General features: G+C 66.8%; 98 protein-coding genes and 1 tRNA gene (1 of these 99 only partly in view). 63 read left to right on the forward strand and 36 right to left on the reverse strand.

Features of this window, described 5'->3' with window-relative positions:
- The first annotated feature begins 201 nt into the window (after positions 1-201).
- The gene (locus tag AC1RQK_RS18235) at positions 202-870 is read left to right on the forward strand and encodes a DUF484 family protein (RefSeq protein ID WP_492376793.1); all 669 of its coding nucleotides are present in this window, start codon (positions 202-204) and stop codon (positions 868-870) included.
- A complete protein-coding gene (locus AC1RQK_RS18240; RefSeq protein ID WP_492810350.1) occupies positions 870-2,027 on the forward strand; it encodes a tyrosine recombinase XerC in 1,158 nt (385 codons plus the stop codon). The genes AC1RQK_RS18235 and AC1RQK_RS18240 overlap by 1 nt, the downstream gene beginning before the upstream one ends.
- On the opposite strand, the gene AC1RQK_RS18245 is transcribed toward AC1RQK_RS18240, so the two are convergent.
- On the reverse strand, positions 2,024-2,983 hold the full coding sequence (locus tag AC1RQK_RS18245; RefSeq protein ID WP_492376794.1) for a transcriptional regulator GcvA: 960 nt from the start codon (positions 2,981-2,983) through the stop codon (positions 2,024-2,026). The genes AC1RQK_RS18240 and AC1RQK_RS18245 overlap by 4 nt on opposite strands.
- Before the next feature lie 230 nt (positions 2,984-3,213).
- Here AC1RQK_RS18245 and AC1RQK_RS18250 point away from each other — a divergent pair, with 230 nt between their 5' ends.
- The 9 genes from AC1RQK_RS18250 (at position 3,214) to pcp (ending at position 11,264) form a co-directional block, all read left to right on the forward strand.
- Positions 3,214-3,573 carry a DUF2917 domain-containing protein gene (locus AC1RQK_RS18250; protein ID WP_492376791.1) on the forward strand — a complete coding sequence of 120 codons (360 nt, stop codon included), beginning with the start codon at positions 3,214-3,216 and terminating at the stop codon, positions 3,571-3,573.
- A 167-nt stretch (positions 3,574-3,740) separates the two neighbouring features.
- Positions 3,741-4,472, forward strand: a complete 732-nt coding sequence (lipB, locus tag AC1RQK_RS18255) for a lipoyl(octanoyl) transferase LipB (RefSeq protein WP_492810353.1) — start codon at positions 3,741-3,743, stop codon at positions 4,470-4,472.
- Positions 4,473-4,515: 43 nt separating this feature from the next.
- The gene (gene lipA / locus AC1RQK_RS18260) at positions 4,516-5,511 is read left to right on the forward strand and encodes a lipoyl synthase (protein WP_492376790.1); all 996 of its coding nucleotides are present in this window, start codon (positions 4,516-4,518) and stop codon (positions 5,509-5,511) included.
- 676 nt (positions 5,512-6,187) lie between these two features.
- Positions 6,188-6,838 carry a 5-oxoprolinase subunit PxpB gene (gene pxpB, locus AC1RQK_RS18265; protein ID WP_492376545.1) on the forward strand — a complete coding sequence of 217 codons (651 nt, stop codon included), beginning with the start codon at positions 6,188-6,190 and terminating at the stop codon, positions 6,836-6,838.
- Entirely contained in the window at positions 6,835-7,857 is a 1,023-nt protein-coding gene (locus tag AC1RQK_RS18270) for a 5-oxoprolinase subunit C family protein (RefSeq protein ID WP_492810356.1), read from the forward strand. Before pxpB ends, AC1RQK_RS18270 begins: the two co-directional genes overlap by 4 nt.
- A gap of 104 nt (positions 7,858-7,961) precedes the next feature.
- Complete coding sequence (gene pxpA, locus AC1RQK_RS18275; protein ID WP_492810358.1) at positions 7,962-8,702, forward strand: 5-oxoprolinase subunit PxpA; 741 nt, start codon at positions 7,962-7,964, stop codon at positions 8,700-8,702.
- A 125-nt stretch (positions 8,703-8,827) separates the two neighbouring features.
- Positions 8,828-9,565 (forward strand): DUF969 domain-containing protein, encoded by a 738-nt coding sequence (locus AC1RQK_RS18280; RefSeq protein WP_150992661.1) that lies wholly within the window; start codon positions 8,828-8,830, stop codon positions 9,563-9,565.
- Positions 9,566-9,568: 3 nt separating this feature from the next.
- On the forward strand, positions 9,569-10,519 hold the full coding sequence (locus AC1RQK_RS18285) for a DUF979 domain-containing protein (protein ID WP_492376542.1): 951 nt from the start codon (positions 9,569-9,571) through the stop codon (positions 10,517-10,519).
- A 70-nt stretch (positions 10,520-10,589) separates the two neighbouring features.
- Positions 10,590-11,264 (forward strand): pyroglutamyl-peptidase I, encoded by a 675-nt coding sequence (gene pcp, locus AC1RQK_RS18290; protein ID WP_492810361.1) that lies wholly within the window; start codon positions 10,590-10,592, stop codon positions 11,262-11,264.
- Positions 11,265-11,272: 8 nt separating this feature from the next.
- On the opposite strand, the gene AC1RQK_RS18295 is transcribed toward pcp, so the two are convergent.
- The 5 genes from AC1RQK_RS18295 to AC1RQK_RS18315 form a co-directional block, all read right to left on the reverse strand.
- The gene (locus AC1RQK_RS18295) at positions 11,273-12,547 is read right to left on the reverse strand and encodes a VanZ family protein (RefSeq protein WP_492810363.1); all 1,275 of its coding nucleotides are present in this window, start codon (positions 12,545-12,547) and stop codon (positions 11,273-11,275) included.
- A gap of 11 nt (positions 12,548-12,558) precedes the next feature.
- Positions 12,559-13,197 (reverse strand): ABC-type transport auxiliary lipoprotein family protein, encoded by a 639-nt coding sequence (locus tag AC1RQK_RS18300; protein ID WP_492376548.1) that lies wholly within the window; start codon positions 13,195-13,197, stop codon positions 12,559-12,561.
- 111 nt (positions 13,198-13,308) lie between these two features.
- Positions 13,309-14,250 carry an MlaD family protein gene (locus tag AC1RQK_RS18305; RefSeq protein WP_492376539.1) on the reverse strand — a complete coding sequence of 314 codons (942 nt, stop codon included), beginning with the start codon at positions 14,248-14,250 and terminating at the stop codon, positions 13,309-13,311.
- Complete coding sequence (locus tag AC1RQK_RS18310; RefSeq protein ID WP_492810365.1) at positions 14,247-15,140, reverse strand: ABC transporter ATP-binding protein; 894 nt, start codon at positions 15,138-15,140, stop codon at positions 14,247-14,249. The genes AC1RQK_RS18305 and AC1RQK_RS18310 overlap by 4 nt, the downstream gene beginning before the upstream one ends.
- A complete protein-coding gene (locus AC1RQK_RS18315; RefSeq protein ID WP_492376547.1) occupies positions 15,137-16,258 on the reverse strand; it encodes an MlaE family ABC transporter permease in 1,122 nt (373 codons plus the stop codon). The genes AC1RQK_RS18310 and AC1RQK_RS18315 overlap by 4 nt, the downstream gene beginning before the upstream one ends.
- A gap of 141 nt (positions 16,259-16,399) precedes the next feature.
- Here AC1RQK_RS18315 and AC1RQK_RS18320 point away from each other — a divergent pair, with 141 nt between their 5' ends.
- The 3 genes from AC1RQK_RS18320 (at position 16,400) to AC1RQK_RS18330 (ending at position 18,919) form a co-directional block, all read left to right on the forward strand.
- Positions 16,400-17,290 carry a biotin--[acetyl-CoA-carboxylase] ligase gene (locus tag AC1RQK_RS18320; RefSeq protein ID WP_492810367.1) on the forward strand — a complete coding sequence of 297 codons (891 nt, stop codon included), beginning with the start codon at positions 16,400-16,402 and terminating at the stop codon, positions 17,288-17,290.
- On the forward strand, positions 17,287-18,129 hold the full coding sequence (locus tag AC1RQK_RS18325) for a type III pantothenate kinase (RefSeq protein WP_492810369.1): 843 nt from the start codon (positions 17,287-17,289) through the stop codon (positions 18,127-18,129). Before AC1RQK_RS18320 ends, AC1RQK_RS18325 begins: the two co-directional genes overlap by 4 nt.
- A 67-nt stretch (positions 18,130-18,196) precedes the next feature.
- Positions 18,197-18,919: an SPOR domain-containing protein gene (locus AC1RQK_RS18330; protein ID WP_492810371.1), complete on the forward strand. Its 723-nt coding sequence runs from the start codon at positions 18,197-18,199 to the stop codon at positions 18,917-18,919.
- Positions 18,920-18,946: 27 nt separating this feature from the next.
- Here AC1RQK_RS18330 and rfaE2 read toward each other — a convergent pair whose 3' ends face one another.
- From rfaE2 to AC1RQK_RS18345, 3 genes are all read right to left on the reverse strand, one after another.
- Positions 18,947-19,441 carry a D-glycero-beta-D-manno-heptose 1-phosphate adenylyltransferase gene (rfaE2, locus tag AC1RQK_RS18335; protein WP_150992681.1) on the reverse strand — a complete coding sequence of 165 codons (495 nt, stop codon included), beginning with the start codon at positions 19,439-19,441 and terminating at the stop codon, positions 18,947-18,949.
- A 794-nt stretch (positions 19,442-20,235) separates the two neighbouring features.
- Complete coding sequence (locus AC1RQK_RS18340; RefSeq protein WP_150992005.1) at positions 20,236-20,430, reverse strand: DUF2905 domain-containing protein; 195 nt, start codon at positions 20,428-20,430, stop codon at positions 20,236-20,238.
- A 36-nt stretch (positions 20,431-20,466) separates the two neighbouring features.
- Positions 20,467-21,675: a class I SAM-dependent methyltransferase gene (locus AC1RQK_RS18345; protein WP_492810374.1), complete on the reverse strand. Its 1,209-nt coding sequence runs from the start codon at positions 21,673-21,675 to the stop codon at positions 20,467-20,469.
- A gap of 15 nt (positions 21,676-21,690) precedes the next feature.
- Here AC1RQK_RS18345 and AC1RQK_RS18350 point away from each other — a divergent pair, with 15 nt between their 5' ends.
- The 3 genes from AC1RQK_RS18350 (at position 21,691) to ttcA (ending at position 24,109) form a co-directional block, all read left to right on the forward strand.
- Complete coding sequence (locus AC1RQK_RS18350) at positions 21,691-22,521, forward strand: SDR family oxidoreductase (RefSeq protein WP_492810376.1); 831 nt, start codon at positions 21,691-21,693, stop codon at positions 22,519-22,521.
- Between the two features lie 69 nt (positions 22,522-22,590).
- Positions 22,591-23,004, forward strand: coding sequence for a dihydroneopterin aldolase (locus AC1RQK_RS18355; protein WP_459372687.1), 414 nt, complete (start codon positions 22,591-22,593; stop codon positions 23,002-23,004).
- A gap of 163 nt (positions 23,005-23,167) precedes the next feature.
- Complete coding sequence (ttcA, locus tag AC1RQK_RS18360) at positions 23,168-24,109, forward strand: tRNA 2-thiocytidine(32) synthetase TtcA (protein WP_150992013.1); 942 nt, start codon at positions 23,168-23,170, stop codon at positions 24,107-24,109.
- Between the two features lie 34 nt (positions 24,110-24,143).
- On the opposite strand, the gene AC1RQK_RS18365 is transcribed toward ttcA, so the two are convergent.
- Complete coding sequence (locus AC1RQK_RS18365; protein ID WP_492810379.1) at positions 24,144-25,088, reverse strand: DUF6279 family lipoprotein; 945 nt, start codon at positions 25,086-25,088, stop codon at positions 24,144-24,146.
- 179 nt (positions 25,089-25,267) lie between these two features.
- Here AC1RQK_RS18365 and glmU point away from each other — a divergent pair, with 179 nt between their 5' ends.
- The 5 genes from glmU to AC1RQK_RS18390 all read left to right on the forward strand — a co-directional run bounded on the left by glmU (position 25,268) and on the right by AC1RQK_RS18390 (position 32,514).
- Positions 25,268-26,629 (forward strand): bifunctional UDP-N-acetylglucosamine diphosphorylase/glucosamine-1-phosphate N-acetyltransferase GlmU, encoded by a 1,362-nt coding sequence (gene glmU / locus AC1RQK_RS18370; protein ID WP_253932589.1) that lies wholly within the window; start codon positions 25,268-25,270, stop codon positions 26,627-26,629.
- Between the two features lie 120 nt (positions 26,630-26,749).
- The gene (gene glmS / locus AC1RQK_RS18375) at positions 26,750-28,588 is read left to right on the forward strand and encodes a glutamine--fructose-6-phosphate transaminase (isomerizing) (RefSeq protein ID WP_492374753.1); all 1,839 of its coding nucleotides are present in this window, start codon (positions 26,750-26,752) and stop codon (positions 28,586-28,588) included.
- Between the two features lie 646 nt (positions 28,589-29,234).
- The gene (locus AC1RQK_RS18380) at positions 29,235-31,202 is read left to right on the forward strand and encodes a sensor histidine kinase (RefSeq protein WP_492374754.1); all 1,968 of its coding nucleotides are present in this window, start codon (positions 29,235-29,237) and stop codon (positions 31,200-31,202) included.
- Positions 31,199-31,969 (forward strand): response regulator transcription factor, encoded by a 771-nt coding sequence (locus tag AC1RQK_RS18385; protein ID WP_492810382.1) that lies wholly within the window; start codon positions 31,199-31,201, stop codon positions 31,967-31,969. Before AC1RQK_RS18380 ends, AC1RQK_RS18385 begins: the two co-directional genes overlap by 4 nt.
- Before the next feature lie 224 nt (positions 31,970-32,193).
- Positions 32,194-32,514 carry a hypothetical protein gene (locus AC1RQK_RS18390; RefSeq protein WP_492810384.1) on the forward strand — a complete coding sequence of 107 codons (321 nt, stop codon included), beginning with the start codon at positions 32,194-32,196 and terminating at the stop codon, positions 32,512-32,514.
- Position 32,515: 1 nt separating this feature from the next.
- Here AC1RQK_RS18390 and AC1RQK_RS18395 read toward each other — a convergent pair whose 3' ends face one another.
- Genes AC1RQK_RS18395 through AC1RQK_RS18410 form a run of 4 tightly spaced genes read right to left on the reverse strand, consistent with a single transcriptional unit; the run spans position 32,516 to position 37,465 of the window.
- The gene (locus AC1RQK_RS18395) at positions 32,516-33,817 is read right to left on the reverse strand and encodes a sensor domain-containing diguanylate cyclase (RefSeq protein WP_492810386.1); all 1,302 of its coding nucleotides are present in this window, start codon (positions 33,815-33,817) and stop codon (positions 32,516-32,518) included.
- Positions 33,818-33,824: 7 nt separating this feature from the next.
- On the reverse strand, positions 33,825-34,184 hold the full coding sequence (locus AC1RQK_RS18400; RefSeq protein WP_492374758.1) for a phosphonate transporter: 360 nt from the start codon (positions 34,182-34,184) through the stop codon (positions 33,825-33,827).
- A 48-nt stretch (positions 34,185-34,232) separates the two neighbouring features.
- Positions 34,233-35,675 carry an HDOD domain-containing protein gene (locus tag AC1RQK_RS18405; RefSeq protein ID WP_492374759.1) on the reverse strand — a complete coding sequence of 481 codons (1,443 nt, stop codon included), beginning with the start codon at positions 35,673-35,675 and terminating at the stop codon, positions 34,233-34,235.
- An 8-nt stretch (positions 35,676-35,683) separates the two neighbouring features.
- The gene (locus tag AC1RQK_RS18410; protein ID WP_492374760.1) at positions 35,684-37,465 is read right to left on the reverse strand and encodes a putative bifunctional diguanylate cyclase/phosphodiesterase; all 1,782 of its coding nucleotides are present in this window, start codon (positions 37,463-37,465) and stop codon (positions 35,684-35,686) included.
- Between the two features lie 321 nt (positions 37,466-37,786).
- Between AC1RQK_RS18410 and AC1RQK_RS18415 the strand changes: the two genes are divergently transcribed.
- From AC1RQK_RS18415 to AC1RQK_RS18430, 4 genes are all read left to right on the forward strand, one after another.
- Positions 37,787-38,206 (forward strand): hotdog fold thioesterase, encoded by a 420-nt coding sequence (locus AC1RQK_RS18415; RefSeq protein ID WP_492374761.1) that lies wholly within the window; start codon positions 37,787-37,789, stop codon positions 38,204-38,206.
- A 119-nt stretch (positions 38,207-38,325) separates the two neighbouring features.
- Positions 38,326-38,400 (forward strand) — tRNA-Cys (locus AC1RQK_RS18420).
- A 257-nt stretch (positions 38,401-38,657) separates the two neighbouring features.
- Complete coding sequence (locus AC1RQK_RS18425; protein ID WP_492374762.1) at positions 38,658-39,101, forward strand: GNAT family N-acetyltransferase; 444 nt, start codon at positions 38,658-38,660, stop codon at positions 39,099-39,101.
- Positions 39,098-40,207 (forward strand): bifunctional nicotinamide-nucleotide adenylyltransferase/Nudix hydroxylase, encoded by a 1,110-nt coding sequence (locus tag AC1RQK_RS18430; RefSeq protein WP_492810390.1) that lies wholly within the window; start codon positions 39,098-39,100, stop codon positions 40,205-40,207. The genes AC1RQK_RS18425 and AC1RQK_RS18430 overlap by 4 nt, the downstream gene beginning before the upstream one ends.
- 17 nt (positions 40,208-40,224) lie before the next feature.
- Here the strand turns inward: AC1RQK_RS18430 and AC1RQK_RS18435 are convergent, their stop codons facing one another.
- Genes AC1RQK_RS18435 through AC1RQK_RS18445 form a run of 3 tightly spaced genes read right to left on the reverse strand, consistent with a single transcriptional unit; the run spans position 40,225 to position 44,953 of the window.
- On the reverse strand, positions 40,225-42,855 hold the full coding sequence (locus tag AC1RQK_RS18435) for a branched-chain amino acid ABC transporter ATP-binding protein/permease (RefSeq protein ID WP_492810392.1): 2,631 nt from the start codon (positions 42,853-42,855) through the stop codon (positions 40,225-40,227).
- The gene (locus AC1RQK_RS18440; protein WP_492374765.1) at positions 42,852-43,730 is read right to left on the reverse strand and encodes a branched-chain amino acid ABC transporter permease; all 879 of its coding nucleotides are present in this window, start codon (positions 43,728-43,730) and stop codon (positions 42,852-42,854) included. Before AC1RQK_RS18440 ends, AC1RQK_RS18435 begins: the two co-directional genes overlap by 4 nt.
- A gap of 44 nt (positions 43,731-43,774) precedes the next feature.
- Entirely contained in the window at positions 43,775-44,953 is a 1,179-nt protein-coding gene (locus tag AC1RQK_RS18445; protein ID WP_492374766.1) for an ABC transporter substrate-binding protein, read from the reverse strand.
- A 323-nt stretch (positions 44,954-45,276) separates the two neighbouring features.
- Between AC1RQK_RS18445 and AC1RQK_RS18450 the strand changes: the two genes are divergently transcribed.
- The 4 genes from AC1RQK_RS18450 to AC1RQK_RS18465 are packed head-to-tail and all read left to right on the forward strand — an operon-like array spanning position 45,277 to position 47,962.
- Positions 45,277-46,263 (forward strand): polysaccharide deacetylase family protein, encoded by a 987-nt coding sequence (locus tag AC1RQK_RS18450; RefSeq protein WP_492374767.1) that lies wholly within the window; start codon positions 45,277-45,279, stop codon positions 46,261-46,263.
- Positions 46,264-46,276: 13 nt separating this feature from the next.
- The gene (locus AC1RQK_RS18455) at positions 46,277-47,089 is read left to right on the forward strand and encodes a GntR family transcriptional regulator (protein WP_492374768.1); all 813 of its coding nucleotides are present in this window, start codon (positions 46,277-46,279) and stop codon (positions 47,087-47,089) included.
- Positions 47,090-47,111: 22 nt separating this feature from the next.
- On the forward strand, positions 47,112-47,747 hold the full coding sequence (locus AC1RQK_RS18460; protein ID WP_492374769.1) for a flavin reductase family protein: 636 nt from the start codon (positions 47,112-47,114) through the stop codon (positions 47,745-47,747).
- A 41-nt stretch (positions 47,748-47,788) separates the two neighbouring features.
- Positions 47,789-47,962, forward strand: coding sequence for a hypothetical protein (locus AC1RQK_RS18465; RefSeq protein ID WP_492810395.1), 174 nt, complete (start codon positions 47,789-47,791; stop codon positions 47,960-47,962).
- Between the two features lie 43 nt (positions 47,963-48,005).
- Here the strand turns inward: AC1RQK_RS18465 and AC1RQK_RS18470 are convergent, their stop codons facing one another.
- The 7 genes from AC1RQK_RS18470 to urtA all read right to left on the reverse strand — a co-directional run bounded on the left by AC1RQK_RS18470 (position 48,006) and on the right by urtA (position 54,741).
- Complete coding sequence (locus tag AC1RQK_RS18470) at positions 48,006-48,419, reverse strand: zinc ribbon domain-containing protein (protein ID WP_492810397.1); 414 nt, start codon at positions 48,417-48,419, stop codon at positions 48,006-48,008.
- Positions 48,419-49,648 carry a formamidase gene (fmdA, locus tag AC1RQK_RS18475; protein ID WP_492374772.1) on the reverse strand — a complete coding sequence of 410 codons (1,230 nt, stop codon included), beginning with the start codon at positions 49,646-49,648 and terminating at the stop codon, positions 48,419-48,421. Before fmdA ends, AC1RQK_RS18470 begins: the two co-directional genes overlap by 1 nt.
- Positions 49,649-49,730: 82 nt before the next feature.
- Complete coding sequence (urtE, locus tag AC1RQK_RS18480; RefSeq protein WP_492810400.1) at positions 49,731-50,420, reverse strand: urea ABC transporter ATP-binding subunit UrtE; 690 nt, start codon at positions 50,418-50,420, stop codon at positions 49,731-49,733.
- Between the two features lie 27 nt (positions 50,421-50,447).
- On the reverse strand, positions 50,448-51,191 hold the full coding sequence (gene urtD / locus AC1RQK_RS18485) for an urea ABC transporter ATP-binding protein UrtD (RefSeq protein ID WP_492374774.1): 744 nt from the start codon (positions 51,189-51,191) through the stop codon (positions 50,448-50,450).
- A gap of 29 nt (positions 51,192-51,220) precedes the next feature.
- Positions 51,221-52,411, reverse strand: coding sequence for an urea ABC transporter permease subunit UrtC (gene urtC / locus AC1RQK_RS18490; RefSeq protein ID WP_492810402.1), 1,191 nt, complete (start codon positions 52,409-52,411; stop codon positions 51,221-51,223).
- 44 nt (positions 52,412-52,455) lie between these two features.
- The gene (urtB, locus tag AC1RQK_RS18495; protein ID WP_492374776.1) at positions 52,456-53,370 is read right to left on the reverse strand and encodes an urea ABC transporter permease subunit UrtB; all 915 of its coding nucleotides are present in this window, start codon (positions 53,368-53,370) and stop codon (positions 52,456-52,458) included.
- A gap of 147 nt (positions 53,371-53,517) precedes the next feature.
- Positions 53,518-54,741: an urea ABC transporter substrate-binding protein gene (gene urtA, locus AC1RQK_RS18500; protein ID WP_492810538.1), complete on the reverse strand. Its 1,224-nt coding sequence runs from the start codon at positions 54,739-54,741 to the stop codon at positions 53,518-53,520.
- Positions 54,742-55,080: 339 nt separating this feature from the next.
- On the opposite strand from urtA, the gene AC1RQK_RS18505 reads away from it, so the two are divergent.
- The 3 genes from AC1RQK_RS18505 (at position 55,081) to chrA (ending at position 60,839) form a co-directional block, all read left to right on the forward strand.
- Positions 55,081-58,425, forward strand: coding sequence for a hybrid sensor histidine kinase/response regulator (locus AC1RQK_RS18505; RefSeq protein ID WP_492374777.1), 3,345 nt, complete (start codon positions 55,081-55,083; stop codon positions 58,423-58,425).
- Positions 58,409-59,293 (forward strand): response regulator, encoded by an 885-nt coding sequence (locus AC1RQK_RS18510; protein WP_492374778.1) that lies wholly within the window; start codon positions 58,409-58,411, stop codon positions 59,291-59,293. Before AC1RQK_RS18505 ends, AC1RQK_RS18510 begins: the two co-directional genes overlap by 17 nt.
- A 184-nt stretch (positions 59,294-59,477) precedes the next feature.
- Positions 59,478-60,839 (forward strand): chromate efflux transporter, encoded by a 1,362-nt coding sequence (gene chrA / locus AC1RQK_RS18515; protein ID WP_492374779.1) that lies wholly within the window; start codon positions 59,478-59,480, stop codon positions 60,837-60,839.
- A 5-nt stretch (positions 60,840-60,844) separates the two neighbouring features.
- On the opposite strand, the gene AC1RQK_RS18520 is transcribed toward chrA, so the two are convergent.
- Positions 60,845-61,765, reverse strand: a complete 921-nt coding sequence (locus AC1RQK_RS18520) for a LysR family transcriptional regulator (protein WP_492374780.1) — start codon at positions 61,763-61,765, stop codon at positions 60,845-60,847.
- A 164-nt stretch (positions 61,766-61,929) separates the two neighbouring features.
- Between AC1RQK_RS18520 and AC1RQK_RS18525 the strand changes: the two genes are divergently transcribed.
- From AC1RQK_RS18525 to AC1RQK_RS18565, 9 genes are all read left to right on the forward strand, one after another.
- Positions 61,930-62,949, forward strand: coding sequence for a tripartite tricarboxylate transporter substrate binding protein (locus AC1RQK_RS18525; RefSeq protein ID WP_492810406.1), 1,020 nt, complete (start codon positions 61,930-61,932; stop codon positions 62,947-62,949).
- Positions 62,950-63,002: 53 nt separating this feature from the next.
- Positions 63,003-64,421, forward strand: coding sequence for a 3-isopropylmalate dehydratase large subunit (gene leuC, locus AC1RQK_RS18530; protein WP_492374782.1), 1,419 nt, complete (start codon positions 63,003-63,005; stop codon positions 64,419-64,421).
- Positions 64,414-65,073 carry a 3-isopropylmalate dehydratase small subunit gene (gene leuD / locus AC1RQK_RS18535; protein WP_492810408.1) on the forward strand — a complete coding sequence of 220 codons (660 nt, stop codon included), beginning with the start codon at positions 64,414-64,416 and terminating at the stop codon, positions 65,071-65,073. Before leuC ends, leuD begins: the two co-directional genes overlap by 8 nt.
- A 13-nt stretch (positions 65,074-65,086) precedes the next feature.
- Positions 65,087-65,971, forward strand: coding sequence for an alpha/beta fold hydrolase (locus tag AC1RQK_RS18540; protein ID WP_492374784.1), 885 nt, complete (start codon positions 65,087-65,089; stop codon positions 65,969-65,971).
- Positions 65,972-66,059: 88 nt separating this feature from the next.
- Complete coding sequence (locus AC1RQK_RS18545; protein WP_492374785.1) at positions 66,060-66,722, forward strand: TetR family transcriptional regulator; 663 nt, start codon at positions 66,060-66,062, stop codon at positions 66,720-66,722.
- Positions 66,723-66,853: 131 nt separating this feature from the next.
- The gene (locus tag AC1RQK_RS18550; RefSeq protein ID WP_492374786.1) at positions 66,854-67,822 is read left to right on the forward strand and encodes a Bug family tripartite tricarboxylate transporter substrate binding protein; all 969 of its coding nucleotides are present in this window, start codon (positions 66,854-66,856) and stop codon (positions 67,820-67,822) included.
- Between the two features lie 69 nt (positions 67,823-67,891).
- Entirely contained in the window at positions 67,892-69,082 is a 1,191-nt protein-coding gene (locus AC1RQK_RS18555) for a M24 family metallopeptidase (RefSeq protein WP_492810411.1), read from the forward strand.
- 255 nt (positions 69,083-69,337) lie between these two features.
- Positions 69,338-71,107 (forward strand): putative bifunctional diguanylate cyclase/phosphodiesterase, encoded by a 1,770-nt coding sequence (locus AC1RQK_RS18560; RefSeq protein ID WP_492810413.1) that lies wholly within the window; start codon positions 69,338-69,340, stop codon positions 71,105-71,107.
- A 355-nt stretch (positions 71,108-71,462) separates the two neighbouring features.
- Positions 71,463-72,041 (forward strand): acyloxyacyl hydrolase, encoded by a 579-nt coding sequence (locus AC1RQK_RS18565; protein ID WP_492375591.1) that lies wholly within the window; start codon positions 71,463-71,465, stop codon positions 72,039-72,041.
- Between the two features lie 39 nt (positions 72,042-72,080).
- On the opposite strand, the gene AC1RQK_RS18570 is transcribed toward AC1RQK_RS18565, so the two are convergent.
- Positions 72,081-73,586 (reverse strand): aminotransferase-like domain-containing protein, encoded by a 1,506-nt coding sequence (locus AC1RQK_RS18570; protein WP_492810540.1) that lies wholly within the window; start codon positions 73,584-73,586, stop codon positions 72,081-72,083.
- 355 nt (positions 73,587-73,941) lie between these two features.
- Here AC1RQK_RS18570 and aptA point away from each other — a divergent pair, with 355 nt between their 5' ends.
- The 3 genes from aptA to bcaP all read left to right on the forward strand — a co-directional run bounded on the left by aptA (position 73,942) and on the right by bcaP (position 79,069).
- Positions 73,942-75,273 carry an omega-aminotransferase AptA gene (aptA, locus tag AC1RQK_RS18575; protein WP_492375592.1) on the forward strand — a complete coding sequence of 444 codons (1,332 nt, stop codon included), beginning with the start codon at positions 73,942-73,944 and terminating at the stop codon, positions 75,271-75,273.
- Between the two features lie 55 nt (positions 75,274-75,328).
- Positions 75,329-76,846, forward strand: coding sequence for a CoA-acylating methylmalonate-semialdehyde dehydrogenase (locus AC1RQK_RS18580; RefSeq protein ID WP_492375593.1), 1,518 nt, complete (start codon positions 75,329-75,331; stop codon positions 76,844-76,846).
- A gap of 828 nt (positions 76,847-77,674) precedes the next feature.
- Positions 77,675-79,069: a branched-chain amino acid transporter BcaP gene (gene bcaP, locus AC1RQK_RS18585; protein ID WP_492810416.1), complete on the forward strand. Its 1,395-nt coding sequence runs from the start codon at positions 77,675-77,677 to the stop codon at positions 79,067-79,069.
- Between the two features lie 12 nt (positions 79,070-79,081).
- Here the strand turns inward: bcaP and AC1RQK_RS18590 are convergent, their stop codons facing one another.
- On the reverse strand, positions 79,082-80,488 hold the full coding sequence (locus tag AC1RQK_RS18590) for an aminotransferase-like domain-containing protein (RefSeq protein ID WP_309405371.1): 1,407 nt from the start codon (positions 80,486-80,488) through the stop codon (positions 79,082-79,084).
- A 191-nt stretch (positions 80,489-80,679) separates the two neighbouring features.
- On the opposite strand from AC1RQK_RS18590, the gene AC1RQK_RS18595 reads away from it, so the two are divergent.
- The 5 genes from AC1RQK_RS18595 to AC1RQK_RS18615 all read left to right on the forward strand — a co-directional run bounded on the left by AC1RQK_RS18595 (position 80,680) and on the right by AC1RQK_RS18615 (position 88,180).
- Complete coding sequence (locus AC1RQK_RS18595; RefSeq protein WP_492810418.1) at positions 80,680-81,018, forward strand: DUF2917 domain-containing protein; 339 nt, start codon at positions 80,680-80,682, stop codon at positions 81,016-81,018.
- Positions 81,019-81,385: 367 nt separating this feature from the next.
- Positions 81,386-84,706: a fused isobutyryl-CoA mutase/GTPase IcmF gene (gene icmF / locus AC1RQK_RS18600; protein ID WP_492810420.1), complete on the forward strand. Its 3,321-nt coding sequence runs from the start codon at positions 81,386-81,388 to the stop codon at positions 84,704-84,706.
- Positions 84,707-84,817: 111 nt separating this feature from the next.
- On the forward strand, positions 84,818-85,252 hold the full coding sequence (locus AC1RQK_RS18605; RefSeq protein ID WP_416050427.1) for an HIT family protein: 435 nt from the start codon (positions 84,818-84,820) through the stop codon (positions 85,250-85,252).
- A gap of 72 nt (positions 85,253-85,324) precedes the next feature.
- Positions 85,325-86,179 carry a 3-hydroxybutyryl-CoA dehydrogenase gene (locus tag AC1RQK_RS18610; RefSeq protein ID WP_492810422.1) on the forward strand — a complete coding sequence of 285 codons (855 nt, stop codon included), beginning with the start codon at positions 85,325-85,327 and terminating at the stop codon, positions 86,177-86,179.
- Positions 86,180-86,635: 456 nt separating this feature from the next.
- A complete protein-coding gene (locus AC1RQK_RS18615; RefSeq protein WP_492810424.1) occupies positions 86,636-88,180 on the forward strand; it encodes a methyl-accepting chemotaxis protein in 1,545 nt (514 codons plus the stop codon).
- A 58-nt stretch (positions 88,181-88,238) separates the two neighbouring features.
- Here AC1RQK_RS18615 and AC1RQK_RS18620 read toward each other — a convergent pair whose 3' ends face one another.
- Positions 88,239-88,907, reverse strand: a complete 669-nt coding sequence (locus tag AC1RQK_RS18620) for a Crp/Fnr family transcriptional regulator (RefSeq protein ID WP_492375597.1) — start codon at positions 88,905-88,907, stop codon at positions 88,239-88,241.
- Positions 88,908-89,143: 236 nt separating this feature from the next.
- Here AC1RQK_RS18620 and AC1RQK_RS18625 point away from each other — a divergent pair, with 236 nt between their 5' ends.
- From AC1RQK_RS18625 to AC1RQK_RS18655, 7 genes are all read left to right on the forward strand, one after another.
- Positions 89,144-91,114 carry an AMP-dependent synthetase/ligase gene (locus AC1RQK_RS18625; protein ID WP_492810426.1) on the forward strand — a complete coding sequence of 657 codons (1,971 nt, stop codon included), beginning with the start codon at positions 89,144-89,146 and terminating at the stop codon, positions 91,112-91,114.
- A gap of 14 nt (positions 91,115-91,128) precedes the next feature.
- The gene (locus tag AC1RQK_RS18630) at positions 91,129-92,040 is read left to right on the forward strand and encodes an ABC transporter ATP-binding protein (protein WP_150989595.1); all 912 of its coding nucleotides are present in this window, start codon (positions 91,129-91,131) and stop codon (positions 92,038-92,040) included.
- 24 nt (positions 92,041-92,064) lie between these two features.
- Positions 92,065-92,979 carry a branched-chain amino acid ABC transporter permease gene (locus tag AC1RQK_RS18635; protein WP_492810428.1) on the forward strand — a complete coding sequence of 305 codons (915 nt, stop codon included), beginning with the start codon at positions 92,065-92,067 and terminating at the stop codon, positions 92,977-92,979.
- Between the two features lie 26 nt (positions 92,980-93,005).
- Positions 93,006-94,082, forward strand: a complete 1,077-nt coding sequence (locus tag AC1RQK_RS18640; RefSeq protein WP_492810430.1) for a branched-chain amino acid ABC transporter permease — start codon at positions 93,006-93,008, stop codon at positions 94,080-94,082.
- An 87-nt stretch (positions 94,083-94,169) separates the two neighbouring features.
- Entirely contained in the window at positions 94,170-95,504 is a 1,335-nt protein-coding gene (locus tag AC1RQK_RS18645) for an ABC transporter substrate-binding protein (RefSeq protein WP_492810432.1), read from the forward strand.
- 102 nt (positions 95,505-95,606) lie between these two features.
- On the forward strand, positions 95,607-96,422 hold the full coding sequence (locus AC1RQK_RS18650; protein WP_035875783.1) for an ABC transporter ATP-binding protein: 816 nt from the start codon (positions 95,607-95,609) through the stop codon (positions 96,420-96,422).
- A gap of 153 nt (positions 96,423-96,575) precedes the next feature.
- Complete coding sequence (locus tag AC1RQK_RS18655; RefSeq protein WP_492810435.1) at positions 96,576-97,826, forward strand: phenylacetate--CoA ligase family protein; 1,251 nt, start codon at positions 96,576-96,578, stop codon at positions 97,824-97,826.
- Here the strand turns inward: AC1RQK_RS18655 and AC1RQK_RS18660 are convergent.
- Both AC1RQK_RS18660 and AC1RQK_RS18665 read right to left on the reverse strand, forming a co-directional pair.
- On the reverse strand, positions 97,817-98,269 hold the full coding sequence (locus tag AC1RQK_RS18660; RefSeq protein ID WP_492375601.1) for a YbaN family protein: 453 nt from the start codon (positions 98,267-98,269) through the stop codon (positions 97,817-97,819). The genes AC1RQK_RS18655 and AC1RQK_RS18660 overlap by 10 nt on opposite strands.
- Before the next feature lie 5 nt (positions 98,270-98,274).
- Complete coding sequence (locus AC1RQK_RS18665) at positions 98,275-99,252, reverse strand: NAD(P)H-dependent flavin oxidoreductase (RefSeq protein WP_183032018.1); 978 nt, start codon at positions 99,250-99,252, stop codon at positions 98,275-98,277.
- A 290-nt stretch (positions 99,253-99,542) separates the two neighbouring features.
- On the opposite strand from AC1RQK_RS18665, the gene AC1RQK_RS18670 reads away from it, so the two are divergent.
- Positions 99,543-100,430 carry an RNA polymerase sigma-70 factor gene (locus AC1RQK_RS18670; RefSeq protein WP_492375602.1) on the forward strand — a complete coding sequence of 296 codons (888 nt, stop codon included), beginning with the start codon at positions 99,543-99,545 and terminating at the stop codon, positions 100,428-100,430.
- Positions 100,431-100,570: 140 nt separating this feature from the next.
- Positions 100,571-101,023 carry a carboxymuconolactone decarboxylase family protein gene (locus AC1RQK_RS18675; RefSeq protein WP_416050346.1) on the forward strand — a complete coding sequence of 151 codons (453 nt, stop codon included), beginning with the start codon at positions 100,571-100,573 and terminating at the stop codon, positions 101,021-101,023.
- Positions 101,024-101,348: 325 nt separating this feature from the next.
- Here the strand turns inward: AC1RQK_RS18675 and AC1RQK_RS18680 are convergent, their stop codons facing one another.
- From AC1RQK_RS18680 to AC1RQK_RS18700, 5 genes are all read right to left on the reverse strand, one after another.
- Positions 101,349-102,542: a class I SAM-dependent rRNA methyltransferase gene (locus AC1RQK_RS18680; RefSeq protein WP_492375603.1), complete on the reverse strand. Its 1,194-nt coding sequence runs from the start codon at positions 102,540-102,542 to the stop codon at positions 101,349-101,351.
- Between the two features lie 272 nt (positions 102,543-102,814).
- Positions 102,815-103,120 (reverse strand): YbeD family protein, encoded by a 306-nt coding sequence (locus AC1RQK_RS18685; RefSeq protein ID WP_183032022.1) that lies wholly within the window; start codon positions 103,118-103,120, stop codon positions 102,815-102,817.
- 13 nt (positions 103,121-103,133) lie between these two features.
- Positions 103,134-104,342 carry a D-alanyl-D-alanine carboxypeptidase family protein gene (locus AC1RQK_RS18690; protein ID WP_492374386.1) on the reverse strand — a complete coding sequence of 403 codons (1,209 nt, stop codon included), beginning with the start codon at positions 104,340-104,342 and terminating at the stop codon, positions 103,134-103,136.
- Positions 104,343-104,414: 72 nt separating this feature from the next.
- Entirely contained in the window at positions 104,415-105,059 is a 645-nt protein-coding gene (locus tag AC1RQK_RS18695) for an alpha/beta hydrolase (protein ID WP_441632226.1), read from the reverse strand.
- A 98-nt stretch (positions 105,060-105,157) separates the two neighbouring features.
- Complete coding sequence (locus AC1RQK_RS18700; RefSeq protein WP_267605322.1) at positions 105,158-105,478, reverse strand: (2Fe-2S) ferredoxin domain-containing protein; 321 nt, start codon at positions 105,476-105,478, stop codon at positions 105,158-105,160.
- Between the two features lie 420 nt (positions 105,479-105,898).
- Between AC1RQK_RS18700 and AC1RQK_RS18705 the strand changes: the two genes are divergently transcribed.
- From AC1RQK_RS18705 to cmdF, 4 genes are all read left to right on the forward strand, one after another.
- On the forward strand, positions 105,899-107,200 hold the full coding sequence (locus AC1RQK_RS18705; RefSeq protein ID WP_492810542.1) for a dicarboxylate/amino acid:cation symporter: 1,302 nt from the start codon (positions 105,899-105,901) through the stop codon (positions 107,198-107,200).
- An 82-nt stretch (positions 107,201-107,282) separates the two neighbouring features.
- Positions 107,283-109,268: a sensor histidine kinase gene (locus AC1RQK_RS18710; protein WP_492810441.1), complete on the forward strand. Its 1,986-nt coding sequence runs from the start codon at positions 107,283-107,285 to the stop codon at positions 109,266-109,268.
- 8 nt (positions 109,269-109,276) lie between these two features.
- On the forward strand, positions 109,277-110,593 hold the full coding sequence (locus AC1RQK_RS18715) for a sigma-54-dependent transcriptional regulator (RefSeq protein WP_043343292.1): 1,317 nt from the start codon (positions 109,277-109,279) through the stop codon (positions 110,591-110,593).
- Positions 110,594-110,698: 105 nt separating this feature from the next.
- Positions 110,699-112,333 carry a tyrosine 2,3-aminomutase gene (gene cmdF, locus AC1RQK_RS18720; RefSeq protein ID WP_492810443.1) on the forward strand — a complete coding sequence of 545 codons (1,635 nt, stop codon included), beginning with the start codon at positions 110,699-110,701 and terminating at the stop codon, positions 112,331-112,333.
- Between the two features lie 22 nt (positions 112,334-112,355).
- Here the strand turns inward: cmdF and AC1RQK_RS18725 are convergent, their stop codons facing one another.
- Positions 112,356-113,949 carry the 3' portion of an ATP-dependent helicase gene (locus AC1RQK_RS18725; RefSeq protein ID WP_492810544.1) on the reverse strand. The gene runs 476 nt beyond the window's last position, so the window shows 1,594 of its 2,070 coding nt (coding positions 477-2,070); the start codon falls outside the window, past its right edge; its stop codon occupies positions 112,356-112,358.

Consider the following 113,949-nt stretch of genomic DNA (forward strand, 5'->3'; position numbering starts at 1 on the left):
GCCGACGCAAAGAAGAGTGACCGGCAGCCCCCGCAGGGGGATGTCGTATGGCTGTTGGGTGCAAAGGCCAACGCCGATAGAGACGAACCAACGAGCCCACACATCCGAGCCCTTGCGCCCAAAAACCAACGCCGACCACTCCCCCAAAATTTCCCCCTAACCATTTGCTACACTGCCCCCCAAACAATCCGGTTGAAGCCAATGAACGCCCAAGAAGTTGCCTCCTACCTGCAGACCAATCCCCAGTTCTTCGAAGACAACGCCGAACTGCTGGCCGCGGTGCAACTCACCAGCCCGCACAGCCACCGCGCGGTGTCGCTGCAGGAGCGCCAGATGGAAATCCTGCGCGAGAAAAACAAAGGCCTGGAGCTGAAGCTGGCGGACCTGGTTCGCCACGGCCATGACAACGACCGCACCCAGCAGCGCATGCACGCCTGGCAGTTGCGCTTGCTGGCCGAGGCGGACTCGCACGCGCTGCCGTATGCGGTGCAGGACGGCCTGCAGCAAGTGTTCGACGTGCCCGGCGTGGCCCTCAAGCTGTGGAATGTGGCGCAGAGCTACGCGCACATGGAAGTGGCGCAGGGCGCGAGCGAAGACGTCCGCCTGTTTGCCGAGGGCCTGCGCGCGCCGTATTGCGGCGCCAACAGTGGCTTCGAGGCCGCGGCCTGGCTGGAGCGCGACGATATCGCCTCGCTGGCCATGGTGACGCTGCGCGTGCCCACGCGCGACGCCGGGACGCTCGGCGCGGCCTTTGGCTTGCTGGTGCTGGGCTCGCCCGAGCCGCGGCGCTTCCACGAGGGCATGGGCACGGCCTATCTGGCGCAGATCGGCGAAGTGGCCGGTGCCGCGCTGAACCGCCTGCGCGACTGATGGAGCCGAGCCGCGCGCGCAAGGCCACTTCGCCCGCGGCGAAGAAGCCGGCCGCGCGCAAGGAGGCCGCCGAGGCGCCGCTCGACAAGCCGCCGCCCGATCCGGTCGTGCTGCGCTATCTGGAGTGGCTCGCCAGCAGCCGCAAGCTGGCTGTCCACACACTGACCAACTACGCCCGCGACCTGTCTGTGCTGCAAGCGCACGCCGCACGCCATGCGCCGGGCATTGCGCTGTTGTCGCTGCAGACCCACCATATCCGCGCCTTTGCCGCGCGCATGCACGGCGGCGGCCTGGCCGGCACCAGCATTGCCCGCACGCTGTCGGCGTGGCGTGGCTTTTTTTTGTGGGCCGCGCGCCATGGCCTGGGCGTGCAGGCCAACCCGGTGGACGGCGTGCGCGCGCCAAAATCCGGGCACCGGCTGCCCAAGGCCTTGTCGGTGGAGCACGCGGTGGCGCTGGTCTCGCACAACGCGGGCGACGGCGCCGAGGGTCGGCGCGACCAAGCTGTCTACGAGTTGTTCTATTCCAGCGGCCTGCGCGTGTCGGAGCTGGTGCAGCTGGACGCGCGCTATGCCGAGGATGGGGAATACCGCTCCGCCGGCTGGATCGACATGGACGGCGCTGAGGTCACGGTGATCGGCAAGGGCTCGCGACGGCGTACCGTGCCTGTCGGCAGCAAGGCCATGGAAGCGCTGCGCGCGTGGCTGGCGGTGCGCCCGGAGCTGCTGCGCCCCGGCGCGCTGCCCGATGATGCGCATGCGCTGTTCCTGAGCGTGCGCGGGCGGCGCTTGCCCGCACGTACGGTGCAGTTGCGCATCAAGCAGCAGGCGATCCGGGCCGGCGTGCCGACCGACGTGCATCCGCACATGCTGCGGCACTCCTTCGCCACCCACGTATTGCAATCCTCTGGCGACCTGCGCGCGGTGCAGGAAATGCTCGGGCACGCCAGCGTGGCCACCACCCAGATCTATACCGCGCTGGATTTCCAGCACCTGGCCAAGGTCTACGACAAGGCGCACCCGCGCGCGGGCAGGGCGCACTCAGGGCCGGCGCCAGTGGTTGCTCCGGTAGTTGCCCCGGTGGCCGCGCCGAAGGCCGCGGATGAGGGCAAGGACGCCGAAGTCGCAAAAGATGCAGAAGCCGGCAAGGGCGACTAGCCCTCCCACTGCGCCAGGATGCCCCGGAAGGCTTCCATCTCCGGCAGCAGCCAGGCGCGGAAGGCCTTTACCTTGGGCGCTTCCAGCATGCCTGCCGAGCAGACGAAGTAGAGCAGCCACGGGCAGGTAATGCTCACATCGAAGAGCCGCACCACGCGCCCCGACAGCAGGTCGTTATAGGCCAGCGACGAGCGGATCAGCGCAATGCCCTGGCCCGCGGCGGCTGCCTGCAGCAGCAGCGAGGAGTCCTCCAGCAGCAGGCCCTTGCGCGGCTCCGGCCAGTCCAGGCCGGCGGCTTCGAACCACGGCTTCCACGGATCGCCCTCGCCGCGCAGCAGCGACATGCCTTCCATGTCCTGCGGCCGTGCCGGCAGCTTGCCGCCGTTGAAGGCCGGGCTGCAGACCGGGAAGAACACGTCGTCCAGCAGCTTCTCCACATACAGGCCGGGATAGTCGCCGCTGCCCATGCGCAACGCGATGTCGACTTCCTCGCGCCCGAAATCTACCAGCGTGTTGGACGACAGCAGCTCCACGTCCAGCTCGGGGTGCTGCTCGATAAAGCTGCCGATGCGCGGCGTGAGCCAGCGCGCGGCAAACGACGGCATGGTGCTGATGGTGAGGCGCTTGTCGCGGTTCCCGGCCTGCAGCGCACGGGTGGCATCGGCGATCTCCAGCAGGGCTTCGCGCACGCGCCCGGCGTAGGCCCGGCCGCCGGGTGTCAGGGTCACACGCTTGCCGTTGCGCTCGAACAGGGCCTGCCCCAGCTCTTCCTCCAGCGCGCGGATCTGGTGGCTGACCGCGCCGTGGGTGACGAACAGTTCGGTGGCCGCGCGCGAAAAGCTCTCGTGGCGGGCGGCTGCCTCGAACGCGCGCAGCGCGGTCAGCCCCGGCAGGCGCGGCAGCTCGCGATGCCAGCCACGTGGCAAATCTCTCTCCCATGCTCCCTTCAGCGCCATCATCCACCTCGTCTTATGTGAGTGTACCTAACAAGAACAAGGAAAATATATCGTTTTGGAAGAGGACCGGCAATCACTAGAATGCAATGCATCGGGGCGCTACCCGCACCGGTGCCGATCCAGTACCAGGCAAGACCAAGCATAAGCCTGCCAGGGCTGAGCTGATCGGCGGCCGCCCATTCCGGGCAAGCGGGCGAGGCAGCCGACGATGTCAGCGAAGGATGCCCAACATGAAAACATTGCTCACAACGACCCTGTTCACCCTGAGCCCGGGCGAAGTTACCTCCCTTTCCATCCACGCCGGCCAGCGCCTGCGTGTGGAAGAGGCCACGGGGACCGACGTCTGGGTCACCCGCGAAGGCGATTCGGAAGACTACTGGCTGCGTTGCGGCGGTAGCCTGCTGCTTAACAGCGGCGACGAAATCACGCTGAGCGTGGACCCGCGCGCGGCAGAGCCGGTACGGCTGGCCCTGATCGCTGAAGCCCGCCGGCCGGCAACCAATGTGTCGCACCTGGTGGCGCGCATGGCGCGGCGTTTGGTTCGAGGCACCGAGTGGACGCCTAACCAGGACCAGGTCACGGCCTCCTGAGCCAGCGGATACCGATGCAGATGGCCGCGTGCGTGGCCATCTGCGGCTGATCCATTCCAGGCCGGCAAGCAAGGACGCAGCGCCAACGTCATAAAGACACACCGAAAGACACACCAGAAAAGGGGCGGCCTCCTGTGAGATCCGCCCCTTTTCGCTAAACTGCCGGGATGCAATCGATACAAGTCATCGAGCAGGGCCGGCAAGAGTACGAACCCTGTTTCGACACGATGCGCGCCTTTACCGCCGCACGCACCCCCGACACTCCCGACCAGATCTGGCTGGTCGAGCATCCCCCGGTCTATACCCTCGGCCAGGCGGGAGATCCTGCGCATGTTCTGGCCCCTGACGATGCGATCCCCATCGTGCGGATCGATCGTGGCGGTCAGGTCACTTATCACGGTCCTGGCCAGATCGTGGCCTATCTGTTGCTCGACCTGCGCCGCCGCCACCTGATGGTGCGCGAACTCGTCCATGCGATCGAGCAGGCCGTGCTGGATACGCTCGCGGCGTATAATCTCGCAGCCGAACGCAAGCCCGGCGCGCCTGGTATCTACCTTTCCGAAGGCCAGCACCAGGGCGCCAAGATCGCCGCGCTCGGACTCAAGATCCGCAATGGCTGCAGCTATCACGGCGTCAGCCTCAACGTGCAGATGGACCTCGCGCCCTTCCTGCGCATCAACCCCTGCGGCTATGCCGGCCTGGAAACGGTCGACATGGCAACGGCGGGCGCCACCTTCGCGGTGGCCGATGCGGCGGGTGCGTCCCGCTTGCCCGTGACCGCGGCACAACAAGCCGATATCGCGCGGCGCCTTGCGGCGGCGCTGTGTGAAGTGCTGGCAGAGGCGCAAGAGCGCGCCCTGGCGGCCCAACGGAATACCGCCGCGGCCCTGGCCACTTAGTCATCCAGCCGAATATGCACGCACCGCGCGTGCGGAGAACTCTATGAGCGACGCCCTGATCGCCACTTCCAGCGAAGCCCCGCAACCCCAGGCGGAGCAGTACGACCCGACCCGCAAGCAGAAGTCGGCGGACAAGACCGCGCGCATCCCCATCAAGATCGTGCCGGCCGAGAAGCTCAAGAAGCCCGAGTGGATCCGCGTCAAGGCGGCCACGGGCAGCTCGCGCTTCTATGAGATCAAGGACATCCTGCGCGCCAACAACCTGGTGACGGTATGTGAGGAAGCCAGCTGCCCGAACATCGGCGAGTGCTTCGGCAAGGGCACCGCCACGTTCATGATCATGGGCGACAAGTGCACCCGCCGCTGCCCGTTCTGCGACGTGGGCCACGGCCGTCCCGATCCGCTGGATGCCAACGAGCCGGGCAACCTGGCCCGCACCATCGCCCAGCTCAAGCTGAACTATGTGGTGATCACCAGCGTTGACCGCGACGACCTGCGCGACGGCGGTGCCCAGCACTTCGTCGATTGCATCACGCTGACCCGCGAGCTGTCGCCGGCCACCCGCATCGAAGTGCTGGTGCCGGACTTCCGCGGCCGCCTGGACAAGGCGCTGGACATCCTGCAAGCCGGCCCGCCGGACGTGATGAACCACAACATGGAAACCGTGCCCCGTCTGTACAAGCAGGCCCGCCCGGGCGCCGACTACGCGCACTCGCTCAAGCTGCTGCAAGAGTTCAAGCGCCGCAATCCGGCCGTGGCCACCAAGTCCGGCTTGATGGTGGGCCTGGGCGAGACCGACGAGGAAATCCTCGAAGTCATGCGCGACATGCGCGCCCACGACATCGACATGCTGACCATCGGCCAGTACCTGGCGCCGTCGGGCCACCACCTGCCGGTGATGCGCTACGTGCATCCGGACACCTTCAAGATGTTCGAGGCCGAGGCCTACAAGATGGGCTTCACCCATGCCGCCGTGGGCGCCATGGTGCGCAGCTCCTACCACGCGGACGAGCAGGCGCATAAGGCCGGGTTCGCCTGAGGTCGAACGGGCCAAAACCCCGCGCCATGACGACGGCTGTCGCTCCCTCTCCCCTCAGGGGGAGAGGGCTGGGGAGAGGGGTGGCTTAGCTAGGAGCCACTTGAAGCGGAGCCCTCGGTTTTGTCCAGCACGACGGCATAACGAGCGCCCGCCCTCTCCCCCGCCCCCTCTCGCGCAAGCGGGAGAGGGGAGACCACCCAGCGCAGGGTCAACGTTGTGAGCAGTTCGATCGGCCGGTATCCACCCGGCCGTTTTTTCGCCCGCGGCACCCCGTTGCGGGCCCTCCTGGCGTTGCATTCGCGCCACGGCCAGCCAAGTTTTCCTGAAATCTCTCCTCTCCGGCAAGTCTGGCCCGGTGTGTCCGCGCGCACCCATATCGAGCAGGGCCGATACGACGCAAGCGCCGCACCGGGCGCTCCTGCACCGGATCCAATCGCCGCGTCCGGCACCCGCACCGAGGCGGTGCGCCAACGCTATCCCGCATGAAGACGTAGCACCTCGTGCCTAGGGTCAACACCTAGCCACAGCATCTTCTTGTTTGGTTATTATGAATTTATCGATAAATCATCGATGAAATAGCGATCTCACCCTCGGACCCGTCGCAGCCGGCACCGCGCCTGACTAGTACAGCGCGCCCGCCTACACTGCAAGACAGGTCCCCCCGCTGGTGCCGCCCATGACCCGATGTTCCGTTCACCGCCTGGCCGAGCAAGCACTGCTGTGCAGCGTGTCCCCGCCGGCCTCGCTCGATGTACAGCGACGTATCTGGGCCATGGCCCAGCGCGCGGCCGAGTGGCGCGGCGTGGTCGATGCGGTGCCGGGCATGAACAATCTCACCGTGGTGTTCGATCGCGAAGCCGATCCCGAAGCGCTGGAACGCAACCTGAAGCTCGCCTGGGCTTCCGGTGAAGCGCGTGCCGCCACCGGCAAGCTGGTCGAGATCCCGGTGCGCTACGGCGGCGAGCATGGCCCCGACCTGGCTGAAGTCGCGGCGCATACGGGCCTTACGGTGCAGGAAGTGGTACGCCGCCACAGCGCGGGCGAGTACGTCGTCTACTTCCTCGGCTTCCAGCCCGGCTTTGCCTATATGGGCGGCCTGGACCCGGCGCTGGCCACGCCGCGCCGGCGCGAGCCGCGTTTGTCCGTGCCCGCGGGCACGGTCGGCATCGGCGGCGAGCAGACCGGCATCTACCCGGCAGCTGCCCCCGGCGGCTGGCAATTGATCGGGCAAACCACCAGCCAACTCTTCCTGGCAGACCGCGATCCGCCTTCCCTGTTCGCGCCCGGGGATACCGTGCGCTTTGTCGTCGAGGCGCTGCTGCCATGATCGAAATCACCCGACCCGGCGCGCTGGCCTCGGTCCAGGACCTTGGCCGTCCCGGCTTTCGCCGCTTTGGCGTGGGCACCGCGGGCGCGCTCGATGCCGTCGCGCTCACCATCGGCAACCGCCTGCTGGGCAATCCGGCGGGCGACGCCGCCATCGAATTCACGCTGGGCCGCGCCGCCGTGCGTTTCCATGCCGACATGCGCGTGGCGCTGACCGGCGCCGAATGCCGGGCCAACCTGGACGGCGTGCCGGTCTGGTCGTGGCATGCCTTCGACGTGCGCCGCGGCGAAACGCTGACGCTGTCGGCGGCGCAGGGCGGCACCCGTACCTATCTGTGCGTGGCGGGCGGCATCGCTGTCGCGCCGGTGATGGGCTCGCGCAGCACCGACCTCAAGGCCGGCTTTGGCGGCCTGGGTGGCCGCGCCCTGCATGAAGGCGACCGCCTGGATGCGGGCCGGCCCGGCGTAGCCGAGGACAGCGACTGGCTGGGCGTGCAGGCGCCATCCTGGGCGCTGCCGGTGAAGAAGCTCGGCGACGCGATGCCGATCCGCATGTTGACCGGCATCGAGTACGAGGATTTCGACGCCGCCGCGCGCGAAGCGCTGTGGCAGTCCGACTGGATCGTCACCCCCAACAGCAACCGCATGGGCCTGCGCCTGCAAGGCCCGGCCCTGGCGCGCCAGCCCGAGCGCGCGGCCGACCTGCTCTCGCATGGCGTGCTGCCGGGCGTGGTCCAGGTGCCGCCGGCCGGCCAGCCTATCGTGCTGATGGCCGACGCGCAGACCACCGGCGGTTATCCCAAGATCGGCGTGGTGATCGGCGCCGACCTGTGGCGGCTGGCGCAGGTGCCGCTGGGTGCGCCGGTGCGCTTCGTGCGCGTCACGCTGGATGAGGCCGCCGCGGCGCAGGCCGAGCTGGACCGGTACCTGCAGCAACTGGACCAGGCGCTGCAGTGGCAGGGCGACGGCATGGCGATCGCCTCGCGGCGGCGCACGCGTACCCGCGCTGCCGTGGCCTGAGCCGCCAAACGCGCAACGACGGAACCTCAGAACGACCGAACGACAGAAACGACAGCAACCCCAAAACCTCAACACAAGCCGCAAGACCGGTGAGGAGCAACGCAATGCATATCGACCTGAACGCCGACCTCGGCGAAGGCTGCGGCAACGACCGCGAATTGCTGGGGCTGATCAGCTCGGCCAACGTGGCCTGCGGCTGGCACGCCGGTGACGCCACCACCATGCTGCAGACCGTGAAGTGGGCCCTGGAGCAGGGCGTCGCCATCGGCGCGCATCCGAGCTATCCCGACCGCGAGAACTTTGGCCGCACCGAGATGCAGCTCGATCCCGAGGTGGTGTACGCGAACACGCTCTACCAGATCGGCGCCCTGGCCGCGCTGGTGCGCGCCCAAGGCGGCCAACTGGCCCACGTGAAGGCGCACGGCGCGCTCTACAACCAGGCAGCCAAGGATCCCAAGCTGGCCGACGCCATCGTGCGCGCGGTGCGCGACTTCGACTCCGACCTGGTCTTCTTCGGCCTGGCCGGCAGCGTCATGGTGAAGGTGGCGCGCGAAGCCGGCCTGAAGGTCAAGGAAGAAGTTTTCGCCGACCGCGGCTACAACCCCGACGGCTCGCTGGTCAAGCGCGGCACGCCCGGCGCGCTGCATGAGGACGAGAACGTGGCACTGGGCCAGACGCTGGACATGGTGCGCGAGCAGCGCGTGCGCGCCATCGACGGCACCTATGTATCGATTCGCGCCGAAACCGTGTGTCTGCACGGCGACGGCGCACACGCGCTTGCCTTTGCGCGCCGCATCCGCGAGCGGCTCGGCGCCGAAGGCATCGCAATCCGCGCCGGAGTCTGAGGGGCACGCCACACCTAACGGACGCGCCCCCAGGCTTCCGGTTTTCACTGTGCCCCGCGCGGGTGTCGAGCAGCATGACGCGACGCGAGGGCACTCGCCTCCATCACACTCTATTGGTGTCTCTCATGGAACAGGCAGTCAACCTCTGGCCCCTAGTCGGGGTCGGTATCATCATCCTTGGCTTCGTGCTGCGCTTCAACCCCATGATGGTGGTGGCGCTTGCCGCCATCGCCACCGGGCTGGCGGCAACCATGCCGGTCATGCAGATCTTCACGGCGATCGGCACCGCCTTCGTCAAGACGCGCAACCTGCCGCTCATCATCCTGCTGCCGCTGGCGGTGATCGGCCTGCTCGAGCGCCACGGGCTGCGCGAGCACGCGCAGGCGTGGATCTCGCGCATCGCGTCGGCCACCGTGGGACGCCTGCTGATCGTCTACCTCGGCGTGCGCGAGCTTACCGCCGCGGTGGGCCTGACCAGCCTCGGCGGCCATCCGCAGATGGTGCGCCCGCTGCTGGCCCCGATGGCCGAAGGCGCGGCCGAGACCCGCTTCGGCAAGCTGCCCGAGCCGATCCGCCAGCGCGTGCTGGCCTTCTGCGCGGCCACCGATAACGTCGGCCTGTTCTTTGGCGAAGACATCTTCGTGGCCTTCGGCGCCATCGCGCTGATGCACACCTTCTTGCTGTCGTCCAACATCGACGTGGAACCGCTGCATATCGCCGTGTGGGGCATCCCCACCGCGATCTGCGCCTTCCTGATCCACGCCGTGCGCCTCAAGCGCCTGGACATGTGGCTGGAGCGCGAAGTGGGCGGCAAGTCCGCTGCAACGGCTGGCGCTGCCTCGGCGGCCAAGAGCGGGGAGTAAGCCATGATCATTTCCATCGACTATCTCTACTGGCTCGCCGGCCTGGTGCTGGCCATCACGGCGTTGATGACTTTCGCCGACCGCGACCATCCGCGCCGGCTCAGCACGGGTTTGTTCTGGGCGCTGTATGCGCTGGTCTTCCTGATCGGCGACAAGCTGCCGCCGGCCATCGTCGGCATCGGCGCCGTGGTGATGGCGCTGATCGCGGGCTTTGGTGGCGTGGGCCACGGCAAGCACGGCACGCTGCCGGAGGCCGAGCGCCGCGCCTCGGCCAAGCGCCTGGGCAACAAGCTGTTCATCCCGGCACTGCTGATTCCCCTGGTGACCGTGATCGGCACGCTGCTGTTCAAGGACGTGAAGGTCGCCGGCCTGGCGCTGCTCGATCCCAAGAACGTCACCTTCGTCTCGCTTGGCATTGGTTGCCTGGTGGCGCTGGGCGTGGCGTGCTGGCTCACCCGCGACACGGTGGTGCAGGGCGTGCGCGAATCGCGCCGGCTGACCGAGTCGCTAGGCTGGGCGCTGGTGCTGCCGCAGATGCTGGCCATGCTGGGCCTGGTGTTCGCCGATGCCGGCGTGGGCAAGGCGGTGGCGCACCTGACCACGGCCTATATCAACATGGACTACAAGCTCGTGGCCGTGGTGGTGTATTGCGTGGGCATGGCGCTCTTTACCGTGATCATGGGCAATGGCTTTGCCGCCTTCCCGGTGATGACCGGCGGCATCGGCGTGCCCATCCTGGTGAACATGTTCCACGGCAACCCGGCGGTGATGGCGGCCATCGGCATGTTCTCCGGCTACTGCGGCACGCTGATGACGCCGATGGCGGCCAACTTCAACATCGTGCCGGCCGCGCTGCTGGAGCTTGATGACAAGAACGCCGTGATCCGGGCGCAGGTGCCAACCGCGCTGATGGTCCTGGTGGCCAATATCGTGCTGCTGTATTTCCTGATGTAAGAACGCGGCCCCGCCGCGAATGATTGGCCAGGGGCCCGGGCAACCGGGCTTCTTGCCGGGAGTCCCTGCCATGCGTACCGTGCTGCTGACCGGCTTCGAGCCGTTCGAGAGCGAGCCCATCAATCCTTCCTGGGAAGCGGTGCGCGCGCTTGACGGCGTGCGCATCGGCAACGAGCCCGATGACCTGGACGCCGCGATCATCGTCGCGCGCCAGTTGCCCTGCGTGTTCGGCGCCGCCAACGATGCGCTGGCCGACCTGCTCGACGCGATCAATCCCGTGCTGGTGATCGCGGTGGGGCAGGCGGGCGGGCGCCCTGAGATGTCGGTGGAGCGCGTGGCGATCAATGTCGACGATGCGCGCATCGCCGACAACGCGGGCGCGCAACCCGTCGACACGCGTATCGCCGAAGAAGGCCCGGCGGCGTATTTCTCCAGCCTGCCGATCAAGGCCATCGTGCGCGACATGCGCGCCGCAGGCGTGCCCGCATCGGTGTCGCAGACCGCGGGCACCTTCGTCTGCAACCACGTGTTCTACGGCTTGATGCACCTGCTTGCCACGCAAGGCGTGCCTGCCGGGATCCGTGGCGGCTTCATCCATATTCCCTATTTGCCTGAGCAGGCGGCGCGCCATCCGGGGCAGCCCAGCCTGTCGCTGGCGTTGATGATCGAAGGCATCCGCTGCGCGGTGGCCACGGCGCTTGCCACCACCAGCGATATCCGCGAGCAGGGCGGCCAGACGCACTGAGGCGCCGCTCAGGCGCCCGGCGGCGTGGCATCCTCCCGATTGTTGCCATCGCCGCTGCCATCACTTGCGCGCGCCGCCAGCCGCTTCGCCTTGCGGCGCGCACGCCGCAGGCTGCGGCGATCCAGCTGGAATTGCTCGAAGCGCCAGATCAGGTAGCACAGCGCCACGAACGGCCACATCCATCCCAGCCATTGCGACAGGCTGTTGAAGTGGATGAAACGGCCTAGCCGCCAGCCCTGCTCCGAGATCCAGGAGTATGGATTGGCGGGCAGCAGGTTGGACAGCATCACCAGCAGCATCAGCGTGGCGAGCGCCAGCGCGCCGCGCAGCCAGCGCGGCAGCCGCAGCAGCAAAACCAGCACCAGCGAGCCCGTCAACAGGGCAAAGCGGCCGCCTTCGGACAGCCAGTTGAAGGCGTTGTCGTCCGGGAACTGCATCTCGGCCACCACCGCCTTGAGCAGCAGCGCGCTGGCCAGCAAGGCCGCCAGGATGCGCAGCATCGGCGCCTGCCTGCGCATGGCGATCGAGGCAAACAGCCCGGTGCCCACCCAGCTGCATCCGGTAACGAGTGACTCCAGCAATTGCTGCCCTTGCACGTCGTCCGGCCGCAGCAGGCTGATGTTCTCGATCAGGTCGGGTAGCCCCGGGAATACGCCTTGCAGCCACTGCACGGGCCAGGAATCGGGGTCGGTCAGCCACTCGCGCACGATCGCGCCCATGCCGAACAGGTGATCCTGCGGGAAGATCTGCGCGAACGGCCACAGCAGGATCAGGATGATGGCAAAGCTGGCGTGCGGCTCGAACCACGCCATGCGCAGCTGGCGCAGCGAGCCGCGATCGATCAGCGCGGCCGAGAAGGGCGCCACCGCGGCACCGCCCAGCAGTGCGCCCAGCGCGTTGGTCATCAGGTCGATATTGGACGAGACGCGGTTGGGCAGCCAGGTCTGCAGCGCTTCCATGGTGCCCGACAGCAGCGTGCCCGCCACCAGCGCCAGCAGCACGGCGCGCACGCCGGAGATGCGCGGGTGCAGGGATAGCACCACCAGCGCGCCAAGCGGGCAGTAGCCCAGCACGTTGGTGATGAGATCGAACCCGGTCAGGTAGCGGGGCTTGGGCGCGGTGATGAAGGCCAGCGCAGAGATGCCGTTGTCGGTCCAGCCCGTGAACGGGTACAGGCTGCCATAGACCACCAGCAGGGCGAAGCACAACAGCCCCACCCGCGCCAGCGGCGAGTGGCGCGGCGGCGGTGGCGGGGGAACGAGCGGCGCGGGAGCCGATGCCATGCGCGGCCCGCTTACTGCAGCGGCAGCGTTGCCACCCAGTCCAGGATCGCCGCAATGGCGGCATCGCTGCCGGTGGCCAGCGCCTTGACGCCGCCGGCGCCATCGGCCGTGGCGGCGGGCTGCGCCACCACGAAGGTCTTCTGCCCGATCAGCCCGCTGCGAAATACCGTGGCGCGCACGCGGATCACGCCGCGGCTGGCGCTGGCGCTGTCGAACACCTGCTCGAACTCCAGCATGTCGATCTTGAGCGCCGGCGCGGTCGTGTCGCCGAACCACGTCAGTGCGCCGCGCGAGGCCACGGCTTCGCGCAGGCGGTCGTCAAACAGGCGCACCGGCGACATCACCCAGCGCTGCGTGGCATAGGGCTGCAGGCGCTCCGCCTGGGCGTAGTGCAGCCGGTAGTACAGCGAGTTGCCGTCCAGCCAGGTAGGGCCATCGGTCTGCGCCACGCGCATCTTGGGCAGGTGCGCGGCGTCAGGTGCGGCTCCTGCCGGCGGGCCCAGATCGTAGGTGATGGTGGGCGCGGAAGGCGTCAGGGCACAACCGCCCAGCAGCAGGCAGGCCAGCGCGACGCCGGCGGCCAGCCGGCGCGGCAGGGCGAAGGTGCCGGGTGTGTCGCGTCCGTCCGGCCGGGTTTGGGCATTGCGCATCATGATGTGCCTTGGTTTGCTCGAAGGATTCGCAGCGCCAGCCTGGCGGGCCAGGCGTGGTGTGCGTGCGGCGAGTGCGTAGGTGCGCGGCATGAGAGCATGCGGTCCGCGTCAGGGGGCCTGGAAGCCGGGCTCGCCCGGGCCCGGCACGGTGGGAGGGCCGCCAAACAGCACGCTGCGCGGGCTGTCGTTGAACTGGCTGGCGGCGCGGTCGATGCTGCGCATGGTCTGGCGCGCATCGCGCGCGAGCCCGTTGATCTGCGGCAGCGTGTCTTGCGAGACGCCGCCAGCGGCCGACTGCACGGAATCGGCGGCGCCCTGCAGGTCGCGCCCGACGCGGTCGACGGTGCGCATCACGGTACCGTCGGGGCTGGCCAGTTCCTGGGTGAGCCGCCGCGTGGAGGCCAGCGTGGCGTTGAGGTTTTCGGTCACCTGCGGCAACTGGCGCACGGCTGGCGCGATCGAACTGGCCAGTTGCGAGTAGTCGTCGGCGGTCTTGTGCACCGAGCGGATCGCCTCCATCAGGTCGCGCCGGTTGTCGGCCTGGAACATGTCGTTGAGCGAACCCATGATCGTTTCCAGTTGCGTGAGCAAGCTGTCGCCGCGCTTTTCCAGCTCCTCGAAGAAGCCGGCCCGCATGATGATGCGCGCCACCGACTTGGAGGAGGTGGCCAGGTGCGGCGACGGCGTGCCGCCTTCCTGCGCGGTGGTGTCGTCGAGCTGCACGTAGCCGATCCCGGTCACGCCCTGGAAGCCGAGCGTGGCATAGGTGGTGTGGGTGATCGGGGTGTCCTGGTTGACGCTGATGCGCACGATGATCTGGCCCGGCACGGTCGGATCGAAGCGGATCGACACCACCTTGCCCACGTCCAGCCCGCGGTACTTGACGTCGGCCTGCGGCCCCAGCCCGTTGACGGTGGAGCGGGTGATCAGGTCATACGGCACGCGCACCGCGTGGTCGCTGCTGAACCAGAAGATCGCGAACAGCACCAGGATGGCGAGTCCAATCGTGAACACGCCGGCCAGGAAGGCGTGTGACTTGTTTTCCATCATGCTTCTCCAGATTGCGGGCCTGCGGGTGTTGCCGCATGCGTTGCCGCGCGTGCCGCGTCCGGCAAGGCCGGGAGCGCCTGCATGGCGCGCTGCCCGCGCTCGCCCAGGAAATACTTGTGGATGAACGGGTGGTCAATATGCACCAGTTCCCGGATCGGCAGCGCGGCGAGTACCTTGTGGTCCGCCAGCACCGCGACGCGGTCAGACAGCGCCACCAGGGTGTCGAGGTCGTGCGTCACCATCACCACGGTCAGGCCCAGCTCGCGGCGCAGTTCGCGGATCAGTGCCACGTAGTCGTCCGAGGCCATCGGGTCCAGCCCGGCGGTGGGCTCGTCCAGGAACACCAGCTCCGGCTCCAGGGCCAGGGCACGTGCGAGCGCCACGCGCTTGATCATGCCGCCGGACAGGTCGGACGGCATCTTGTCCGCATCCCGGGCCGACAGCCCCACCAGTTGCAGCTTGAGCAGCGACGCCGCGCAGATGAGATCGTCGGGCAGGGTGCGAAGTTCACGCAGCGGCAGCGCGATGTTGTCGATCACCGACAGCGCGGAGAACAGCGCGCCGCGCTGGAACTGCAGGCCCCAGCGGTTGCGCAGGGCTTGCAGCCGGGCCGCGTCGAGCTTGGTCAGGTCCTCGCCGAACACACGGATGGTGCCGGAGGTGGGCCGCTCCAGCCCCACGATCTGGCGCAGCAGCACGGTCTTGCCGCTGCCCGAGCCGCCGACGATGGACAGCACTTCGCCCCGGTGCACATCGAGGTTGAGGTGGTCGTGCACAACCGCCTCGCCAAAGCGCTTGACCAGGTCGCGTACCTCGATCACGGTGGTGCGCGGGGCGTGCTGCACGGTGCCCGAAGGCGGCGTTGCGGTGGCGGTCGTGGCGGTAGTCATAAGCCGATGTCCTTGAACAGGATGGCGAAGATGGCATCGGCCACGATCACAACGGTGATCGAGGTCACTACCGAGGCGGTGGTGCCTTCGCCCAGGCTGCGCGTGTTGGGTTCGATGCGCAAGCCGAAATGGCAGGCGGTGAGCGCGATCAGGATGCCGAACACCACGCCTTTGCCCAGGCCCATCCACAGGTTGGCCACCGGCACCGCATCGGGCAGCGCGCGCAGGAAGAAGGCCGCGCTGATATCCAGCTGGAAGTGCGCGGCCAGCATGCCGCCGGTAAGCGCCAGCACGTCGGTCCACGCCACCAGCAGCGGCATGGCGATGGCCAGCGCGATCACGCGCGGCATGATCAGCCGGAAGCCGTGCGAGATACCCATCACGCGCATCGCATCGAGCTCCTCGGTGACCCGCATCACGCCGATCTGCGCGGTGATGGCCGAGCCCGAGCGCCCGGCAATCAGGATGGCCGCCAGCACCGGGCCCAGCTCGCGGATCACCGCCATGCCGAGGATGTTGACGATAAAGATGCTCGCGCCAAAGGTGCGCAGCTGGTTAGCCGACAGGTACGACAACACGATGCCGATCAAAAAACCGACCAGTGCCGTGATGCCGAGCGCCTTGTAGCCGACGTTGTAGATATTGGCCGAGATCTCGCGCCAGGGGCCGCGCTGCGGCGCGCGCGCCAGGCGCAGCAGGTCGAAGGCCAACTGGCCCAGCATGGTCACGCCATTGCCGAGCTGCGAGAACATCGACAGGATCGAGGCACCGAACAGGGTCACCGGATTGAACCGGTCCACCATATGTTTCTTCCAGTTCTCGCGGCGCAGCCCGGCGATGCGGGTAAAGACGCGGCGCTGGGCCTCGTTGGCTTCCAGCTTCTCGGGCAGCTTGCCGCCCCAGGCCTGCCACATCAGCTGTGCGCCGATGTGATCGAGCCGGGCGAGGCTTGCCAGCGACCAGTGCGCGTCCGCGGCGATCGAGTGCAGCTCATTGCGCAGCGCGCGGGCGCGGTGGCAATCGGAGAGCGCGAGCGCTGTCCAGTCGCCGCGCAGTTGCACGGTTTGCGCTCCGTCCGCGCGCGTCACTTCTATGGCTGGCGTGGTAGGGCTTTCCAAAGCAGGGGGAGAAGTGATGGGCAAGTCCCGATTCTATGCCACCCGCAGCGTCAGCGGGCGTGCGCAGCGCCTCGGCCGTGGATTCGCACGGCTACAATGCGTAGCTGCTTGTGCCCATTGTGCTGTCCATCGCCGAAACGCATGTCCGCTGACAAATCCTTGCCCACGCCAGACCCGACCCCTGCGGCCGCCGCTCCCGCGCAAGCCTGGCGCATCGACCCCGACCGCCTGCGCGCCGCGCTCACCGGCCCCGCGCGCGGCTGGACCCTCGGCGTGGTCGACGAGACCGGCTCCACCAACGCCGACCTGACGCTGGCCTGCCGCAGCGCGCCGTGGACCGAGTCCGCCACGCTGCGCCTGGCCTATCGGCAGACCGCCGGGCGGGGCCGCCAGGGGCGTCCCTGGCAAGGCCAGGCGGGGCTGACGTTTTCGGTGGCGCTGCCCTTGCCGCTGGCGCCCTCGCAGTTGAGCGGGCTGAGCCTGGCGGTAGGGCTGGCGCTGGCCGAGGCGCTGGGCGACTGCGACGCGCGCCTCGGCGGCGCCGTTGGCCTGAAATGGCCTAACGACCTGCAGATCGACGGCCGCAAGCTGGCCGGCATCCTGATCGAGTCGGTGCCGGCGGGGCCACAGCGGGTCTGGGCCGTGATCGGCATTGGCCTGAACCTGGTGCGCGATGCGCAGATGGAAGCCGCGCTCGGGCGCAGCCTGGCTGGTGTGACCGAATTCCTGCCGGGCTGCGATCCCACCGTGCTGCTGGCTGCGGTGCTGAACCGGCTCGCGGTGATGCGCGAGGATTTCCTGGCGCAGGGCTTTGCGCCGATGGCGCCCCGCTGGTCCGCGCGCGACGCCTATCGCGACCAGCCGGTGCGCCTGCTGCACGACGGCCGCGTGCAGGCCGAAGGCCTGGCGCGCGGCGTTGACGGCGACGGCCACTTGCTGCTGGAAACGCCCTCGGGCCTGGAGCGCATTGCCAGCGGCGAAGTGTCGCTGCGTTTGGCGGACAAAGCGGCGGACAGAGGGGCAGGCGCATGAGCGGCACCAGCGCCGGTATGCCGCGAGTTCCGCAACTGCTGATCGATATCGGCAACACCCGCCTGAAATGGGCCTGGTGCGACGAGGCCTGGTCCGGCGCCGTGCTGCACGAGACGCCATTGCCCACGCCCTGGCCGCACGGCGGCGCGGTGGCCCACGGCGAACTGGCCACGCTGGTGGCGCAATGGGCGTCGCTGCGCGCGCCCGGCGCGCAGCCGCTGGTGTGGGCCAGCAACGTGGCCGGCCCGGCCATCGCGGCCAGCCTGCAAGCCACGCTCGACACCGTGTTCGGCCCCGGCATCGGTGTGAACTGGGTACGCTCGGGCCCGCGCTTCGGCGGCCTCGTCAACGGCTACCGCGAGCCCACGCAGCTCGGCGTCGACCGCTGGATCGGCAGCATCGGCGCGCGCTGCTACCGCCCCGAGGGCGCTTTGCTGATCGTCACCGCCGGCACCGCCACCACGCTCGACGTGGTGAGCGCGCAGGACCGTTTCGAAGGCGGCCTGATCCTGCCTGGCCTGGACCTGATGCTGGGCGCGCTGGCGCGCAACACAGCGCAATTGCCGTCCCTGGACGTGAGCGATGCCGGGCTGGCTACGCCCTGGGCCGACAACACCCGCGACGCTATCGCCGCCGGCTGCCTGGCGGCCCAGGCCGGTGCCGTGGAGCGCACCTGGCGCGCGCTGTGCGAGCGCGGGCCGGTGCGCTGCTTGCTCTCCGGCGGCGCTCGCCATGTGCTGGCAAACGCGCTCTCCATGCCGTTCGAGATGCACGATAATCTCGTGTTGCTCGGCCTGCATGTGATGGCCTCGCAAAGCCCGGTCGGCACAGCGGGCTGAACCGCATCACACAGCATCACACCGCATCGCCTCTTCACCCCGTCGCGCCACCCCTGCATCGCCCCCAATGCTCCAACGAAGCCTTTTCATCCTGCTGGTCCTGGTCAATGCGCTGCTGCTGGCTGCCGTGCTGGGCGCGTTCGGCCCACAGCCGCTGGCCGGCTGGCTGGAAAGCGCGCGAGAGCCCGAACGCGCTGCCCAGCAGGCGCGCGCCGAACGCTTCCGACAGATGCCACAGGCAAGCGGCAAGCGGGCGGCATCCGAGCCCGCCACTGTGGCAGCCGCAACCACAACCACAACCGCAGCCACTCCCCAAGCCGCCGCGCCAGCCATGGCTTGCGTCGAGATCGGTGGTTTCAACGGGGAGCTGGTGCGCAAGGTGGCCGATGAGCTGGCCGGCGCGCCGCCCGGCGCCTGGCGCGTGGAACAGTTCGAGCGGCAGGAGCAGGCGCGCTGGTGGGTCCACCTGCCGCCGCAGGCCTCGCGCGAGAACCTGCAGCGCAAGCTCGGCGAGTTGCGCCGGCGCAATATCACCGATGTATCGGTGGTCAGCGCCGGCTCGCCGGAAACCTATACGGTGTCACTGGGCTTGTTCCAGGAGCGCGAGCATGCCGAGCATTTCCTCGACAACCTGCGCGAGCACGGCGTGCGCACCGCGGTGCTGACCGATACGCCGCATCCGCTGACGCGCCAGTGGCTGCGCGTGCGCAACGCCGACGCGGCACTGCGCACGCGGCTCGACGAGATGCGCCAGCGCTATGGCGCGCAGGACTTGCTGACCTGCACCTGAGCCGTGCGTCAGCGCTTGCTGCTTCGCTCAGCTGCCCTGGCGTACCTTGGACAGCAGCTTGGTGGTGGAGCGGTCGTGCAGGAACGCGATGGCATGCGCCTGGCCGCCCCAGCTGCGCACCAGGCGGGTTTCTTCCAGCGTATCGATGTCGTAGTCGCCGCCCTTGACATAGATGTCCGGGCGCACCAGCCGGATCAGCTCGACCGGCGTTTTCTCGCGGAACATCACGACCAGATCTACCGAGGCCAGCGCCGCGATCAGCGCCATGCGATCCGATTCGTGGTTCAGGGGACGGTCGTCACCCTTGCCGAGCATGCGCACTGACGCGTCGCTGTTGACGCCGACTACCAGGCTGGCGCCCAGGGCCTTGGCTTGCGCCAGGTAGGTGGCGTGGCCGCGGTGGAGGATGTCGAAGACGCCGTTAGTGAAGACTAGCGGGCGGGGGAGGGTGGCTAGTTTTTCTGCTAGCGCGGTTGGGTTGTCGGGTGGGACTAGTTTGGATTCGAAGGTTGGGGGGGGCATGATGGAGGTGTTGGGGTAGCCGGTGGGTTCTGCGATTGTCTTCGGGTGAGGGCGCAACTTCAATGTCAACTGCTTAACTGCAACGGCTTAACGTCAAAGACAACGGCTGAAAGTCAAAGGCAGTTTCACCTCCCCTGCGGGGAGGCGACCTACTTTCTTGTCTCGCCAAGAAAGTAGGCAAAGAAGCGACCCGGATGGGGCGAAAGACTCCTCGTCGACAGGCAAAAAGAGCGGCCGGGGGCCAAACTCACATCGCCTTAGGGCGATGCTCAGACATGGCCCCCTCTTTTCCGCTCTTTTTGCCTGCCGACGAGGCGCCCCATAACGGGAGATGAAAACCCAGACGGCTCGCTGCGCATCGCGGGCGGGTGATTGCCGCCTGGGGGCGGCAATCACGGCTACACCGAATGGTGTTTGATCCCAACGGCCACTGGTTCGGCCGTGTTTCCCGCCTGGGGGCGGGAAACACCCATGGCGATGCGAAGCGAGCCGTGAAGGTGTACCAAGGCCGTATGGGGCGCCTCGGGATTTCACGAAAAGAGCGGAAAAGAGGGACCCATGTCTGAGTATCGCCTTAAGGCGATGCGAGTTTGGGTCCCGGCCGCTCTTTTCATGAAATCCCGAGGGGGTGTCGCCCCATCCGGCGCGCCTTTTTTGCCTACTTTTTTGGCAAGACAAAAAAGTAGGTCGCCGCCCCGCAGGGGTGGTGAAACTGCAGTTGAAGTTGACGTTAAGCCGTTGCAGTTGTAGCTGCAGTTGCAGGCCAGCAGTGTCCGCAGTATCCGCCCCACACCCTAAAACAACTTCCCAATCACCAACGCCACCATCGACAACAAAACCGTCGAAGCAAACGGCAACACAAACTCCCGCCCAAACAACCGAAACCGCAAATCCCCCGGCAGCCGCCCCAACCCCAGCTTCTGCAGCCAGGGCAGTGCCGCGGACAGCACGATGACGGCCAGGAAGATGGTGAGGGTCCAGCGCAGCATGTGGGCGTGCCTAAAGGATGAGGTGAGATGCGCGGACTATAGCGCGTGGCTGCGATCGCCGCGTGCGAAGCCTGCCAGCGGCAGCGCCGCATCAAAGTCGCGGGTCAGCGCGATCACCTTGAACAGTTCGCCCATCTCGGCCTCGGACAGCAGCTTTTGCACCGCGTTGGCGGCGGGCAGGAAGTTGCGCGTGTCGTTGGGGTCCAGCGCCATCAGCAGCTCGGTGATGCCGGCGTTCATCAGGAAGCGCGCCTGCGAGGCGAAGCCGGCCACCGTCAGCCCGGCATCGGCCGCGGCGTGGGCGATGCCGCTGAAGTTGACGTGGGCGGTGATGTCCTGCAGGCCAGGGTAGAGGAAGGGGTCCGGGTGGGCGTGATGGCGGTAGTGGCACATCAGCGTGCCGCCGACACGCTGCGGATGGTAGTACTCGGCAGCGGGGAAACCGTAATCGATCAGGAACACCGCACCCCGCGTGAGCATCGTGCCCACTGCGCGCATGAAGCCTTCGGCCTCGGCGTGGGTTTCGGTGACGATGTCATGGTCTCCGGCCACGGCATGCAGGGATGCGGGCAGGGCGTCGGCCGCCACAGGACGGTCCGAGAAGCCGAAGGCTGCATCGGATGTGTCAGATGCGTCAGCATCGCTGTCCCGGCGGGCTACGCCGCGCTCCAGCCAGCGGCCGTGGCTGCGGGCGAACAGCCGCACTGGCATGGCGTCCAGCACTTCGTTGCCGACCACGATCCCTTCGAAATGCTCGGGCAGCGTATCCAGCCAGGCGACGCGTGGGGCCAGATGCGGCGCGCGCGTGGCCAGCGTGGCCTGCTGGCGCGCGCGCAGCTCGCCGGAGAGCTCGACGATGGCGTAGCGCTCGGGCAACTGGCCTTCCTGCTCCAGGGCCAGCAGCAGGTCGGCGGCGAGCCGACCGGTGCCGGCGCCGAATTCGAGGACCTGCGACAGGCCCTGCGCCAGCAGCGGCGCGAACTGGCGCGCGAGCGTACGGGCGAAATACGGGCTGAGTTCGGGGGCGGTGATGAAGTCGCTGCCATCGCGCGCGTCGCGGCCGAACTTGGCCGCGCCGCCGCTGTAGTAGCCCAGCCCGGGCGCATATAGCGCAAGCGCCATATAGCGGTCGAAACCGAGCCAGCCGCCCGCGTCGTCGATAGCCTGGCCGATGTGCGCGCTCAGCGCGGCGGACGCCGACAGCGCGTCGGCGGGGGGAAGGGGTAAACTAGCGCCTTTGTGCATACCGCGATTGTAGCAATGCCAGCCTCCGAATCCCCTGACTCCGCATCGCCTGCCGGCGCTACCGCCGCCGCAGCAGCCTCCGCTACCCCCGCGCGCGGTATCGCGCTCGTCACCGGCGCCGCGCGCCGGCTCGGGCGTGTGATCGCTCTGGAACTGGCCCAGCGCGGCTGGGACGTGGCGGTGCATTGCCACCGCTCCGTGGCCGAGGCCGAGGCGCTGGCCGAACAGATCCGCGCCGGTGGCCAGCGTGCCGCCGTGCTGCAGGCCGACCTGGCCGACGAGGCCTCCACCGTCGCGCTGATCAAGGCCTGCACCGATGCGCTGGGCGTGCCGACCTGCCTGGTCAACAATGCCTCGCTGTTCCAGTACGACGTGGCCACCAGCTTTTCCTATGCCTCGCTCGATACGCATATGCGCACCAATGTGGCCGCGCCGCTGCTGCTCGCGCGCGAAATGCACCGTGCCATGTCGGACACGCAGCGCGGCGTGGTCATCAACCTGCTCGACCAGAAACTGGATAACCTGAATCCGGACTTCCTGTCGTACACGCTGTCCAAGGCGGCGCTGCAGACGGCTACCGTGCAGCTGGCCCAGGCGCTGGGACCCAAGCTGCGCGTGGTGGGCGTGGCGCCCGGCATCACCATGGTCTCGGGCGACCAGTCCAGCCCGGGCTTCCGGCGCGCCCACCGCATGACGCCGCTGGGGCAGTCGTCCACGCCGGAAGACATCGCGCAGGCGGTGGCCTACCTGGCCGAAGCGCGCGCCGTGACCGGCACCACGCTTTACGTCGACGGCGGCCAGCACCTGATGCCGCTGGCGCGCGACGTGATGTTCCTGACCGAATGATCGAATAACGTACCCGGCGCGCGCGCCAAGTCCGCGCGCGCCCTCTCCCTCTTTTTTCCTCTCCCCATCATGACCATGCTCGCCGCCCTCACACATCCCAGCCTGCAAGACTGCCGCCGCATGTTCTTGCGCAACTACGAAGTGCAGATCAATATCGGCGTGCACGAATTCGAGAAAAAGGGCGAACAGCGCGTGCTGATCAATATCGACCTGTTCGTGCCGCTGGCCCAGAGCACGCCGCAGGACGACAAGCTGCAGGAAGTGGTGGACTACGACTTCATGCGCAATACGGTCGCCGAGCGCATGGCGCAGGGCCACGTCCACCTGCAGGAAACCCTGTGCGACGACGTGGCGCGCGCCATGCTCAAGCACCCCAAGGTGCGCGCCGTGCGCGTATCGACCGAAAAGCCGGACGTGTACCCGGACTGCGATTCGGTCGGCGTCGAGGTGTTCCACATCAAGAGCGAGCCGGCTGGCCAGTAAGTAAGCCGCCCTGGCGGGCTGCCGGCGCAGGGTGGCGGCTCACGGTAAAATGCCGGGTTCTCCGGCGCCCGCAGCTTGCATGTGATGCAGCTGCCGCATTGCGCGCCGTTTTGCCCTTGCTTTGCCGTACCCGATCGCCCCTTCGCCCCATCACCCCATCGCCATGACCGCCACCACGCATTCCAAGAACTTCTTCCGTCTGGAGACCTATCTCCAGTCGCAGACGGGCCGCGCCATCGGCGATTTCAAGATGATCGAGGATGGCGACACGGTGCTGGTGTGCCTCTCCGGCGGCAAGGACTCGTACACCATGCTGTCGGTGCTGATGGCGCTGCAAAAGCGCGCGCCGGTCAAGTTCAAGCTGATTGCGATGAACCTGGACCAGAAGCAGCCGGGCTTTCCCGCGCACATCCTGCCGGCTTACCTGAAATCGGTGGGGGTGGAGTACGTGATCGTCGACGCGGATACCTATTCCATCGTCAAGGAGAAGGTGCCTGAGGGCAAGACCACCTGCTCGTTGTGCTCGCGCCTGCGCCGCGGCGTGATCTACCGTACCGCTAAAGAGCTCGGCGCCAACAAGATCGCGCTGGGCCACCATCGCGACGACATCATCCAGACCTTCTTCCTGAACCTGTTCTTCGGCGGCAAGATGAAGGCGATGCCGCCCAAGCTGGCCACCGACGACGGCCAGCACATCGTGATCCGCCCGCTGGCCTATTGCCCTGAAAAGGACATCGCCAGCTACGCGCGCGCGATGGAATACCCGATCATCCCGTGCAACCTGTGCGGCTCGCAGGAAAACCTGCAGCGCAAGAAGGTCAAGGAGATGGTGCTGGAGTGGGAGCGGACCAATCCGGGGCGCACCGACAATATCTTTGCCGCGCTGCGCAGCGTGGTGCCGTCCCATCTGGCCGATACCGATCTATTCGATTTCAACGGGCTGGCAACTGGACTGGCCAAGGTGGACGAGGCATCGCTGTTCGGCGAGACCACCTTCTCCCAGCAGCCGCTGGTCTTTGCGGGCGGCATGGAAGAGAACAAGCTGGAATTCGTGCGCTTCGAGAAGTCCGCGCCCGCCAGCCCGGCGCAGCCTGCCGCCGAATAGGCCACGGGCCGGCCTCCCGGCCTCCTGGCCCCTGTCAGTTCTCAGCGCGCGTTGGCCGGGGCGCCGCTGCATTGGCGGTGCCATCGCGCATCAACGCGTTCGCGTCATCGATCCATTTCTGGAAGCGATCCGCCGCGTGGGCTTTTTGCTCCGGTGTGGTCAGGTTGGCAATGGTGGCGGTCAGCGCCAGCCCGGCCTCGTTGTTGGCGTCGTAACGGGCATTGCGCTCCCGCGTGGGCGGGTTCTGCCAGTGATCGCCATAGCGCCTTAGCATCTCCACGACCTGGGCCTTGGGCGGATGCTCGGCCTGCACCTGGCGCACCAGCGCCAGCCATTCCTGCTGGCGCTTGACGCGTTCCGCATAGCGCGCCTCGGCGCCTTGTACCACGGGCGCCATGGCGCGGCGGATAGTGGCCTCCTGGTCACTCGAGAAGCGCCCATAGACCAGCCGCGCGTAGTCCATCACCTTGTCGAACCGGGCTTCCTCGCGGGCCGTCGGGTCGGGGCGCAGGTATTCCTTGCGGTATTTGGCGTTGGCATCGGCGAATTTCTTCTCCATGCGGGAGATCTGCTCAGGGGTCAGCGTCAGCAGCAGGTCGGCCACGTCGGGCGTGGAGCGATCGAAGGCAACGCGTGCCAGGCGCTGGGCGTCCTCCTGGATCTTGCCTACCGCGGCGGCGGAGACCGGCTGCTGTACCTCGCTCTTGGCCTGGCGCAGCAGGCCGGCGATCTCAGGCAACTGGTCCTTGCGATGCCAGGCAAAGAAGCGGGCGATGGCATCGCGGGTAAGGGGTTCCTGGCTGGCGGAGACGTCGACGTAATTGTCGATCCACCAGTAGGCGAGCCGGTCGCCCTGCTGGTAGCCTAGCTTCAGGGCATTGCAGGCCGTCAGGGCGACCACGGCTGTGACCAGAAGGAGACGCTGGATACGGTCCCCGCGCAGGAAGGGATAAGCGGTCAAACGGCGCAAAACCCCCATGATAGAATCCTTTTCCGCGCGTTTTGGCAGCTGATCGTGCCCGCGATTCCCAACCGTTGCTGGCTTTGCCGCCGGTTTCGGGGTTCGGGCCAGGACCCTGGCCAACGCTGCTGGCCCCCGGGCTCGCCGAGGGGGTGAATCATACTGTTTGCTGGACACACTCACTTAGGACCCTCCTTGTGAATATCGTCATTCTCGCTGCAGGAATGGGCAAGCGGATGAACTCCGCGTTGCCCAAGGTCCTGCATCCTCTCGCTGGCCGGCCGCTGCTTGCTCATGTGATTGAAACGGCACGAAAATTGTTGCCGACCCGGCTCGTGGTGGTGGTTGGGCATGGCGCCGACCGCGTGCGCGAGGCGGTTGGCGCGCCAGACGTTGCCTTCGCCCTGCAGGCAGAGCAGCTTGGCACCGGCCATGCCGTGGCGCAGGCGCTCCCGCTGCTCGACGACAGCCAGCCTACGCTGGTGCTGTACGGCGATGTGCCGCTGACCGAAGCCGCCACGCTGCAGCGCCTGGTGGCCGCGGCCGGCAGCGAGCGCTTCGGCATCCTGACGGTCGAGATGGATGACCCCACCGGCTATGGCCGCATCGTGCGCGAGGCGGGCAAGATCGTGCGCATCGTCGAGCAAAAGGATGCCAGCGAGCCGCAACGCGCTATCCGTGAGATCAACACCGGCATCATCCTTGCACCCACCGGCCCCCTGCGTCGCTGGCTGTCCACGCTGCGCAATGACAACGCCCAGGGTGAGTATTACCTGACCGACGCCGTTGAGCGCGCGGTGGCGGACGGCATGGAAGTGGTTTCCGCGCAGCCCGATGCGCTGTGGGAAACGCTGGGCGTGAACAGCAAGGTGCAGCTCGCCGAGCTCGAGCGCATCCATCAGCGTAACCTGGCGCAGCGCCTGCTTGAAGCCGGCGTGACGCTGCTGGATCCGGCGCGCATCGATATCCGCGGCGAGCTTACCTGCGGGCGTGACGTCACCATCGACGTGAACTGCGTTTTCGAAGGCCGCGTGCACCTGGAAGACGGTGCCCATATCGGCGCCAACTGCGTGCTGCGCAACAGCACCGTGGGCGCTGGCGCGCGGGTGCAGCCGTTCTGCCATTTCGAGGATGCCAGCGTTGGCGCGGCCGGCCGCATCGGCCCGTACGCGCGCCTGCGTCCCGGCACGGTGCTGGGCGAGGATGTGCACATCGGCAACTTCGTCGAGGTCAAGAACAGCCAGATCGCCGCGCACAGCAAGGCTAACCACCTTGCCTACGTAGGCGACGCCACGGTTGGCTCGCGCGTCAACATCGGCGCGGGCACCATCACCTGCAACTACGATGGCGCGAACAAATACCGCACCGTCATCGAGGACGATGTCTTTATCGGTTCCGATACGCAGCTGGTCGCGCCGGTGACCGTGCGCCGCGGCGCCACCATTGGCGCCGGCACCACGCTGACCAAGGAGGCGGCGGCCGACAAGCTGACGCTGTCGCGCTCCAAGCAGATGACGCTCGACGCGTGGCAGCGCCCGGTCAAGCAAGCCAAGAAATAAGCCCCGCCGCCGCCTGGCCGGGATACGGCCGGGCGGCAATGGCAACTCGCGGGAGACGGCAGCGCCGTCCTCGCGCCAATCATCCGGTGCGGCCGTGTCCGCGCCCTGTGGGAGAAGAATATGTGCGGCATCGTCGGCGGGGTTTCCTCGCGCAATATTGTTCCGGTCCTGATCGAAGGACTGCGTCGCCTCGAGTACCGTGGCTATGATTCCTGCGGCGTAGCGGTAGTGCGCGACAACGCGCTCGAGCGCGCCCGCACGGTCTCGCGCGTGGCCGACCTGGACGAGCAGACCCGCGCGTCCGGCCTGACCGGCATGACCGGCGTGGCGCATACGCGCTGGGCCACGCATGGCAAGCCCGACACCACTAACGCCCACCCGCATTTCTCGGGCGAGTCCATCGCGCTGGTGCACAACGGCATCATCGAGAACTACGAGCCGCTGCGCGAAGAGCTGCGCGCCGCCGGCTATGGCTTCGAGTCGCAGACCGACACCGAAGTGGTGGCCCACCTGATCCACCAGGTCTACACCTACCCGAGCAGCGCCACGCGCGGCGACCTGTTCGCCTCGGTGCGTGCCGTGACCAAGCGCCTGCACGGCGCCTACGCCATTGCCGTGTTCTCCAAGGACCATCCGGAACGCGTGGTCGGCGCCCGCGCCGGCTCGCCGCTGGTGGTGGCGCTGGGCGACAACGAATCCTTCCTGGCTTCCGACGCGCTGGCCGTGGCGGGTACCGCCAACCGCATCATCTACCTGGAAGAAGGCGACGTGGTGGAACTCACCCGCGAAGGCGCTACCATCCGCGACGTGCACGACCACCTGGTCGAGCGCGAAGTGCGCGTGGTCGAGACGCACGCCGCGGCGGTAGAGCTGGGCCCGTACCGCCACTTCATGCAGAAGGAAATCTTCGAGCAGCCGCGCGCGCTCGGCGATACGCTGGAAGGCATCGACGCCATTACTCCGGAACTGTTCGGCGAGACCGCCCAGAGCGTGTTCAGCGAGATCGACAGCGTGCTGATCCTGGCTTGCGGCACCAGCTATTACTCGGGCTGCACCGCCAAGTACTGGCTCGAATCCGTGGCCAAGATCCCGACCCAGGTCGAGGTGGCAAGCGAGTACCGCTACCGCGAAACCGTGCCCAACCCGCGCGCGCTGGTGGTGGTGATCTCGCAGTCTGGCGAGACCGCCGATACCATGGCTGCCCTGCGCCACGCCAAGTCGCTGGGCCACACGCATACCCTGGCTGTGTGCAATGTGTCCACCAGCGCCATGGTGCGCGAGACCGTGCTGCGCTTCCTGACGCGTGCCGGCACCGAGATCGGCGTCGCGTCGACCAAGGCCTTCACCACCCAGCTCGCCGCGCTGTACATGCTGACCCTGGCGCTGGCCAAGGTACGCGGCAGGCTCACGGCCGAGGCGGAAGCCGCGGCGCTGACCAACCTGCGCCACCTGCCCGTGGCCCTGCACGGCGTGCTGGCGCTGGAGCCGCAGATCATCTCCTGGTCCGAGGACTTCGCCCGCCGCGAGAACGCGCTGTTCCTGGGCCGTGGCCTGCATTACCCGATCGCCCTGGAAGGCGCGCTCAAGCTCAAGGAAATCTCGTACATCCACGCCGAAGCCTATCCGGCCGGCGAGCTCAAGCACGGCCCGCTGGCGCTGGTGACCGAGGCCATGCCCGTGGTCACGGTGGCGCCCAACGACGCGCTGCTGGAAAAGCTGAAGTCCAACATCCAGGAAGTGCGCGCCCGCGGCGGCCGGCTGTATGTGTTCGCCGACAGCGACACCCACATCCATTCCACCGAAGGCATCCAGGTGATCCGCCTGCCCGAGCACTACGGCGACCTGTCGCCGATCCTGCACGTGGTGCCGCTGCAATTGCTGGCTTACCATACCGCCTGCGCGCGCGGCACCGACGTGGACAAGCCGCGTAACCTGGCCAAGTCGGTCACGGTGGAGTAACGCAAGGGATAGCTGCGAGCCGCGCCGCACGGCATGGCCAGGAACGCCTGGCCGGCCGTGCGGCATGGCCGGCATGGGTAAGCACGTATTCATGCCAGTTGCCGGTGGAGGGCGCGCGGCCAGGTGGCCGGTTCCGCGCCGATGCTGGTTTCAGCATGGCCTTTTGGCTCGCCGCCCGCTATCGGTGAGTTGCCTACTTCGCTATCGGCTAACGCCGCGGGTTCGCCTCGTCCGTTTGGCTGACTTGAATAATCCCGGCCAATAGCCAAAAATCTCGCTCGGCTGCGTTCTCGCCGAAGACGTGCCCGGCACCGGGCCTCCTGCAGATCCAGATCAGCAGATCAGCAGATCAGCGGGTAGAAGACAAAAAGATAAAAAGATAAAACACCAAATACGATAATGCGGACCAGGTGCTCTAGGAGTCCCGCCGCACACCTTGCCTCGGGAATGACTGAAGATTGGCTTGCTGGGCGGCTCCTCAGCCACCCAGAATTGCTGGCGCGCCCAGTCGGCGGCGTCACGCGCCTGCGGCCTCGCAATTCTCGTAATTCTTGCTGTTCCAGCATCCCGGCAGCGGACGGTCACGGCCATGCGCCACGCAGTGCCGCAGGATCGGTCCTGTGATCCGGCTGCCTGGTTTCGCCGCATGAGCGCAGCCAACCCGCCCTGGCACCACGGCGCTGGCGTCATGCTGACCCGCCGCCTCCATGCGGCCGGTCTCATCGGCATGCTGGCCTGGCTGCTGGTGGCGCGGGCCTGGGCCTCCGATGCCGGCCCGCTGCCCCTGCAAAACCCCGACGTGTCCTGGTTGCGCGATCCGGGCGGGCGACTCACGATCGCGCAGGTTGCCGCGCATGCCGATGGATTCCAGCCATTGCGCGGTGGCCTGAACGAGGGTTTTACCCATGACGTGGTCTGGCTCAAGGTGGTGCTGTCCGCGGCGGCCCAGGGTGGCGAGCGCTGGCTGGAGATCTGGCCGGGGGCGCTTGACGATGTGCGCCTGTACCAGGCAACAGCGAACGGCGCCTGGGCGGAGCGCCGCAGCGGCAACGCGCTGCCCTTCGATGCCCGCGACGGACCCGATGGGCGTAGCCGCAACCTGGCCTTCCGGCTTGTGCAGCCGCAGCCGGGGGATGTGCTCTACCTGCGCATCCGGACCACCGGCACGATGGCGGTGGCGTTGCGGCTGTGGCATGGGTCCGAGCTGCGCGCGGCAAGCGCGGCCGCCAACATCGGCTATGGCATGCACCTGGGTTTCATGGCCACGGCGGTGCTCTTCTACCTGGCAGGCTGGCTGCTGACCCGCCGCGCGCTCTACGGGGCTTTTTCCTTGCTCGTGGCCGTGGCTACCCTGCGCTGGTTTGCCGCTGACGGCCTGGCCAGCCAGTTTCTCTTTCCGCACGATGCCACCGTGCCGCTATTGGCCGCCAAGGCCCTGGTGGGGCTTCAATGGGCATGCGCCAGCTTGTTCGTGATCTGCTTGCTGCAGTTGCGCGAGCGCGCGCCGCGCCTGCTGCGCTATCACCGGGGGCTCATGCTGACGGGTCTGGTGGTCGCCTTGTCGTCATCGAGCGATCACTACGGTACCGCGGTTTCCGTGCTCTATACCGGGGTGTTGCTGGGGCAATTGTTCTCGATTCCCGTCTATCTTCACCTGTGGCGCACCGGAGGGGCTTCCGGACGGCTGGTCGTGGCTTCGCTTTTGCTGTATTGCCTCATCATCCTGCCTGGCTGCCTTGGCGCGTTCGGCCTGTTGCCGCTGTGCGCCATCACCACGCAAAGCGTACACCTGCTCGACCTGCCGCTGATGCTGGCGCTGCACCTGACCATTGTGCTGCGCGTGCGCGAAGCGGAAAGCGAGCGCAAGAGCGAGCGGCAGCAGGCCCGCGAGGCCATGGCGTCTTCCCTGCGCGAGCGGCGTGCGTTCGAGGAGCAAAGCCGTTTGCTCGCGATGATGACGCATGAGGTCCGCACGCCGGTGGCGGTGATCGATGCCGCGGCCTATAGCCTGCGCCTGCTCGATGACATCGGCGGCGACCGCGTGCAGCGCGAGAGCCGCTACCAAAGCATCCAGCTGGCCGTGCGGCGGCTGAAGCTCCTGATGGAGCTGGCCGAGGCGCGCGAGCGGCTGGTGCCCGGCGAACAGCACCTCGACACTGCGCCGTTCGGCTTCGCCGAACTCAGCCGGGACGTGCTCGCGTCGATCGAGCCGCAAGCGGCGGCCCGGGTATCCCTGGAGGCCGGCGCCGGGTTGCCCCAGCTCGATGGGGATGTCCGCCTGCTGCACTTCGCCTTGCTCAACCTGCTCGACAACGCGCTCAAGTACGCTTACCCGGCCAGCCGCATCCTGATCGACATCGCCGCTGGCATGCGCGAAGGCGTGCGCGGCGTGGCCTGGCGCATTCGCGACCAGGGGCCCGGTGTGCCCTTGGGCAAGGAAGACGTGATCTTCGAGAAATTCCGCCGGCTCGGTGAGATTGCCGACCAGCCCGGCCTCGGGTTGGGCCTGCCGCTGGCGCGCAAGATCATGGAGCTGCATGGCGGGACCCTGTGCTGCGATCCGGGCTGGCGCGAGGGGGCCTGCTTCGTGGCGTGGCTGCCGGAGGCCGCATGACTGTCGCCGCCGCTTCCGATGCCGCCGCAAGCAGGATGTCCGAACGGGTTTCCATTGCGCTGGTCGAGGACAACGAGCGCCTGCGCACGGAGCTGGCCTTTCACTTGACCCACGCCGGCTATGCCGTCGCGAGCCTGGCCGATGCAGCCGCGCTGGACACGCACCTGGCCAGCCAGCCGTGCCGGCTGCTGATACTGGACCTGGGTCTTCCGGATGAGGACGGGTTGTCGATCTGCGAGCGCCTGCGCCGGACCCGGCCCGACTTGGGCATCGTCATGCTGACCGCGCGCGGCATGGCCCACGACCGGCTCGCCGGGCTGCGCGGCGGCGCCGATGGCTATCTCGTCAAGCCGGCGCGCACGGAAGAGCTGCTGCTGGTGATCGCCAACCTGCTGCGCCGCCTCGGTCCCGTGACGCCTGATCTGCCTCCGCCGCCGCTGGCCGGTGCGCCCGCGCCGGCCTGGTGCCTCGATGCGCGCCGTCTCATGGCCATCACGCCGGATGGCAACCCGCTCCTGCTCACGCGCATGGAAGGCCAGCTGCTGCAGGCCTTGCGGCGCAGCGCGCCGGATCCCGCCGGCCGCCGCCAATTGGTGGAAGCGCTGGGTGGCAACTACCTTGACTTCGACGAGCACCGGCTTGAGGTCGCCATCAGCCGGCTGCGCGGAAAGCTCTCGCAGGCTTGGCCGCATGGCCCGGCGATCCGCACGGTGCGTGGCGTCGGCTACCTGCTGGCGCAGCGCTGGCTGGGCCAGGCTGAGGGATAGCGCTGGGAGGCCGGCGGCGAGCGGTTTTGGGCTTGTCGCGTGCTTGCGAGTATTTGTGCGTATTTGTGAGTATTTGTGAGCTTTGCCGGCGTGGATTTTTGTATGCTCACCCCCCGTCACGGGGCTGGCCGGTTGGCTTAAAGGTGTCGTCGGCCGCGCGGGAAACCTCGATGCCCGCCACACCCGGGAAGAAGCATCAGAAGCATAAGTAGCGTGGAGCAAGAATGAGGCAGAGCGAGCTATTGGGAAGAGTGGCCAACGGGGCGATCCTGCGCATCGCTCGCGATCCCTGGGGCAGGCTCTTGCCAAGCGTCGTGCTGATGGAACCTGGCGCGCAAGGCAATGACGAGGTCGTTCACCGCTGGCAGATCCGCAAGATGATGGATTCAGGCTTGCTGCAGCACGACGGCAGCACGGCCGAGGACTCCAGCATGTATGTCCCGACTTCCGCCGGGCTTGCGATTGGCAATGCGTGGAACCGCGCGAAGGCGAGAGCCGCGGCGGCCGGGGCACCTGCCGCCGGCCCGGCGCAGGGCTCGGACTAGATCAGTCCTGGCTCGCCACGCAGTTCCTGCCCGCGGCCTTGGCCTGGTAAAGGGCCTTGTCGGCCGCTGCCAGCACATCGTCCAGCGTGCCCCCGGCGCCAGGCATCGTGGCGCAACCCAGACTTACCGTGCAGCGGATGTCCACGCCATTGAAGTGGAACGCGTGCTGCTCCACCGCTTGCCGGATGCGCTGTGCCGTCGCCCTGGCGCCATCCGCATCGGTCGACGGCAGCAGCAGGGCAAACTCCTCCCCGCCCAGCCGGGCAATGATATCGATGGCGCGCAGCACGCCCTGGCAGCAGGCGACCAGTTCCTTGAGGACATGGTCGCCCGCCGCGTGGCCGAGGTTGTCGTTGATGGCCTTGAAATGGTCGGCGTCCAGCATGACGACCGACAAGGGTTGCCGCAGGCGCCGGGCACGCACCACTTCCGCCTCGCCGACGTCGAAGAAATGCCCGCGGTTGGCGGCCCCCGTCAGATGGTCCCTGGTGAGCAGCTCCTTGACCTTGTCGATGCTGAGCTTGCGTTCCGTGACATCGCGCAGCACGACCGAGTAGCCGGAAACCTTGCCGTCGATCTCCTCCAGTGCCGCCACCAGCAATTGGCCCCAGTAACGCCGGCCGTCACGGGTGACGCACCATAGCTCTTCAACATGCCAGCCGCTTTCGCGCGTGAGCCGGAGCTGCTCGTCGAGCCGCGCGGGGAAGTCGCTGTCCGGATGGCAGAACAGGCGCAGCGTGGCGCCTTCCACGTCCTGCGTTTCGAAGCCGGTCTGGCGCTGGCCGGACTGGTTCCAGCTGTCGATCCGGCCGGTGGCGTCCAGGGAGAAGTACGCGAAATCATTCACCGCCGAATAGACCGCGGCGAGCCAGGATTCGGTCTGCTTGAGGTTGCGCTCCTGCGCGACCACCTTCGAGATGTCCGTGAGCACCACCATCGTGCAGTCCTGGGCGACGCGCAGCATGGAGCAGGACAGGACATTGGGCTCCTGCTGTTTGCGCGTGGGCAGGAAGATGCGATGGTTCTCGCAGATATAGCCGCGCTCATGCGCGAACGTGGCCGCCATGCTCCTTAGCTCAGGAGCCAGGTCCTCGAATACGGCAAAGAGATTGTCCAGGCTGCCCGTGCGCGAGATGGGCATCAACACCTGGGCTGCCTTGGGGTTTGCCATCGCCACGTTTCCGGCTGCGTCGATGCGCAGGATGCCTGCCGGAGACATATAGAGGAAGGTCAGCAATTCCTCGTTCTCGGCCGCGAGAGCGGCCAGGTCGCCCTGGCTCTCCCCGGGATGTGCCATTGCCATGGCGCGCCTATCGCTGGATCAGCACATAGAGCCGGTCGCGGCCGGGACTCTTGAGCAAGCGGAGCTTGACCGGCGTGGGGCGCATGCGCAGGGTGAGGACATAGTCGATGGTTTCGTCCAGCGAATCGGCATCCTCGAAGCGCTGGGCCACCATGAAATTGTTCATGCAGATGGCCACCTCGGCAAAGAAATGCCGGCCGAGCACCCGTTCCGGGGACAATCCCGCGAGCCGCGATTCGGTGGCGTTGTAACGCTCGACGATGCCCGTCGACGCAAAGCCGATGGTGCCGAAGGGCAGTGCGTCGGCGTCCTGTGCCGAGAGGCTATCCAGCTGCTCCAGCGAAATCTCCGAAAAAATCATCCTCATCCTAATTTTTCAATCCGGGGGTAACAATGCCTGCGGCCAGCACCGCGCCTACCTGTGCTCGGCAGACCTGAGGAAGCTCGCCGAGATCTCCCGCGTCAGCAGGCTGATGGCTTCCATCTCTCCATCGGACAGCCCGCCCGTGCAGGCCGTCGGGCCCCAGTCTCCGCAGATCATGGCGACGCAGCGATTCTTGATCATCACGGGCGCCAGCAGGATGGAGCGGGCATCGGGCATCTGTTCCCGATACCAGCGGGGCACGCGGTGCGCCACCTCTTTGTCAAAGGAGTCTTCGAACAGCAGCGGCTTGTTGCCGATGGCGGCGAAGTGAAAGATATCGGGGACGAAGCCCTCTTCGAAGGATAGCGCTTCCATCTTCTCGCGCATGCCCTCGCCAAATCCAACCCGTGCGCCAAAACGCTTCGCCATGGGGTTGAGCAGCATGAGGAAGCAATGCGAGAAGTTCAGCGCCCGCATGGCCGATTCGAGCACCAGCGGCGCCAGCTCGGAGACCGGCAGCTCGCCGCCCTCGCGCTGTACTTCCTGCAGGCTTTGCTGAAGGCGCTTGAGGGCATCCTTCGGCTTACCGGCATTCAGGGCGGGGGTGGCCTTGGCCGCTTCGGGTGACTCCGCATTGGTCATGGAGACGTTCAGTGCCAGGGCCTGCAGGACTGCGCCATCCACCGCACCTGCTTGCAGGCCCAGTGCCTCGGCGTGATCCAGCAGCAAGGCCTGGACCTCTTCCTGCGGCGCGTCCCTTGCCACCAGCGTGGCGGCCCGGGAGGAGATGTTGGCAATCGCGCCCAGCCAGTCGGCGTGGGATTCCAGCACCGAATCCGAGTCGAAGCGCTGGCAGCGCATCGACGTCGCGATCAGGCTGGGCAACCTCCATTTGATCGCCGCCGCTGCCGCGATGTCTTCGAGGGTGACGCCCAGCACTTGCTGGCACGCTTCGCTTTCCTTCTCGGAATCGCCCTTGCACAGGGCCTGGATCTGTTCCCACTCCTCGGCAAAGTAGAAGACCAGAAGCAGGCGGCTCATGTGGTGCATCAACGTGCAGACCACGGCTTCTTCCGCCTGCCTGATGCCTTGGGCGTTGCTGAGCGCGCGCGTGAACTCGCCGGCGATCAGGGCCTGCTTCAGTTCAGTGGTGGCCTGCGGCCGGTTGATGGCTACCCCGGAGAAATAGTCCAGCAACTGGACCCCGAGCGTGAGGTGGCTGATCGCTTCAACCCCCAGGACCAGGATGGCGCGCGACACCGTCGTGACTTCGCCCCCGAACGAGCGATACATGGCGGAGTTGGCCAGGCGTATGACCTTTTGCGACAAGCTGAAATCGCAGAGCACGCCCGCAGCCATCTCGCCGACGCTGGTGTCGCTGTTGAGCGTCTTGAAAACGTTGTCGATGCAGAACTGCAGCGTGGGGAAATCCCCTTGCTGCGCCATGCGGCTCCATAGTGTCTCGAAGAGCGTATTGCTTTCATTGTTTGACATGGCGGCGCCTACTTCGAGAACACTTGGGCATTGCCAAGCTGCAGCGTGCCGGCTTGCGCCAGGTCCACGAACTGGGCCGGGCTCATTGCCTTTGCATAGCGCCAGCCCTGCACCAGCTCACAGCCTTGCTCGGCCAGCAACTGGCTTTGCTCGTCCGACTCCACGCCTTCGGCGATGGCCACCAGCCCGAGTTCCCGCGCGAGCGACAACACGGCAAACACGATGGTCCGCGCATGCGGGGAGTCCATCATGTCGGCCACAAAGCTCTGGTCGATCTTCAGTGCCGAGAGCGGGAAGCGGCGCAGGTACGACAAGCTGGAATACCCCGTGCCGAAGTCGTCGACCGCGAACCGCACGCCCAATGCGCGCAACTCCGTCAACAAGTCTTGCGCTGCCTCGGGGTCGGTCATCAACGCGCCTTCCGTGATTTCCAGGACCAGCCGGTGCGAGCTGACGCCGGCATCTTTGATGGCCCGCCTGACGCTGTCCGCGAAGCCGGGGTGCCTGAACTGGACCGGAGAGACATTGACCGATATGTATCCCACGTCCAGCCCGAGCGCGTCCCAGCTGGCCAGCTGCGCACAGGCGCAGCGCAGCGCCCACGCCCCGAGATGGTTGATGAGGCCGTTATGCTCCGCAACCGGGATAAACACGCCCGGCGGGATGGACCCCGTCGGGTGTTGCCACCGCATCAGCGCCTCGACCGCGCAGACCTTGCCGGAGCCGGGCCACACGATCGGCTGGTAGTGAAGCAGGAACTCGCCGTTCTGGACGGCCTCGAACATGTTCTGTTCGATCCGGAACTGCTCATCCAGCCGATGCTCCAGCTCCGGCGTGTAGACACAGTATCGATTCTTGCCCTGCGCCTTGGCGTCATACATGGCCAGGTCCGCACGCTTGAGCAATTGCGACTCGGACTGATGGGCCAGCGTGCCGAAGGTGAGCCCCAGGCTGGTGGTGACGCGGATCTGGCAACCGGCCAGGTGAAAAGGCTGCCTGCAGACATGGATCACCTTCTCCACGATGCCGATGGCGGCCGCTTCCGAGGCGATCCCGTCGAGCAGCAGCACGAACTCATCGCCGCCCAGCCGCGCGACCATGTCCGTCGGGCGAACCGCCCCGAGCAGCCGCACGCTGACTTGCTTGAGCAAGGCGTCGCCAAATTCATGGCCGAGCGAGTCGTTGACCTTCTTGAACCCGTCGAGGTCCATCAGGGCAAGCGCAAATGGCGCCTTTGCCGTGCCATCTTCGGCAAAGTACCCGGCAATGCGTTCGCGCACCATGGCGCGGTTGCCTACGCCGGTGAGCGGGTCGCGAAAGGACGCCTCGATGAGCCGTTCTTCGTTGTCGACCCAGTCGGTCACGTCGTAGCCAAACAGCAGCAAGCTCGGGTTGCCGTCCTCGTCGGCATGGCGGCACACGCGCAGGTCCAGCCAGCGGCTTTCGCCGACGCCGCCGGAGAAGCGGATGCGGCCGGTCTTGCACGGCGCCTCCTGCTCGCAGGCACGCAGCAGCCCGGCGAGCTGCTCGCGCTGCTCGAACGAGACGACATCCAGGATCGAGGATTTAAGAAGGTATTCCCGGGGATAGGCAAGCAACTGCGCCGAGGCTTCGGTTGCCAGGATGATGTTGCCCGCGACATCGATCTGCAGGGCGAGCGCGCCCGAAGCCTCGAGCAATGCCCAGGCATCCCGCGCCGATCCCCCGGCGGATAACAGTGGGTTCCGGTCGGAGGATGGCCATTCAGGGGGCTCGTCCGCTAGAACTGCGTCATACGTAAACGACGTCATGGAACTCTGGTTGAAGCTCGGGCCGAATTGAGCGCCTGGTAATCGAGTGCCGCCAGCGCAGCCGTGCCAGGCTGGCTCGCGCATTAATGTGATTTTAGGTGCATGTTAACCATGCTGCGCATGCCAGTTTAACGCTTAACCGCAACATCCGATCACCCGAATGCGTTGCCTGGCAAGAGTTTGTGGCGCCGTTGCACAGTGGGATCCGATACATCGATGGCCTAAGCGTGGCCGCCCCGAATCGGCCGGGCACGCGCCGCCCCGCGAACGTCCGCGGACTACTGCCTTTAGAATGCAGCACAAACCAATCGGAGACCGTGCATGCTGTGGAAATCACCCCCCTCCCTGAAAGACCTCCAGGCTCGCCACAAGGACACCGCTGTCGAGCAACTGGGCATCGAGTTCACCGAGATCAGCGAGACTTCGCTCAGTGCACGCATGCCGGTGGACCGCCGCACCGTGCAACCGCATGGCATCCTGCACGGCGGCGCTTCGGTACTGCTGGCGGAGACGCTGGGCAGTTGCGCCGCCAGCCTGTGCCTGGATAGCGAGACCCAATATTGTGTCGGGCTCGACATCAATGCGAACCATGTGCGCGCGGCGCGCACGGGCTATGTCACCGGCACCGCCACGCCGGTGCATATCGGCCGCACCACCCATGTATGGGCCATCGAGATCCGCAACGAAGAAGGCAAGATGGTGTGCGTCTCCCGGATCACCATGTCCATTCTTTCGCGCTGATCGCCCCGGCCTTCGGCAAGCGTGCGGGCGCCGTTGTGCGCCCCGTGCAGAGTTTCTCATTTCCGGCTAAACTGCGCCCCGCACTGTAAGCGGGCGCCAAAGCGCGGCGTCCCGGCAGCGGCGGGGTGGCAGAGTGGTTATGCGACGGTCTGCAAAGCCGTACACGGCGGTTCAATTCCGTTCCCCCGCCTCCAGTATTGCGGTCATGGCCAGGGCGATCGCGCCATGCAGCCGGGCGCCGCGATGCTTCGCGCTCCTTTCCATTTCCCTTTGTTCTTTCCCTTTCCCGTCAAGCTATTTTGCCTTGGCCCCGCCTCATTCATTCGGTGGATAAGGCGCTGCTTATGCCGTTTTCCCCGCTGGAACAAGTCGCTCGAATCATGTAGTGTGAAGTCAGCGCAGTCCATCCATGACAACCTCCGCCATCGTGCGTGGCGGGGAGATAATTGCAATGACAAGAGATCTGCGTATCCGCGCCGCACAACCGGCCGATTGGCCGGCAATCGCGGAAGTCCTTGAAGCATGTGGCCTCGCCAGCGCCGATCTCGATCCCTCGCTGGCGTTGTTCCATATTGCGGTGCTCGACGGCGGCATTGTCGGTTGCGCTGGCGCCGAAGGCTATGGCGACACCGTGGTCGTGCGCTCGGTCGCTGTGTTGCCGCCTTATCGCGATCGCGGCATCGCCTCCCATATGGTTTCCGCCGTGCTCATGCGCGCCCGCGCCAACGGCTGCACGCGCGCCGTGTTGCTGAGCGCCAGTTGCCCCAGCTACTTTGCCCGCTACGGCTTCTCGCTGATCTCGGCGGATCGCCTGCCGCCGGAAGTACGCGCGTCGCGCGAGTTCCGGCAGCAAGAAGGCGCGCTGCCGCTATGCATGTGTTGCGAGCTGAAATGATCTACCCGACGAACCAGACCGAACCGACCCAGCCGCCGAGCACTGTCCCCTTCGATTGCCTGGTCTATATCGGCCGTTTCGAACCCTTCCACAATGGTCACTTCGCCATGTTGCGCCAGGCGCTGGCGCAGGCCAGCACGGTGATCGTGGTGCTGGGTTCCGCCGGCGGCGCCCGCACCGTCAAGAATCCGTTTTCCGCGGATGAGCGTCGCCAGATGATCGAGGGCGCCGTCGCGGCATGGGACGCCGCGCGCGTTGCCGACCTGCGCTTTGTGGTGGTGCGCGACTACTACGAAAGCGCGCGCTGGACAGCGGCGGTGCGCGCCGTGGCGGGCGCGGCGATCGAGGCTTGCGCGCAAGGCACGCCGCGCGTTGGCCTGTTCGGGCATTTCAAGGATGCCTCGTCGGGCTACCTGAATGACTTTCCCGGGTGGGAGCTGGTGCCGCAGCCCAGCTTCGGGCAGCTCAACGCCGCCGACGTGCGCCGGCAATGGTTCGAGCAGCAGGGCGGGCTGGAGGGGTTGCAGAGCGTGCTGCCGCAGCCGGTGGCCGCCTTCCTGCGTGAGTTCGCCGGGCGCGAAGCATTTGCGGCCTTGCTGGCCGAGTACCGCTTCCTGCAGGACCACAGCCGCCGCTGGGCCGCCGCGCCGTATCCGCCGGTCTTCGTGACCGTGGATGCGGTGGTGCGCTGCTGCGGCCAGGTGCTGCTGATCCGCCGCGGCGGACAGCCCGGCCGCGGCGCCTGGGCGCTGCCCGGGGGTTTCCTCGACCAGCATGAGCGCGTGGCCGACGCGGTGCTGCGCGAGCTCGACGAGGAGACGCGCTTCGGGCTGTCCAAGTCGGCGTTGCAGCAATCCTTGCGCGACCAGGCGTTGTTCGATCATCCCGAGCGCAGCCAGCGCGGGCGCACGCTGACCCACGCTTTCTTCTTCGACCTGCCGCTCGATGCGCTGCCTGCCGTGGCCGCCGCAGACGACGCCGCCGCGGTGCGCTGGGTGCCGCAACAGGAGCTGCTGGCGCTGGAAGGGCAGATGTTCGAGGATCACCTGCTGATCCTCGATCGCTTCCTGCACCTGTTCGACGGCGAGGCGCAGCCGGCGGGCTGAGCGGTTCGCCGCCGGGTTCAGTGCCCGCCCAGGTACGCCTGCGCCAGCGCGGGATCCCGCGCCAGTTCGTCCGCCGGCCCGCTGGCCACTACGCGGCCTTCCTCCATCACATAGCCGCGATCGGCCAGCGCCAGTGCCAGCGCGGCCATCTGGTCCACCAGCAAGATGCTGATCGAGGCCTCGCGCAGCTGGTCCAGCGAGGCGAACAGCTCCGCGATCACCTTGGGCGCCAGGCCCAGCGATGGCTCGTCGAGCAGCAACACGCGCGGGTTCGACATCAGCGCGCGCCCGATCGCCAGCATCTGCTGCTCACCGCCGGAGAGCAGGCCGGCACGCTGATGCTGGCGCTCGCGCAGCCGCGGGAAGCGGGTCAGCATGGCTTCGACCCGCTTGACCATTTCCATATGGGACAGCGGACCGGACGGAAACGCGCCCAGCCGCAGGTTGTCGAGCACGGATAGCTCGGGGAACACCTGCCGGCCTTCCGGCACCAGCACCACGCCCATGGCCGCGATGCGCTCGGCGTCCAGCCGCGCCAGGTCCACGCCATCGAAGGTGATGCCGCCCTGCACCGGGCGGTGCAGGCCAGACAGCGCACGCATCAAGGTGGATTTGCCCGCGCCGTTGGCGCCCAGCAGCGCCACCAATTCGCCTTCGCGGACCTGCAGCGCCACGTCGTGTAGCACCGGCGCTGCGCCGTAGCCCGCGCTGAGTGCATTTACACCCAGCACTTCGCGCAGCGCGTCGGACGGCACCTTGCGCGGGCGGGCTGCCTGGGCGCTGTCTTGCCCGGGCAACACCGTGGCCTCGCCCAGGTAGGCGCGGCGCACGTGCGGATCGCTGCGGATGGCCGCCGGCGTGCCCGCCGCCAGATGCTGGCCGGCATCGATGACGACAATGCCGTCCGACACGTCCATCACCAGCGACATATCGTGCTCGACCAGCCCCACCGCAATGCCGCTGTCGGCAATCCTGCGCAGCAACGCACCCAGCCGCGCCTTGTCCTCGCGCGACAGCCCGGCGGCGGGCTCATCGAGCAGCAGCACCGCGGGGCGGGTGGCCAGCGCGCGCGCAATTTCCACCAGGCGCTGGTCCACGTGCGCCAGGCCTGCCGCACAGGCGTCCGGGTCGCCGGCATAGCCGCACGCGGCAAGCAGGTCCAGCGCTTGCTGGCGCACCGCCGGCGCGGTGAAGCCCGCGATACCCAGCAGCGCGCCAAGCCGCCCGCGCCGCAAGGCGATGGCCACGTTGTCGGCCGCGCTCATGCCGGCGAACAGCTGCGAGGTCTGGTAGGTGCGGGCGATGCCGTTGCGCGCGCTATGGCAGGCGCCGCGCGCGGGCAGCGCGGCCTGGCCCAGGCTGCGGCCGCCGGCGCGCGGGCGGTAGTAGCCGGACAACAGATTGAGCACCGTGGATTTGCCCGCGCCGTTGGGGCCGATCAGGCTGGTCACCGCGCCGGCGGGCATGACGAAGGAGAGATCGTCGACCGCGCGCACGCCGCCGAACACCATGGACAAGCCCTGCGCGGAAAGCCCGCGCTGCCTGGCGGCGGGCAGGGCGGCCAGGGAGGGGAAGGCGGGCAAGCTGGCATCGGCACCTTCACCCGAGGCACGATGCCGCGCACGGGCGCGTTGCCATAGCTGGCCGATCACACCGGCGATGCCGCCCGGCGCAACCCACAGGACCAGCAATAGCAGGCCGCCGAAAAACAGCAGGCGCAGGTTCTCCAGGCTCGACAGCAGCTCCGGCAAGACGCCCACCACCACCGCGCCCAGTACCGGCCCGGCCACCGTGCCCGCGCCGCCGATCATGACCACCAGCACGAACAGGATCGATTGCAGGAAGGAGAACATGCCCGGCGTGACCATGCCCTGCAGCGGCGCGAACAGGCCGCCGGCCAGCCCGGCGAGCGCGGCCGAGAAGGCAAAGCCCACGGTCTTGACCACGAGAGGATCGATGCCGATGGACGCCGCCGCCGTCTCGCTGTCGCGCACCGCGCGCATGGCCGCGCCCCAGGCGCCGCGCGAAATCCGCGCATAGGCCGCGAGGGCAATCGCCAGCACCGCCAGCGCAATCAGCGCGAGCGCGCGCTCGCCGCCATCCACGCCCGGCAGCGAAGGCTGGGCGATACCCATCAGGCCGTTCTGCCCGCCGGTGAGCGCGCGCCACTCGACCGCGCCGTGCTCCACGATAAAGCCGAAGGCGATGGTCACCATCGCCAGGCCGGGCCCTTTCACGCGCAACGCCGGCAGCGCCAGCAGGGCGCCAGTGACCGCGGCGATCAATGCGCCCACCGGCCACGCCGCCCAGAAGCTCCAGCCGGCCGGGCCGGTGAGGATGGCCACGGTGTACGCGCCAATGGCATAGAAGGCCACGTGGCCGAACGAGATCTGCCCCGTCAGCCCTAGCAGCAGGTTCAGGCCCACGCCGCAGATCGCCAGCATGGCCACCCCGGCGATGACGAAGACGAAGTAACCGTTGACCAGCAGCGCGGCGGCACCGGCCACGATGAGGGCCAGCGCCATCGCGCTTACCTGCAGCGGCGTGCCCAGGCCCAGCAGCGGCGAGCGCGCGCTCGCAGGCGCGGCGTGCGGTGAGGCGGTGCGCGGCGCGCCACCGCGCGTGGATGTCAGCGTGGAATCGTTCATACCTTGCGCACCTCCGCGCGTCCGAACAAGCCGTCCGGCCGCATGGCCAGCAGCAGGATCACCAGGGAGAAGGTGATGATCTGGGTGTAGCCGGAGCCGAGCGAGGCCGTCACCAGCGCCTCCGCCACGCCGAAGATCAGGCCCGCCACCATCACGCCCCAGGCGCTGCCGAGCCCGCCCAGGATGGCAACGGCGAAGGCCTTGAGGCCAAACACCGTGCCCATGTCGGACTGCACGTTGAACAGCGGCGCGATCAGCACGCCGGCGATGCCGGCCAGCAGCGTGGACAGCGCGAACGCCGCCGCTACCAGGCGCCGGATCGGAATGCCCATCAGCCGCGCGGCGTCGCGGTTCTGCACCACCGCCAGCATCGCCACGCCCCAGCGCGAGCGGCGCAGCACCAGGTGCAGCACGCCGGCCAGCGCAAGCCCGATCACCGGGATCAGCAACTGCAGCGGATACACCCCGAGGCCCGTGTCGCCGAGCCGCATCGCGGAGGTGGCAAGCGGCGAGGGCAGGCTGCGCGGCTCGGTGCCGAAGGTCAGCATCACCACGTTATCGAGCACGATGCCCAGCGCCACCGTGGCCATCAGCCAAGCGTTGGAGCCGCGGCTGGCAAACGGGCGCACCGCCAGGAACTCCACCGCCAGCCCGTACAGCGCGCACAGCGCCAGTGCCAGCACCACCGCCAGCGGCATCGGCCAGCCCAGCGTCTGGGCGAAGGTGTAGGTCAGCACCGCGCCCAGCATCATCGAGCTGCCCTGCGCGAAGTTGACTGTGGCCGAGACCGCGTAGGTAATGTGAAAGCCGAGCGCCATCAGGCCGTACATGCTGCCCAGGCCGAGGCCGCTGATCAGGGCGGAGATCCATAACATGGTGAGTCCTTGTTGTGACGCCAGCATCTTGTTGAAATGACCGCTTACTTCGCCACCGGCACGATCCGGTTGTCGATGAACTGCGCCCACACATAGTCGTTCTCGCTGAGCGCGTCGTGCGACTCGAGCGAAAACGGCTTCACATACGTCTTGATCAGGCCTTCATAGCGGTCGATCTTGTAGAAGCCCTCGCGTACCGCGTCGCCCTTGGTCGAGCCGGCGCGCGCAATGGCCAGCGCGGCAAGCTGCGTGGCATCGTAGGCATTGGCCACGCCCACGGCCGGCGTGATGTCGTCCGGACCCTTGATGTCGCTGTACTTCGCCTTGAGTTCCGCCACCACGCGCGTGCTGACCGGCGAGGGCGAGCCGAAGAAGCTATACGTCTGCACGAAGTGCACGTTCCTGGCATTAGGTCCGGCCAGCTCGGTGAAGCGTCCGCCGGCGGGGCCCCAGTGCGATACCACCGGCACCTTCCAGCCCATGCGGTCCAGCGACTTGACCACCTGCGCCGACGGCCCCACGTTGCCGACCATGAACAGCACGTCGGCGCCGGCCGCTTTCAGGCGTCCGAGCTGCGGCACCACGTCCACGTCATTGGCCTCGAACTTCTCGATGCCCGCGGGCTTCATGCCCTTGGCGGACAGCGCCGCCACGATGCCCTTCTCGTTCGATTCGCCCCAGGGGTTGTTGACGAGGATCAGGCCGGGCTTGCTGGCATTGAAGCGCTTCTGCGCGTATTGCAGCATGGCCTTGTCCACGACCTCATCGACCGCCGAGACGCGGAAGGCGTAGTTGGGGTTGGCGCCATTGCGCGTGATCGGCGTGCCCGCTGCCCACGGGCCCATGAACGGCACCTTCTCCTGGTTGGCGACCGGCACGATGGCCATCGACACCGGCGTGTCCAGCCCGCCGAACAGCACCGCCACCTTCTCCTTGTAGATCAGCTCGCGCGCGGCCAGCACGCCCTTGGCGGGATTGCCTTCATCGTCGCGCCGCACCAGCTCCAGCTTGCGCCCGCCCAGCAGGCCACCCTTGGCGTTGATCTCGTCGATGGCGATGGTCATGCCGCGCGTGAGCGACTCCCCAGCGCGGGCGGACTGGCCGGACAACGCGGTGACCAAGCCGATCTTGATGGTGTCGGCGGCCAGCGCGGGCAGGGCCGGCATGGCGCAGGCGGCAATGGCGGTGGCGGCGAGCAGGGCGCGGCGTGAGACGGTGGACATGGCGGTTCTCCGGAAAGGAATGCGGCAAGAGGGAAGGGTCGGCGACGCGTGGTGTCCCGCTCGCAAGAGCCATGCCATACGTCGACAAACCACTCGAATATCGTTCAGCGATAGTGAAATCAATGTGTCTACGATATGGCCTAATTTTTGCGAACGATATGCATGACAACTTGCATACGATCAACCCGGTGCCATGCCTGCACGATGTCGGTGCCGGATGCCCCCGGATGTCCCCCCGATGCCCCGGATGGCGCCAAAGCGGGGCATGGCCGGCGCTGGCGGTTCCCCTGCATTGGCAAAGACGCATTGAGGCGATCCAGAAGATGACGCATAACCCGACTCCTTCCGCCGCCCAGGCACCCGGCGGCCCCCACGGTGCGGCGCCCGGCCCCGAGTACGGGCCGCTGCGCACGCACGGGCGCTTTGGCTACCGGCCCATCACCGATGTGGACGCCTACCGCTGGCCCGGCGGCGCCAACCTCGCGGTCTACCTGGGCTTCAATATCGAGCACTTCGCTTTTGGCGAGGGGCTGGGTGCCAACCTGGGACCGGTCGCGCCGCAGCCCGACGTGCTCAACTACAGCTGGCGCGAGTACGGCAACCGCGTGGGCGTGTGGCGCTGCCTGGAGTTGTTCGACCAGCTGGCGCTGCCGGCCGGCGTGCTGATCAACACCGCGCTCTACGATCATTGCCCTGAGGTGGTCAGCGCTTGCCTGGCACGCGGGGACGAACTGATCGGGCACGGCCACACCAACGCACGCCGGCAAAGCGACCTGGACGAAGCCGGCGAGCGCGCGTTGCTGCTGCATTGCCGCGAGCGCATCGCCGCGCACGCAGGCGCCGCGCCATCGGGCTGGCTGTCGCCCTGGATCGCCGAGACCGCACTCACGCCCGACCTGCTGGCCGAGACCGGCTACCGCTACACGCTCAACTGGTGCCACGACGACCGCCCGGTGCGCATGGAAACGCGCGGCGGCCCGCTATGGTCGATTCCCTATCCGCAGGAGCTCAACGACATCCCGATGATCGTGGGCCGCCATCTGGACGGCAGCGCTTTCGCCGACATGATCATCGACCAATTCGACGAGATGCTGGCGCAGGCCTGCCACGCGCGGCATCCGCAACCGCTGGTGATGGGCATTGCCTTGCATCCCTACCTGGTGGGCCAGCCGTATCGCCTGCGCCACCTGCGCCGCGCGCTGGCGCATATCGCCTGCAGCCGCCGGCAGGGCAAGGTGTGGTTCACCACGCCCGGCGCAATTTGCGACCACCTCGACCAAGTGGCGCCGCTGGCCGCCGCTTCGCGCTAACATCATGCGCTCCATGTCCCCGACCAACGTCATGCCTCGCATCGCCTCGCCCCGCACCGCCCAGCCGAAAGCGGCAACGCCAAAAGCCGTCAGACAGAAGCCCGACGCGGCGCCCGTTGCTGCAACCTCGAAGGACGCCGGCGCCGAGCTCGGCGGCGACGCTGACGCGCGCATCTACCAGTCCATCTTCGATGGCGTGCTCAACCACCGGCTCACGCCCGGCACCAAGCTGCCAGAGCCGGAGTTGTGCCAGTTGTTTGGCGTAGGCCGCGCGGTAGTGCGCCGCGTGCTGGAAAAACTGGCGCACGATGGCATTGTCGACCTGCGCCCCAACAAGGGCGCGGTCATCGCCGAGCCCACGCCGGCCGAGACCAGCCAGATCTTCGAAGCGCGCCGCGCCATGGAGCGCGTGCTGGTGGAGCTCGCCGTGGCTCGCGTCACGCCCGCCGACCTGCGCGAGCTACGCCAGCAACTGGCCGCCGAGCACGAGGCCATGCACCGCTTCGACCAGCCCTCATGGGCGCGGCTGGCAAGCGGCTTTCACCTGCGCATCGCCGCGCTCGCGCGCAACCCCGTGCTGCAGCGCTACCTCACTGAACTGGTCTCGCGTTGCTCGCTGATCGTCGGCCTGTACGAGCCGCCGGGCCATGCGCCCTGCGAGCACGACGAGCACGCCGCCATCGTGGACTGCATCGAGCGGCGCGACGCCACCGGCGCCGTCGAACGGATGGAGTCGCACCTGCGCGAGCTGGAGCAACGCATCGAAACGTCCCGCATGCAGGGCGAGAAGAGCCTTGCGCAGATGCTGGGCCTGGCCGGGGAGTAAGGCCGAATCACAGGAAACAAGCATGGAAATCGATTTCGAGGCCATCACCGAATACCAGCGCTACAAGCTGATGGCCAGCCTGATCGTGCCGCGCCCGATCGCACTGGTCACCACGCTGTCGGAAGACGGCACCGTCAATGCCGCGCCGTTCTCGATGTTCAACATGCTGGGCGAGGAGCCGCCCATCGTGATGATCAGCATCAACCGCCTGCACGACGGCGCGCTCAAGGACACCGCGGCCAATATCGTGCGCACCGGGGAGTTTGTCGTGCACCTGAGCGATGAAGCGATGGCGGAGAAGATGCATGGCTGCGGCGAGCGCTTGCCGCCGGAGCAGAGCGAGCTCGCACGCGTGGGGTTGACGTCGCTGCCATCGAGCGCGGTGGCGCCGCCGCGAATTGCCCAGGCGCCGGTGGCGTTCGAGTGCACCCTGTGGGAAACGCTGGAGACGACCAGCCGGCAGATTTTCATAGGCCGCGTGCTGCGGCTGCATGCGCGCGACGATCTGATCGATACGCAGGCCTGGCGCGTGCGGCTGCAGAACTACTTTCCGGTGGGACGATTCGGGGCCAGCTTCTACGTCACCACGCGGGATCGGTTCTCGATGGAGAAGGAAGCGGGCGTGGTGACGGCGACCACGGCGGTGGACGAGATGTGAGCTGGCTGCTCTTGCAACAGGGATCAATGGCTATGCATAAGATGTCAGATGAAGACTACTTCGAATCGAGCGATGGTTCGATAAGGATCTGGATCGAGCAAGATTCGTCCATCCAGATCAAGGTGGTTGCTAAACATGATGACCCCGTGGAGCTTTCGGCGCAGGAGGCTATTGCGTTGGCAACCGTGCTTCAAGCGTTTGCGGGGCGGATCTAGCCCAAGCGCAGGCCAATCACATCCGCCCGACCGGCACTGGCAGCTAGTGGCTGATCATCCAAGGACGCCCGGCAGGATTCCCCTTCGGCGCATTTGCCGCCGCCGCCGGCGCCCCGGCCAGGTTCACCTTTTTCCCACAACAGCCACACCCCGCCCCATGCCCACCGCGCGCCGACTCCCTCGGCGCAGCGGCACTGCGTTCATTAATCGCATGCGCTCGCCGCGATGCGGCCGGCATGCTGGCCAGCGATGGCGCCGCAACCAGCGCCCGTTCAGAGAAGCTGCCGCATGACGGGCAAGCGCAAGGCTCATCGCGCCGAGGGATGGGCCGCATCACGGCAAATACGCCGCAATCCTGGCAGCGGTAATCGTAGGTCGGCATCCGGCACTCTCCGCTAGTTGTTTCATGACAGGCAGCCGGGCACGCCATCGCGCGATGGCGCGTCCGGCAGGGCATCACACGTCCTGCGAGATCGGCAGATCCACATCGCCCCCGATGTGTTTGACGGGCCCTTGCGCGCTAGGTCGGATATCGAAGTCGAAGATCTGCGTCGGCAGCCACAGCGTGGCGCAGGCGTTGGGGATGTCGACCACGCCGCTGATGTGCCCTTGCACCGGCGCCGTCCCGAGGATCGAATAGGCCTGCGCCCGCGAGTAGCCGAACTTGGTCATGTACTCGATGGCATTCAAACAGGCTTGGCGATAGGCCACATGCACGTCCAGGTAATGCTGCTGGCCGGCTTCGTCCACCGAGATGCCTTCGAAGATCAGGTAGTCGTTGTAATTGGGCGTGATGGGGCTGGGCTTGAAGATCGGGTTCTTGATGCCGTACTTGGCCATGCCGCCCTTGATCAGCGACACGCGCATATGCACCCAGCCGGCCATCTCGATGGCGCCGCAGAAGGTGATTTCGCCATCGCCTTGCGAGAAGTGCAGGTCGCCTACCGACAGGCCGGCGCCATCGACATAGACCGGGAAATACACTTTGGCGCCGCGCGAGAGGTCCTTGATGTCGCAGTTGCCGCCATGTTCGCGGGGGGGCACGGTGCGGGCGCCGTGGGCAGCTGCCTGGTCGCGTGCGTCGCCTTGCAGGCGGCCCATGTGGGCGGTGGCGGCGAAGGGCGGGTTGGCCAGCGGCGGCACGCGGTCGGGTTCGGTGGCGATGAAGTCGATCTCGCGCTTGTTCCACGTCTCCAGCAGCGCCTTGTCCGGCATGCAGCCGATCAGGCCAGGGTGGATCAGGCCGGCGAAGTTGACGCCGGGGATGTGGCGCGAGGACGTGTAGAGGCCGTGGAAGTCCCAGATGGATTTTTGCGCGAGCGGGAAATGGTCGGTGAGGAAGCCGCCGCCGTTCTGCTTGGAGAAGAAACCGTTGAAACCCCACTGGCTCTCCGCCTTGGCGCCGATATCTAGCAGGTCCACCACCAGCAGGTCGCCGGGCTCGGCGCCTTCCACGCCGACGGGGCCGGTCAGGAAGTGGACGATGGACAGATCGATATCGCGGACGTCGTCGGCGGAGTCGTTGTTCTTGATGAAGCCACCGGTCCAGTCGTAGGTTTCCAGGATGAAGTCCTCGCCAGGCTTGACCCAGCAGGCCATCGGGATGTCCGGGTGCCAGCGATTGTGGACGTTGGGATTCTCGTACGGGGATTCGGCCAGATCGACCTTGATCAGTGTGTCCGTCATGACATGCCTCCTGATGGGTGTTGGGTGTGAAGAAGGTGAAGAAGGTGAGGAAGGTGAAGCAATCGCAGAAAAACGCCGCTGCCTAGACCGACAGCAGTTGCCGGATGCGCTCGACATCGGTGCCGTCGCGGTGCGTCTCGTGCACGAAGCGGCCCCCTTCGATCACCAGCAAGCGGTCCGCCACGTCGAGCGCAAAGCTGAGCACCTGCTCGGAGAGGACGATGGTGATGTCGCGCGTGCGGCGGATCTCGTTGAGCGCACGCGCGATGTCCTTGATGATCGATGGCTGGATGCCTTCGGTGGGCTCGTCCAGCAGCAGCACCTTGGGGTTGGCCACCAGCGCGCGCGCAATCGCCAGTTGCTGCTGTTGCCCGCCGGAGAGGTTGCCGCCCTTGCGCCGGCGCATGTCGAACAGCACCGGGAACATGGCGAAGATATCCTCGGGGATACGGCGGCTCCTGCCTTGCTCCATGCCGGTGAGGATGTTCTCTTCCACCGTGAGGTGCGAGAAGATCATGCGGCCTTGCGGCACGTAGGCCAGGCCCGCGCGCACGCGACGGTAGCTTTCGTCCTGCGCCACGTCGCGGCCATCCACGCAGACCTGGCCGGAGCGCACGGGCAGCATGCCGATCATGGCCTTGAAGAGCGTGGTCTTGCCCATGCCGTTGCGACCCACGATGGCGATCGTCTCGCCTTGCGCGGCGGCGAAAGACACCCCGTGCAGCGCTTCGCTTTGGCCGTAGTTCACGACCACGTTGTCGACTGTGAGCATGCTGCTCTCCTAGGGTTTGGTGTCAGATCAGTGGCCAAGATAAACGTCGATCACGCGCGGATCGTTCTGCACCTGCTCCATCGAGCCTTCGGCGAGGATCTTGCCCTGGTGCATTACGGTGACCTTGTCGGCAATGCGCTTGACGAAGTCCATGTCGTGCTCGATCACGATCACCGCGCGGCCTCGGCTGATGCGCTTGAGCAACTCGGCGGTCTGCTCGCGCTCGCGCACGCTCATGCCGGCAATGGGCTCGTCCAGCATCAGCAGTTGCGGCTCCTGCATCAACAGCATGCCGATCTCCAGCCACTGCTTCTGTCCATGCGAGAGTTGCGCGGCTTCGCGCTCCAGCGCATCGGCCAGGCCGATCTCGGCGGCTACGTCGGCCACGCGCTGGCGCACCTCGGGCGTGGTGCGGAAGCTCAGCGCGCCGAACACACCACGGCTGCGGGGGAACGACACGGCCAGGTTCTGGAACACGCTCAAGTTCTCGTAGATGGAGGGTGTCTGGAACTTGCGGCCCACTCCGGCGCGCACGATCTGGTATTCGGGCAGGCCGGTCATCTCGCGGTTGCGGAATTTGATGCTGCCGCCGGTGGCGCGGGTCTTGCCGCAGACCAGGTCGAGCAGCGTGGTCTTGCCGGCGCCGTTGGGGCCGATGATCACGCGCAGTTCGTCTCGATCCACATAGAGCGTTAGCTTGTCGATGGCGCGAAAGCCATCGAAGGACACGGTCAGGTCCTCCACCGCCAGCATGAAATCGGTATTGCTCATGGTGTCTTCCTCGCTTCGGACGGATGGCTTCAAGCGGTACGGCCGGGGATGTCTTCGGCGGGCGGCGTCGCCGTGGCCGGCTCGGCCGAATTGGCAGAATTGGCAGAATTGGCCGGCTGCGACGGGCTTGCGACGGCTTTGCGCCGCGACATGTATTTGCTATAGAGCCCGGCCAGCCCGTCGGGGAAGGCCACCACCACGCCAATAAACAGCGCCGCCATCAGGAACAGCCACAGGTCGGGGAAGCTCTCGGAAAAATACGTCTTGCCAAAGTTGACCAGCAGCGTGCCCCACACCGCGCCCACCAGGCTCATGCGCCCGCCCACCGCCGCGTAGATCACCATCTCGATGGAGGGCACGATGCCGACGAACGACGGCGACATGAAGCCCACCTGCAGCGTGAACAGCGCGCCGCCCACCGCGGACAGCGCCGCCGCCAGGCAGAACACGAAGACCTTGAACATTGCCACGTCATAGCCGGAGAAGCGCACGCGGTCTTCCTTGTCGCGCATCGCCAGCAGCAGCACGCCGAGCTTGCTGCGCTGGATCCAGCGGCACAGGGCGATGGCGCCGAACAGTAGCACCACGTTGGCGAAGTACAGGATCACCTTGGCGCTGTCGCTGCGGATGTCCCAGCCCAGCATGGTCTTGAGATCGGTGATGCCGTTCACGCCGCCGGTAAAGCCTTGCTGGCCGATGATCAGCACCGAGAGGATCAGCGCCACCGCCTGCGTGATGATGGCGAAATACACCCCGCCCACGCGCCGCCGGAACATGGCAAAGCTGACGATGAAGGCGAGCGCCACCGGCACCGCGATCACGCCGGCCAGCGCGAGGGGCAGGTGGCGGAACGGCTCCCACCACCAAGGCAGCGCGGTGATCTGGTTCCAGTCCATGAAGTCAGGAATGCCGGGCGTGGACTGGATCGCGGTGCTCTTCACGTCGGACGCTTCGAGCTTAAGGAACATCGCCATGGCGTAGCCGCCCAGGCCGAAGAACACGCCCTGGCCAAGGCTCAGCACGCCGCCGTAGCCCCACAGCATGACCAGGCCTATGGCGACGAAGGCGTAGCTCAGGTACTTGCCGACGAGGTTGAGGCGGAACACGTCGAGCGCCAGCGGCATGATCACCAGCAGCACTACGGCCAGCACCAGGTGGCCGGCGAGTTCGCCGCGCAGAAATCGGCGTGCCGCAGGCGCGGCGGAAGAGGAGGGTGACATCACAAGCTCCTGTGCAGTGCTTAACGTCTTGTTGAGGGGTGTTGTCAACGCCGCACCGCCGGCGCAAACAGGCCTTGCGGGCGGATCATCAGGATCGTCACGATCAGCAGCAGCGTCAGCACGCGCGCCATCGAGCCGGTGAGGAAGAACTCGCTGATCGATTGCGCCTGGGCAATGCCGAAGGCCGACGCCACCGTGCCGAGCAGGCTCGCCGCGCCGCCGAATGTGACCACCAGGAAGGAGTCGACGATGTAGAGCGAGCCGCTGGTGGGCCCGGTGGAGCCGATGGTGGTAAATGCCGCGCCCGCCACGCCGGCGATGCCGCAGCCGATGGCAAAGGTGAGGCGGTCGGTGCGCCGCGTGTTGATGCCGGCCGCGTTGGCCATGGCGCGGTTGAGCGTGGTGGCGCGCACCCGCAGGCCCCAGCGCGAGCGGTACAGCGCCAGCCACACCATGCCGGTGACGAACAGCGTCAGCGCCATCACGAACATGCCGTTGATGGGAATATCCAGCCCCTGCGCCGGCGCCCACGAACCCATCAGCCATTCGGGCAGGGTGGGGCTGACCTCCTTGGGGCCGAAGGTGGAGCGGAAGGTCTGCTGCATGCCGAGTGACAGGCCCCAGGTTGCGAGAAGGGTATCGAGCGGGCGGCGATAGAGGTGACGGATCAGCGCCCATTCGGCCAGCCAGCCCGCGCAGAACGCAAGGGCGAACGCCGCGCCGATCGCCAGCGGAAAGTAGTAAGGCATCCACGACGGCGCAAGGCGCTCGGTCAGCGTGGAAGCCAGGAAGATGGTGTAGGCGCCGATCGTCATGAACTCGCCGTGGGCCATGTTGATTACGCCCATCTGGCCGAAGATGATGGCCAGGCCCAGCGCCATCAGCAGCAGCACCGAGAACAGGCTCAGGCCGGCAAAGCCCTGCATGAGGCCGATATTCAGCATGTCGGATAGGTTCATCGTGCGCTCCGCCATCGGTAGAAGATAAGTTCGCCAGCTGTGCAAAACGAAGCCGGCAAGATGCGCCAAAGCCGTCTGCCATGACGACGGCTTTTACTCCTTCTCCCCTCAAGGGGAGAGGGAGTAAATCAACGTGGACCAATCCGCTTACTGGTAGCCCTTCGGGAACGGATTGGGCGGGATCAGCGAAGGCGATTCCGCCACCACCTTGAACTGCCCGTCCAGCTGCGCCAGGCCCACGCGCGTCTTGCTCCACAGGTGGTGGTTGGGGTCGACCTTCACATAGCCTTCCGGCGCGGTCTTCAGCTCGATGCCGGGGGAAGCGGCAACCACCTTGTCGATGTCGAAGGAGCCGGCCTTCTCCACCGCGGCCTTCCACAACCAGGGGCCGAGGTAAGCGGCCTGCGTCACGTCGCCGATCACGGACTTGGCGCCGTACCTGGTCTTGAACGCATCGACGAAGGACTTGTTGTTGGCGTTGTCGAGCGACTGGAAGTACTTCATGGCCGCATAGAAGCCGGCGATGTTCTCGCCGCCGATGCCCAGCACTTCATCCTCGGTCACAGAGATGGTCAGCAGGAACTGCTTGTCGGCGGTGATGCCCGCGGCCTTGAGCTGTTTGTAGAAGGCCACGTTGGAGCCCCCCACCACGATGGCGTAGATGCAGTCCGGCTTGGCGATCTTGATCTTGTTGATCAGCGAGTTGAAGTTGGTGTGGCCGAGTGGGTAGTACTCCTCGCCCACCACCTTGAGCTTCTGGAAGTTCTCGATGTGCTTGCGCGCGATCTTGTTGGAGGTGCGAGGCCAGATGTAGTCGGAGCCGATCAGGAAGAAGCTCTTGGCGTTCTTCTGCTTTGCCGCCCAGTCCAGGCCCCAGATGATCTGCTGCGTGGCTTCCTGGCCGGTGTAGATGACGTTTTTCGATTGCTCCAGCCCTTCGTAGAACGTCGGGTAGTAGAGCAGGCCGTTCTCCTTTTCGAAGATCGGCAGCACGGCTTTGCGCGAGGCGGAGGTCCAGCAGCCGAACACGGCCGCCACGCGGTCGTTGACCAGCAGCTTCTTGGATTTCTCGGCGAAGGTGGGCCAGTCGGAGGCGCCGTCTTCCTTGATGACCTTGATCTTGCGGCCGAGGATGCCACCCGCCGCGTTGATCTGGTCGATGGCCAGTTGCTCGGCCTGGATCGAGCCGGTCTCGGAAATCGCCATGGTGCCGGTGGCCGAGTGCAGCTGGCCCACGATGACCTCGGTGTCGGTGACGGCCAGCCTGGTGGTGTTGGCAACGGCGGTCGGCACCGCCGCGCGTGCCGAGCCGCTGAGGCCGGCCACGCCGGCGAGCGACAGGGCCGGCAGCGCGGCCAGGCCCTGCATCATGCGCCGGCGCTGCCGCGAGACCGCGCCGGCGGCATCGGTACGGGTATCGGCATCTTGGGAAGAAAGGGACCCGTTCGTTTCTTTGTCACGCATGATCGACGCTCCTTGGAGGCGTGGTGAGGTAAGACGGCGTTGGCCGGTTAGCGGTGGCTGTGAATGACCCTGCGGCTGGATCATGGTGCAGCGCAGCGCTAGCTTCCATACGTCATTCAACGTACGTGCATGCGCCCCCCGGGCGAGTGACGGGCGTTACGATTGGTGCCCTTCACCACGGTGCTCGGCACAGCTCTTGCATCTGCCGACACGCCCACGCGCGCACCCTCCGGAGTCACCGCCCCCATGCCAGCCGCCAGCCAGCCCGTACAGCGCATCAGCAAGATCCGGCGCGACTACAACCGCTGGGTCGCCGACGAGACGCTGGAGGACTACGCGCTGCGTTTTGCACCAAGGACGTTCCGCAAGTGGAGCGCATTTCGCGTGGCCAATACCGCTTTTGGTGCAGTGGCCTTCCTGGCGCTGGAGGCGATCGGTGCGGCCATCACGCTGAGCTACGGCTTTACCAATGCGATGTGGGCCATCGGCGTGGTGAGCCTGGTGATCTTCCTGACCGGGCTGCCGATCTCTTATTACGCGGCCCGCAACGGCGTTGACATGGACCTGCTGGCGCGCGGCGCGGGTTTTGGCTATCTCGGCTCCACCATCACGTCGCTGATCTACGCCAGCTTCACCTTTATCTTCTTTGCGCTGGAGGCGGCCATCATGGCGCAGGCCTTCGAGCTGCTGTTCGGGCTGCCGCGCGCGCTGGGCTACCTGCTGTCGGCGATGGTGGTGATCCCGCTGGTCACGCACGGCGTCACGCTGATCTCGCGCATCCAGTTGTGGACCCAGCCGGCATGGCTGTTGCTGCTGGCGCTGCCCTACGCGGTGATCTGGTGGCGCGAGCCGGGGCTCTACACGGATTTCCTTTCCTTCAACGGACGCCTGGCCGAAGGCGATGGCTTCTCGTGGCATGCCTTCGGCGCCGCCGCCACGGTCACCGCCGCGCTGATCGCGCAGATTGGCGAGCAGGTGGATTTCCTGCGCTTCATGCCGGAACTCACGCCGAGCAACCGCTGGCGCTGGTGGAGCGCGTTGATTGCCGCCGGCCCGGGCTGGATCGTGCTGGGCGCGGCCAAGATGGCGGGCGGGGCATTTCTCGCCTTTGTGGCGTTGCAGGCCGAGGTGCCGATCTCGCACGCGCTGGAGCCCACGCAGATGTACCTGGCCGGTTTCTCGCGCGCGCTTGGGCGAGCGTGGCCGGGCTGGGTGGCGGTGGTGCTGACCGGGCTGTTCGTGCTGCTGTCGCAGACCAAGATCAACATCACCAATGCGTATGCCGGATCGCTGGCGTGGTCGAACGTGTTCGCGCGGCTCACGCACAGCCATCCCGGCCGCGTGGTGTGGCTGGCGTTCAATGTACTGATTGCCGTGATGCTGATGGCCATGGGCGTGTTTGAGGCGCTGGAGCAGGTGCTGGCGCTCTACGCGCACCTGGCGGTGGCGTGGGTCGGCGCCATCGTCGGGGATCTCCTCATCAGCAAGCCGCTCGGGCTGTCGCCGCGCACCATTGAGTTTCGCCGCGCCTACCTGTTCGATATCAACCCGGCTGGCTTCGGCGCCATGATGATGGCCTCGGCAGGATCGATGCTGGTCCACCTGGGTGCGTTCGGCGAGACGTTGCGCCCGGCGTCGATCGGGGTGGCGCTGGTGCTGGCCATCGTCATCCCGCCGCTGATCGCGTTCGCCACGCAAAGCCGCTATTTCATCGCGCGCACACCAGTGGATTTTGGCCCGCGCCACAAGGTGGTCCGCTGCACCATCTGCCGCAATCCGTTCGAGGTGGAAGACGTGGCTGCCTGCCCGGCGTATCGCGGGCCGATCTGCTCGCTGTGCTGCACGCTGGACGCGCGGTGCGGGGACCGCTGCAAGCCCGGCGCCAGCGCGCAGGAGCAGATCGTCACCGCGCTCACGCGGGTGCTGCCGGTCGGCACGCCGCCGGTGATGGCGCGCCGCATCGGCCAGTTCTGCCTGGTGCTGGCCGGCATGGTGTTTGTGTTCGGCACCTTCCTGTGGCTGCTGTACACGCAGGAGCAGTTGTCGGGCGCGCTGGCCGCGTTGCCACGCACGGGGCTGTTCATCAAGATCTTCGCCGGGCTGCTGCTGTTCGCGGCGGTGGCCGCGTGGTGGCTGGTGCTGGCCAACGAGAGCCGGGGCGTGGCGCAGGAGGAGTCGGAGCGGCAGAACATGCTGCTGCAAAAGGAAATCGATGCGCACCGCCACACCGACGCGCTGCTGCAAGGTGCCAAGGAGGTCGCGGAGAAAGCCAACCTGGCCAAGAGCCGCTTTATCACCGGCATGAGCCACGAGATGCGCGCCGGGCTGAACTCCATCCTCGGCTACTCGCAACTGCTGTTGCGCGCGGGGCCGCTGCCGCCCGCGTTGCGCGAGGACGTGCGCACCATCGGGCGTGCGGGAGAGCATCTTTCCAGCTTGGTCGATGGCTTGCTGGAGCTGTCTCGCATCGAGGCTGGCAAGCTGCGCCTGGCGCAGGAGGCGGTGGCGCTGGAGGGCTTGTTCGGCGAACTGGTGCGGATGTTCCGGCCGCTCGCTGCGGCGCGCGGGCTGGCTTTTCACTACCGCGTTGAAGGCGTGCTGCCCACGCACGTGCACGGGGATCCGAAGCGGCTGCGCCAGATCGTCATCAACCTGGTCAGCAACGCCATCAAGTTCACCGAGCAGGGTGCCGTCACGCTGGCCGTGCGGCACCAGCGCGAGATGGCCACCATCGTGGTAAGCGACACCGGCCCCGGCATCGACGCCGCGGACCAGGAGCGCATCTTCGATCCCTTCGAGCGCGCCGGCGGCCACGACGACCGCGATGGCATCGGGCTGGGCCTGGCCATCGTGCGGCTGCTGGCCGACCTGATGGGCGGCGAGATCCGCGTGCGCAGCGCGCCCGGCGCCGGCAGCGAGTTCACGGCGCGGCTCTACCTGCCGACGGTGACGGCGCCGGTGGCGCGCAGGCCCGCGGCGGTGGGCACGCGGTTGCCGGCCGATGCGCGCGTGCTGGTGGTGGACGATCGCGCGGCGCATCGCGCGGTGCTGCTCGGTTTCCTGGCGCCGCTGGGGCTCGTGGTCGATGCGGTGGGCGAGGGCGCGGCGGTGCTGCCCGCGGTGCAGCGCCTGGACCCGCAACTGGTGCTGCTGGACCTGAACCTGCCCGATGCATCCGGCTGGGACCTGTGCCGCCTGCTGCGCGCGCTGCCGCGTGCCCCGCTGGTGGTGATCGTCTCGGCCAACGCGCACGAGAACACCGAGGAGGCGCGCGCCACGCACGGCTATTTTGCCTTTGTCAGCAAACCGGTGCGCGAGCCCGAACTGATCGAGGTGGTGCGGCGCGCGCTGGCCAGCGTGGCGCTGCGCGAGAGCGCGGCGGCTGCATTGCCATCCTCGGAGCTCCTGCGCGAGTTGCTGCTGCTCGGGGCCACCGGCCGCCAGCGCGCGCTGGAGGCGCAGCTGTCCGAGCTGGCCGAAGGCACGGACGCAGCCGCCGCATGGGCGGCGCGCATGCTCGCGCTGGCACGCATCGACGGCGCTGCACTGACACATTCACTTGGCGAGGCGCTCCATGATTCCCGTTCCTGAGCTGCAGACCCGCGTGCTGGTGGTGGACGACAACGCCGACGCGCGCGGCTTGCTCACCCGCGCCCTCGGCGGCGAAGCCATGGCGGTGCACGCCGCCCACAGCGGCAACGCCGCGCTCGACGCGCTGGCGTTCTTCGAGCCGGACGCGGTGCTGCTCGACGTGGACATGCCGGGCATGGATGGCTTTGCCACCTGCGCGGCGCTGATGGACCGTCACGCCGATCTGCCGGTGATCTTCATGACGGGGCTGGGCGAGACCGGTCACATCGTGCGCGGTTTCGAGGTGGGCGCGTGCGACTACGTGACCAAGCCGGTGGCGATTGCCGAAGTGGTGGCGCGGGTGCGCTCGCACGCGGCCAAGGCGCGGCTGGCGCGCAGTGCGCGCGCGGCGGTGCTGAGCAGCACGGTCGCGATGCTGGCGGCGGATGCGGGCGGGCAGCTGATGTGGATGAACGCTAGCGCGGCAGCCCTGCTGCAGACACAGGGCTGGGCGCAGGGGCTGCCGGGCGAGATGTTGCCAGCGCAGCTGGTGGCTACGCTGTGGGCATTGCAGGAAAACGCAAGCATGCAGGGCCTGCCGCTGGGCGGACTGCGCCTGCGCAGGCTGACCGCCGTGACGGCAGGCGTGATGGTGGTGGAACTGGCCGCGCAGGCGGCAACGAGCGAATCGGCGGCGCCAAGCGAGTTGACTCCACGCGAGGCGGAGGTGATGGTGTGGGTGGCGCGCGGCAAGACCAACCGCGACGTGGCCGAGATCCTGGGCATGAGTCCGCGCACGGTCAACAAGCATCTCGAGCACATCTACGAGAAGCTCGGCGTGGAAACCCGCACAGCTGCCGTTGCGGCCGCGCAGCGCGCTCTGGGCTAGGTCAGAGCTTCCGGTGTGAGCAGGTGTGATCAGGCGTGGCGGTGGTGCGCCCTGGCCGCGCCGTCATGATCGCGGGCCGTATCCTCCATGCGGCCGCGTGGGTGATTGGCAGCATGCTGACACAAGCCTCTGCTATCTTTAGGCACCCAGCCCGTTGCTGGACACCATTCCCACATCGGCTCCCATGCAAGCTACGACCACCACGCCAGACACCGCCGCCCCGGCCGCCATCACCTTGCGCCAGGCATTCTGGTACTGGCTCAAGCTGGGCTTCATCAGCTTTGGCGGCCCGGCCGGGCAGATCGCCATCATGCACGAGGACCTGGTCGAACGGCGACGATGGATCTCCGAGAGCCGTTTCCTGCACGCGCTTAATTACTGCATGGTGCTGCCCGGGCCAGAGGCGCAGCAGCTGGCAACGTATATCGGCTGGCTGATGCACCGCACCTGGGGCGGGGTGATCGCGGGCGGGCTGTTCGTGCTGCCCTCGTTGCTGATCCTGATGCTGCTGTCGTGGATCTACATGCGCTTTGGCGAGGTGCCGGCGGTGGCGGGGGTGCTGTATGGCATCAAGCCGGCGGTAACGGCCATCGTGATGTCGGCGGCGTGGCGCATCGGCTCGCGGGCGCTGAAGAACAGCTGGCTGTGGGCGATCGCGGCGGCTTCGTTCGTCGCCATCTTCGCGCTGGAATTGCCGTTCCCGGTCATCGTGCTGGTCGCGGCCTTGATCGGCTACGCGGGCGGCCGGTTCGCGCCGGCGCGCTTTGCCAGCGGGGGTGGCCATGGCGCGGGCAAGACCGGTTTTGGCCCCGCGCTGTTGGACGACCACACGCCCACGCCGCAGCATGCGATGTTTACCTGGAAGCGCTTCGGGCTGGTGCTGGCGGTGTTCCTCGCGATCTGGGGGCTGGCGCTGGGCGCGCTGGCCTGGCGCTACGGCTGGCAGGGCACGCTCACGCAAATGGGCTGGTTCTTCACCAAGGCCGCGCTGATGACCTTTGGCGGTGCCTATGCGGTGCTGCCCTATGTCAACCAGGGCGCGGTGGCGCACTACCACTGGCTTAGCGCGCCGCAGATGATCGACGGCCTGGCGCTGGGCGAAACCACGCCCGGCCCGCTCATCATGGTGGTGGCCTTCGTTGGCTTCGTCGGCGGCTGGACGCAGGCGGTGTTCGGTGCCGATGCGGTGGTGGCGTCGGCCGTGGCGGCGGCGACGGTGGTGACGTTCTTCACCTTCCTGCCGTCGTTCCTGTTCATCCTGCTGGGCGGGCCGTTCGTGGAGAGCACGCACGGCAACCTGAAGTTCACCGCGCCGCTGACTGCCATCACGGCGGCGGTGGTTGGCGTGATCGTCAACCTGGCGGTGTTCTTTGCCTATCACGTGCTGTGGCCCGCCGGGCTGCAAGGGCGCTTCGAGTGGCCGTGCGCGCTGATCGGACTGGCCGCGGCGGTGGCGTTGTTCCGCTTCAAGGCCGGCGTGATCCCGGTCATCCTCGCTTGCGGAGGCGCCGGGCTGGCGCTGGTGTTCGCGCGCGGCATGGCCTGAGCGGGCTACCAGCCACTATAGGGCGCGCCCGCCATCCGGTGGGCCGCGAAGTGCTCCGCCAAAAAGTCCACGAACGCGCGCACCTTGGCCGTGAGGTGGTCGCGCGTGAGGAAGACGGCGAACACATCGGCTGGCGGCGTTTCCCAGTCGGTCAGCACCTGGCGCAGCCGCCCCGAGCGGAGCATCGGCGCCACCTCCCATTCCGAGCGCATCAATATGCCGTGGCCCTGCAAGGCCCAGCCGAGGGCCACTTCGCCATCGTTGGTGCTGGCCGGCCCGCGCACCTTTACGGCTTCGTGGCGGCTGGCCGAGCGCAGGTGCCAGGTGCCGTAGGTGGCGTCGCTCTCCCGGATCACGATGCAGCGGTGCTGCTGCAGCTCGCGCGGCGACGCCGGTTCGCCGTGGCTGGCCAGGTAGCGCGGCGCGGCGCATAGCAGGCGGCGGTTGTGCGCGATGGGCCGGGCGGTGAGGCGCGCATCGGGTAAATCGCCCACGCGAATGCCGACATCGAAGCCCGCCTCGGCCAGGTTCAGCGGCCGGTCCGTGAGTTCCAGCTGCACCTCCACCTCCGGGCAGGCCAGCAGGAAGGCGCCCACCGCCGGCGCCACGTGGCGCCGGCCGAAGCCCAGCGTGGCGTTGACCCGCAGCAGCCCGCGCGGCGCCACCCGGCTGCCGCCAAGCCCTTGCTCCAGTTCCTCCAGCTCGGCCAGGATGCGCGCGCCCTGCGCCAGGTAGGCCTCGCCCTCCTGCGTGACGCTCAGCCGGCGCGTGGTGCGGTTGAGCAGGCGCACGCCGAGCCGCGTTTCAAGCGCCGTCAGCCGCTTGCTGGCGGCCGACGGCGTGATGCCGAACTGCTGGGCCGCGCCGGCCAGGCTGCCGCGCTTGACCAGGGTGACGAAGAAGGCGAGGTCGGAGAAGTTATCCACGATGCGGTCCGAGGCCTGATTGGTGAATTGGACGACTGAATGAAAGTCTTTGGATGAAATTATAGCGGTGGGTTCAATGGTTAAACTGGCATCTCCAATCTCAATAAGCGCGGCGGCGTCGGGGGCGTTCCCTGGCAGCCAGCCTGCCACCCAGGAGACCCCAAATGAACCGCTTTACCGCCATCGCCCGCCGGATCTGCCGGATCGGCCGGATCGGCCGGATGCCGCTCGCCATGAGTGCTGTCGCCTTGTCAGTTGCGCTCGCGCCGGCGGTGGCCTCGGCCGAGACGTTTCCCGCGCGCCCGATTCGCCTGATCGTGCCGTTCGCTCCGGGCGGCAGCGTCGACATCGCCGCGCGGCTGGTCACCGAAGCGTGGGGCCGGCAACTCGGCCAGCCCGTGGTGGCGGACAACCGCGCAGGCGCCTCGGGCAATATCGGCATGGACCAGACCGCCAAGGCCAGGCCCGATGGCTATACGCTGGCCATCAACAACGTGGCGCTGGCGGTGAATCCTTCGCTCTTCGCCAGGCTGCCGTTCGACACCGAGCGCGACCTGACGTCGGTTGGCACCATGGGCACCTCGCAGCATGTGCTGGTGGTGACCAACGGCCTGCCGGCCAAGAATGTGAAGGAACTGATTGCGCTGGCCAAGAGCCGCCCCGGGCAGCTGAGTTTTGGCTCGGCGGGCACCGGCAGTACCTTCCACATGGCGGCGGAGCTGTTCAAGTCCGAGTCCGGCACGGCCATCCTGCACGTGCCATACAAGGGCGGCGGCCCGGCCATGGTCGATACCATCGCCGGCCAGGTGCAGCTCAGCTTCCCGGTGCTCTCCGCCGCGCTGCCGCAGGTGCAGGCGGGCAAGCTGCGCGCACTGGCGGTGACCGGGCCCAAGCGCTCTGCGCTGCTGCCCGATGTGCCCACCATTGCCGAGGCGGGCCTGCCCAACTACACCTTCGAGACCTGGTTCATCGTCAGCGCGCCGGCCGGCACGCCCAAGGAGGTGATCGCCAAGCTCAACCAGACGCTGAACCAGGCACTGGCCGCGCCGGAGATCAAAGCGCGCCTGCTCAAGGAAGGCTTCGAGCCGCTGACCATGAGCCCGTCCCAGGCCGACACCATGCTGCACAAGGAAATCAAGCGCTGGGGCGCGCAGATCAAGCAGGCCGGCATCACGCCGGAGTAGGCGCGGTGCTTTCTGCCGCGCATTTTTTCAACGCATATCAAGCAGGCTGTCCCATGTCAGGCCTTACCTACTATCGCAAGCTGGTGGATTCGCACACCGTGGCCGCGCTCGATGCCGACCACGTGCTGCTCTACGCGGATCTGCACCTGATGAACGAATACACCAGTCCGCAGGCTTTTGCCGGGCTGGCCGCGCAGGGCCGGGGCGTGCCGTCGCCGGGCCAGCAGGTGGCGGTGGTGGACCACATCATCCCCACCCACGCCGAAAGCCCGCGCCGCATCCAGGATCCCGCCTCGGCGCTGCAGGCGCGCAACCTCAAGCGCAACTGCGACCAGCACGGCATCGCGCTGTTCGATACCGATGACGCGCTGCAGGGCATCGAGCACGTGATCGCGCCCGAGCACGGCATGATCCGGCCGGGCATGGTGGTGCTGTGCGGCGACAGCCACACCACCACCTACGGCGCGCTGGGCGCGCTTGGCTTTGGCATCGGCACATCCGAGGTGGAGCACGTGCTGGCCACGCAGACGCTGGTGTACCGCGTGGCGAAGGACATGCGCATCCGCGTGGACGGTGTGCTGCCGCGTGGCGCCACCGCAAAGGACCTGATCCTGCATATCATCAGCCGCATCAGCGCGCAGGGCGCGCGCGGCTATGTGGTGGAGTTCGCCGGCAGCGCCATTGCCGCGCTGTCGATCGAGGCGCGCATGACCTTGTGCAACATGACGGTGGAAGCCGGCGCGCGTGGCGCGCTGATCGCGCCGGATGCGGCGGCCATCGAATACGTGCTGGCCCGCGCCGCCGATATCGATGCCACGCTGCGCGAGCGCGCGCTGGCCTGCTGGCGGGCGCTGCATTCCGATGCGGATGCCAGGTTCGACAGCGAACTGGTGTTCGACGCCAGCAGCGTGGCGCCGTATGTGAGCTGGGGCACCAGCCCCGACCAGGCGATCCCCATCGACGCGTGCGTGCCGCCGGTGGAGGATGCCATCGACGACACGGCGCGCAGCGCTGCCGCCAAGGCGCTCGACTATACCGGCCTGCAGGCGGGGGCCACGCTCGAAGGCCTGCCGGTGCAGCGCGTGTTCATCGGTTCCTGCACCAATGGGCGCATCGAAGACCTGCGCGCTGTGGCCGCCATCGTGCGCGGGCGCAAGGTGGCCGAAGGCGTGCGCGCGATGGTGGTGCCGGGCTCCGGCGCGGTGCGCCAGCAGGCCGAGGACGAAGGCATTGCGCAGGTGCTGCTGGACGCCGGCTTCGAATGGCGCAAGCCGGGCTGCTCGATGTGCCTGGCAATGAACGACGACGTACTCGCGCCCGGCGAGCGCTGCGCCTCCACCACCAATCGCAATTTCGAGGGACGCCAGGGGCGCGCCGGGCGCACCCACCTGATGAGTCCCGCCATGGCCGCCGCGGCGGCGCTGACCGGCTGCATCACCGATGTGCGCCGCCTGGAGCAAACCAATGCCTGATGCCATGCCTGACTACGATTCCGACCTGATCGCCGCGCTTGGCGCGCCGCTGCCCATCGGCAACCTCGACACCGACCAGATCATGCCCAAGCAGTTCCTGCGCATCATCGACAAGGCCGGGCTGGACCGTGGCCTGTTCTACGATATGCGCTTCGACGCGCAAGGCGTGCCGCGCCCGGAGTTCGCGCTCAACCAGGCGCGGTACCTGGGCGCGGGCGTGCTGGTGGCCGGCCCGAACTTTGGCTGCGGATCGAGCCGCGAGCACGCCGTCTGGGGGCTGCAGCAATACGGCATTCGCGCGGTGATCGCGCCCAGCTTTGGCGAGATCTTCTACTCGAACGCGATCAACAACCGGCTGCTGCTGGTGATGTTGCCGCAGGCAGAAGTGGATGCGCTGATGGCCGCGGTGTCGGGCGGCGCGCCTGCGCGGATCGAGATCGACCTCGCGGCGATGTCGGTGAGCGCCGGCGCGCTGCGCTTTGCCTTCACGCTGGCCGAGCGCCACCGCACCATGTTTCGCCAGGGACTGGACATGATCGGCGCAACGCTGGCACAGTCGTCGCAAATCGCCGCGTTCGCGCGGCGCCATCACCAGTCGCAGCCCTGGCTGCAGGACGTCGCCGCCAAGACCATGGCGCGGCTGTCCGCCTGAAGGAGGACGGAACGTGTTCGAAGGATTCACGCAGCATCGCATTCCATGTGGCGACGTCGAGATCCACGCTGTCGTCGGTGGCCGGGGCCCGGCCTTGCTGCTCCTGCATGGCCATCCGCAAACGCATGTGATCTGGCATAAGGTGGCCGCCACGCTGGCAAGGCATTTCACGGTGGTCGCCACCGACCTGCGCGGCTACGGCGATAGCGGCAAGCCGGCCGGGCTGCCGGACCACGCCAACTACAGCAAGCGCAGCATGGCGCAGGACCAGGTCACGGCGATGCGCGCGCTGGGCTTCGAGCGCTTCCTGGTGATGGCGCATGACCGCGGCGGGCGCGTGGCGCACCGCATGGCGGTGGATCATCCGGATGCCGTGCAGCGGCTGGTCACGCTGGATATTGCGCCCACGCTGGCGATGTACGAGCAGACCAGCCTGCAGTTCGCGCTGGCCTACTACCACTGGTTCTTCCTGATCCGGCCCGCGCCGTTTCCCGAGACGCTGATCGAGGCCGATCCGGCGCTCTACCTGCGCAGCACCATGGGCAGCCGCAGCGCCGGCCTGGCGCCGTTTACCGAGGCGGCCATGGCGGAGTACCTGCGTTGCCTTAGCCTGCCGGGCGCGGCGCACGGGCTGTGCGAGGACTATCGAGCCAGCGCGTCGATCGATCTCGAACACGATCGTGCCGACCTCGCCGCCGGGCGCAAGGTCGAGTGCGAGATGCTGGCGCTGTGGGGCGAGCAGGGCGCGGTAGGCCGCTGCTTCGCGCCGCTGGAAGAGTGGCGCAAGGTGGCGCGCAACGTGAGCGGCAAGAGCCTGCCGTGCGGGCACTACATGGCCGAGGAAGTGCCGGCGCTGCTGCTGGACGAGACGCTGCCCTTCCTGCTGGGCGCAGGTTAGGGATGCAACGGGCGAATGCGCTGCGAGCCGGGCTGGCTTACACTCGCTGTCTTCGCCCCTGTGCCCAACCGAACGCTTTCCCCAGTCCATGCCGCCCCGCAAGAATCCCGCCGCTGCCACCGAGACGCTCGATAGGCTCGAAACACTCGCGCAAGGCCGCGCTGCCAGCGACCAGGCCATCCAGCTGCTCGACGGCGCCGTCAACCACGTGCTGGAGCACGGCATCGGCGACTTGTCGCTGCGCCATATCGCCGAGGCGCTCGGCACCAGCCACCGCATGCTGATCTATTACTTCGGCTCGGCGGACCAGTTCTGGGAGGCGGTGCTGCGCCGCATCCGCCATGCCGAGCTGGATGCGCGCGCCAGCCTGGCCGCCAGCGAGTCCGATCCCGCACGGGCGCTGGAGGTAGCCTGGGCGCGCTACTCGGCGGACAACTACCTGCCCATCATCCAGTTGCTGTTCGAGATTTACGGCCGCGCCATTCGCGATCGCGAACGCTTCCAGGTGTTCCTCGACGATGTGATCGGCAGCTGGACCGGCGCGCTGACCGAGCGCTTTCACAAGCAGCTTGGATTGAGCACGAGCGAGGCGAAGCTGCGGGCTCGCATCGAGGTCGCCACCGTGCGCGGCCTGTTGCTGGATCTCGTCACCACGGGCGATCGCAAGGGCACCACTGCCGCGCTGAAATACTTCGCGCGCATGCTGAATGCGCCTGGGGCCCCGGGCGCGAAATCCGCACCCGAAGCCTGATCCGTATGCGGCGCCGGCGTCGGCGCCGCAGTCCCGAAAATTTTTTTCCCCCATCATGTACCACATGGTACAGTAAACCGCATGCACCTCGATGCGAGGGTGCCGCTCAAGGGATGCGAGAGGAGATCGAAGTGAACAGACGCACACTGATACTAAGCGCCGCGCTCGCCGTGGCGGGCATGGCATGTGGCGCGGCCGGCTGGGCGCAGGACTGGCCGCAGCGCCCGGTCAGGCTGGTCGTGCCGCAGGCCGGTGGCACGGGCAACGACGTGCTCGCGCGCGCGCTGGCCGAAACGCTGGGCAAGCGCTGGGGACGCAGCGTTGTTGTGGAAAACAAGCCCGGCGCCAACGGCGTGCTGGCCATCAACTATGTGCTGCAGCAGCCGGCCGATGGCTACACCCTGTTCTTCGCGGGCGTGTCCAACCTGGCCTTCAATCCCTTCCTGTATCCCACGTTGCCCTATGTGCCGCAACGCGACCTGACCGGCGTGGCGATGCTGGCCAACTCGCCGTTCGTGCTAGTGGTCGCGCCGGCGATGCACGCCACCAGCTTTGCCGAATTCGTGCGGCTCGCCAAGGCGCGGCCGGGCGGCATCAGCTACGCCTCCGGCGGCATCGGCAACTCCACGCACCTGGCCATGGAGCTGGTGGCCGAGCGCGCCGGCATCAAGCTGCAGCATGTGCCGTTCAACGGCGCCGGCGGCTCAACCAGCCTGATGTCGGGCGAGACGCCGGCCATGATGAATGTGGTGGCGGGCGTGCAGCCCTATATCGCCGGCAAGAAGCTGGTGGCGCTGGCCGTGACCGGCGAGCGGCGCCTGGCCGCGCTGCCCGATGTGCCGACTTTCAAGGAGCTTGGCTACGACGTGGCGGTGCCGGGCTGGTACGCCATCGTCGCAAAGACCGGCACGCCGGCGGCGCTGGTGCAGAAGATCAACGCCGACATCAACGCGGCCATGGACGAGCCGGCATTCAAGGACAAGCTGGCCAACCAGTTCCTCGACCCGATCAAGGGGCCACCGGCCGAAGTGGAGCGCCATATGCAGCGCGACGCGCAGGCCTGGGGCCCCATGATCCGCAAGCTCGGCATCGCCCTCTGATCCCGGGCGGATGTGTCCGCACCCGCCCGCACCCATTACCAAGGAAGCAAGGAACCAAGGAGACTAGACATGCCCCAGATCACGACCGCCGTGCGCGACTATCGCCTGGCAATGATGCACGCTCTGATGGACCGCATCCGCGTCGACGCGCTGGTGTTCAGCACGCCGGACTTCTTCCAGTTCGCCACCAATTTCCAGCTGGATGTCTGGCCGTGGGAGCGCCCCGTTTTCGTGTTCGTGCCGCGCAACGGCGAACCCTTCGCCGTGATGAACGAGCTGTCCACAAACCACATGCGCCTGTGCACGGAAAAGGACAAGGTCTGGCTGCGCGACGTGACCTACTACGCCGAGCATCCGCGCGTGTCGCAGCGGCTGGCGCTGGCGCCGCAGTTGCCCGAGGTGGTGGCGTCGCTGCTGGCGTCGCACGGGCTGGGCGGCTCGCGCATTGCCGTGGACGTGGCCCACCCGATTCTCGCGGCGGCGCAGCGCTACCTGCCGGAGCTCGCGCTGCGCCCGGCCATGGCGGAGATGCGCGCCATGCGCTGGGTCAAGCATGCGGAAGAACTGCAGGTGATGCGCGAGCTTGGGAGCCTGACCGACTGGGTACAGGACCGCTACCGCGAGAACATTCGGCCGGGGCGGCTGGTGCAGGAGCTGGACCATGCCATGTCGGCGCTGATGGTGGAGGAGGCCGCGCGCCGCTTTCCCGGCGAGGATTTCGATATCCTCAAATGCTGGACGCTGACGGGGCCGGCCTCGGCCTCGCCGCACGGCGACGGCGCCGCGTGCGGCGCGCGCATCGCGGCTGGCGATACCATCGTCAACCTGATCCTGCCGCGCCTGAATGGCTACTACGTGGAGAACGAGCGCACGTGGTTCTGCGGCAAACCGGACGAGCGCCAGGCACGCTGCTACCAGGTTGCCGCCGAGGCCACCGACGCGGCGGTGGCGGCCGCGGTGACCGGCCGGCGCGTCTGCGACATGGACGCCGCCGCGCAGGCCGTGATCGAGCGCGCGGGGCTGGGCGAGTACATCTTCCACCGCACCGGCCACGCGGTCGGGCTGATGCTGCACGAGTATCCGGAGGACATGGCCTTCAACACGCGCGCACTGCTGGACGGCGAGGTCTACTCGGCCGAGCCGGGCATCTATGTCTATGGGCTGGGCGGCTTCCGGCTCGACGATACGGTCGTGGTGGGCGAGCGCCCGGAGGTCATCGTGAAGACGCCAAAGACACTGGAGTACGCAACCGTGGCGTGACGCCAGCGACAAGCGGGGATAGCGGGGGATAGTGGGGGGATAGTGGGGGGATAGTGGGGGGATAGTGGGGGGATAGTGGGGGGAAACCGTATGTGACCGGGGGGCATCGTGGCGGGCACTGGTGCGCAATCCTTGGGCCAAAGGCCCGCGCCGGCATACCGGTGCGGGGTGTTCGAGGATAAAATGCGGCCGACGCCTGCCACCTGCCGCCTTGTCAACCGTGATTCATGCGGTGCTCGGACGACCCCCCTCGACATGGACGACTCTCCCCAGCGCGCGCCACTTTTGCCCTGTCATGCCAATCCCACGAGCACGCCGCCCGCCGGGGCGTTGCCCACGCATCTTGCCGCGATGCTCGATAGCGTCGCGGATGGCGTCATGTCGCTCGACCGCGAGTGGCGATTCGCCTACGCCAACCAGACCATGGAGCGCTGGCTCAAGCGCACCCGTAAGGATCTCGACGGGCGCGGCATCTGGGAATGCTATCCAGACCTGATTGGCTCGGCGTATTACCGGACGTTTCATGAGGCTGCTGCCAGCGGCGCATCACGCACCTGTACCGCCTACTATGCCCCGCTGGCATGCTGGTTTGAAGCGCGCGCCTTTCCCGATGCCAACGGCCTTACCGTGCTCTTTCGCGACGTCAGCCGCGAACGGCAGCAGTCGGCCCAGCTGGAATACCATGCCGACCACGACTACCTGACCGGCCTGCCGAACCGCCGGCGCTGCACGCAGGTGCTGGCGCGCGCGGTGGCGCAGGCTGCAGAAGCCCAGGTAGCCGTGCTGCCGGCCGGCATGCAGGCGCAAGCGCCGCAAGCGGCCGGGGTGGTGGTGCTGTTCGTCGATCTCGACCGCTTCAAGGAAGTCAACGACGCCTTTGGCCATGCCGTGGGCGACACGTTGCTATGCAAGGTCGCCGAGCGCTTTCGCGCGCTGCTGGCGTCTTCGGCTTTTGTCGCGCGCGTCGGCGGCGATGAGTTCGTGTTCATCTTGCGCGACGCGCGGCCGGGACAGGCCGAGCGCTTTGCCGGCACCATCCTGGCCGGCGTGTCGCAGCCATTCCAGGTGGACGGCCACACGCTGCTGCTGGGTGCCAGCGTAGGGATCGCGCAATGGCCCGAGGCTGGCGACACCGCTGACACCCTGTTGAACCACGCCGATGCCGCCATGTATGCGGCCAAGGCTGCGGGGCGTTTCCAGTTCCGCGTCTTCCACCTGGACCTTGCCCAAGGCTTGCGGCAGCGCCTGCAGCTGCGCGCCGACCTGCATGCCGCGATGGCCGACGACCAGCTGGTGCTTCACTTCCAGCCGCAGTGGTCGCTGCCGGATGGCAGGCTGGCGGGCGCGGAGGCGTTGTTGCGCTGGCAGCACCCAACGCGCGGCCTGCTGCCTCCCGCCGCCTTTCTCGATGTGCTGCTGGAGTCCCCGCTGGAGCCGGCGGTGGGGCTGTGGGTCATGCGCGCCGTGTGCCGCCAGATAGCGGCCTGGCGGCGTGCCGGCCTGACGGTGCCCAGGATCTCTCTCAACCTGTCGGCGCGGCAGCTGGTCATGCCGGGGCTCGCTGGCTTGCTGGCGGACCTCGCGCGCGAGCACGAGGTGCCATGCGGGCTGCTTGACGTGGAAGTCACCGAGGACACCCTGATGACCGACCTCGACAGTGCCGCGGCGGCGCTCGACGAGCTCAGGCACTGCGGCATCAGCGCCTCGCTGGACGATTTCGGCTCCGGTTACTCGAGCCTGGCCTACCTGACGCGCCTACCGGTTGCGACGCTCAAGATCGACAAATCGTTCGTTGCAGTCCTCGGCAGCGCACCCGAGGCCCTGGCGGTCATTCGCGGGGTCATCGCGCTGGCGCGCTCGCTGGGCATGAGAACCCTGGCGGAAGGTGTGGAGACCCAAGCCCAGCAGCGCTTGCTGGCCGAGGAGGGCTGCGACGCGGCGCAAGGCTACCTGCTCGGCCGGCCGATGCCGGCAACGGATTTCGCCGCGGTCATGGGCCAAAGCGCCGTGGCGCGGGGGGATTGACGCGGCGTGGCAACAGCCCCGCGGTGCCGCAAGCATGTGCCGTCCCGGAGGTGCATAATCGCTCACCGATACGTTGAGCCCTAGCCCGATTTCTCCTGCCTCAACATACATTCATGAACGGATGTATAATTCCGTAATGATTCGCTTGTCCCTAAGCGATTGTTGCGGAAATTGACCATGACTTACCGATTTATTGCCGGGTGCCTAAGCGCCTGGCTCGCGATCTGCGTGACCGCGGGCTGGGTGGTGGAACGCCTCTGGTCCTGAGTACGGGTGGTCGGCTTTGCCGCTGGGAGGTGGCAAGGTTTTCGCTAGGACTTGCCATTCTTCGCGGTAATTACCACCCACCATGCACATGACCATCGATAAGAAGAACGCCGGCCTTGCCCGTCGGCTTGCAACACGTATCAAGGCGCTTGGCGCCATGGCTGCCCTCGGCGCATGCGCTGCCGCGCACGCCGATCCAGGGGTGCACGTGGCCTTTGGCCGCGATCCCGGCCACAACATCGACAAGTACGAAGTTGGCGTGAACTGGGACTCCGGCTTTGCCTGGGGCAACCCGCAGGGCTGGCTGGCCAAGCTGCAGTGGGAGGCCGAACTGGCCGAATGGAACGCCCGCAGCGGTACCAATCACCAGAATGTGACCGAATTCGGCTTCTCGCCGATCCTGCGCGTGGAAAAGCGCGGCGGCTCGCTGGTGCCGTTCCTGGAAGCCTCCGTCGGCGTGCGCATGATGAGCCATAAGGCCACCTCCGACGAGCACCGCTCCGGCAGCCTGTTCCAGTTCTCCGACATGATCGGCGTGGGCATGGCCTTTGGCCCCAAGACCGCGTACGAAGCCGGTTTCCGCTACCAGCACGTCTCCAACGCCGGTATCAAGCAGCCCAATCCGGGCAGCGGTTTTTACACGGGTTACGTGCGTTATCGCTTCTGATCCTGCAAACGTGGCTGGCTTGGCCTGAAGCCATGACGCTCAGGCCAGCCTGACCATGCCTGCGCGCGGGGCGCGCAGGCCGCGGGAGATGGATTCCGTTTCCGCGCCTTGCGCCTGCCTGCTGCGCAGCGCGTCAAAAAATCGCCACAGCGCGGGTTCATCGCTGGTTGCCACGTTGAACCGTATCCACGGCGAGTCGCCTTCTTCCGGTTCAAAGTAAGACCCTGGCGCCAGCCAGATGCCATGCTCCAGCGCCAGCGTCGCCAGGCGGTTGCCCGACAGCGCGGCCTGGTCGCCGCCGTCTTCCGGCCGCATCCTTGCCCAGGCGAACATCCCGCCTTCCGGGCGCAGCATCACCTCCAGCCCGTGGGCTTCCATTTTCTCCGTGATCCGGTCCTGCTGGGCGCGCAGCCGTTCGGCCAGCGCCGCCACATGTCGGCCATAGTGGCCGCTGGTCAGCACCGAGTACACCAGCCGCTCGGTCACTTCCGATGACGTCAGCCCCACGGCCATCTTGGTGCGTGCGAGTGCCTTGGCCAGCTCCGGGCTGGCCGCGAGGTAGCCAACCCGCAGCGATGGCGTGATGGTCTTGGAGAACCCGTTGACGTAGATCACGTGCGAGAGCCCGTCCATGGCCGCCAGCATGGGTGAGCCAGGCGGCGCCAGCTCGCGGTAGATATCGTCCTCCACCACCAGCAGCCGGTACTGCTCGGCCAGTTGCAGCACGCGGTGCGCGTTCATGCTGGTGAGCGTGCCGCCGGTGGGGTTCTGCAGCACCGTGTTGACGAACAGCGCGCGTGGCGCGCGGGTGCGGATGGCATGGTCGAGCGCGTCGGTGTCGAGCCCGCTGGCGGTGCGGCGCACGCCAACCACCTGCAAGCCGGCAAGGCGCAGGATCTGCAGCAGATTGCAGTAGCAGGGGTCTTCCACCAGCACGGTGTCGCCCGGGCGCAACAGCGTGCGGACCACCAGGTCCAGCGCTTGCGTGGCGCCCTGGGTCAGCACCACTTGCTGGGCCTGCACCGGCATGCCGTACTGGCTGAGCCCGGCGGCGATATGCTCGCGCAGCGCGGCGAAGCCGTATGGGTGGCCGTAGCCCGAGACCTGCGCCGCGGGCACCCGCGCCGCGGCGCGCATGGCCTGGTGCAGCCCTTCCTCGTTGAGCCAGTCGCCGGGCAACCAGCCCGCACCCGCCTTGATCGGCACGGAATGATCGGCGAACACATCCGACAGCAGCCACGCGGCGTTGAGCCCCGGTGCCTCCCAGCGTGCCGCCGGCGCCTGGCCGGCGGGGGCATGGCGGTGTGCCACGGTGTAGCCCGAGCCCACCCGCGCGCTCAGGTACCCCAGCGCGGTCAGGCGGCCGTAGGCCTCGGCCACGGTGAAGGTGCTGACCCCATGCTGCTGGGCAAAGCGCCGCACCGACGGCAGCGCCGCGCCGGCGCGCAGCACGCGCCGGTCCACCAGGCTGGCGATGCCCGCCACGATCTGCTCGGTGAGGGTGTCGCCGCTGCGCCGGCTGCGGACAAGATCGAGGTTAAGCATGCGTGACATGTAAGGATGGACCTGTACAGTTTAATGGCCGTACCGGTTCGGTGGGAAGCCTCACGGCGGCGCGGGGCTTTGCGGCGCTGCAACGGGCATCCGGCTGCTGGTGGGACTTTGGCCGCTGTGGCGAGCGGGGTGGCTGGATCCGCGGCTGCGGTCGCCCGGTTCGAGCAATTCTTGATCTGTACAGTTGTCTCACTCTTAACTGTACGGTAAGGCGATGTTCTGTCGACCGTATATTCTTTAAGCCGGGCCGGGCCGCTACAGTGGCCGCATTCACCAGAATCACCTGACAACCCGGGCGGCGCCAGCCGCCGCCCAAGCCAATGCCAATTGCTCCTGAGGAGGATGTATGGATGCCGCCAAGACTGTGATCCCTGATCTCGATGCCCTGTGGATGCCGTTTACCGCCAACCGCCAGTACAAGGCGGCCCCGCGCCTGCTCGACTCCGCCAGCGGCATGTACTACACCTCGCATGACGGCCGCCAGATCCTCGACGGTTGCGCCGGCCTGTGGTGCGTCGCTGCCGGCCATTGCCGCCAGGAGATCGCGGACGCGGTCGCCCGCCAGGTGCAGACCCTGGACTACGCGCCGCCGTTCCAGATGAGCCACCCGCTCACCTTCGAGGCTGCCACCAAGGTGGCAGCCATCATGCCGGCCGGGCTGGACCGCATCTTCTTCACCAACTCGGGCTCGGAATCGGTCGACACCGCGCTGAAGATCGCGCTGGCGTATCACCGCGCCCGTGGCGAAGGCCAGCGCACCCGCGTGATCGGGCGTGAGCGCGGCTACCACGGCGTTGGCTTCGGCGGCATGGCGGTGGGCGGCATCGGCCCCAACCGCAAGGCCTTCTCGGCCAACCTGATGCCCGGCACGGACCACCTGCCGGCCACGCTGAATATTGCCGAAGCAGCTTACTCCAAAGGCCAGCCGACCTGGGGCGCGCACCTGGCCGACGACCTGGAACGCATCCTGGCGCTGCACGATCCGTCCAACGTCGCCGCCGTCATCGTCGAGCCGCTGGCCGGCTCGGCCGGCGTGCTGGTGCCGCCCGTGGGCTACCTGGAAAAGCTGCGCGAGATCACCAGCAAGCACGGCATCCTGCTGATCTTCGATGAGGTCATCACCGCCTTCGGTCGCCTGGGCGCGGCCACCGCCGCCGAGCGCTTCAAGGTCACGCCGGACCTGATCACCATGGCCAAGGCCATCAACAACGCAGCCGTGCCGATGGGCGCGGTGGCGGTGCGGCGCGAAGTGCACGACACCGTGGTCAACGCCGCGGCGCCGGGTGCCATCGAGTTCCTGCACGGCTATACCTATTCCGGCCACCCGCTGGCGATGGCCGCGGCCATCGCCACGCTGGATATCTACAAGAACGAGAACCTGTTCGGCCGTGCCGCCGAGCTGGCGCCGAAGTTCGAAGCCGCGGTGCATGCCGTGCGCGGCGCGCCCCACGTGAAGGACATCCGCAACCTCGGCATGGTCGCCGGCATCGAGCTGGAGCCGCGTCCCGGCCAGCCCGGCGCGCGTGGCTATGAGGCCTTCCTGAAATGCCTGGAGCGAGGCGTGCTGGTGCGCTTCACCGGCGACATCCTCGCTTTCTCGCCGCCGCTGATCATCACCGAGGCGCAGATCGAAGAGATGTTCGACACCGTGAAGAAGGTGCTGCAAGAACTGAAGTGATTGCAGTGATTGCAGCGAATGCCGTGGCCGCAGAGACAAGACAAGGAACACTGACGTGAACATCGCAGAGAACCGGCAGATCGCCGACATTGCGCACTACATTGGCGGGACTGTGCGCGCCGCCTCGTCGGAGCGGTTTGCCGACGTCTTCAACCCGGCCACGGGCGCCGTGGCCGGGCGCGTGGCGCTCGGCTCGGCGCAGGACGTGGACGCCGCTGTGGCTGCGGCCCACGCCGCGTTCCCGGCCTGGTCCGAGACCGCGCCGCTCAAGCGCGCGCGCATCCTGTTCAAGTTCAAGGAGCTGCTCGACCGCCACCATGACGACCTCGCCGCGCTGATCACGCGCGAGCACGGCAAGGTGTTCTCCGATGCCAAGGGCGAAGTCACCCGCGGTGTGGAGATCGTTGAGTTTGCCTGCGGCATTCCCAACCTGCTCAAGACCGACTTCACCGACAACATCGGCGGCGGCATCGACAACTGGAACCTGCGCCAGCCGCTGGGCGTGGTGGCCGGCATCACGCCGTTCAACTTCCCGGTGATGGTGCCGATGTGGATGTTCCCGGTGGCGCTGGCCTGCGGCAACACCTTCGTGCTCAAGCCGTCCGAGCGCGATCCCTCGCCCTCGCTGCTGATTGCCGACCTGCTCAAGCAGGCCGGCCTGCCGGATGGCGTGTTCAATGTGGTGCAAGGCGGCAAGGAAGCCGTCGATGCGCTGCTGGCGCACAAGGACGTGCAGGCCCTGTCCTTCGTCGGCTCCACGCCGATCGCCGAGTACATCTACACCGAAGGCACCAAGCGCGGCAAGCGCGTGCAGGCCCTGGGCGGCGCCAAGAACCACCTGGTGGTGATGCCCGACGCCGACCTCGACCAGGCCGTGGACGCGCTGATCGGCGCTGCCTATGGCTCGGCCGGCGAGCGCTGCATGGCCATCTCGGTGGCTGTGGCGGTGGGCGATGTCGCCGACAAGCTGGTACCGCGCCTGGCCGAACGCGCGCGGTCGCTGAAGATCCGCAACGGCATGGAAGATGATGCCGAGATGGGCCCGCTGGTGACCGCCGCGCACAAGGCCAAGGTAGAAGGCTATATCGCCAAGGGTGTGGAAGAGGGCGCCAAGCTGGTGACCGACGGCCGCGGCCACAAGGTCGACGGGCACGAGAACGGCTTCTACGTGGGCGGCACGCTGTTTGACAACGTCACGCCGGACATGACCATCTACAAGGAAGAGATCTTCGGCCCGGTGCTGTCGGTGGTGCGCGTGCATGACCTGGCCGAAGCGGTGGACCTGATCAACGGCCACGAGTACGGCAACGGCGTGTCCTGCTACACCAGCGACGGCGGCGTGGCACGCGCGTTCTCGCGCCAGATCCAGGTGGGCATGGTGGGCATCAACGTGCCGATTCCGGTGCCGATGGCGTGGCATTCCTTTGGGGGGTGGAAGCGCTCGCTGTTTGGTGATCATCATGCCTACGGCGAGGAAGGTATCCGCTTCTATACGCGCTACAAGAGCATCATGCAGCGTTGGCCGGACAGTATTGGGAAGGGGGCGGAGTTTACGATGCCGGTGGCTAAGTGAGGGGGGCGGTGTTTCTTTGAGCGGCGTTGGCCTTTGCACCCAACAGCCATACGACATCCCCCTGCGGGGGCTGCCGGTCACTCTTCTTTGCGTCGGCAAAGAAGACTAACGAGAAGAAAGCCGACCCTGCCGGGCGCAGAGCAATAAGGCTGTCCGGCCTCGGTGGTTGCGTCGTACGGCCCGGAGTGCCGGCGGGCTTCTGCCGGTACCGGCTTGACCGGCCACGAACCTGCCAGCCTCCGGGATTCGTGGTGAGGCCCCCGGTAGCAGACATCACTTGCTTCAAGCCGTCTGTCGCTCGCGGCGTGCCCGGCCACGAAGTTGCAGGCGCACCGGTTCCGTCGTGGGCGCGGTGGCACCGGGTTGATATGCCCGAGACCTTGACCACCGCGCCCGCCCCACCACGAAACCACTGACGGGCGATGTGTCGTGGTGCTTCGCGCCGGTAACGGCAGATGTGGGAATGGTCACCGCACACGAGGTCAGGGGCCCCACAACGAAACCCATGTGCCATGCCATTGCGATGCCCTACAAACCGGTGCCGGCAGATGCCAGCAGAACTGTGGCCGCACGACGAAACCACAGCCCCACATAAGCCTGATTGCTCTGCGCCCGGCAGGGTCGGCTTTCTTCTCGTTAGTCTTCTTTGCCGACGCAAAGAAGAGTGACCGGCAGCCCCCGCAGGGGGATGTCGTACGGCCCTTGGGTGCAAGAGCCATCGCCGCTAAAAGAAACACCAATCAACCCAAAAGTGACGAATCCGCCCACCCCATCACGCTAAAATACGCCGCTTTTCAAAGCCGCCCAGCGCGCCAGGAGTACCCACCGATGAGTCTGTTCCGCACCAAGAACATCGAGGCCATGCTGGCCGCCGCCCGCGATGATGGACTGAAAAAGGTGCTCGGTCCCGTCGACCTGATCCTGATGGGCATCGGCGCCATCATCGGCACCGGCATCTTCGTGCTGACGGGCACCGGCGCGCTCACGGCCGGCCCGGCGCTGACCGTCTCCTTCGTGATCGCCGCGCTCGCCTGCGGGTTTGCCGCGCTCTGCTACGCCGAGTTCGCGTCCGCTATCCCCGTCTCCGGCTCTATCTACACCTATAGCTACGCCACGCTCGGCGAGATCGTGGCGTGGATGATCGGCTGGGATCTGCTGCTTGAGTATGGTCTTGCGACCTCGGCGGTGTCGGTGGGCTGGTCGGGCTATTTCCAGTCGCTGATGGCGGGCTTCGGTATTCACCTGCCGGTCATGCTCACCGCCGCACCCGGTGCCGTGCCGGGCGTGCCGACACTGTTCAACCTGCCGGCTGCCGTGATCATGCTGCTGATCACCTGGGTCGTGTCCTACGGCGTGCGCGAGTCGGCGCGCTTGAACAACGTGATGGTGGCCATCAAGATTGCGGTGGTGCTGCTCTTTATCGGGGTGGGTGTGTGGCACGTCAAGCCGGCCAACTGGCATCCGTTCGCGCCGTTTGGGCTGGAAGGCGTCTTCAATGCGGCCGCGCTGGTGTTCTTCGCTTTTATCGGCTTCGACGCGGTGACATCGGCCGCCGAGGAAGTGCGCAACCCGCGCCGCGACCTGCCGATCGGCATCATCGGCTCGCTGGCGGTCTGCACCGTGCTGTACGTGACGGTGGCGGCCATCATGACCGGCATCGTGCCCTTCGCCAAGTTCGCGGGCATCGATCATCCGGTATCGCTGGCGCTGCAGTACGCGGGCGAGAACTGGGTGGCGGGATTCGTCGATCTCGGCGCCATCCTGGGCATGACCACGGTGATCCTGGTGATGACCTTCGGCCAGACCCGCATCATCTTTGCCATGTCGCGCGACGGGCTGCTGCCGGAGCGGCTGTCGAAGGTGCACCCGGTGCATGCCACGCCGTTCTTCGCCACGTGGACGGTGGGCATCGTGTTTGCCTTCATTGCGGCTTTCGTGCCGCTCAATGTGCTGGCGGAGCTGATCAATATCGGCACGCTGTCCGCCTTCACGCTGATCTCGGTGGCGGTGCTGGTGCTGCGCAAGACGCGGCCGGATCTGCCGCGCGCTTTCCGCTGCCCTGGTGTGCCAGTGGTGCCGCTGCTGTCGGTGGGCTTTTGCCTGTTCCTGATGGCCCACCTGCAGGCGCTGACTTGGGTGGCATTCCTGGCGTGGCTGGCGCTTGGCCTAGCGATCTACTTCCTCTACGCGCGCCGCAACGCGGTGCTGCACGGCGGCGCTTGACGCCGCCTTCGCTTACCGTTCGCGCGCTCCGGCTTCCTGCAGGAAGGCCAGCGCGCGCGGCTCCTCGACAAAGGCGGAGTTGATGCGGATCCAGGCCGAGCCCTCGCCGCCCGGCCGGAAGTAATTGCCGGGCGCCAGTGTCACCCCATGCTGCTCGGCCAAGGTCACCAGCTCGCGCGAATCCTCGATCCCGCGCGTACGAGCCCACAGGAAGTTGCCGCCCGCCGGTTCGCAATACACTTCCCAGCCGGCGTCGCCCAGGTGCTGCACCGCGCGCGCGGTGGCCTGGCGCACCCGCAGCCGCAGCCGCTCCATGTATTTGCGGTAGGCGCCGCGCTCCAGCAGTGCCGCCGTCACGCTCTCCGCGAAATGCGAGCCCGCTACGCTGGTTAGCACCTTCACATCCACCAGGTCCTTCACCAGCGCCTTGTCGGCCACCAGGTAGCCGACGCGCAGCGAGGCCGACACCGTCTTGGAAAAGCCGCCGATGTAGATCACGTGCTCAAGCTGGTCCAGCGTGGCCAGCCGGTCGGTGTAGTTGGTCTGGAAGTCCGAGAAGATATCGTCCTCGACAAAACGGAAGCCGTGCCGGCGCGCCAGCTCCAGCAGGCGGAACGCCACCGGCGGCGAGAGGGTCGAGCCGGTCGGGTTCTGCAGCACGCTGTTGGTGAAGAACAGCTTGGGCTTGTGCTCGCGCAGCAGCGCTTCGGCGGCGTCCGGGTCCGGGCCGTTGCGGGTTTGCGGCACCCCCACCAGCCGCACCCCGTGCAGGCGCAGCAGGCCGAACAGGTTGTAGTAGCCAGGATCCTCCACGAACACCGTATCGCCTGGCTTGAGCAGGCGGCGCACCACCAGGTCCAGCGCCTGGCTGGCGCCCGTGGTGATCAGCACCTGCGGCAACTCCGCCGCGATGCCGAGCTGCCGCACGCGGGTCAGCACGTGCTGGCGCAGCTCCGGGCTGCCCATCGGCGTGGCGTAGTGGATCACGCTGTTGATGTCGTTGCGCGAGACCTGGCGGATGGCCTGGGTCAGCCCTTCCACGTCGCGCCAGCTCTCGGGCACGAAGCCGCCCGCCAGCTTGAGCGTGGCGCTGGGATGGTTGAACTGCTCCAGGATATGGCCTGACAAATCCTCTGCCAGACGCGGGTCCGACCAGCCATTGGCGCCGCGCGCCAGCAGCGGGCTGTCGGCGACGAAGAAGCCCGACCCGTGGCGGGAATCGAGCAGGCCCTGCGATACCAGCCGGTCATAAGCCTCGATCACCGGGAAACGGCTGATGCCATGCTCCGCCGCGAGCTGCCGGATCGACGGCAGGCGCGCGCCCGGGCGCACCTCGCGCGCGCTGATCCAGGTCTTGACCTCGTTGACGATCTGGTCGGTCAGGGGCACGCCGGTGGCGGGAACGAGGGTCAGCTTCATCGGCAGGGTGCAGGGGAAAGTGTCAGGAAAAACTACTGAACAGTTCATGTCAAACTGTTCGCAACTGTTCATGGGATTGTAGTTTGCGCTGTGAATAATGGAAGGCATGCGGCGGAAGTGCCGGCACTGGCCGGGCCGGTGGGCACGAGAGACATGGCCGCCATGCAGAACAGCAGAACAGGAGTGATGAAATGCGCGAACTAAGGATCTTCGAATTCGATGAACTGGGCCGGCCGGTGAGCTGGCGCGCCCGCGAAGGCCAGCGCGTGAAGGCGGTCGAAGGCCGCCTTTGGCTCACGGTGGAAGGCCACCACGCGGACATCTGGCTGCTGCCGGGAGCCGTCTTTGCGCTGCCTGCCGGCGCCCGGGTCTGGTTGTCCGGCGAAAGCGAGGGCGCGCGCTTCACGCTGGCCGAGACGCCGGCCCCGTCGTCGTGGCGCTGGCTGGGCGGGCTGGCGAGTGCGCTGAAGCGCCGCTTTGGCGAGCGCCGTGGCTCCGGTGCCGGCCAGTGCCCGGAACCGGGCCTCTGAGAGGATCTCGGCCGGACCGCGCGCAGCGCGTGTCCGGTCATCCCGCTCCCATCCGTATTGGTGGAAGCCTGGCCAAGTGTCTGGTCGTGCGCTCTCCAAAATGCCGTTTGCCGGCGTCGAACTCCCCCGATGCCTCGCTCCCTCCCTCCACATCGTCGCGCCAACTATGCGAGGATGTTCATATGGTTGGCCGCGCCGCGCGGTATCCGGCGCTGCCGTGGATTGATTGCCGTTAACGTAAACGTCATATAATCAAGCCGTTGCGCCGGCACCAGCCAGACCGCTCGCGTGTCAGATCCGAGCCGCCTCCAGAGCGGCAGCCATGGACGTCATGCGACCAGCCAGAACACCGAACATGGTGGAGACAATGACCGATCTTTCCGATGTGCAGAAGGGCGCTCAACCCGGCGCTCAACCCGGCGCTCAACCGGGTGCTCCCCATCACGCGCAGGGACCGAAAGGGCCCGTCAACAAGGTGCGCTTCGTCACCGCGGCCTCGCTGTTCGACGGCCACGACGCTTCCATCAACATCATGCGGCGCATCCTGCAGTCCTCGGGCTGCGAGGTGATCCATCTGGGGCATAACCGCTCGGTGCAAGAGGTGGTCAGCGCGGCCTTGCAGGAAGACGTGCAGGGCATCGCCATCTCCAGTTACCAGGGCGGCCACGTCGAGTATTTCAAGTACATGGTGGACCTGCTGCGCCAGCGCGGCGGCGAGCACATCCAGTTGTTCGGCGGCGGCGGCGGCGTGATCGTGGCGGACGAGATCCGCGAGTTGCAAGCCTACGGCGTGGCACGGATCTTCAGCCCGGAGGACGGCCAGCGCCTGGGCCTGGCGGGCATGATCGCCGACATGGTGCAGCGCTGCGATATCGACCTGGCGCGCTATGCCCCCACCACGCTCGATGCGATGAGAGGCGGCGACCGCCGCGCGCTCGCGCAGCTGATCACGGCACTGGAAAACGGCAAGGCGGATCCCGCGCTGGCCGACACCCTGCGCGCCGAGGCGGCCAAGGTGAAGACGCCCGTGCTCGGCATCACCGGCACCGGCGGCGCGGGCAAATCCTCGCTGACCGATGAGCTGATCCGCCGCATCCGGCTGGACCAGCGCGATGCGCTGTCCATCGCGGTGATCTCGATCGACCCGTCGCGCCGCAAGTCCGGCGGCGCGCTGCTGGGCGACCGCATCCGCATGAACGCGATCAACCATCCGCACATCTTCATGCGCTCGATGGCCACGCGCGAGGCCGGCTCGGAGATCTCGCGGGCGCTGCCCGATGTGCTGGCGGCCTGCAAGGTGGCCGGCTTCGACCTGATCATCGTCGAGACCTCGGGCATCGGGCAGGGAGACGCGGCCATCGTTGCGCACGTGGACCTGTCGCTCTACGTGATGACCCCGGAGTTTGGCGCGGCCAGCCAGCTCGAGAAGATCGACATGCTGGACTTCGCGGATTTTGTCGCCATCAACAAGTTCGACCGCAAGGGCGCGCAGGACGCGTGGCGCGACGTGGCCAAGCAGGTGCAGCGCAACCGCGAGCAGTGGCATGCCAAGCCCGAGGAGATGCCGGTGTACGGCACCCAGGCGTCGCGCTTTAACGACGACGGCGTGACCATGCTCTACCAGGGCCTGCGCGAAGCGCTGTGCGCGCGCGGCATGCGTGCGCCGGCCGGTGTGCTGCCGCAGTTGAGCGGACGTGTCTCCACCGGCCAGAACGTGATCGTCCCGCCGGCGCGCAACCGCTATCTGGCCGAGATCGCCGACACGGTGCGCGCTTATCATCGCCGCGTGGACGCGCAGAGCCGGCTGGCGCGCGAGCGCCAGCAACTGCGCGAGGCGCGCCGCATGCTGCTGGCGGCCTCCGGTCAAGAGGGCCAGGGCGAAGCGCTGCAGGCTCTCGCCACCGAGCGCGACGCCGCGCTCGGCGCGCAGGAGCGCAAGCTGCTGGCGATGTGGCCGGAGATGCGCAAGGCCTACAGCGGCGACGAATACGTGGTGAAGATCCGCGACAAGGAAATCCGTACCGCGCTCACCACCACGACCTTGTCCGGCACCACGGTGCGCAAGGTGGTGCTGCCGCGCTTCGAGGACGATGGCGAAGTGCTCAAGTGGCTGCTGCGCGAGAACGTGCCTGGCAGCTTCCCCTACACCGCCGGTGTGTTCGCCTTCAAGCGCGAGAACGAAGACCCCACCCGCATGTTTGCCGGCGAGGGCGATGCCTTTCGCACCAACCGGCGCTTCAGGCTGGTCTCCGAGGGCCTGGATGCCAAGCGCCTGTCCACCGCCTTCGATTCTGTCACGCTGTACGGCGAGGATCCGCATACCCGCCCGGACATCTACGGCAAGGTCGGCAACTCGGGCGTGTCGATCGCCACGCTCGACGACATGAAGGTGCTGTACGACGGCTTCGACCTCACCAGCCCGTCGACCTCGGTGTCGATGACCATCAACGGGCCCGCGCCCACCATCCTGGCGATGTTCATGAACACCGCCATCGACCAGCAGCTCGACAAATTCCGCGCCGACAACAGCCGCGAGCCCACCGCCGACGAGGAAGCCAAGATCCGCGCGTGGGTGCTGCAGAACGTGCGCGGCACGGTGCAGGCCGACATCCTCAAGGAAGACCAGGGCCAGAACACCTGCATTTTCTCGACCGAGTTCTCGCTCAAGGTGATGGGCGATATCCAGGCGTACTTCGTCCATCACCAGGTGCGCAATTTCTACTCGGTGTCGATTTCCGGCTATCACATCGCGGAGGCGGGAGCGAACCCGATCTCGCAACTGGCGTTCACGCTGTCCAACGGCTTCACCTATGTGGAGGCGTACCTGGCGCGCGGCATGCATATCGATGACTTCGCGCCCAACCTGTCGTTCTTCTTCTCCAACGGCATGGACCCGGAATACAGCGTGCTGGGCCGCGTGGCGCGCCGCATCTGGGCGGTGACGCTGCGCGACAAGTACGGCGCCAATGAACGCAGCCAGAAGCTCAAGTACCACATCCAGACTTCCGGGCGCTCGCTGCACGCGCAGGAGATCGACTTCAACGACATCCGCACCACGCTGCAGGCGCTGATCGCCATCTACGACAACTGCAATTCGCTGCACACCAACGCGTACGACGAAGCCATCACCACGCCCACCGGCGAGTCGGTGCGCCGCGCGCTGGCGATCCAGCTCATCATCAACCGCGAGTGGGGCGTGGCCAAATGCGAGAACCCCAACCAGGGCAGCTTCCTGATCGATGAGCTGACCGACCTGGTGGAAGACGCGGTGATGCAGGAGTTCGAGCGCATCGCCGAGCGCGGCGGTGTGCTCGGCGCGATGGAGACGGGCTACCAGCGAGGCAAGATCCAGGACGAGTCGCTGTACTACGAGCAGCGCAAGCACGACGGCACGCTGCCCATCATCGGCGTCAATACGTTTCGCAATCCCAATGGCGACGCTACGCCGCAATCGCTCGAACTGGCGCGTTCCAGCGAAGAGGAGAAGCAGGGACAACTTGCGCGGCTGGCGGACTTCCACGCCCGTCATGCGGATGCGGCGCCGGCCATGCTGCAGCGGCTGCGCCAGGCTGTGATCGACAACGACAATGTGTTTGCGGTGCTGATGGATGCGGTGCGCGTGTGCTCGCTCGGGCAGGTCACGCATGCATTGTTTGAGGTAGGAGGCCAGTACCGCCGCAATATGTGATCCGTCCGCCAGGGGCTGTCTCGTGCGAGGCCCCTGCGTTAAACTTGGCGTTTGCGCCAGCCGCGTCGCCTTGCGGGCAGCGAGCGCCAGCGAAGATCAAGACCAAGACCAATCAGGAGTACCGTGTACGATCCCAACAATATCTTCGCCCGCATCCTGCGTGGCGAATTGCCTTGCAACAAGGTGTATGAAGACGCCGACACCATGGCCTTCATGGACATCATGCCGCAGTCGGATGGCCACGTACTGGTGGTGACCAAGGAACCCGCCGCCGAGTTGTTCGACCTTTCCGATGCTGGCGCCGAAGCCGCCATCCGCACCACCAAGCGCGTCGCCCGCGCGGTGCGCGCCGCCTTCTCGCCGGACGGCATCTCGATCGGCCAGTTCAACGGCGCCGCCGCGGGCCAGACCGTGCCGCACGTGCATTTCCACATCGTGCCGCGCTACGCCGAGCGCACCCTGCGCGGCCACGGCAGCGACATGCAGGATCCGGAAATCCTCAGCCAGCACGCCGAGCGCATCATTGCCGCGCTGCGCGAAGCCTGACCAGATACATCGGTGCGCCGTGACCGCAGCGCGCCACGCCAGAATCAAGCAACCAGCAACAAGGAAGACAAGATGGGAATCAGGACAGTGGGCATCGTAGGCGCCGGCACCATGGGCAACGGCATCGCGCAAGCGTGCGCCGTGGTGGGCCTGGACGTAGTGATGGTGGACATCAGCGACGCAGCGGTGAACAAGGGCATCGCCACCGTGGGCAGCAGCCTGGATCGCCTGATCAAGAAAGACAAGATCAGCGAAGCCGACAAGGACGCCGCACTCGCGCGCATCAAGGGCTCCACGTCCTATGACGCGCTCAAGGCCGCCGATATCGTGATCGAAGCCGCTACCGAGAACTTCGACCTCAAGGTCAAGATCCTCAAGCAGATCGACAGCATCGTCGGCGACAACGTGATCATCGCGTCCAACACCTCATCGATCTCGATCACCAAGCTGGCCGCCGTCACCAGCCGCCCGGGCAATTTCATCGGCATGCACTTCTTCAACCCCGTGCCGATGATGGCCCTGGTGGAGTTGATCCGCGGCCTGCAGACCAGCGATGCCACGCACGCGCTGGTGGAAGAACTGTCGAAGAACCTCGGCAAGTACCCGATCACCGTGAAGAACAATCCGGGTTTCGTGGTCAACCGGATTCTCTGCCCGATGATCAATGAGGCGTTCTGCGTACTGGGCGAAGGCCTGGCGTCGCCGGAAGAAATCGACGAAGGCATGAAGCTGGGTTGCAACCACCCAATCGGCCCGCTGGCGCTGGCTGACATGATCGGCCTGGATACGATGCTGGCGGTGATGGAGGTGCTGTACACCGAATTTGCCGACCCGAAATACCGTCCGGCCATGCTGATGCGCGAAATGGTGGCGGCGGGCTATCTCGGCCGCAAGACGGGCCGCGGTGTGTACGTCTACAGCAAGTGACATTGAAGCAGTAAAAGGCTGAAAGTCCCCCTTCCTCACAGGCGGGGGGAGCCAAGAAAGCTGGCAACGGAGCGATCCGTCGCCAGCTTTTTTTCGTTCGCGCAACGCCCCGGCCTGCGGGGTTCTCCAGCCTGTCGCGATCAATGAAAACTGCCTCTTGCAGCTCCTGGCTATTTGCTGTCTGCCTGGGTTTTTAAATAAGAATCGATATCAATTTATTCTTAATAGCACGATCGTATTAAAAAATATTGTCAAGCTTGTGGTGACGAAAAATCCGACAAATGCTAGGTGAAATCAATCTCGATCAAGGTAAAGCCAGATGAATGGCTTATTCATCCCTGATCGCTAAAGATTTGTATAGACATATCCGTAAACGCTGAGATGCACTACGCGCCGCCGCAGTCGTGGCACAGCCTGTGCGCCGCGCGTGCTTTGGAAAACCGATGGGGAATCTTTATGCGCAACAACCAACCCGTCTCGCAGCGCGAATACGAACTGCCTGAGAATGCGACGCTGATGTCGACCACCGACACCGAGAGCCGCATTGCCTATGCCAACGCGGCCTTCGTCGATGTCAGTGGATTCACACGCGAGGAAATCCAGGGCCAGCCCCACAATATCGTGCGGCACCCGGATATGCCGGCCGAGGCCTTCGCCGATATGTGGGCCACGCTCAAGAGCGGCGAGCCCTGGACGGCGCTGGTGAAGAACCGGCGCAAGGACGGCGACCATTACTGGGTACGTGCCAATGCCATGCCGCTAGTGCGCAATGGCAAGCCGGTGGGGTACATGTCGGTGCGCACCAAGCCCTCGCGCGAGGAGATTGACGCCGCCGGGCGGCTCTACCAGGACTTTCGCGAGGGTAGTGCGGGCCAACGGCGTTTTCACAAGGGTCTGATCATTCAGGGCGGCTGGAAGCGGTGGGCGTCGGCCTTCAAGACCATGCCGGTGCGCTGGCGCATCCGCGGCGCCCTGGCAACCTTGCTGCCGGCCTCGGTCATTGGTGCCGCGGCGCTTGGCATGAGCGGGATGCCGCTGGCCGGCCTGGGCGGCATCGTCGCCGCCATGTTGCTGCTGGTCTCCGGCTGGCTGGAGGCGCAGATCTCGCGGCCATTGGAGCGGGTCATGGCACAGGCCCTGCGCGTGGCGTCCGGCGAAAGCCAGCAGGTCGAGCATCTGGACCGCGTGGACGAGATCGGCATGACGCTGCGCACGATCAGCCAGCTTGGCCTGATGTTTCGCTGGCTGATCGACGATGTGAGCGAGCAGGTGCTGAACGTGCAAGGCGCAAGCAGCGAGATCGCGCAGGGCAATGGCGACCTGAGCGTGCGTACCGAGCAGGCGGCATCCAACGTACAGGATACGGCGTCGTCGATGACGCAGATGACGGCCACGGTCAAGAGCAATGCCGAGACCGCGGCGCAGGCAAACGAGTTGTCCGGCTCCGCCAGTACCGAGGCGGCCAAGGGCGGCAAGGCGATGTCGCAGGTGGTGGCGACCATGGAGGAAATCAGCAGCAGCTCGAAGCGGATCGGCGACATCATCAGCGTGATCGACGGCATCGCCTTCCAGACCAATATCCTTGCGCTGAATGCCGCGGTGGAAGCCGCGCGGGCCGGGGAACAGGGCAGGGGCTTCGCGGTGGTGGCCGGCGAGGTGCGCGGGCTCGCGCAGCGCAGCGCCAGCGCGGCCAAGGAGATCAAGGCGCTGATCGGCGCCAGCGTGGAAAAGGTCGACTCGGGGGCGCAACTGGTCAACGACGCCGGCCAGACCATGGATAACATCGTGGCCCAGGTCCGGCGCGTCTCCGACCTGATCGCCGAGATCAGCCTGGCTACGTCCGAGCAGAGCGCGGGCATCAGCCAGGTTGGCGATGCCATCGGCGACCTCGACCGCATCACCCAGCAAAACGCGGCGCTGGTGGAGCAGAGCGCGGCCGCCGCACAGAGCCTGAAACAACAGGCCAACCGGCTGGTGGAAGCGGTCAGCGTATTCCGTTGACTGCGCGCCACGCCGCATCGGGCTATGCCGCAAGATGGCTGCGAGGGGCGTGGCGGCCCTACTCGCCGTACTGCCGCAGCCCTTCCAGGTCCAATACCTCGATCACGCCATAGTCGACCTTCACCAGTCCCTGCTGCTCCAGCACCTTCAGCGCCTGGTTGGCCCGCTGCCGCGATATGCCCGCCAGCAGTCCGATTTCTTCCTGCGAAATCTCCAGCGTGGTTCCCAGGCCAGGGTACAGGTGCTCATTGAACAGCGACGACACGGCGCGCGCCACACGCGAATCGATATCGAGCAGCCGCTCGTATTCCACGGCGGCAATGAACTGTCCCAGCCGCTCATTGAACTGCGTCAGCAGGAACCGCGTGAACGGCAAGCTGGTATCCAGCAACCACTGAAAAGTCTCGCGCGGCAGGAACGCAATGCGCGAGCGCCGCAGCGCCATCACGTCATACTTGCGGATTTCGCCCTTGAGCACGGCACCTTCGCCAAACCAGCCTCCCGTAGGCACGCCGGTGAATGTGACCGACTTGCCGGAAGGCGATACGGTAGTGATCTTGACGATCCCTTCCAGCACACCCAGCCAGTGTTCCGCCATATCGCCTTTATGGCAGACATAGTCGCCCTGGCTATATTCGCGCACGCACATGGCGCGGCGGACGATGTCGCGTTGTTCTTCGCTGAGGTCGGCTGCCCACACGCAGCGGTCGACGAAATCGTTGAGCATGGCCTGGGAACCTTCCCGTAGGGATTAACCCGGAATTGTCATCGGCGTGACAACCGGGGGAAATGGCATGGACTATCTTACGATCACCACGAACCGCGAATGCGCGCCAGGACAGGCGCGGCGGGCTTGTTGCGTCGCGGCACAAACACCGCCGGGCAAAACAGGCCAAGTATAACCAGCGGCAGCAGGCTTGGCACCGGTGGCGGACCCCCGCGCCGGAGGGACAGGAGATATCCATGCAGGAACCGTCGGCGACGACCTTCCCGCGCTTGTTGCTTGCGCATGCGCAGCAGCGGCCGGAAAGCCCGGCTTACCGTGAGAAGGATCTCGGGATCTGGCAAACCTATAGCTGGGCGCAGACCGCGCAGGAGGTGCGCGCGCTAGCGTGCGGCCTGGCTGCGCTGGGCTTTGCCCGCGGCATGAACCTGGCGGTGGTCGGCGACAACCGGCCGCGCCTGTACTGGGCCATGAGCGCGGCGCAGTCCATGGGCGGCGTGCCGGTGCCGCTTTACCAGGATGCCATTGCCGGCGAGATGATCTATGTGCTGAACGATGCCGAGATCGACTTCGCCATCGTGGAGGACCAGGAGCAGGTGGACAAGCTGCTGGAGGTGGAGGAGCAGCTTGCCGCGCAGGGCCGCAAGGTGCGCCACATCATCTATGAAGACCCACGCGGGCTGCGCGACTACGATCATCCGGCGTTGATGTCTTACCAGCGCCTGCAGGAGATCGGCCGCGAGTTCGATCGCGCCAATCCCGGCTACTTCGATGCGGCCGTTGCCGCGGGCGAGCCTGACGATACCGCCATCATCCTCTACACCTCCGGCACCACCGGCAAGCCCAAGGGTGTGTGCCACTCGCATCGCGGCCTGATCGGCGCGGCGCGCAACGGCTGCGCGTTCGATGGCCTGACCGCGAAGGGCGATGTGCTGTCCTACCTGCCGATGGCATGGGTGGGCGACAACCTGTTCTCGTACGCGCAGGCCATGGTGGCGGGCTTTACCGTGAACTGCCCGGAGTCGCGCGAGACGGTGATGACCGACCTGCGCGAGATCGGTCCCACCTATTACTTCGCGCCACCGCGCATCTATGAAAACCTGCTCACGCAGGTGATGATCCGCATGGAAGATGCGGGCTGGATCAAGCGCAAGCTCTTTCACTGGGCCATGGGCGTGGCGCGCCGCTGCGGCACCGACATCCTCGATGGCAATCCGGTGCCGTTGGCCGACCGCCTGCGCTACGCGGCCGGCGAGGCGCTGATCTTCGGGCCGCTGCGCAATGTGCTCGGCATGAGCCGCATCCGCGTGGGCTACACGGCGGGCGAGGCGATTGGCCCGGACCTGTTCCGCTTCTATCGCTCCATCGGCGTCAACCTCAAGCAGTTCTACGGCCAGACCGAAACCTGCGCCTATGTCTGCCTGCAGCCGGACGGCAAGGTCAAGTTCGATTCGGTCGGGCCCGCCGCGCCGGGCATGGAGATCCGCATTGCCGAGAACGGCGAAGTGCTGGTGCGTGGCGTGGGCTTGTTGAAGGCCTACTACAAGCGCGAGGATGCCACCCGCGAGGCGATCAACGACCAAGGCTATTTCATGACCGGCGATGCTGGCGTGATCGACGCCGATGGCCACCTCAAGATCATCGATCGCGCGAAGGACGTGGGCAAGCTGTCCGACGGCGCCATGTTCGCGCCCAAGTACATCGAGAACAAGCTCAAGTTCTTTCCCTATATCAAGGAAGCGGTGGCGTTCGGCACCGGCCGCGACAGCGTCTGCGCGTTCATCAACATCGATTTCGATGCCGTGGGCAACTGGGCCGAGCGGCGCCACCTGGCCTATGCGGGCTACATCGACCTGGCGGCGCAGCCAGAGGTGATCGCCATGATCGGCGAGTGCGTCGAGCAGGTGAATGCCGACCTTGCCGCCGATGCCATGCTGGCTGGCTCGCAGGTTTCGCGCTTCCTGATCCTGCACAAGGAACTCGATCCGGACGACGATGAGCTCACCCGCACGCGCAAGGTGCGTCGTGGCTATATCGCCGAGAAATACGCGTCGCTGATCGAAGCGCTGTACGCCGGCAAGCCGGAGCAGTTCATCGAGACGCGCGTGAAGTTCGAGGACGGGCGTGAAGGCAGCGTCTCGGCCACGTTGAAGCTGGTCGATGTAAAGCGCTTCCCCCCGGCCACCGCCGGTGCGAAGCGCGCAGCATGAGCAGGGGCGAGAGGATGACGCAAATGGCATGGCAAGGCGTGGGGCGCGGCGGCGATGGCCAGCCGGCGTGGAGCGGCGCGTCCGCGGGGGCTGGGGCAACAGCAACGGCACAAGCGCTCGGCGGGGTTCAGATGGAGCATGCGCAGGTGCGCAAGGCCGGCGACGTGATACTCGACCTGCAGAATATTTCGTTGGCCTTCGGCGGTGTGAAGGCGTTGACCGATATCTCGTTTGACGTGCGCGAGCATGAGATCCGCGCCATCATCGGCCCCAACGGCGCGGGCAAGAGCTCGATGCTCAACGTGATCAACGGGGTCTACCACCCGCAGCAAGGGCGCATCGTGTTTCGTGGCGAGGAACGGCGCAAGATGCATCCCACCGCCGCGGCGCGCCAGGGCATCGCGCGCACTTTCCAGAATATCGCGCTGTTCAAGGGCATGACCGTGCTCGACAACATCATGACCGGGCGCAACACCAGGTTCCGCAGCGGCCTGCTGGCCAATGCGCTGTGGTGGGGCCCGGCGCGCAACGAGGAAATGCAGCACCGGCGCAAGGTCGAGGAGGTGATCGATTTCCTCGAGATCCAGGCGATCCGCAAGACGCCGGTGGGGCGCCTGCCCTACGGCTTGCAAAAGCGCGTGGAGCTGGCACGTGCGCTGGCGGCTGAGCCTTCGATGCTGCTGCTCGACGAGCCGATGGCCGGCATGAACGTGGAAGAGAAGCAGGACATGTGCCGCTTCATCCTGGACGTGAACCATCAGTTCGGTACCACCATCGTGCTGATCGAGCACGACATGGGCGTGGTGATGGACATCTCCGACCGTGTGGTGGTGCTGGACTACGGCAAGAAGATCGGCGACGGCACGCCGGAAGCGGTGAAGGCCAACCCGGATGTGATTCGCGCCTATCTGGGCGCTGGTCACTGATGCAGCTGCAAGACAAGGACAACCATGACGTTCTTCTTTGAAATCCTGATCGGCGGCTTATTGTCGGGGTTGATGTACTCGCTGGTGGCGCTCGGGTTCGTGCTGATCTACAAGGCATCGGGCGTGTTCAACTTCGCGCAGGGCGCGATGGTGTACTTTGCCGCGCTGGCGGTGGTGGGGCTGATGGACAAGGGCCTGCCAATGTGGGCGGCCGTGATCGGCGCGTTTGGCGTGATGGTGGTGGTCGGCATCAGCACCGAACGGCTGGTGCTGCGCAAGCTGGTGAACCAGCCACCCATCACGCTGTTCATGGCCACCATCGGGCTGTCCTTCTTCCTTGAGGGGCTGGGGCCGTTGTTGTTCGGCAATGAAGTGCGCCCGATCAACCTTGGCATCGTCGACGAGCCCATCGAAGCCATCCTGACGCGCTTCAATATCGTGGTATCCAAGTTCGACCTGGCGGCGGCGGGCATCGCCGCCATCCTGGTGGGCACGCTGGCGCTGTTCTTCCAGTACACCAAGGTGGGCCGTGCATTGCGCGCGGTGGCGGACGATCACCAGGCCGCGCTGTCGCTGGGGATTCCGCTGCAGCATATCTGGGCCATTGTCTGGGGCGTGGCGGGCTTCGTGGCGCTGGTGGCGGGCATGCTGTGGGGCTCGCGCAATGGCGTGCAGTTTGCGCTGACGCTGACCGCGTTGAAGGCGTTGCCGGTGCTGATCCTGGGCGGTTTTACCTCGGTGCCCGGCGCCATCGTTGGCGGGCTGATCATCGGGGCTTCGGAGAAGCTGGCCGAGATCTATATCCCGCCCGTGTTCCAGTCCGCGTTCGGCGGCAACTTCGGTGGCATCGAAGGCTGGTTCCCCTATGTGTTTGCGCTGTTGTTCCTGCTGGTGCGGCCCGAGGGGCTGTTCGGTGAGAAACACATCGATCGTGTCTGACCGGCCCGCGCCTCAGGAGAGAAAACATGTTCTACCGTGAATCCGGCCAGTTCAAGACCACCTACGTTGCCGATAGCCAGATCTTCCCCATCCGCCAGGACCGCATCGGCTTTGCGGTGCTGATGGCGGTGGCCTTCGTGGCGATCCCGCTGCTGGGTTCGGAGTACTGGTTCTCGGCCATCCTGATCCCGTTCCTGATCTTCGCGCTGGCCGCGCTCGGGCTCAATATCCTCACGGGCTACGCGGGGCAGCTCTCGCTTGGCACCGCGGCCTTCATGGCGGTGGGCGCTTACGCGGCCTACAACTTCCAGCTGCGCATCGAGGGCCTGCCGGTGCTGCTGACCTTTATCCTCGCCGGCTTATCGGCGGCGATGGTAGGCGTGGCGTTCGGCTTGCCGTCGCTGCGCATCAAGGGCTTCTACCTTGCGGTGGCGACGCTGGCGGCGCAGTTCTTCGTGGTGTGGGCGCTGACCAAGTTTCCCTGGTTCTCCAACAACAGCTCATCGGGCGTGATCACCGCGCAGCAGTTGAGCCTGTTCGGCATCGCCATCGATACACCGGTGAAGAAGTACCTCTTCGTGCTGATGCTGGTGACGGTGCTGGCCATCGTGGCCAAGAACCTGGTGCGCTCCTCCACCGGGCGTGCCTGGATGTCGGTGCGCGACATGGACGTGGCGGCGGAGGTGATCGGCATTCCGCTGATGCGCACCAAGCTGCTGGCCTTTGCCGTCAGCTCGTTCTACTGCGGCGTGGCGGGCGCGCTCTATGCGTTCTGCTACCTGGGCTCGGTCGAGCCGGACGGTTTCTCGCTCGACCTTTCCTTCCGCGTGCTGTTCATGATCATCATCGGCGGCGTGGGCAGCATCCTTGGCTCGTTCCTGGGCGCGGCCTTCATCCTGCTGCTGCCGATCTTCCTGGACATCGCGCTGCCGCCGCTGGCCGCGCTGCTGCACCTGCCCTTTACCAACGCCGCCGTGTCGCATATCCAGTTGATGGTGTTCGGCGGGCTGATCATCTTCTTCCTGGTGGTGGAGCCGCATGGCCTGGCACGGCTGTGGCAGATCGCGAAGGAGAAGCTGCGGCTCTGGCCATTCCCCCATTAAGTCTCATCGCATTGACGTTTTTTGGTTCGGAACAAGACAAACGGGTATTCCATAACAAACACACCTGCCAAGGTGAAGGAGACTGTCATGACCATCCTGATTCGCAATCTGCAGCGCATAGCCCTGGCGATGGGAGCATCGGCCGCGCTGCTGGCGCCGCTGGCGGTGCAGGCACAAAGCGGCGAGCAGTTCGTCGCGCTGCCCAGCTATCGCGTCGGCCCCTATGGCGCCAACGGACAGTCCTTTTATGGCGGCTTCGTCGACTACCTGAACTACGTCAACCTCAAGGACGGGGGCGTGAACGGCGTCAAGCTGTCGTGGGAAGAGTGCGAGACGGAGTACAACAACGCCAAGGGCGTGGAGTGCTATGAGCGGCTCAAGGGCAAGAGCCCCCTCAGCAAGGGCACCGCGTACCACACCATGTCGACCGGCATCTCCTACGCGCTGGTGGACAAGACCGCGGCCGACAAGGTGCCGCTGGTGATGATGGGCTATGGCCGCACCGATGCGGTCGACGGTTCGGTCTTCCCCTACGCCTTCCCGCTGGTCACCACCTACCAGATGCAAGTCTCGGCCATCGTCAAGTTCCTGGCGGGCAAGAACGGCGGCTCGCTAGCCGGCAAGAAGATCGTCTACCTGTATCACGACTCCGCCTATGGCAAGGAGCCGATCGTGGCGCTGGAAGCCGAAGCCAAGCTCGGCAAGTTCAACCTGGTCGAGATCCCGGTGGCGCACCCCGGCAACGAGCAGGGCGCGCAGTGGCTGAAGATCCGCCAGGAGAATCCTGACTACGTGATCTTCTGGGGCTGGGGCGTGATGAACCAGACCGCGCTCAAGGCGGCGCAAAAGGTGGGCTTCGCACGCGACAAGATGATTGGCTCGTGGTGGGCAGGTTCGGAAGAAGACACCGTGCCTGCCGGCGATGCCGCCAAGGGCTATATGAGCGCAACCTGGAACGTGGCGGGCAAGGGCGTGCCGCTGATCGCCGATATCGACAAGGTGGTCTACGGCGCCGGCAAGGGCAATATGCAGGACCGCAACAAGGTTGGCTCGGTGCTCTACAACCGTGGGGTGTCCGCGGCCGTGGTGACGGTGGAAGCGATCCGCGTGGCGCAGGCCAAGTACGGCAAGGGCAAGGTCATGAGCGGCGAAGACATGCGCTGGGCATTCGAGAACCTGAACGTGAACAATGCGCGCCTGCAGCAGCTGGGCGCCACGGGCTTGCTGCCGGAGATCAAGACCAGCTGCGACAACCACGAAGGCTCGGGCAAGGTGAAGATCCAGCAGTGGGATGGCACCAAGTGGGTGGTGGTGTCGGACTGGATCGAAGGCAACAAGAACCTGATCCATCCGCTGTTCAAGGCGAGTGCCGCGCAGTTCGCGAAAGAGAAGGGCATCTCGCCTGCGTGCATGAAGTCTTGATCCGGGCGCTGCAAGGCGTTTGTTGATTGTTGTCGACTCCGCTCGCCCGCATGCGGGCGAGCGGAGATGAAGCCAGCCAGGAACCACCAACCGAGCCGCACCATGAGCCTGTTGTCCGTCAACAATATCGAAGTCATCTACGACCACGTCATCCTGGTGCTCAAGGGCGTTTCCCTCGACGTGCCCGAGGGGCGGATCGTGGCGCTGCTGGGCGCAAACGGCGCGGGCAAGACCACCACGCTCAAGGCCATCTCCAACCTGCTGCATGCCGAGCGCGGCGATGTCACCAAGGGCTCGATCGAGTACCGCGGCAACCGGGTCGACCGGCTCACGCCCAACGAGCTGGTCAAGCGCGGGGTGATCCAGGTGATGGAGGGGCGGCATTGCTTCGCGCACCTGACGCTGGAGGAAAACCTGCTGACCGGCGCCTATACGCGCGGCTTGTCGCGCAGCGAAACACGCGATGCGCTGGAGCGCATCTACGATTACTTCCCACGCCTGAAGACGCGCCGCAAGTCGCAGGCGGGCTACACCTCGGGCGGCGAGCAGCAGATGTGCGCGATCGGCCGGGCCATGATGGCCAAGCCCAGCATGATCCTGCTCGATGAGCCATCGATGGGGCTGGCGCCACAGATCGTGGAGGAGATCTTCGAGATCGTGCGCGACCTGAACCAGCGCGAGAAGGTCAGCTTCCTGCTGGCCGAGCAGAACACCATGGTGGCGCTGCGCTATGCGGACTACGGCTACATCCTGGAGAACGGCCGCGTGGTGATGGATGGCGCGGCCGAGGCGCTGCGCACGAATGAGGATGTGAAGGAGTTCTACCTGGGCGTCGCCGCGAATGATGGAGAGGGCGGCGGGAGAAGCTCCTTCCGTGACGTAAAGAGCTATCGCCGGCGCAAGCGCTGGCTCGCCTGAGCAGCGCGAACAAGCCTGCTGCGCGACCCGTGCGCGCCAGCGCTCCGCCAATCCGCCACGGGCCGCTCGCCACGGCTTGTTCGCCCTTCTCGATGCGCATCCGGCTTTAAACAGTACGGTTCATCACGCGACTACCTACGCGAACTACGCACCATGCCTGAATACTTCGATTCGCTTGAAACGCGCGCCCCGGCCGTCCGCACGCTGGCCTTGCTGGACGCATTGTCGCGCCAGGTTGCACATGCCAAGGCGCATGCGCCTTATTTTGCGGAGGTGCTGCGCGACGTGGATCCGCGCGCGCTGGACTCGCGCGCCGCGCTGGCGGCGCTGCCAGTGACGCGCAAGTCCGAGCTGACGGCTCGGCAGAGGATCATGCCGCCGCTGGGCGGGCTGAATGCGACGCCGCTCGGCGGCCTGCGCCACATCTTCCAGTCGCCCGGCCCGATCCACGAACCCGACGGGCATGGCCCCGACTGGTGGCGGATCGCGCGTGCCATGTTCGCGGCGGGCTTCCGCTCGGGCGATCTCGTCTACAACACCTTCTCCTACCACTTCACGCCGGCCGGCATGATGATGGAAACCGGCGCCCATCGGCTGGGTTGCTGTGTGTTCCCGGCGGGCGTGGGACAGACCGAATCGCAGGTGCAGGCGATGGCGAGCCTGCAGCCGGCGGCCTACGCGGGCACGCCATCCTTTCTCAAGCTGCTGCTGGAGAAGGGCGACGAGCTCGGCTTGCCCTGCCAGGGCCTGACGAAGGCGCTGGTGTCTGGCGAGGCATTGCCGCCATCGCTGCGCGCCTGGTTCACCGAGCGCGGCATCCGCGTGCAGCAGATGTACGGCAGCGCCGACGTGGGCCTGATCGCCTACGAGACCCAGGGCGGCGACGGCTGGGTGGTGGACGAGAACGTGCTGGTGGAGATCGTCGAGCCGGGCGGCACGCAGCCCATGCCTGACGGCGAGACCGGCGAGGTGGTGGTCACGGTGCTGGGCAATGGCGACTATCCGCTGATTCGCTTCGGCACGGGGGACCTGTCGGCGTTCGTGGCCGGTTCGAACGAGCGCGCCAGCCCGTGCGGGCGCACCAACCAGCGGCTCAAGGGTTGGCTGGGACGCGCCGACCAGACCACCAAGGTCAAGGGCATGTTCGTGCATCCCGGACAGGTGGGCGAGGTGGTGCGGCGCCATCCCGAGGTGCGTGCCGCGCGCCTGGTGGTGACGGGCAGCGTGGGTGCCGACGTGATGACGCTGCATTGCGACGCCGCGCGCGACGATGCGGCACTGGCGCAGGCCATTGGCGAATCGCTGCGCGAGGTGATGCGCCTGCGCGGCGAGGTGCGCTTCGTGGCAGCGGGCTCGCTGCCGCAGGATGGCAAGGTGATCGAGGACGCGCGGCGTTACGACTGAGCGCGGTTGCGGCCCGGGGACGGTGCCGCATGGCCGCCGGTGGGGCGCGTCGGCAGCCACAGCAGCCACGCGCTGACGGCCGCGGCGATGGTGACCAGCGTCAGCGAAGCCAGCGCTCGCTCGCGCATCAGCCATGCGGTGGTGCCCATCGACAGCCACATCATGCTGATGGCCAACTGCTTGGCGCGCAAGGGAATGCTGCGGTGGGCCTGCCAGTCACGCACCAGCGGGCCGAAGCGCGGATGCGCAAGCAGCCGCGCATGGAAACGCTCCGAGCCACGCGCGAAACACGCGGCGGCCAGCAAGACGAAGGGCGTGGTCGGCAGCACTGGCAGGAAGATGCCGACGATGCCCAGCAGCAGGCTGAGCACGCCAAGCGCCACCCACAGCCCGCGCAGCGCGCGTTGCCTGCGGCTGCGCACGGCGGGTGGGGCGGCTGGCAACGCGCTCAGACCGCGAGCCCCAGGCGGGCGCGCGCGTCGTTGTACTCGGCCTTCATGCGCGCCACGATTTCGCCAGCGGTGGGGATGTCGTGGATCTGGCCCACGCCCTGGCCGGCGCCCCAGACGTCCTTCCATGCCTTGGCCTTGGAGGCGCCGCTGGAAAAATCCATCTTGGTCTTGTCCGCCTGCGGCAGGTTGGCGGGATCCAGCCCCGAGGCCTCGATGCTCTCGCGGATGTAGTTGCCGTGCACGCCGGTAAACAGGTTGGTGTAGATGATGTCGGCCGCGGCGGAAGTGGTGATCGACTGCTTGTAGGACTCGCTGGCATGGGCTTCCTGCGAGGCAATGAAGCGGGTGCCGACGTAAGCGAAGTCCGCGCCCATGGCCTGCGCGGCCAGCACGGATTCGCCGGTAGCAATCGAGCCCGACAGTGCGATCACGCCGTCGAAGATCTTGCGCACTTCGCCCACCAGCGCGAACGGCGACAGCGTGCCGGCATGGCCGCCGGCGCCAGCCGCCACCAGGATCAGCCCGTCCACGCCGGCCTCGATCGCCTTCTCGGCGTGGCGGATGCTGATCACATCGTGCAGCACGATGCCGCCATAGCTGTGCACGGCGTCGATCATCTCCTTGGGCGGCGCGCGCAGCGAGGTGATGAAGATGGGCACCTTGTGGTCCACGCACACCTTGATGTCGTGCTCCAGGCGCACATTGGAGGTGTGCACGATCTGGTTGACGGCGATCGGCCCGACCGGCTTGCCCGGGTTGGCGGCGCGGAAGGCGGCGAGATCGTCTTCCATCTGGGTGAGCCAGTCGCCCAGCATCTCGGCAGGGCGCGCGTTCAGCGCGGGGAAGGAGCCGACGATGCCGGCCTTGCACTGCGCCAGCACCAGCTCGGGGTAGCTGACGATGAACATCGGCGAGGAAATCACGGGCAGCGCCAGGTTTTGCAGGACCTGGGGCAATTGTTTGGCGGCGGGCATGGCGTCTCCTGGACCACGAACGGGCGCCGGTGGCGCCCTGGATATGAACGATCGTTCGATTATAGGGAGTTTCGGCTGGCGGGCGTTAGACGGGCGTTAGAAGGGGCTGTCTACCGGGGGCCATCCACCGAGGCAAGCTGCGGGGACAGTCCTTGGGCCGAGTCTGCGCCGGAACCCGCACCGGCAGCAAGTAACATGGCGGCATGCATTTCGTGGCCGGCGCTGTCACAAAACGGCTGGCCGCCGCGTCTTGTATCCCTATCAACCACCGGACCATTATTGCCCCGATCATGCGTTCCAGCGCCTTGCCCGCCGACCCTGAGGTGTTCGCCACATTGCGTCCGCGCCTGTTTTCCATCGCTTACCGCATGCTCGGCACCCGGGCGGACGCCGAGGACGTGCTCCAGGATGCCTGGCTGCGCTGGGACCGAGCGGACCACGCCGCGCTGGCGTCGGCCGAGGCCTGGCTGGTCACGGTGGTCACGCGGCTGGCCATCGACCGCCTGCGCGCGGCCAAGGCCGAGCGCGAGGCCTATGTAGGGTGGTGGCTGCCCGAGCCGCTGGTGGAACTGGACGAGCGCACACCGGAGGCCGCGGCCGAGATGGCGAGTGAGCTGTCGGTGGCCTTCCTGTGGGTGCTGGAGCGCTTGTCCGCCGACGAACGCGCGGCCTTCCTGCTGCGGCAGGTGTTCGATCACGACTATGCCGAGATCGCGGCGCTGCTCGGCAAGAGCGAGGCTGCCTGCCGGCAGATGGTGCACCGGGCCTCAGAGCGCGTGCAGCAACAGCGCCCGCGCTTCGACGTGCCCAAAGACACCCATCGGCGCTTGCTGGAAACCTTCATGCAGGCCGCGCGCAGCGGCGAGATGGACGCCATCAAGGCGGTGCTGGCCGATGACGTGCAGATCATCGGCGATGGCGGCGGCAAGGTGACTTCGTTCGTCAAGGTGGTGCATGGCGCGGACAACATTGCCCGGCTGTACCGGCATATGGCTCAGCGTCATGGCGACGCGCAGGTCTACCGCTTCGCCTGGATCAACGGCGAGCCGGGATTGCTGCGCTATGTGGACGGGCAGCTTGAGTCCGCGCAGGCTTTCCTGATCGACGGCGAGCGCATTGCCGCGATCTACTCGGTGCGCAATCCGGACAAGCTGGCGGGCGTTCCTCCACTTTCTTGAGGTGCGCTGTCACAAATGCCTGGGCCCCCGCGTCTTGACTGCATGGGGGCCGCAAGGGGCGGCCTTCGCAACGCAAGCGGTCCCACGAGATCTCGCCGGATTTCACCGGATCTCACGAGCCCGCGCCAAAAGGCCAAGCCATGACCCACACCATCCGTCTCCCGTACTTCCAGCGCGCTCCCAAATCCTTCAAGGCACTGCTTGACCTGTCCGCCATCATCCAGAATGGCTTGCTCGGCAAGCGCCTTGTCGACCTGGTATTCCTGCGCGTGTCGCAAATCAACGGCTGCGGCTTCTGCATCGACATGCACTGGCGCGACCTGATCCGCCAGGAGGTGGATCCGCGCCATCTCAACGCCGTTGCCGGCTGGCGCGAAGCGCCGTTCTTCAGCGAGCGCGAGCGCGCGGCATTGCGCTGGGCGGAGATCGTCACCGCCACGCCGCACAGCGACGCGAGCGACGAGGAGTTTGCCGCTTTGCGCGCGCACTTTTCCGATGAAGAGATCGCCGAGCTTGGCTTTGCCATTGTCACGATCAACGCGTGGAATCTGCTCAATGTGAGCTTTCGCAACCCGATCCCGGAAAAGGCATGACGCGCAAAAAGGCATAGCGCCAGCCCGCAGCTCGCGCGTGTCGTCCTTGCCTTCACCGCGTACGCTGTAGCCCTCCCCGGGCGGAACGACGAACAAAAAAAACCCCGCTACGCCGCGGGGCAACTACCACGAAGACTGATAGGAAGAGGCGGGAGGGCACCTGCCAATGCCGCATCCGCACAGCGGACTATAGGCGGCGTTTATGACGGACTGAAGGCGCTCGCGTGAAGACGGGATGACGGCCGCAAGCGCGGCGTGCCCATGAAAAAACGGCGCCCCGGGGCGCCGTCTCTTCCTGGCCTGTCGCTTCGGGTTCAGACCCGTTTCAGATCTTTTCCAGCAACAGGCCCTTGAGGTACTCGCCTTCGGGGAAGGCTGCCAGCATCGGGTGATCGGTGCCGGCCGAGAGGCGTCGCAGGATGCGCGCATCGGCGCGGGCATCGGTCGCCGCGCCCGCCACGATCTTCTGGAACAGCTCCATGCTGATCGCGCCGGAACATGAGTAGGTGAACAGCAGGCCACCCGGGCGCAGCAACTGCAGGCCGACCAGGTTGATCTCCTTGTAGGCGCGCGCGGCGCGGTCGATGTGCTGGGCCGACGGCGCGAACTTGGGCGGGTCCAGCACGATCAGGTCGAACTGGCGGCCGTCGGCGCGGAACTGGCGCAGCGACTTGAACACATCGGCGTCGAGCCAGGCCGCACGCTCGGGGTCGAAGCCGTTGAGGGCGACGTTGCCCGCGGCGGTCTTGAGCGCCTCGCCGGAGGAGTCGATCGAGGTCACCGACGTGGCGCCGCCGCGCAGCGCCGCCAGCGAGAAGCCGCCGGTGTAGCAGAAGCAGTTGAGCACTTCGCGGCCATTGGCCAGATCGCCTACCAGCTTGCGGTTGTCGCGCTGGTCGACATAGAAGCCGGTCTTGTGGCCGCTCTTCACGTCCACGTAATAGCGCACGCCGTGCTCGGTCACGCTGAGTTCGGGGTCAGGCTCGGCGCCGGCCAGCACGCCGGTCACCAGCGGCAAGCCTTCGCGCTCGCGCACGGCGGCGTCGGAGCGCTCGTACACGTTCGGGCAGCCGGTTTCCTTGACCAGCGCCTGCACCAGCGCGTCCTTCCAGGCTTCGACCCCGGCCGCGTTGAACTGGCACACCAGCTGGCCGTTGGCGCCGCTACCGTAGTAGTCGACGATCAGGCCCGGCAGGCGGTCGGATTCACCGAAGATCAGGCGCACGGCGTCGCTGTCTTTCACCCACTGCTTGCGATGCGCAAGGGCGGCGGACACGCGCCGCTTGAACATGGCGTGATCGACCGGCTCGTTCTCGTCGAAGCTCCACACCCGCACGCGAATCTGGGAAGAGGGGCTGTACGCCCCGCGCGCCAGGAAGCGGCCGTCGGCGGCGCGCACGATCACGGTACTGCCGGGCTCGCAGCGGCCTTCGACGGTATCCACGCCGGTGGCGTAGACCCAGGGGTGGCGGCGCAGCAAGGATTTTTCCTTGCCGGGCTTGAGGGTGATGGTGTTCATGATTTGTTGTATTAGGCGCCAGACGAAGCCGAGCGAACAGGCCAGCCCGGTCCGAAGTGCCTGATTGTTGTTACTCCCTCTCCCCTCGGGGGGAGAGGGGCGGGGAGAGGGGTGGCTTAGCTAGGAGCCACAACAAGCGGAGCCAGTGTTTTTGTCCAGCACGGTAGCCATGGATACGCTCGCCCTCTTCCGCCACGCGGGAGAGGGGAGCCACGCAGTGCATGGCGGGAGGATGACGGCAAGCTCGCCGGCCCCCTACACCGCTTAACCGGCTACAGCACCACCTTCACCATCGGGTGCGACGTCAGCGCGCGGTACAGCTCGTCGAGCTGTTCGCGGCTGGTGACCCAGACCGTGACGGTCAGGCCGAGGTAGTTGCCCTTGGCTGAAGGGCGCATCTCCATCTTGCCGGCGTGGAAGTCGGGATCGAAGCCTTGCACCAGCGTCACGATGGCTTCGGCAAAGCCATCCTGCATGCTGCCCATCACCTTGATGGGGAAATGGCTGGGGTACTCGATCAGCGACTCGGCCGGCGGGATGTCGCCCGGCTTGCCCTGGTCGGAATTGTCGGCGCTCATTTCAATGCCCTCCTTACTTGCGCTTGAACCACAAGCGGATGGTATCCCACAGGCGGCCGAAGAAGCCGGCCTCGGGCACGTCTTCCAGCGCTACCACCGGGAACTCGGCTACCTTGGTGGCGCCGTCCATCAGCTTGACCGTGCCGACCTGCTGGCCGGCGGTGAGCGGCGCCACCAGCAGTTCCTGGCGCTCCAGCACCGGCTTGATGCGCCCGCCCGTGCCCTTGGGCACGGTGATGTAGGTCTCGTCCTTGACGCCGATCTTGACGGTGGGTGCCTTGCCCTTGTAGATGTCCGGCGTGGCCAGCACCTGGCCGCGGTCGTACAGGCGCAGCGTGTCGAAGAACTGGAAGCCGTAGTTCAGGATCTTCAGGCTTTCCTGCGTGCGGACCGCTTCGGTGGTGGTGCCGATCACGATCGAGACCAGCCGGCGCGAGCCGTTAGGCACATTGGCCAGCGGACGCTTGGCCGAGGAGATCAGGCAATAGCCGGCCGACTTGGTGTGGCCGGTCTTGAGGCCGTCCACGGTGGGGTCGATGTAGAGCAGGCGGTTGCGGTTGGGCTGGCGGATCTTGTTGTAGGTGAATTCCTTCTGCGAGTACATGCTGTAGTACTCGGGGAAGTCCTTGATGATCCGCGTGGTCAGCGTGGCCAGGTCCATGGCCGTGGTGTAGTGGTTCGGGTCGGGGATGCCGTCGGTGTTGCTGAAGTGGGTGTTCTTCATGCCCATGCGCTGGGCCTCGCGATTCATCATCGCCACGAAGCCCTCTTCCGAGCCGCCCACGGCTTCGGCCAGCGCCAGCGCCGCGTCATTGCCCGATTGCACGATCAGGCCCAGCAGCAGGTCCTGCACGCTGACCGGCTTGTTGGCTTCCAGGAACATGCGGGATTCGTCGCTCTTGACCTTCTGCACGATCGTGGTCGGCACCACGGTCTGGTCCAGCGTGAGGCGCTTTTCCTTGAGTGCCGAGAAAGCCAGGTAGGCGGTCATCAGCTTGGTCAGCGAAGCCGGCTCGATGCGCACATCGGCGTTCTGCGAAGCCAGGGCCTGGCCGCTGGTGACGTCAAACAGCATCCAGGACTTGGCCGCCACCTGCGGCATCGGCACGCCCTGGGCGCGCACGGGAGCCGGGGCAAGCACGACGGCGGCGCCGACGATGGCTGCTGTGACCAGGGCGGATGTGTTGGCGGACGCGAAAAGCGGCGTGGCTCTATTCAACATGTTTCAGTTTCCGGCAAAAAAAAGGGGCGGGGAGTGCATCCGGTGACATGGCGGGGCGGCGCGCCGCCCCCGTCACTGGTCCCACGCATTGACGACGAGCTGCTTGATCAGGTGCAGCTTGCGATGAAAGAAGTGGTCGGCGCCGGGGATCACGATCACCGGCAGTTCCTGCGGACGGGCCCAGTCGAACACGCTCGCCAGCGGCACGGTATCGTCCTGCTCGCCGTGGATGACGATGGTGTCGGCCGGCACGTGGGCGACTTCCCAGCGGCTGGCGGCGGTGCCCACCATGGCCAGGCGCTGCACCGGCGTGCCTGCCTCGGCCAGGCGCCTGGCGACGTGGCTGGCCACGAAGCTGCCAAACGAGAAGCCGGCCAGCGCCAGCGGCAGCGTGGCGGCATCCGGCGACCACGCGGACTGGGTGCGCATCCAGTCGATGACAGCCAGCAGGTCGTCCTGCTCGCCCACGCCGTTGTCGTGGCTGCCGGCGGTGCCGCCGACGCCGCGGAAGTTCGGGCGCACGGTGGCGTAGCCAAGCTGCACGAAACTGCGTGCCAGCGTCTGCGCTACCTTGTTGTCCTTGGTGCCGCCGAACAGCGGATGCGGGTGGGCCACCAGCGCGAGCCCGCGCGGGGCGCCGGCCTGGGGCAGGTCGACTGAAACGTCGATGGCGCCGACGGGGCCGGCGACGGTAAGTACCTGGGTATGCGCGTTCATGGAAACAGGAAGCAGGGTGGCTGGCTCTGGCGCCGTGGCGCCCGGGTTTCAGTGATTCAGCGTTTCAGCGTCTCGGCCGAGGCCGGGGCTGAGGTCAATCAGTGATCGACCATCAGGCGTTCGACCGGCTTGCCGCCCACCAGATGGCTCTCGATGATCTCGTCGATGTCCTGCTCGTCGACGAAGGTGTACCAGACGGCCTCGGGATAGACCACCAGCACCGGCCCGAGTTCACAGCGGTTCAGGCAGCCAGCCTTGTTGATGCGCACGCGGCCTTCGCCGCCGGAGATGCCAAGCGCCTTGCAGCGCTTCTTGGCGTATTCCTGCATGGCCTGGGCGTTATGCGCGCCGCAGCAGGCGCCGCCGTCCTCGCGCTGGTTGAGGCAGAAGAAAACGTGGTGCTGGTAGTGGCTGCGCATGCGTGGTGGGCGTATCGGCGGCGGCAACACAGCAGGCAAAGAGTGCCCGGGGCGCGCGCCGGCCGCCAGGAATGGGTGGAAGGGCTGAATTATACGGCGTCATGGGGGGCGGTTCGACGCTTTGGGGACCCACTTCGATGCCGCGCGTGTGCCGCGCGTACTGCGCCGCGGCCACGGGTGGCGTCGCGCGCACCCGCACCGGCCGGATCGTCCGGATCTCCGGACGGCCGGATTCCGGAATTCCGGAAAATCGGAGTGAGGCGTCGTCCGCTTTGCCAGCTTCCTTTTGAAATCAGTCACTTGGCGACACCGGCCGGCCTGGCACGGCGGTTGCGATGCTTAAGGCAGACGCGCTCCATTTGCAGGGCGCGCGAACCTGCCGCTGTGCGGCGGCGGGCACGGTCAAATACCGAGGACGACATCATGAGGAAACCCTTTTACAAGATCCTGTACGTGCAGGTGCTGTTCGCCATCGCGGTGGGCATCGTGCTCGGGCATTTCTGGCCCGCTACGGGCGTAGCCATGAAGCCGCTGGGGGATGGCTTCATCAAGCTGATCAAGATGATCATCGGTCCGATCATCTTCTGTACCGTGGTGTCCGGCATCGCCGGCATGCGCGACATGAAGAAGGTGGGCCGGGTCGGCGGCAAGGCGCTGCTGTACTTCGAGGTGATCTCCACCTTCGCGCTGCTGATCGGCCTGCTGTCCGCGCACCTGCTCAAGCCGGGCGTGGGATTCAACATCGATCCGGCCACGCTCGACACCAAGGCGATCTCGCAGTACGTGACGCAGGCGCATGGCCAGAGCACGGTCGAGTTCTTCATGCACATCATCCCGGACACGATGGTCAGCGCGTTCGCCAATGGCGACATCCTGCAGATCCTGCTGATTTCCCTGTTCTTCGGCTCGGCGCTGGCGGCCATGGGTGACCGCTCGAAGATCGTGTTCGACTTCGTCGAGCAGGTCTCCAAGGTGTTCTTCCACATCGTTCACGTGATTACCAAGGTGGCCCCGCTGGGCGCGTTCGGCGCGATGGCCTTTACCATCGGCAAGTACGGCCTGGGCTCGCTGGTGCCGCTGCTCAAGCTGATCGGCACCTTCTACTTCACCGCGATCGTCTTCGTGGTGGTGGTGCTGGGCACGGTTGCGCGCCTGACAGGCTTCAACATCTTCCGTTTCATCTCCTACATCAAGGAGGAACTGCTGATCGTGCTGGGCACCAGCTCGTCGGAGGCGGCGCTGCCGCACCTGATGGAAAAGCTGGAAAAGCTGGGCTGCTCCAAATCGGTGGTGGGGCTGGTGGTGCCCACGGGTTACTCCTTCAACCTGGATGGCACCAACATCTACATGACCATGGCGGTGCTCTTCATCGCCCAGGCCACCGGCATCGAACTCACGTTGCTGCAGCAGCTCACCGTCCTGGGCGTGGCCATGATCACCTCCAAGGGCGCCAGCGGCGTGACCGGCTCCGGCTTCATCACGCTGGCCGCCACGCTGGCGGTGGTGCCGGACATTCCGGTGGCGGGCATGGTGCTGATCCTCGGTATCGACCGCTTCATGAGCGAATGCCGCGCGCTGACCAATATCATCGGCAATGGCGTGGCGACGGTGGTGATGTCGGCGTGGGAGCACGAACTCGACCGCGCGCAGCTTGACCGCATGCTGCGCCATGGCGGCGATGAAACGGCCGAACTTGCCGAAGCCGGCCCCGGCGTCCGCTGAGGTCCCGGCCTCCGGAGCGGCGGCGCCAGCCGGCGCCGCTCGCCAGCGGGTATCATCGGCGCGTGTCCCTTCGCATGCGCCGATGCCACATTCCGACGATTTCCTCGCCGTGCATGATCCCGCTTCCGCCCGCCTGGTGCATGCGCCAGGCGATGGCGGCGGAACCTGGCGGGGCTTTGCCGCGGCGCTCGCCGTCGGCCTGGTCGTCCTGTGCTCGCTGACCTGGCTGGTTTCGATGCAGCGCGGCATCGACGGGCTGCAGCAAGCCACGGCCACCCGCGCCGATCGTTACGCGGCCACGCTGGAAAGCACGCTCGACCGCTACGAGTTCCTCCCCGCGCTGGTCTCGCTCCATCCCTTTGTCCATGACCTGCTGGCCGCGCCAGGCGATCCCGTGCGCGTGGCGGCGGCCAACCGCTACCTGTCCGAAGTCAACCGTCGCGCGCGGGCTTCGGCCACCTATGTCATTGCCGCCAACGGCCTCGCGCTGGCCGCCAGCAACCATGACGAGCCGGGCAGCTTTGTCGGCACCGATTACCGCTTCCGGCCTTACTTCCAGAGCGCATCGCGCGGGGAGATCGGGCGGTTCTACGCCATCGGCATCACCAGCGATGAGCCCGGCTACTATATTGCGCAGCCCGTGAAGGTGGGGGGGCGCGTGGTGGGCGTGACCGTGGTCAAGCTCAACCTGGAGTGGTTCCAGCGCGCTGGCGCCGGCGGCGCCGAGCCGGTGATGGTGAGCGACGAGCATGGCGTGATCTTCCTTTCCTCGGTGCCCGCCTGGCAGTACCGCACCTTGCAGCCGCTGCCAAGCGAGCTGCAAACCGAGCTGGACCGCACGCGCCAGTACCATGACCAGGAGGTCAGGCCGCTGCCGCTGGAGGCGCTGCAATCCCCCGTTACGCAATGGCTCGGCCGGACCGTGCTGGGCGAGGGCGCGCGGCTGGTGCGCATCGGTACCGGCAGCAACGCCGAGCGCTACCTCGAGATCAGCCGCAAGGTGGGCCCGGCCGACTGGACCATGCAGGTGATGGCCGCGCTGGACCCGGTGCTGGCCAGCGCGCGCAATGCCACCGTCGGGGCGGCGCTGGCCTATGCCTGCATGTGCCTGCTGCTGTTCAACTGGCGCCAGCGCCGGCAGCGCGCGCGCGATATCGAATACGGCAGGCGCCTGCTCGAAGCCGCCTACGACGAGCTGGAGCGCCGGGTGGAGGCGCGCACCGCCGACCTGATGGCCATCAACGAGCAGCTGGAAGCCGAGGTGGCGGAGCGCACCCGCGCCGAGAGCGAGCTGCGCGCGGCGCAGGATGAACTGGTGCAGGCCAGCAAGCTGGCGGCGCTGGGCCAGATGGCAGCGGGCATCACGCATGAGCTGAACCAGCCGCTGGCGGCCCTGCGCACGTTTTCCGACAACACCCGCGTGCTGCTCGAGCGCGGGCAGCTCGATGCGGCCGCCGGCAACCTCGTCGCCATCGCCGACCTCACCACGCGCATGGGCAAGATTACCGGGCAGCTCAAGCTGTTCGCCGGCAAGGCGCGCCAGCGACGGCACGCGGTGCATGTGCGCGCCGCGCTGGACCACGTGCTGGCGCTGATGGCCCCGCGCCTGGCCCATGTTGCGCTGAAGGTGGAGGGCTTGTCCCAGCCGCCCGGGCCGGCGGTGTGGGCCGATGAGCTCAAGCTCGAGCAGGTGCTGCTCAACCTGATCGGCAATGCACTCGATGCGCTGGCCACCGCGGCGCCGCACGCGCCCTGCGTGGAAGTGGCGGTGAGCGAGCACGGCGGCACGGTCAGCATCGCGGTGCGCGACAATGGCACCGGCATCGCGGCCGACGCCTTGCCACGACTGTTCGAACCCTTCTTCACCACCAAGGAGATCGGCCAGGGACTCGGCCTGGGACTGGCCATTTCGTCGTCCATCGTGCGCGAGTTCGGCGGGCAGCTGAGCGCGGCCGAGCGGCCCGGCGGCGGCGCGGAATTCGTGGTGATGCTGCGGCGCGCGCCCGCGCCCGAAGGCGCCGCGCCCCGCGACGCCGCCACTTCCATCTCTCCCACCCATACTGAGTGAGCATTGCCATGCAAGACGGATTGCGTGTCCTGTTCGTCGAAGACGAACCCCTGGTACGCCAGGCCACCGCGCAGAGCCTGGAGCTGGCTGGCTTCTCCGTGCTGGCGCTGCCCTCGGCCGAGGCCGCCATGCCGCACCTGTCGCCGGAGTTTCCCGGCGTGCTGGTGACGGACGTGCGCCTCACCGGCGCCAGCGGGCTGGACCTGCTGCAGCACTGCCGCAACGCGGCGCCGGGCGTGCCGGTGATCCTGGTCACCGGCCACGGCGATATCACCATGGCGGTACAGGCCATGCGCGAAGGCGCCTACGACTTTATCGAGAAGCCCTTTGGCGCCGACCGCCTGACCGAAACCGTGCGCCGTGCGCTGGAGCGGCGCGCGCTGGAGCTGGAGAACCGCGCGTTGCGGCGCGAGCTGGCCGGCCCGGCCGCGGGCACGCGCATCATCGGGCGCTCGCCGGCCATCGAGCAGGTGCGCACGCTGGTGGCCAACGTGGCCGCCACGGATGTCCCCGTGATGATCAACGGCGAGACCGGCACCGGCAAGGAACTGGTGGCGCGCAGCCTGCATGCTTTGTCGCCGCGCCACCAAGCGCCCTTTGTCGCGCTGAACTGCGGCGCGGTGCCCGAGGCCATCTTCGAGAGCGAGATGTTCGGCCACGAGGCCGGCGCGTTTACCGGCGCCGGCAAGCGCCGCGTGGGCAAGCTCGAGCACGCCTCGGGCGGCACGCTGTTCCTCGACGAGATCGAGAGCATGCCGCTGGCGCTGCAGGTCAAGCTGCTGCGCGTGCTGCAGGAGGGCACGCTGGAGCGGCTCGGCTCCAATGCCTCCATCGCCATCGACGTGCGCATCGTGGCCGCGGCCAAGGGCGATATGGAGACGCTGGTGGCGCAAGGCACGTTCCGCGAGGATTTGTACTACCGGCTCAACGTGGTCACCATCCCGTTGCCCCCGCTGCGCGAGCGGCGCGAGGACATCGTTGCGCTGTTCGAGCATTTCATGCTGGTGGCGGCGGTGCGCTACCAGCGCCCCGTGCCCATCCTCTCCGAGCTGCAGCGCCAGGCGCTGATGCAGCGCGCATGGCCCGGCAACGTGCGCGAGCTGCGCAACGCCGCCGACCGCCTGGTGCTGGGCGTGCCCGAGGGCGGCACGCGCGCCGATGCGCTCGACGACTCCACGCCGCTCAAGGAGCGCATGGAGCACTACGAGCGTGCCGTCATCGCCGATACGCTGGCGCGCACCGGCGGCGCGGTCAGCCAGGCGGCGGATCTGCTGCAGGTGGGCAAGGCCACGCTGTACGACAAGATCAAGCGCTACGGGCTGTAGCGCTTCCAGCGTTTCCTGCGTTTCCGGGCGAACCGGCCGATGTGCGCTTCGAGTCAACATCTCTTGATACACTCGCGGGCCCGAACAGCTCACCCGGAACACGCAATGAACGAGGTATCCAGCCAGCACGCATCCAGCCGCCTGGGCGGCACGGCCGTCGAGGTCGATGGCCAGCAACTCACCGCCGCGGCGCTGGTGCAGGTGGCGCGAGGCCGTCGCCCGGCCAGCCTGGACCCGGCTGCGAGTACCCATGTGGCGGATGCGCGTGCGCGTTTCGAGGAACTTGCCTCGTCCAATATCCCCATCTATGGCGTGTCCACCGGCTTTGGCGAGCTGGTGCATAACTGGGTGGATATCGAGCATGCCGGCGCCCTGCAGGAGAACCTGTTGCGCAGCCACTGCGCCGGCGTGGGCCCGTTGTTCGGGCGCGAAGAGGTGCGCGCGATGATGGTTGCGCGCGCCAATGCGCTGGCGCGGGGCTATTCGGCGGTACGCCCGCTGGTGATCGAGCAATTGCTGCGTTATGTCGAGGCGGGCGTCACGCCCGCCGTGCCGCAGGTGGGCTCGCTCGGCGCCAGCGGCGACCTCGCGCCGCTGTCGCATATCGCCATCACGCTGATCGGCGAAGGCAAGGTGCTGCTGGCCGACGGCACCACCGCGCCCACCGCGCAGGTCTTGCGCGAGCATGGCATCGAGCCGATCAAGCTGTCCCACAAGGAAGGGCTGGCCCTGATCAACGGCACCTCGGCCATGACCGGCATGGCGTGCCTGCTGCTGGAAACCATGCGCGCCCAGGTGACGCAGGCCGAGATCATCGCGGCGCTGGCGCTGGAAGGGCTCAACGCCTCGGCCGACGCCTTCATGACCCACGGCCACGACATTGCCAAGCCGCATCCGGGCCAGGTGCAATCAGCGGCCAACCTGCGCGCGCTGCTGGCGGGTTCCACGCGCCTCTCAGGGCATGGCCAGCTGGCGGGGGAAATGAAGACCCGCGCCGGCGACGAGAAGAACACCGGCACCGGTGTGTTTATCCAAAAGGCCTACACGCTGCGCTGCATCCCGCAGGTGCTGGGCGCGGTGCGCGACACGCTGGGGCACTGCGCCACCGTGGTCGAGCGCGAGCTGAATTCGTCCAACGACAATCCGCTGTTCTTCGACGACGGCGAGCTGTTCCACGGCGGCAATTTCCACGGCCAGCAAGTCGCGTTCGCCATGGACTTCCTCGCCATCGCGGCCACGCAGCTTGGCGTGGTGTCGGAGCGCCGCCTCAACCGCCTGCTCAGCCCGCACCTGAATAACGGCTTGCCGGCTTTCCTGGCGGCCGCCAACGAGGGCCTGAGCTGCGGGTTTGCCGGCGCGCAGTATCCGGCCACCGCGCTGATCGCCGAGAACCGCACCATCTGCAGCCCGGCCAGCATCCAGAGCGTGCCGTCCAACGGCGACAACCAGGACGTGGTGAGCATGGGCCTGATCGGCGCGCGCAATGCGCGCCGCATCATCGACAACAACCAGTACATCCTCGCCGTGGAACTGCTCGCAGCCTGCCAGGCCGCCGAGCTGGCCGGCGCGGTGGAAAGCCTGTCGCCGGCGGGCCGCGCGGTCTTTGCCTTCGTGCGCGAACGCGTGCCGTTCCTGGCGATGGATCGCTACATGACCGACGACATCGAAGTCATTGCCGCGCAACTGCGCGCCGGCGCGCTGGTGGAGGTGGTGCGCACGGCTGGCGCGGCGGTCAACTGACACGCGCCTTGGCCGCGCAGCCTCATTTCCACATATCGCGCATGCGCCCGGCCAGGTCGAGCCTGGGCAGCGGCGCCTTGGCCGGCGCGTCCGCCACCGGCGGGGGCGGCGGCCAGGACCGGCTGTGGAACAGCGGCATCACGCGGTTAGGCAGAAAGCGCGTGCGCGAGGCGTAGACATGGCGGTCGCCATAGGCGGTCTGCTGGTGCACATAGAACCGCTGCGGCACCACGATGTCGAGGTGGTCGCGGGCGCGGGTCATGGCGACATATAGCAGCCGGCGCTCTTCCTCGATTTCCTCGGTGGTGCCGGTGGCCAGGTCCGAAGGCATGCAGCCGTCGACGGCATTGAGCACATAGACGGCCTTCCATTCCTGGCCCTTGGCCGAGTGGATGGTGGACAGGATCAGGTAATCCTCGTCGCGCAGCGGCACGCCGGATTCGTCGCTCGATGCGTCCGGCGGGTCGAGCGTGAGTTCCGTCAGGAAGCGCTCGCGCGACGCGTAGGTGGCGGCGATACGCCCCAGTTGCTGCAGGTCCGCAGCGCGCGCGGGCGCGTCGTCGTGCAGGCGCTCAAGGTGCGGCTGGTACCACGCCACCACCTGCTCGAAGGCGGAGGGCCACGGCGCAGCCGGGGCCATCAGGCTGCGCGCCAGCGCCAGCAGGTCGGGCCAGGCCTCGGCGGCGGCTGGCGGCGCCTCAAAGGACTCCAGGGCAAATAGCGGCTCGGTGGCGATTTCCACCGCATCGAGCACGCGAGCGGCAGTCTTGGGCCCCACGCCCGGCAATAGCTGCAGGCTGCGGAAGCCTGCCATGCGGTCGCGCGGATTTTCCAGCCAGCGCACCACCGCCAGCACATCCTTCACGTGCGTGGATTCCAGGAACTTCAAGCCGCCGAATTTCACGAACGGGATATTGCGCCGGACCAGCTCGATCTCCAGCTGCGCGCTGTGGTCGGCGGCGCGGAACAGCACCGCCTGCGACAGCAGCGCCAGCCCGGCCTCGCGCCGCGAGAGGATCTGCTCGACCACATAGCGGGCCTGGTCCGCCTCGTCGTTGACCACCACGATCTCCGGCTTCTCGGCCGAGCCGCGCTCCGACCACAGGTCCTTGGTATAGCGCTCGGCCGCCAGCCCGATCACCGCGTTGGCGGCGGCCAGGATGGGCTGGGTGGAGCGGTAGTTCTGCGACAGCGTGACCATGTCCGCGGCCGGCGTGAACTGCGCGGGAAAATCGAGGATATTGCGCACCGTGGCGCCACGGAAGGCGTAGATCGACTGGGCATCGTCGCCCACTACCGTCAGGCCGCGCCCGTCGGGCTTGAGCGCGAGCAGGATGGCAGCCTGCAGCGCATTGGTGTCCTGGTATTCGTCCACCAGCACGTGGTCGAAGCGCGCGCCCATGTCCTGCGCCAGCGCGGGCTCGGCCAGTGCCTGCGCCCAGTAGAGCAGCAGGTCGTCGTAGTCGAGCACCTGCTGCTTTTGCTTGGCTTGCACATAGCCGGCAAATAGTCCGCGCAGCGCATCCGTCCACATGGCATAGCGTGGGAACCATTGCTTGAGCACGTCTTCGAGCGGCGCCTGCGTGTTGACCACGCGCGAGTAGATCGACAGGCAG

This window comes from Cupriavidus sp. GW822-FHT02D05, assembly GCF_058802485.1.

Bases quoted from the DNA above. Each gene is read 5' to 3' on its own strand.
- AC1RQK_RS18400 (WP_492374758.1), bottom strand. From the start codon at position 34,184: ATGAGGATGATTTTTTCGGAGATTTCGCTGGAGCAGCTGGATAGCCTC.
- AC1RQK_RS18470 (WP_492810397.1), bottom strand. From the start codon at position 48,419: ATGCCCTGCCGGACGCGCCATCGCGCGATGGCGTGCCCGGCTGCCTGT.
- leuD (WP_492810408.1), top strand. From the start codon at position 64,414: ATGCCTGATGCCATGCCTGACTACGATTCCGACCTGATCGCCGCGCTT.
- AC1RQK_RS18425 (WP_492374762.1), top strand. From the start codon at position 38,658: ATGACAAGAGATCTGCGTATCCGCGCCGCACAACCGGCCGATTGGCCG.
- AC1RQK_RS18620 (WP_492375597.1), bottom strand. From the start codon at position 88,907: ATGCTCAACGATTTCGTCGACCGCTGCGTGTGGGCAGCCGACCTCAGC.
- pxpB (WP_492376545.1), top strand. From the start codon at position 6,188: ATGACCCGATGTTCCGTTCACCGCCTGGCCGAGCAAGCACTGCTGTGC.
- AC1RQK_RS18395 (WP_492810386.1), bottom strand. From the start codon at position 33,817: ATGGCAATGGCACATCCCGGGGAGAGCCAGGGCGACCTGGCCGCTCTC.
- pxpA (WP_492810358.1), top strand. From the start codon at position 7,962: ATGCATATCGACCTGAACGCCGACCTCGGCGAAGGCTGCGGCAACGAC.
- bcaP (WP_492810416.1), top strand. From the start codon at position 77,675: ATGAGTCTGTTCCGCACCAAGAACATCGAGGCCATGCTGGCCGCCGCC.
- AC1RQK_RS18450 (WP_492374767.1), top strand. From the start codon at position 45,277: ATGACGCATAACCCGACTCCTTCCGCCGCCCAGGCACCCGGCGGCCCC.
- AC1RQK_RS18245 (WP_492376794.1), bottom strand. From the start codon at position 2,983: ATGGCGCTGAAGGGAGCATGGGAGAGAGATTTGCCACGTGGCTGGCAT.
- leuC (WP_492374782.1), top strand. From the start codon at position 63,003: ATGTCAGGCCTTACCTACTATCGCAAGCTGGTGGATTCGCACACCGTG.
- icmF (WP_492810420.1), top strand. From the start codon at position 81,386: ATGACCGATCTTTCCGATGTGCAGAAGGGCGCTCAACCCGGCGCTCAA.
- AC1RQK_RS18650 (WP_035875783.1), top strand. From the start codon at position 95,607: ATGAGCCTGTTGTCCGTCAACAATATCGAAGTCATCTACGACCACGTC.
- AC1RQK_RS18645 (WP_492810432.1), top strand. From the start codon at position 94,170: ATGACCATCCTGATTCGCAATCTGCAGCGCATAGCCCTGGCGATGGGA.
- AC1RQK_RS18385 (WP_492810382.1), top strand. From the start codon at position 31,199: ATGACTGTCGCCGCCGCTTCCGATGCCGCCGCAAGCAGGATGTCCGAA.
- AC1RQK_RS18665 (WP_183032018.1), bottom strand. From the start codon at position 99,252: ATGCCCGCCGCCAAACAATTGCCCCAGGTCCTGCAAAACCTGGCGCTG.
- AC1RQK_RS18455 (WP_492374768.1), top strand. From the start codon at position 46,277: ATGTCCCCGACCAACGTCATGCCTCGCATCGCCTCGCCCCGCACCGCC.
- AC1RQK_RS18330 (WP_492810371.1), top strand. From the start codon at position 18,197: ATGCTCCAACGAAGCCTTTTCATCCTGCTGGTCCTGGTCAATGCGCTG.
- AC1RQK_RS18355 (WP_459372687.1), top strand. From the start codon at position 22,591: ATGACCATGCTCGCCGCCCTCACACATCCCAGCCTGCAAGACTGCCGC.
- glmS (WP_492374753.1), top strand. From the start codon at position 26,750: ATGTGCGGCATCGTCGGCGGGGTTTCCTCGCGCAATATTGTTCCGGTC.
- cmdF (WP_492810443.1), top strand. From the start codon at position 110,699: ATGAACGAGGTATCCAGCCAGCACGCATCCAGCCGCCTGGGCGGCACG.
- pcp (WP_492810361.1), top strand. From the start codon at position 10,590: ATGCGTACCGTGCTGCTGACCGGCTTCGAGCCGTTCGAGAGCGAGCCC.
- AC1RQK_RS18390 (WP_492810384.1), top strand. From the start codon at position 32,194: ATGAGGCAGAGCGAGCTATTGGGAAGAGTGGCCAACGGGGCGATCCTG.
- urtA (WP_492810538.1), bottom strand. From the start codon at position 54,741: ATGATGCAGGGCCTGGCCGCGCTGCCGGCCCTGTCGCTCGCCGGCGTG.
- AC1RQK_RS18555 (WP_492810411.1), top strand. From the start codon at position 67,892: ATGCCCCAGATCACGACCGCCGTGCGCGACTATCGCCTGGCAATGATG.
- rfaE2 (WP_150992681.1), bottom strand. From the start codon at position 19,441: ATGCCCCCCCCAACCTTCGAATCCAAACTAGTCCCACCCGACAACCCA.
- AC1RQK_RS18625 (WP_492810426.1), top strand. From the start codon at position 89,144: ATGCAGGAACCGTCGGCGACGACCTTCCCGCGCTTGTTGCTTGCGCAT.
- AC1RQK_RS18380 (WP_492374754.1), top strand. From the start codon at position 29,235: ATGAGCGCAGCCAACCCGCCCTGGCACCACGGCGCTGGCGTCATGCTG.
- AC1RQK_RS18630 (WP_150989595.1), top strand. From the start codon at position 91,129: ATGACGCAAATGGCATGGCAAGGCGTGGGGCGCGGCGGCGATGGCCAG.
- AC1RQK_RS18300 (WP_492376548.1), bottom strand. From the start codon at position 13,197: ATGCGCAATGCCCAAACCCGGCCGGACGGACGCGACACACCCGGCACC.
- AC1RQK_RS18610 (WP_492810422.1), top strand. From the start codon at position 85,325: ATGGGAATCAGGACAGTGGGCATCGTAGGCGCCGGCACCATGGGCAAC.
- AC1RQK_RS18565 (WP_492375591.1), top strand. From the start codon at position 71,463: ATGACCATCGATAAGAAGAACGCCGGCCTTGCCCGTCGGCTTGCAACA.
- lipB (WP_492810353.1), top strand. From the start codon at position 3,741: ATGCAATCGATACAAGTCATCGAGCAGGGCCGGCAAGAGTACGAACCC.
- AC1RQK_RS18430 (WP_492810390.1), top strand. From the start codon at position 39,098: ATGATCTACCCGACGAACCAGACCGAACCGACCCAGCCGCCGAGCACT.
- chrA (WP_492374779.1), top strand. From the start codon at position 59,478: ATGCAAGCTACGACCACCACGCCAGACACCGCCGCCCCGGCCGCCATC.
- AC1RQK_RS18440 (WP_492374765.1), bottom strand. From the start codon at position 43,730: ATGTTATGGATCTCCGCCCTGATCAGCGGCCTCGGCCTGGGCAGCATG.
- AC1RQK_RS18270 (WP_492810356.1), top strand. From the start codon at position 6,835: ATGATCGAAATCACCCGACCCGGCGCGCTGGCCTCGGTCCAGGACCTT.
- AC1RQK_RS18310 (WP_492810365.1), bottom strand. From the start codon at position 15,140: ATGACTACCGCCACGACCGCCACCGCAACGCCGCCTTCGGGCACCGTG.
- AC1RQK_RS18680 (WP_492375603.1), bottom strand. From the start codon at position 102,542: ATGAACACCATCACCCTCAAGCCCGGCAAGGAAAAATCCTTGCTGCGC.
- AC1RQK_RS18615 (WP_492810424.1), top strand. From the start codon at position 86,636: ATGCGCAACAACCAACCCGTCTCGCAGCGCGAATACGAACTGCCTGAG.
- aptA (WP_492375592.1), top strand. From the start codon at position 73,942: ATGGATGCCGCCAAGACTGTGATCCCTGATCTCGATGCCCTGTGGATG.
- AC1RQK_RS18510 (WP_492374778.1), top strand. From the start codon at position 58,409: ATGATTCCCGTTCCTGAGCTGCAGACCCGCGTGCTGGTGGTGGACGAC.
- AC1RQK_RS18415 (WP_492374761.1), top strand. From the start codon at position 37,787: ATGCTGTGGAAATCACCCCCCTCCCTGAAAGACCTCCAGGCTCGCCAC.
- AC1RQK_RS18340 (WP_150992005.1), bottom strand. From the start codon at position 20,430: ATGCTGCGCTGGACCCTCACCATCTTCCTGGCCGTCATCGTGCTGTCC.
- AC1RQK_RS18690 (WP_492374386.1), bottom strand. From the start codon at position 104,342: ATGTTGAATAGAGCCACGCCGCTTTTCGCGTCCGCCAACACATCCGCC.
- urtB (WP_492374776.1), bottom strand. From the start codon at position 53,370: ATGAACCTATCCGACATGCTGAATATCGGCCTCATGCAGGGCTTTGCC.
- AC1RQK_RS18715 (WP_043343292.1), top strand. From the start codon at position 109,277: ATGCAAGACGGATTGCGTGTCCTGTTCGTCGAAGACGAACCCCTGGTA.
- AC1RQK_RS18405 (WP_492374759.1), bottom strand. From the start codon at position 35,675: ATGTCAAACAATGAAAGCAATACGCTCTTCGAGACACTATGGAGCCGC.
- AC1RQK_RS18675 (WP_416050346.1), top strand. From the start codon at position 100,571: ATGACCCACACCATCCGTCTCCCGTACTTCCAGCGCGCTCCCAAATCC.
- AC1RQK_RS18325 (WP_492810369.1), top strand. From the start codon at position 17,287: ATGAGCGGCACCAGCGCCGGTATGCCGCGAGTTCCGCAACTGCTGATC.
- AC1RQK_RS18460 (WP_492374769.1), top strand. From the start codon at position 47,112: ATGGAAATCGATTTCGAGGCCATCACCGAATACCAGCGCTACAAGCTG.
- ttcA (WP_150992013.1), top strand. From the start codon at position 23,168: ATGACCGCCACCACGCATTCCAAGAACTTCTTCCGTCTGGAGACCTAT.
- AC1RQK_RS18700 (WP_267605322.1), bottom strand. From the start codon at position 105,478: ATGCGCAGCCACTACCAGCACCACGTTTTCTTCTGCCTCAACCAGCGC.
- AC1RQK_RS18590 (WP_309405371.1), bottom strand. From the start codon at position 80,488: ATGAAGCTGACCCTCGTTCCCGCCACCGGCGTGCCCCTGACCGACCAG.
- AC1RQK_RS18320 (WP_492810367.1), top strand. From the start codon at position 16,400: ATGTCCGCTGACAAATCCTTGCCCACGCCAGACCCGACCCCTGCGGCC.
- AC1RQK_RS18505 (WP_492374777.1), top strand. From the start codon at position 55,081: ATGCCAGCCGCCAGCCAGCCCGTACAGCGCATCAGCAAGATCCGGCGC.
- AC1RQK_RS18280 (WP_150992661.1), top strand. From the start codon at position 8,828: ATGGAACAGGCAGTCAACCTCTGGCCCCTAGTCGGGGTCGGTATCATC.
- AC1RQK_RS18250 (WP_492376791.1), top strand. From the start codon at position 3,214: ATGAAAACATTGCTCACAACGACCCTGTTCACCCTGAGCCCGGGCGAA.
- AC1RQK_RS18545 (WP_492374785.1), top strand. From the start codon at position 66,060: ATGCCGCCCCGCAAGAATCCCGCCGCTGCCACCGAGACGCTCGATAGG.
- AC1RQK_RS18240 (WP_492810350.1), top strand. From the start codon at position 870: ATGGAGCCGAGCCGCGCGCGCAAGGCCACTTCGCCCGCGGCGAAGAAG.
- AC1RQK_RS18445 (WP_492374766.1), bottom strand. From the start codon at position 44,953: ATGTCCACCGTCTCACGCCGCGCCCTGCTCGCCGCCACCGCCATTGCC.
- AC1RQK_RS18640 (WP_492810430.1), top strand. From the start codon at position 93,006: ATGTTCTACCGTGAATCCGGCCAGTTCAAGACCACCTACGTTGCCGAT.
- AC1RQK_RS18595 (WP_492810418.1), top strand. From the start codon at position 80,680: ATGCGCGAACTAAGGATCTTCGAATTCGATGAACTGGGCCGGCCGGTG.
- AC1RQK_RS18365 (WP_492810379.1), bottom strand. From the start codon at position 25,088: ATGGGGGTTTTGCGCCGTTTGACCGCTTATCCCTTCCTGCGCGGGGAC.
- AC1RQK_RS18670 (WP_492375602.1), top strand. From the start codon at position 99,543: ATGCGTTCCAGCGCCTTGCCCGCCGACCCTGAGGTGTTCGCCACATTG.
- AC1RQK_RS18525 (WP_492810406.1), top strand. From the start codon at position 61,930: ATGAACCGCTTTACCGCCATCGCCCGCCGGATCTGCCGGATCGGCCGG.
- AC1RQK_RS18560 (WP_492810413.1), top strand. From the start codon at position 69,338: ATGGACGACTCTCCCCAGCGCGCGCCACTTTTGCCCTGTCATGCCAAT.
- AC1RQK_RS18685 (WP_183032022.1), bottom strand. From the start codon at position 103,120: ATGAGCGCCGACAATTCCGACCAGGGCAAGCCGGGCGACATCCCGCCG.
- urtD (WP_492374774.1), bottom strand. From the start codon at position 51,191: ATGAGCAATACCGATTTCATGCTGGCGGTGGAGGACCTGACCGTGTCC.
- lipA (WP_492376790.1), top strand. From the start codon at position 4,516: ATGAGCGACGCCCTGATCGCCACTTCCAGCGAAGCCCCGCAACCCCAG.
- AC1RQK_RS18295 (WP_492810363.1), bottom strand. From the start codon at position 12,547: ATGGCATCGGCTCCCGCGCCGCTCGTTCCCCCGCCACCGCCGCCGCGC.
- AC1RQK_RS18710 (WP_492810441.1), top strand. From the start codon at position 107,283: ATGCCACATTCCGACGATTTCCTCGCCGTGCATGATCCCGCTTCCGCC.
- urtE (WP_492810400.1), bottom strand. From the start codon at position 50,420: ATGCTCACAGTCGACAACGTGGTCGTGAACTACGGCCAAAGCGAAGCG.
- AC1RQK_RS18655 (WP_492810435.1), top strand. From the start codon at position 96,576: ATGCCTGAATACTTCGATTCGCTTGAAACGCGCGCCCCGGCCGTCCGC.
- AC1RQK_RS18235 (WP_492376793.1), top strand. From the start codon at position 202: ATGAACGCCCAAGAAGTTGCCTCCTACCTGCAGACCAATCCCCAGTTC.
- AC1RQK_RS18695 (WP_441632226.1), bottom strand. From the start codon at position 105,059: ATGAACGCGCATACCCAGGTACTTACCGTCGCCGGCCCCGTCGGCGCC.
- AC1RQK_RS18635 (WP_492810428.1), top strand. From the start codon at position 92,065: ATGACGTTCTTCTTTGAAATCCTGATCGGCGGCTTATTGTCGGGGTTG.
- urtC (WP_492810402.1), bottom strand. From the start codon at position 52,411: ATGTCACCCTCCTCTTCCGCCGCGCCTGCGGCACGCCGATTTCTGCGC.
- AC1RQK_RS18350 (WP_492810376.1), top strand. From the start codon at position 21,691: ATGCCAGCCTCCGAATCCCCTGACTCCGCATCGCCTGCCGGCGCTACC.
- AC1RQK_RS18570 (WP_492810540.1), bottom strand. From the start codon at position 73,586: ATGCTTAACCTCGATCTTGTCCGCAGCCGGCGCAGCGGCGACACCCTC.
- AC1RQK_RS18410 (WP_492374760.1), bottom strand. From the start codon at position 37,465: ATGACGTCGTTTACGTATGACGCAGTTCTAGCGGACGAGCCCCCTGAA.
- fmdA (WP_492374772.1), bottom strand. From the start codon at position 49,648: ATGACGGACACACTGATCAAGGTCGATCTGGCCGAATCCCCGTACGAG.
- AC1RQK_RS18435 (WP_492810392.1), bottom strand. From the start codon at position 42,855: ATGAACGATTCCACGCTGACATCCACGCGCGGTGGCGCGCCGCGCACC.
- AC1RQK_RS18345 (WP_492810374.1), bottom strand. From the start codon at position 21,675: ATGCACAAAGGCGCTAGTTTACCCCTTCCCCCCGCCGACGCGCTGTCG.
- AC1RQK_RS18465 (WP_492810395.1), top strand. From the start codon at position 47,789: ATGTCAGATGAAGACTACTTCGAATCGAGCGATGGTTCGATAAGGATC.
- AC1RQK_RS18305 (WP_492376539.1), bottom strand. From the start codon at position 14,250: ATGATGGAAAACAAGTCACACGCCTTCCTGGCCGGCGTGTTCACGATT.
- AC1RQK_RS18285 (WP_492376542.1), top strand. From the start codon at position 9,569: ATGATCATTTCCATCGACTATCTCTACTGGCTCGCCGGCCTGGTGCTG.